The sequence below is a fragment of the Gemmobacter lutimaris genome (assembly GCF_003570715.1).
In the GTDB taxonomy this organism is placed as follows: domain Bacteria; phylum Pseudomonadota; class Alphaproteobacteria; order Rhodobacterales; family Rhodobacteraceae; genus Gemmobacter; species Gemmobacter lutimaris.
In genome coordinates this window covers 279,333-392,541 of the sequence record NZ_QXXQ01000003.1, presented here as the reverse complement: position 1 = coordinate 392,541, position 113,209 = coordinate 279,333, and the positions used below count along the sequence as shown (strand labels likewise).

Here is a 113,209-nt window from a genome sequence, read left to right as displayed (position 1 = left end):
AGCACTGCATCTGCCCCCCGCGCCAGCATCCGTGCGATATCGAGCCCCGAGCGCACACCGCTATCCGCCAGAACCAACGCGCCCTCGCCCAGACGCTCACGGATCGCAGGCAGCACTTCGACCGAGGCGGGCGCGGCATCCAGCTGCCGCCCGCCGTGGTTCGACACCACAACACCGTCGGCCCCGCAATCCAACGCAGCCGCCGCATCCTCTGGCGACAGCACGCCCTTCATGATCAGCCGCCCCGGCCATGCCGCCCGGATACGCGCCAGCCGGGCCGGGCCGATATGACCCTCAAGCTGCGCGCCGATGAAGGCCGCCTGTTCGGTCACGCTGCCCTTGGGCAGCACCGGCAGGATGTTCTGAAAAGCCGGAATCCCGCGCCCCGCCTGCCCCAGCGCCCAGCGCGGGCAGGCCATGATCTGCATGAGCGTCTGCAAGGTGAAGCGCGGCGGAAAGCTGAGGCCGCTTTGGATGTCGCGCCGCCGCCGGGTGGCGCCGGGAACATCCACCGTCACCATCAGCACCTCGTATCCTGCCGCCCGCGCCCGCGCCATCAGCGCGGCGTCGATTGCCGGATCGGCGAAGGAATAAAGCTGAAAGATCCGCCCGACACCCGCAAGCGGCGCAATATCTTCCATAGCGGTGGTGGCAACGGTGGACAGCACATGCCCCAGTCCCGCCGCCCCCATCGCCCGCGCGATGGCCAGTTCAGCCCCCGGCCAGATCAGCCCGCCCAGCCCCATCGGCGCCACAGCGAAGGGCGCGGCCCAGCGCACCCCCGCCACCGTCACCGACAGATCCGCCGCCGCGCCCTCCACCACATAGCGCGGCATCAGCGCCATGGCATCCAGCGCGCTGCGATTGCGCGCCAGACCGACCTCGGCCCCGATCCCGCCCACCATATAGTCACGCACGAAGCGCGGAATGCGGGGCACTCCTGCGGCTTCCATCGCCGCAGCATCGGGAAAGCGTCGGTCCAGCGCGGGGTCTATCATGGCACCCGTTTCAGCGCCTGCGCCATGCAGTGAATGCCACCGCCGGTCTTGGAGATTTCGGACATATCCACCTCGGCCACCTCAAAGCCCCGCGCCTTCAGTTGCCCGATCAGAACCTGCGAGCTTGAGGGCGCGATCACCCTGTCACCGCCAAGAGACATGAAATTGCACCCAAGCGCCATAGTGTCCTGAAACGGCACGTCGATGATTTCATGCCCCTTGGCCTTCAGCCAGTCCACGATGCCCGGTTCGGTGCAGGCAAGGCAGACGGCGGTCAGTTTCGGCGCGATCGGCACCACCATCAGGTCGATATGCACATAATATTCGTCGATGAAGGCCAGCCGCACTTCCCAGCCCTCGGCCTCGAACCAACCTGCGACCTGCCGCGCGCCCTCCTCCTGCGTGCGGGCGCCGCCGCAGCCGATGAGCACGCAGCCCTCCTCGATCACGTTGAAATCGCCGCCCTCGAAGGTGCCCGCCGTCACCATGTCATAGATCGGGATGCCCAGACTTTCGTAATGCCGGATCGCGGCATAGTTCTCGCCCCGGCGCCACCATTGCGACATGGCGGTGATGAAGGCACCGTAAGGCGTCATCACGCTGGAATCGCGGGTATAGACCTGCATCGCCAGTTCCGGCTCCGGCGGCACCATATGCACTTTCACCCCGAAGTGTTCATAGGCGGCCACCAGCTCTTTGTGCTGGGCCTGTGCGACCTGAATGTTGCAGGGGTTTTCCCGCAGATGCTTGCGCGACAGGCTGGAGGTCGCCATGTGCCGCAGATAGGCGGGGTTGCCCAGAAGCACATCGGTCAGCCGGTCGGTTTCATTGGCAAATCCCCAGCCGGACAGCGGCGCCGTGCCGCCGCCGGGCTTGCGGCGTTGCAGGGTGAAGGGCTCGGGACGGGTCTGCACGTTCATCGCATCTCTCCTGTTCAGGCGCCGGGCATGGCAGAGGGGATCCACCAGTCCCGCCCGCGCGGGGTTGTCACATATTCGGGCCAGCGAAAGTTCACCGGCGGGTCGTAATCGCAAAGCGGCGCGATCCAGTCGGCGCTGCCGACACCGCCGCCGGTGCGACGGTTGAATTCATCCCATGCGGCGGTGCGCGCGCCAGCATCTTCCAGCAGGCGCAGCGCCGACAGCGCCAGCACCTCGGCGGCGCGCTGAACCATCGGGTCGATGGTGGCCGGAATGCCGCTCAGCGCGTTCATTACCCAAGCTGGATAGGCATAGCCCGCCGGGGCCCGCAGAGCGGGGCGCGCGATGTAGAACCGCGCGGTGGGCGCGTGCCATGTCATGTCGGTATAGTCGTCCGAGGTGGAGTTCTTCTGCGACGGCGGCAGGTCGTGGCGCAGGATCGCCTCGGCCGCCTCGGGGTCGATCAGGCGCGACATCTCAGGGATAAAGGGATCGTCCATCGGGGTCAGACCCAGATTGGCCTGAATCTCGCGCGCGACTGCTGCTGCATTGTCATCCCAGACCGGGGCGCCAACTGTCTGCATCGCCTGCCAGACCACACGAGCCATGGCGTGATTGGCCAGACCGGGGCGCGACTTGCAGACCCAGTGCCGTTCCCACCGGCAGCCGGTCATCGCCGCCGCCGCCTCGGCATTGCGGTCCAGCGCTGCGGTCACCGCCTCGGCCATCGCCAGCGTCGGCACCCGCATCATGTATTGCACCTCGGCCAGCCCGGCAGGCTGGTTGTCGGCAGTGGCCTGCCCGGCGGTCAGGATCGCCTCGGAAATCGACCAGCCCCCCTGATGCGGCAGCATCGAATCGCGCAGTGATTTAGAGGTCAGGAACATCAGGTTCAGCGCATCATTCGCCCCCGGCGCCCGGATCGCGCTGTGCGATTGCGGGATCGGCGCCCCGTCGCTGCGGCCCCATGCCTCGGGCGTATCGCAGATGAAGCGATAGACCATGGAATAGGCCGCGCCACAGTGGGTTTCCCAGCGCACGGTATTGCACATCGGCAGCATATAGAACGGATGGAACGACAGGATCGCCGCCAGCCCGTCATAATAGCCCTTCGCGGCATGGATGGGCTTCGAGCCGCGCACCTTCTCGGCCGGTTCGCCGGTAAAGCGGATGCCGCCGGGAATGCCATGGCGCTCCATCGCGGCCTTCACCGCCAGCGCGCCGCCCAGACCCGCGATGCCGAGACCCGAATGCGGGTCCGTATGCCCGCCCGCCTGAAATCCCAGCCCCGCGCGCGGTTCGCGCCGCGTGCTGGCCGCCTGACAATTGCCGGGAATGCCATCATATTCGGCATACATGCCGATCACCGGCCCCGCGCCATTATGCCATTCGGCGCAGAAGGCCGTGGGCATCCCGGCCGAACCTTCCTCGACCGTGAAACCTTCGGCCCGCAGACGCGCCACATACCATTCGGCAGAGCGGTATTCGCGCCATGCCGTCTCGCCATGGTCAAAGATCGTGGCGCACCAGTCCGACAGATCGGACCGGCGGGCGGCCACGGCTGCGAGCGCGGTTCTCTGGGCGGGCGAAAGGTCGGTCGTGGTCACGGCGCAGCTTCCTGTTGCCTTGAACGCGGGAAAGCCCGCCCCTTCAGGGCTACCGCCGGAGTGTCGTCGGAAAAAGTGAAACCTCTTCCCGCCATCGGCAAACGGATTTCACCTTTCGCTGGAAAGGCCCGCAAACTGCGACTAGCCTCACCGCAGAACCCGGAGAGCATGATGTCCCGCATCCCCTCGACCCAGGCGCTGCGCGCGCTGGAAAGTTTTGCCCGGCATGGCACCGTCTGGCAGGCGGCGGACGAGCTGAACCTGACCCGCAGCGCGGTCAGCCATCAATTGCGGCTGCTGGAGCGCGATCTGGGCTTCCGCCTGATGAACCGCATCGGCACACGGGTCGAACTGACGCCGCAGGGGCTTGCCTATGCCATCGACGTGCGGCGGGCGCTGGCCGTCATTTCCGGCTCAGCCACCCGCAACGCGGCTCGGGGCGTAACCGGCGCACTGACCGTCAGCTGCCCGCCCGGTTTCGCTTCAAGCTGGCTCTGCACGAGGATTGGCAGTTTTTCGGACGCCTTTCCCGATGTGATCGTATCGGTGGTAACACCCCGTCGACTGGATGACGTCAGCAACCCGGACGTGGATGTCTTCATCACCTTCGGCCTTGGAAATCAGCCGGGCATGGAAGTCGAGCTGTTGAAGGAGGTGGAGTTCACCCCCCTGTGCAGCCCAATCCTGCTGAACCGGCGCGAGGGGATGGATACGCCGCAGGCGCTTTTGTCCGCCACCTTGCTGCATCTGACCGATTTCGCGGATTGGGAGATGTGGTTTCACCTCTCGGGCCTGCCGACCGAGGCAGCACAGACCGGCATCCGCTTTTCCGACATGAACCTTGTCTATGCCGCCGCATTGGGCGCACAAGGTGTGGCAATGGGGGATGAATTCATCTGCCAGCAGGCCATGGCGACGGGCCTGTTGATCCGACCCTTCGATCTGGCGCTACGCTCGCCACGGTCCTATTTCATGGTGGTCCCCCCTGAAAAGGCTGACAATCCCGCCAGTGCGGCGTTTCGGGGCTGGCTGCGGGCGGAACTGCCGCAGGAATAGGCGCCAAGCGAAGCAATATCAGCAATCAACAAATTTCATTTCACAAGCAGGCGAAAAACTTTCGGTTGCCTTTCGGGGGCGCGGATTCCACGCTTCCCCTGACGACGGGAGAGCCTCTCCCCCAACAGGGAAGAATCCGTGAGCCAAGCAGCAGAAATCGGCGCCACCGGAATCGGCAAGATGTTCGGCCAGTTCACCGCCCTCGCCGACATCACGCTGACCATCGCGCGGGGCGAGTTCCTGACGCTGCTCGGCCCCTCCGGCTCGGGCAAGACCACCTTTCTCAACGTGCTTTCGGGGTTCGAACCGCCCACGTCTGGACGCCTGACGCTGGATGGCCGCGACATGACGGCGATGCCGCCAGAGGCGCGCGGTTTCGGCATGGTGTTTCAGGGCTATGCCCTGTTCCCGCATATGTCGGTCGAGGACAACATCGCCTTTCCGCTGAAAGTGCAGGGCCGGAGCGCGACCGAGGTCAAACGCCGCGTGGCCGAGATGGTGGAAATGGTGGGTCTTGGCGGCCATGGCCACAAACGCCCCGCCGGCCTGTCGGGGGGCCAGCAGCAGCGCGTGGCACTCGCCCGCGCGCTGGCCTATGAGCCGCCGGTCCTGTTGCTGGACGAGCCTTTCTCGGCACTCGACAAGAACCTGCGCGGCCAGATGCAGGATGAAATGCGCCGCATCCACCGCGACACCGGCACCACTTTCGTTTTCGTGACCCATGATCAGGAAGAGGCGCTGGCGCTATCCTCGCGCGTTGCCATCTTCGAGCGTGGTCGCCTGCAACAGCTTGCCGCCCCGCGCGAGGTTTACGAACGCCCGGCCAATCGTTTCGTGGCCGAGTTTCTGGGCGACATCAACATCCTGCCGGTCAGCGGTGGCCGGATCGAGGGCCGCGCGGTCCAGACCGATGCCCCTGAGGGGGATCTGGCAATCCGGCCTGAATACATGGCGCTTTCCCTGGCCGAGCCCACCGAAGGCAATGCCATTGCCGCCACGCTGCAAGACCTGACCTATCTGGGCGCCGAGACCCGGCTTTCGCTACAAACGCCGGGCGGTGTGGCGCTGGTCCTGCATCAACCCACCGCCAGCCTGCCCGAGGGCCTCGCCCCCGGTGCGGCCGTCTGGGCCACATGGGACCCCGCGCGCGGCTTTCTGCTTTGACGATCCGCCCTGCCACGGGCGGCACCTGTAAGACCGAACAATAACAGGGAGATAGCAATGAACGGTCCTTTTGAACGTGACTGCGTGGACATCCTGCAAACCCGGCTGAAACGCGGCCAGATCTCGCGCCGCGATTTCACCACCGGGCTTGCGTTGCTTTTGGGCACATCGGCGCTTGGCCTGCGCGCCACCCCGGCAATGGCTGAAACCAAGGAACTGGTCTTCGTCAACTGGGGCGGCGACGCCGGCACCGCCTATGACGAGGCTTACGGCAAGGCATTCCTCGAAGCGACTGGCATCACCGTGAAGCAGGACGGCTCCGGCCCGACCGAAGGCGCCATCGCGGCGCAGGTCGAAAGCGGCAAACCGTCCTGGGACATCGTGGATGTCGATCCCTTCTCGGCCGAGGCTTTGGGCAAGAAGGACATGATGGAGAAAATCGACTACACCGTGGTCGATAAGGGCAAGATGCGCCCCGGCTTCGGCTGGGACCATTCGGCCTCCAGCTATTTCTACAGCTACATCATCGCCTATGATGCGACGAAGTTCAAAGACAACCCGCCGAAATCCATGGCGGATTTCTTCGATACCGAGAAATTCCCCGGCAAGCGCAGTATGTATAAATGGGGCGCAGGCATGTGGGAGGCGGCGTTGCTGGCCGATGGCGTGGCGCCCGATGCGCTTTATCCGCTCGACCTCAAGCGCGCGCATGACAAGATCGCCGCCTTCAAGGACAATGTGGTGGCCTTCTGGGGTGGTGGTTCGGAAAGCCAGTCGATCCTCCTGAACGGCGAGGCGTCGATGGCGCTGATCTGGTCAACCCGCGCGAAGCTGATCGAGGAAGACAGCGAGGGCGACGTGGCCTTCATCTGGGATCAGGGCCTGATCGCGCCCGGTGCCATGGGTGTGGTGAAGGGCAATCCGGGTGGCACGGCCGCCGCAATGCAGTTCATCGCCTCGGCGCAAGACCCCGAAAAGCAGATCGTCATGTTCCGCATGTTGGGGCAAGGCCCGGCCAATCCGGCAGCGGATGCGATGCTGCCCGCCGAGGACGCGCGGTATAACCCCGTGGATCCGGCGAATTTCGCGGTTCAGATCCCGCTCGACATGACGTGGTATGAAGAAAACTACGGCCCGGCGCTGGACGAATACCTCAAGATCATCTCGGCCTGAGTCCTTCGCCGTCCCCGGCCATGTGCCGGGGGCGGCCCAGAACTGGAATAGCCATGACCTCACGCCACATCCTGCTGCTTGGCCCGCTGCTGCTGTTGCTCGGCGCGGCCTATCTGGTGCCCTTCCTTGGCGTCATGCAATGGAGCGTGACCCTGCCCGAACCCGGCCTTGGGCAGTATCGCACCGCGCTGACCGATCCTTTGGTGCTGGGGGTGGTCTGGCGCACGCTGCGCATCTGCGCGCTGGTGACGGTGCTGTCGGTCGCGGCGGCCTATGTGATGACGTTGGTCTGGGTGCGCGGCGGTCCGGTGGCGCGGCTGGTGGTGGAACTGTGCATCCTCATCCCCTTCTGGATTTCGGTGCTGACGCGGGCCTTCGGCTGGCTGGCACTTCTGTCGAACAAGGGGCTGGTCAATGGCTGGCTGCAAACGATTGGCATCATTTCCGAACCCTTGACGCTTGTGCGCAACGAATTTGGCGTCGTGCTGGGGATGGTGCATTTCCTGATCCCCTTCGCGGTCTTCCCGCTCGCCTCGTCGATGCGCGCAGTGGATGAGCGTGTGCTGATGGCCACGCGCGGCATGGGGGCCAGCCGTGCGCGCATCTTCTGGCAGGTTTTCGTGCCGATGACGAAAAGCGGCATCCTTGGCGCCGTGCTGCTGGTCTTCGTCTTCGCACTGGGTTTCTTCGTCACCCCGGCGATCCTTGGCGGCGGGCGCAGCGTGATGGTGGCAGAGCTGATCTATCTGCGCATCTTCCAAAGCCCGGACTGGGGCCTTGGCGCCGCGATCAGCGTGATCCTGATGATCGCCGTCGGCGCCCTGCTGGCCTTGATGCTGCGCCAGACGAAAGGAGCCGCCCGATGATCCAGCTTCGCCCCGGCCCGATCCCGCTGATCCTTGCGGCGCTGATCGCGGTGTTCCTGCTGATGCCGCTGATCGCGGTGATCCCGGTCAGCTTTACCCCGAACCGCTATCTGTCTGTCCCCGATGCCGAATGGTCGCTGCGGCATTACCGCAGCCTGATCGACAAGCCGGTCTGGGCCGAGGGCATCTGGCTGTCCATCCGCATCGGCCTAGTCGCCTCAGCGGTGGCAACGGCGCTGGCCACGGCCTTCGCGCTGGGAATCTGGATGTTGCAGCCGCGTTTTGCCGGGCTGTTGATGGGCTTGGCCCTGCTGCCGATGGTGGCGCCGCCGGTCGTTTCGGCGCTGACGCTTTATTTCTTCCTCATCACGCTGTCGAAGGTGAACGGCATCGTCGCCTATGACACCTGGGCCGGGGTGGCGCTGGCCCATGCGGTGATGATCGCCCCCTTCGCCGTCGTGCTGATCTCGGTCGCACTGTCGCAGCTTGACCGCCGCATCGACCTTGCGGCGCGGTCCATGGGTGCCGGCGTGCTGACGCGGGTGTTCGGGGTGATCCTGCCCAATATCCGCTTTACCCTGCTGACCGCGCTGTTCCTGACCTTCGTGCTGTCATGGGAGGAGATCGGCGTGACGCTGTTCATCACCTCGGTCAATGCGGTGACGCTGCCGCGGCTGATGTGGATGGGGCTGCGCGACAATATCGACCCGGCCATCGCCGCAATCTCGGTGGTGCTGATCGCCATCGTGGTGGCGGTGATCCTGGGCAAGACCCTCTGGCAATTGCGGAAAGCGAAGTAACCGATGAGCACCGACATCTCGACCGGCGTCTGGCTGACGCAGGCCCTGCGCGCCTATGGGGTGGACACCGTTTTCGGCATCCCCGGTGTGCATACGATCGAGCTTTACCGTGGCCTTTCGGGCAGCGGCATCCGCCATGTCACGCCGCGCCACGAACAGGGGGCGGGCTTCATGGCCGATGGCTATGCCCGCGCCAGTGGGCGGCCGGGCGTGTGTTTCATCATCTCCGGCCCCGGCATGACGAATATCCTGACCGCTATGGGGCAGGCCTACGCGGATTCGGTGCCGATGCTGGTGATTTCCACCGTCAACGCCCATGGCCGCATGGGCTCGGGCGAGGGCTGGCTGCACGAATTGCCGAACCAGCAGGCCATGGTCGCCGGGGTCAGCGCCTTCAGCCGCACCGTTCACCGCCCCGAAGAACTGGCCACCGCGCTGGCGCAGGCTTTCGCGCTTTTCGAGGGTGGCCGCCCGCGGCCCGTGCATCTGGAGCTTCCCATCGACGTGATGCTGGCCCCGGCCGGGCACCTGCCCCTGCCCAAACCCGCGCGCACCCCGCGCCCTGCCCCGGCACAATCGGCGGTGGCCGAGGCGGCGGCGATGCTGTCTGCGGCTCGCGCGCCGGTGATCCTTGCAGGCGGCGGTGCCACCCGTGCGACCGCCCTGCCCGCTTTGGCCGAAGCGCTGGATGCGCCGCTGGTGATGACGACCAACGCACGCGGCATCCTGCCGCCGGGGCATCCGCTGGCGGTGACGCTGACCGCTTCGATGCCGGAAACCCGCGCGCTGATCGCCGGGGCGGATGTGGTGCTGGCGGTGGGTACCGAGCTGGGGCCGACCGATTACGACATGTATGAAGATGGTGGTTTCGCCATCCCCGGACGGCTGATCCGGCTGGACATCGACCCGGTGCAAACCCATCGCGGCAAGGTCCCCGACCTGATCCTGACCGGCGACGCAGGTGAAGGCACAGCCGCGCTGCTTGCCGCCATCACCCCGCGCGACACGCAGGATGGCGCCGCCCGCGCCGCCGCCGCGCAAACCGGACTTTCCGCCCTGCCTGCGCCACTTCGCGGCGATCTGGCCTTGCTGGATCTTCTGCGGGACACGCTGCCCGGTGCGCTGATCGTGGGTGACAGCACGCAGGCGGTCTATGCTGGCAACATGGGCTTCGCGGCAGGGCGACCGGGGGGCTATTTCAACTCGGCCACCGGCTTTGGTACGCTCGGCTACGGCCTGCCCGCCGCGACTGGCGCCGCACTGGCCGAAGGGCAGCCGGTGCTGGCGCTGATCGGCGATGGCGGCTTGCAATTCACGCTGGCCGAACTGACCACGGCCGTTGAAGCCTGCGCGCCGGTCATCTTGCTGTGCTATGACAACAAGGGGTATGGCGAAATCAAGTCCGCCATGATCGCGCAGAACGTGCCGCCGCTGGGTGTGGACATCCTGACGCCTGACCTTGGCGCGATCGCGCGCGCCTGCGGCTGGCAGGTCATCGGAGTGGCGGATGCGGCTGGTATGCGATCCGCTGTGGCGGATGCCGCCGCGGGACGCGATTGCACCATGATCCTTTATGGCGAGGCGCTGCGCGATAGCCTGCGCTGAGTACCAAGTGGCGCTGTCGCAAAGGTGAGTATTTAGCCAAGAAGCAAAGTTGCAAAACGGGCCGCGCTGCGGCAGATCGGAGGCATGGAAGCCCTTGCCTTCACCTTTGTCGGCCATGCGCTGCGGGCGCTGCCCTCGGGCGCGCTGCATTGGCCGGAAGAGCATCTGCTTGTCGTATCGGACCTGCATTTCGGCAAATCGGCACGTCTGGCGCGGCGCGGCGGGAGTCTGTTGCCACCCTATGAGACGCGGGCGACGCTGGGGCGGCTTGACGCCGATCTAGAGACCACCGGGGCGAGGCGGGTGATCTGTCTGGGCGACAGCTTTGATGACCTCGCTGCAAGTGACGAGATGGAGCCGGAAGATCGGCTGTGGCTCTTGCGGCTGATGGCGGGGCGGGACTGGTTGTGGATCGAAGGCAATCACGACCCCGGCCCCGGCACCATCGGCGGCAGCCATTTGGCGGAAAGGCGCATCGGGCGATTGCACTTTCGCCATATCGCGGCTTCCGATGCGTCCGCCGAGGTTTCGGGACATTATCATCCGAAACTGACGCTCGCCGGGCAGCGTCGCCCCTGTTTCCTGCTGTCAGATCCCGCCCGGCTGATCCTGCCCGCCTATGGCACTTACACCGGCGGGCTGGATTGCGGCGCAACCGAACTGGCGGCTTTGATGGGGCCTGACGCATTGGCGATTGCCACAGGGCGGCGCTGTCTGGCGCTGCCCTATGCGGCTGCCGCTCAAAGCAGACCGCGTTCTTCCAGCTTGTCGCGGTGAGTGCGGCTGACCGGCAGGCGCAACTCGGGACACAGACGCACCCAGATCCGGCCGGCTTCGCGCTCGACCCCCTTGATGGCTCCCCAGGATACCCAATGCGAGCGGTGAATCTGCACGCCCTCTTCTTCGCCGGTTTCGTCCATCGCATCCGCAAACCGCATCAGCAGACTGCCCTTGCCCTGCGAGGTATAGACATCGACATAATGATCGCGCACGGACATCGCTATCAGACGTCCGTGCAGCTCAGGGTCGAGGCGCTGCACTACACGCGGAAGTTGCGCCGCCTGCGAATCGTCATCCGGCGGTTCCGGTGCAAGCGGGACCAGAGTGCTGGCCTCTTCCTCTGGTCGCATCTCGCGCGAATGGCGAAATGCCCCGATGCCAAGCGATGTGGCAAATATGAACAGCGCGATATCCGGCAGGTTCGGTGCAGTCGCCTTGTCAGGATCGAACATCCGGTCTGCCAGAGCATGTAGCGGCAACGTCATGATCAGCGTTGACATCACCGCCACAAGAAACGCCCCGCGTTGCAGGTCGCTCAGCCCGATGACGGTATGAACGAAGGCACGGATCGCTGCGCCGACCGAAATGCCCATGGCGGCGATCACGCCCCAGAACAGCAGCCGCGCAGGCAGATCAAGCGCGACGTAGCTTCCGAAAGGACCCGATATTCCGATGGTCAGTGTAACCACTGCCCATGCGACAAGAGGAACCCTGCTGCGGAAGTCAGCAATCAATGTGGCGAGGAAAGCAGCCATCTGCACCAGAAACACTTACAACCTATCCGAAGGGATAGATGCAATCGCAGCGAGGCGCAATCTGTCCGTCCGGTCAGCCCGGACGGGACATGCATTTAAGCCACAGGTTTACCGCGGGCCGTCATATATTTATCACGCCGTCAGGCCGGACGGCTCTGAAAGCCCGTTGGCCCGGCAACAGGCGGTGAGCGTATTGGCCAGAAGGCAAGCAATGGTCATCGGCCCGACACCGCCGGGCACCGGGGTGATGGCACCGGCCACGGCGGCGGCCGAGGCGAATTCAACGTCGCCAACCAGCTTGGTCTTGCCGTCGCGTTCGATGCGGTTGATACCCACGTCGATCACGGTGGCGCCGGGTTTCACGAACTCGCCGGTAATCATCTCGGGGCGACCGACGGCGGCGACGAGGATGTCGGCGCCACGGCAGACGGCGGCCAGATCCTTGGTGCGGCTATGCGCGATGGTCACGGTGCAACTGTCGCCCAGCAGCAGTTGCGCCATCGGCTTGCCGACGATGTTGGACCGGCCCACCACGACCGCATTCATGCCCGCAAGCTTGCCGTGATGGTCGCGCAGCATCATCAGACAGCCGAGCGGCGTGCAGGGCACCATGCTTTTCTGCCCGGTGCCCAGCAGGCCCACGTTCGAGATGTGGAAGCCATCCACATCCTTGGCAGGGTCGATCGAGTTGATCACCAGCTCAGAGTTCAGATGCCCCGGCAGCGGCAATTGCACGAGGATACCATGCACCTTCGGATCCTTGTTCAGCCGGTCGATCAACGCCAGCAGATCAGCCTCCGAGGTATCAGCCTCCAGCTTGTGCTCGAACGAGGCCATGCCAGCCTCGACCGTCTGCTTGCCTTTCGATGACACATAGACCTGGCTCGCCGGGTCTTCGCCGACCAGCACAACCGCGAGACCGGGCTGGATGCCGTGTTCTTCCTTCAGGCGCGCGACATGGGCTGCCACCTCGCCCCGCACCTTGGCCGCAAAAGCCTTGCCGTCAATGATTGCCGCCGTCATGTCCGTTCTCCCTACCGTTCGACCGCGAAGGCGGCGCTGTAATGATCCATTTGCATGCGGGTCGCCAGAACCGCGTTTTTCAGAAGGGTCGCCACCGTCACCGGACCGACACCACCGGGAACCGGGGTGATCCAGCCCGCAACCTTGGCGCAGCTTTCGAAATCGGCGTCACCCACGGTCTTGCCTTCGACCCGGTTGATGCCGATGTCGATCAGCGCGGCACCGGGCTTCAGCATCTCGCCGGTGACAAGGCCGGGCTTGCCCACCGCAACGAAGACCGCATCGGCGGCGCGGCTGTGAACCGCCACCTGCCGGGTCATGTGGTGGCAGACGGTGACCGTGGCCCCCAGCCCCATCATCAGAAAGGCGATGGGCTTGCCCACGATCTCGCTATGACCGATCACACAGACGTCCAGCCCCTCGATGTTCAGGGGCAGCGTCTTCAGTATCTCCACCGCCGCGACAGCGGTGCAGGGGCCAAGCGCCAGATCATTGTAAACGATATTGCCGATGGAGGAAGGGTGCATCCCCTCGACATCCTTCAGCGGGTGAACGGCCTTTTGCAGTGCCTTCACAGGGATATGCGTCGGAAGCGGCCGCTGTATGATGATGCCATTGACCCGCGGATCGGCGTTCAGGCCGATCATCACGCCGGTCAATTGCTCAAGGCTGATGGTTTCAGGATAATTGCGCGCCTCGAACGCCAGTCCCGCAGCCTCGGCCTGCCGTTGCTGGTTTCGGACATAGAGTTCCGCCGCCGCCACATCGCCTACCGAGATGGAAACCAGCCTTGGCGCCCAGCCCTTCGCGGCAAGCTCTGTCGCCTCGGCGCGGACCTCTTCCACCATGCGGGCCGCAATGGCCTTGCCGTCAATCAGGGTTGCCGTCATTTCCGACCCTTCGGGGGTCAGGCCCCCAGCACTTTTTCCTCGCGGGCGATCGACCAGTCGATCAACTGCCGCCAGAGCGATTCGATCAGCGCCGGGTCCAGCCCCTCGGCCTCGGCCCTCGCACGGACCTTGGCCACAACCTCCTCGACGCGCGCGTCGATCCGGGCGGGCAGCCCCTCGGCGGGTTTGAGTTCGGCGGCCCGGTCGATGTAACCGGACCGCCGCTTGAAGAGTGCCACGATCTGAGCGTCAAGCGCGTCGATTTCGGCGCGCAGTTCGGTCATGCTATGGCAGTCGGACGGGGCCTTCATCGCAACCTCCAGTGAGTTTCCCGCGAGGTAATCCCTCGCGGGGGCGATGGCAAGGCGGCCCCGGTCCGTGATCAGAACAGGCCTTCGACGAAGCCCTGATCGTTCAGGCGGATGACCTCGGCGCTCGGGACTTTCGGCAGGCCCGGCATGGTCATGATCTCGCCGCAGATCACCACGATGAAGCCCGCACCGGCAGACAGGCGCACTTCGCGCACCGGAACCGAATGGCCAGTGGGTGCGCCACGGAGGTTCGGGTCAGTGGTGAAGCTGTATTGCGTCTTCGCCATGCAGATCGGGAGATGGCCGTAGCCCGCAGCTTCCCAGGTCTTGAGCTGATCACGGATCGACTTGTCGGCCAGCACCTCGTCGGCATGATAGATGCGCTTGGCGATGGTTTCGATCTTCTGGAACAGCGGCATTTCGTCGGGGTAAAGCGGCGAGAAGTTGGCGGCACCGCTTTCAGCCAGTTGCACGACCTTCTTGGCCAGATCCTCGATGCCGGCCGAACCCTGCGCCCAGTGCTTGCAGAGGATCGCCTCGGCGCCCTGTGCGGCCACATAGTCCTTCACGGCCTGCACTTCGGCATCGGTGTCGCTGTAGAAGTGGTTGATGGCGACCACAACCGGCACGCCAAAGCCCTTCACGTTGGAAATATGACGGCCAAGGTTCGGGCAACCTTTCTTCACGGCATCCACATTCTCGGTGCCCAGATCGGCCTTGGCGACGCCGCCGTTCATCTTCATCGCGCGCACGGTCGCCACGATCACGGCGGCCGAAGGCTTCAGCCCCGCCTTGCGGCACTTGATGTCGAAGAACTTCTCGGCTCCAAGGTCCGCGCCGAAGCCGGCTTCGGTCACCACATATTCGCCCAGTTTCAGCGCGGTCTTGGTGGCGATGACCGAGTTGCAGCCGTGGGCGATATTGGCGAAGGGGCCGCCATGCACGAAGGCCGGGTTGTTTTCCAGCGTCTGCACGAGGTTCGGCTGCATCGCGTCTTTCAGCAGAACCGTCATCGCGCCGTCGGCCTTGATGTCGCGGCAGTAGATCGGCTTCTTCTCGCGAGTATAGGCCACCACGATGTCGCCCAGACGGCGCTGGAGGTCTTCCAGATCATTCGACAGGCAGAGGATCGCCATGACTTCGGAGGCCACGGTGATGTCAAACCCGGTCTGACGCGGGAAGCCGTTCGACACGCCGCCGAGGCTGACCACGATGTCACGCAGTGCACGGTCATTCATGTCCATCACGCGACGCCACACCACGCGGCGTTCGTCGATGCCCAGCGTGTTGCCCCAGTAGATGTGGTTGTCGATCATCGCCGACAGCAGGTTGTGCGCGCTGGTGATGGCGTGGAAATCGCCGGTGAAGTGGAGGTTCATTTCCTCCATCGGGACGACCTGCGCCATGCCGCCCCCGGCCGCGCCACCCTTCATCCCGAAGTTCGGGCCAAGCGAGGCTTCGCGGATGCAGATCACCGCTTTCTTGCCGATGCGGTTCAGACCATCGCCCAGACCCACGGTGGTGGTGGTCTTGCCCTCGCCTGCCGGGGTCGGGTTGATCGCCGTCACCAGCACCAGCTTGCCATCGGGCTTGCCCGCAAGGCTCTTGATGAAATCCTGGCTCACCTTGGCCTTGTCATGGCCATAGGGCAGCAGATGTTCGGTCGGAATGCCAAGCTTGGAGCCGATCTCTTGAATCGGCTTCTTGTTTGCTTCGCGCGCAATCTCGATGTCGGTCTTGAAGGCCATTCTTCTTCTCCCTTGGGTGTGGCACCCGCTCTGGCATGGGTCGCACGATACCGACATGAACAGGGTGCCACAGGACGGATTCCGACCTAAGCCAACGCAAAATCGCCAGTCGCCGTTTCCGATCGGAAATCCGCGCGCCTGTAAGGAAGTTTTCCCTTCAGGAAAATCGCACTTCCGAAACCGACACACGAGGAGGAATCCGCATACCCCGATCAGAGCAAGCGCAAGGTCAACCGATATGCCATTCTCCGGTCAGTCGAGCTTTGTGCCCGCGTGAGGAAAGCACCCATGGCGAACAATATCTATGTGATTGACGAAAGCCCCGGCAAAAGCCGGACGCAAACCGACGACGGGTCGGGCAAGGACTGGCTGATCTTTCAGGGCAGCTACGCGCTTCCGACATCCATCCGGCTCGACGGCTATGTCGAAAACGGCGTATCCAGTCAGGCGCGTGGCTTCTTCTACCATATCGGGAACTGGGGCACCTCGCTTGTGGTGCATGGCGCCATAGAAAATGCGAGCGGTTCCTCGGGCGAAGACTGGATCAGCGGCAACGAACTGGACAACATCCTTTACGGCGATCCCTCCCGCGACGGGGCAGGCGATGATGATACGCTGTTCGGTGCAACAGGGGATGACACGATCTATGGCGGGGCCGGACGCGATGACATGGGCGGCGCTGACGGCAACGACCTGCTGGACGGCGGGGCCGGTATCGATACGCTCTCCGGTGGTGGTGGAAGCGACACACTGATCGGGGGCGCGGGCGCCGATTCGATCTCGGGTGGCGCTGACGGCACGGACTGGGTGTTCTACACGGGATCATCCGCGGCGGTGGACGTGCGGCTGATCTCGGGCGACACCAGCACCAGCTTTGGCGGCGATGCCGAGGGGGATCGCATCACTGGTGTGAACAATGTCCGGGGCAGCGATTTCAATGACAAGATCACGGATTTGCCGGAAAGCAATGCCTTCAACGCCAACCGTTTCGACGGACGCGATGGCCATGACTTGCTGAAGATGGGCGGTGGAAACGATACCGCCTATGGTGGCAGTGGCAATGACACCATCAGGGGCGAAGACGGCAATGACCGGCTTTATGGCGATGCAGGCCGCGATGTCATTTCGGGCGGCGCCGGGCGTGACCGTATCTTCGGCGGCGAGGGCGTCAACCAGTTGGATGGCGGTGCTGGCAACGATACGGTAACTGGCGGCGCGCAGCGCGACATCCTTTATGGCGGCGACGGTAACGATGTGCTGGACGGCGGGGAAGGCAACGACCTGTTTTTCGGCAACGATGGCCACGACACCCTGCGTGGCGATGCGGGCGACGATGTGCTGATCGGCAGCGAAGGCGCCGACCGGCTGTTCGGCGGCGCGGGGGCGGACGAGTTCAAATATATCGCGCGCGGCGAAAGCGCTGCAGGCGCGCCCCATGACCTGATCGCTGATTTCAGCCGCGCGGAGGGCGACAAGCTGAATTTCGATCAGGTGATCGCCACCGGCACCTTCATCGGCACCACAGCCTTCAGCGGTCAGGCAGGTGAGGCACGTTTCATCACCACGGCTACAGGATCGCGCGCCTTCATCGACCTCGACGGCGACACGAGGGCGGATTTCGCGGTGGATGTGCTGGGGCTGTCAGTGCTGCGCGCCAGCGACTTCATCCTTTGACGAGCACAAAGAACACCCGGCGGAACGGCATCAAGGCGCCGCCGGGCAACCGCGGAAAAGCCAGCACCAGCGCTGCATCGCAAGCGGCGGTAGCGGGCTGCCCCAGCTTGGCAGAACCGCGCAGGAAACCGACGCATGGCTGTCACTTCGGCCACCGCCTCAAACCGCTGCATATATGTGGGTTCCAACGCCAACGCGGCATCCACGGGTGACAGAAGCCGCCGGATGCAGGATCAGCCGTGCGTGATCAGGCAGCAGTTGCAGCCCCACATTGGAAAAGATGAGCGCCGGTGGCGCCGCGGCTGCCAATCCTCGGTTTCGGCAGGCTGCGCCGCGTCCAGCATGGCAGGCGCGTTATCCAGTCCGGTCAGGTGCCGACGCGAAAAGACGGCCCGGAGCGACTCGGCCGCAGCGTCGGCACATCATCCCAGCTCCACTACCGGCAGCGGCGGGCAATGCACCGATCTGCCCGATCAGTTTCAGCGTCGGTCGCAAATGCAAACCCCGGAACTTTGCACAAGCTCCGGGGTTCCAGCCTTTGTTCGCGCTGACTGTCAAGCCAACGGCTCTGGCTCCAGCCCGCCGTCGGACTTCGGCGTCTTGGGCTTGGTCTTGGGAATCGCCAGAACCGACGATCCGCCATCCCCCGGCGCGCTGTCATCATCGCCGAGAACTTCGCCCGCAACGACCTTGCGGATCTCGTCGCCGGTCAGGGTTTCATATTCCAGAAGCCCTTTGGCCAACCGTTCAAACTCTTCCGATTTCTCGATCAGGATCTGCCGCGCCGATTCGTATCCGTCGTCGATCAGTCGCTTCACCTCGTTCTCGATCATTTCCTTGGTATGAGCGGAAACCGAGAAACCGGCGGTATTGCCCTGATAGCCTTCATGCGCTTCGGCATAGTCGATATTGCCCACGGCATCCGACATGCCCCAGCGCATCACCATGGCGCGCGCCAGGCTGCTGGCCTGCTGGATATCGCCGGCGGGACCGGAGGATACGCCTTCCTCGCCGTATTTGATGATCTCGGCCGCCTTGCCCGCCATGGTCATGGCGATCTTCTGCTTGGCCTCGTCCTTGTGCATGTTCAGCCGGTCCATTTCGGGCAGGCTAACCACCATACCAAGGGCGCCGCCGCGCGGAATGATCGTCGCCTTGTAGACCGGGTCGCATTTCGGCAGCGCCATGCCGACGATTGCGTGGCCAGCCTCATGATAGGCAGTCTTTTCCTTCTGGTCCTGCGTCAGCACCATGGACCGGCGCTGCGCCCCCATCATCACCTTGTCCTTCGCATTCTCGAAGTCATCCATGGTGACGAAGCGGCGTCCGACACGGGCAGCCATCAGCGCCGCCTCGTTCACGAGGTTCATGAGGTCAGCGCCCGAAAAGCCCGGCGTGCCACGCGCAATGGTGCGCAGGTCCACATCGGGGCCAAGCGGCACCTTGCGGGCGTGCACGGTCAGGATCTTCTCGCGGCCCTTGATGTCGGGGTTCGGCACATGGATCTGGCGGTCGAAGCGGCCGGGGCGCAGCAGCGCCGGGTCCAGCACATCCTTACGGTTGGTCGCCGCGACGATGATCACACCTTCATTTGCCTCGAACCCGTCCATCTCGACCAGAAGCTGGTTCAGTGTCTGTTCGCGTTCGTCATTGCCGCCGCCGATACCCACGCCGCGCGCACGGCCCACGGCGTCGATCTCGTCGATAAACACGATGCAAGGCGCGTTCTTCTTCGCCTGTTCGAACATGTCGCGCACACGGGATGCACCGACCCCAACGAACATTTCCACGAAGTCGGAACCCGAGATGGTGAAGAACGGCACGCCCGCCTCACCCGCGATGGCGCGCGCGAGCAGGGTTTTACCCGTGCCGGGGGGACCGACCAGCAGCGCACCTTTGGGGATCTTGCCGCCGAGACGCGAAAACTTCTGAGGGTTGCGCAGGAATTCGACAATCTCTTCCAGCTCTTCCTTGGCCTCGTCGATGCCGGCCACGTCATCGAAGGTCACGCGGCCATGCTTTTCGGTCAGCAGCTTCGCCCGGCTCTTGCCGAAGCCCATGGCACCGCCACGCCCGCCGCCCTGCATCCGGTTCATGAAGAAGATCCAGATACCGATGAGGATCAGGAAGGGTAGCCAGAGGCTGAGCAGGTTGAGGAAGCCCGATTGCTCCTGCGGTTCGGCCCGCACCTCGACGCCTTTGTCGATCAGGCGATCAGTGACTTCTTCGCCCTGCGGCTTGATGGTGGAATAGGTATTGCCGTCCTTGCCGCGAACGATCACCCGCTCGCCATCCAGCGTGACACTGGAGACCTGCCCCTGATCGACCCGCGCGATGAATTCAGAATAGGAAAGATTGCGCGAGGCCGTGGTGGTCGTATTGCCGCTGAACATGTTGAACAGCGCCAGAATCAGCAGGAACAGGACCACCCAGAAAGCGATATTGCGTGCGTTGCCCACGAGGAACTCCTAAAGGGGGCGGCGCGGGTGACCCCTGCCGCATCTTTTGCCCTAAAATAGACATCTGGCGCGGGGGTTCAATGCGCCAAGATGAACATTCCGAAGGATGGGCCGAGAGTCGCACCCCATTCCGGCTCGTTCCGGGCCAACGGGGCAGCAATCAGCCGATCCTTATGCCAGACCGCCGGGCTGACGATCAGCGCCTCGCGCGGGCCTTTTTGCCGCCAGTCGGGGCATTGGCGCAAGCCCTCGGCACCCAGAGCCGCGATATGCAGGCTCTCACCGCCAGGACCTTGCACCTGCCAGCGATGATCCCATGTCATGCCCCAGACCACTGGCGGCATGGTGGCGCGGGCTTCGCGGGTGATCAGCACATGATCGCCCCTTGCACGAAAGCGCACCCCAGCGAGCGTGGCATCGCGCCCGAGGTCCAGCCCGGCGGCCAGTGCCGCGATCTGTGCTGCGCGAGGCGGGTAGCTGGCGCCATTCATCCAGCGGATCACGCAAATGAGCAGACGGCGGCGAATCTCCTCGGGCCAGCCCGCCCATAAGTCGCGCGGCAGGACCAGCGCGCCAGACTCCTCTCTTATTCCCCGCGCGAACTGCGCCGTCACACCGGTCAGCGTGGCGCGCACGACTGCAAGGTTGTCGATCGTCCCCGACAGCCGCTCAACCGTGATCCCCAGCGGCGCCAGCGCGCGCAGCGCGCGTCGGGCCTTAACCCTAGTGAAGCGGTCATTGTCATTGCTGGGGTCGTCGATCCACCCGATTCCTTGGCCCCGCAGATAATCGCGCAGCGCGGCGCGGGTCTGCCCCAGCAGCGGGCGGTGCCAGATCACGCCGGCATCGGCCCAGACCGCACGCATTCCCGACAGCCCGTCCAACCCAGAAGCGCGCGCAAGGTTCATCAGAAAGCTCTCGGCCCGGTCGTCCGCCGTATGGCCCAGCGCGACATGGCCGATCCCGCGCGCCCGTGCCCAACCGGCGATCAGATCCAGACGCGCACGGCGGGCCTGATCCATCAGATTGCCGGTCGGCTGCGGCCCGGACCAGCGCAACGTGTCATGTGGCAGACCCAACCCGGCGCAGAAGTCAGCGACCTGCGCTGCCTCGGCCGCCGCCTCGGGCCGCAAGCCATGGTCAACCGTCACAGCGTGGAGGTCATATCCCGCATCTGGCGCCACAAGGTGCAAGAGATGCAACAGCGCCAGCGAATCGCCACCGCCCGACACGGCCACTCCGATGCGAAAAGGCGCGGCCGGATCTGACCGCGCCCTGTCAAAGGTGTGACGCACAGCCTCCAGCAGCGCGGCGTCGGTCAGGCCGGTCACTGGCAGGCCAGTGCCGCAATCTTGCCCTGCGCCTCGGCTGCGGCGGTGGAACCGGGAAAGCGCGTGCCGACTTCCTGCAAGGTCACACAGGCATCCGAGACCTGCCCCAGATCGGCCAGCCCCTGCCCGAGACGCACCAGCGCATCGCCAGCCTTCGGCCCCTCGGGCTGCGCCGAAAAGGCATCGAGCCAAGCCCGCGCCGCATTGGCGGTATCACCCACCTGTTGCAGAGCGTCCCCCCGCAGGATCTGCGCCTCCTGCATCAGGGGGCTGCCCGGATAGGCCGTGGCAAAGGCACCAAACTTCTCCGCGGCGGTGCGAAAGTCACCCTGACCGAGCACCTCCTTGGCTCGGTCAAAGTCTGCCTGTTCGCCCACAGCAAGCTCGGGCCCCCCGGCGGTCGGGGCGGTTGCGACAGGGGCGGGCGCATCGCCCCCGCCCAAGGGTTGCGCTGGCGGCAGCGATCCGACATCGCCGCCCTCAAGCTCGGTCACCCGGAATTCCAGATCCCCGATGCGGTTGGTGCCGTCGCTGACCACGCGGTTCACTTTCAGTTCCACCTGTTCGGTCTGCGCGGTCAGCCGCATCAGCGCCGCCTCGATGGAATCGAGCCGTTGCAGCGCATTGCCGCCTGCTGCCCCGTTCTGGATGGCCCCCGTAGTGATCAGTTCCTGCTTGAGGCCGGTGAACTGTGCGTTCAACGCCGCAAGCTCGGCCTTGATGTCGGCCAGCGTCTGCGCCCGGTCCTGCGCAAAGGCGGAACCGGACATCAGCAGCAGGGCGAGCGCCGCGAAACGCAGGTTCATCCGCTCAGGCCCCCGCGCCCATCGACAGCACCGTCACCGCACGACGGTTCTTCGAGAAACAGGCTTCCGAGGGGCAAACCTCGACCGGGCGTTCCTTGCCGTAGGAAATGGTCCGCATCCGATGGGCCGCCACGCCCTGCGAAATCAGATAGTTCTGCACCGCGCTGGCGCGACGGGCGCCCAGTGCAAGGTTGTATTCGCGCGTCCCCTGCTCGTCGGCATGGCCTTCGACGATGATCGCGTAATCGGCATGGCTTTGCAGCCACTGGGCCTGTTGCGCCAGAATGGTCTGCGCCTCGGGCGACAGGGTCGATTGATCGACAAGGAACAGCACGCGGTCACCGATGGTCTGGTTGAAATAGGCCACCGAGTTCGGATCGCTGGGTCCGCCCAGCCCCTCGGTCCCGATGCCGCCCGCGCCATTGGCCCCGGCGCCGCCCGGCCCGCCCGCGCCATAGCGGTCAGGGTTGTTACAGGCTGCCAGACCCAGAACGGCCAGCAGCAGCATTGCTTTCGCAGTATACGCCATGTGTTTTTCTGTCCTTCGTTGTGCCAGCTCGACGGGGCCAGCTTATCAGAGAACCGCCGCCGGGGGAATCGACGGCGGCGTGAGGTTTGTTACGGTCAGGGCAGCAACGGCGACCATGCCGGGTCGGACGCCGCGCCCGAGGTGGGCACCTTGCGCAGGTTGCGCCCCGATACATCGACCGAATAAAGTGCAGGCTCACCGCCCGCGTCCTGCCGGGTGAACATGATGACCCGCCCATTGGGCGACCAGGTCGGGCCTTCATCCAGATAGGAAGCGGTCAGAAGCTTTTCTTCCGTCCCGTCCTTCAGCATCACGCCGATGTGGAAGCGACCCTGGTTCTGCTTGGTGAAGGCGATATAGTCGCCGCGCGGACTCCAGACCGGGGTGCCATAGCGACCGGCACCGCCGGAAATCCGCGTCGGCTCTCCGCCGCGCGCGGGCATCACATAGATCTGCTGGGTGCCCGAGCGGTCACTTTCGAACACGATCTGGCTGCCATCGGGGCTGAACGAGGGCGCGGTTTCGATGGCTGGCGAATTGGTCAGCTGCGACAGTTGCCCTGATCCGGTGTCCAGCGAATAGATGTCGGTATTGCCGCCGCGTTCAAGGCTGAACACCACTGTCCGCCCGTCGGGCGAAAAGCGGGGTGCAAAGGTCATGGTGCCCGGCTGCTCGCCCAGGCCCCGGATCGCAAGGCTGCCCACATCCATCAGGTAGATCTGCGGAAAGCCCGAGGAATAGGAGGTGAACAGAATACGGTCCCCCGTGGGCGAGAAGCGCGGCGCCAGCACGATGGACGAGGAATCCGTCAGATAGCTGGTATTCGCGCCATCGTAATCCATCACCGCAAGACGCTTCTGGCGCTGGTTCTTCGGTCCGCTTTCCGACACGAAGACCACGCGGCTGTCGAAATAGCCGGTCTCGCCGGTGATACGGCTGTAAACCGCATCGGCCACCTTGTGCGCCATGCGGCGCCAGCTGTCGGTCGTGCCGACGAATTGCAGGCCGTCGCCGAATTCGGCATTGGCGAACACGTCATGCAGGCGGAATTTCACCACCACCTGCCCGCCGGACGCCTGCACCGCCCCGGTCACCAGCGCCTGTGCATTGATCGCCTGCCAGTCAGGATAGGACACCGGCGCCCCGAAAGAGGTGATGTGCTGAATATAGGCCGTGGTCGGGATCTGCTCGAACAGACCCGTGCCTGCCAGATCGGAGGCCACGACCTGTGAGATCTGTGCCGCAAGATCGCCCGCACCGCCCTCATCCACAAAGGTCGGCAGGGCGAAAGGCATGGGCTCGACGACCGGGCTGCCCAGCGTGATGGAAAGCCGCGCCTCGGCCGGGGTGGCCATCATCGCCGGGGCGGCCAATGCGGCCACGGCCACGAAAGCGGTGAAGATTTGGCGGAGACGGTTCATCTGACCCTCGTTCCTGTTCCTGCGACAGGCTTGCTTTTCAGCCAGCAGCCTGCCTGTCCAAAAGGGGAAAGCGCGCAAGCCCTTCCCCGGTTCCGTCCGGGTTGGCCCGGTATCCATATCGCACGGCGCATCAGCCGCGCCCGCCCTGCGGAGCAAACAGCGACTGCACCGTGCCGCCGCGCCAGCCGGGCGGGACAGGTAGCCCGGTCCTGCCACACTGCTGCACGGCCTTGCGGGCCGCCGCAAATGCCCTCTGCCCCACGGCACCGCCAGCCGTGCTTTCGACCAGACGAAAGCTTCTGTCTGCTGGCTTGCCCGCCGCGTCCAGAGTAAAGGCTACGGTGAAGCGTGCCCTGCGCGCGCCCTCGGAAAGGCTGGCCACGTTCCAGCAGGGGGCGACAGCCGCCGCCAACCGGGCATCATCCCATGTCCCGAAGGATGGCAGTGCCGCAGCCGGTGCCGAAAGCAACGGCAAAGCAAGAACGCCCGCACGGAAAACCCACTTCACAGCCCGATCCTCCCCTTGTCGAAAATCAGCTCCAGCTCGCGCCAGGTTTCATATTTCTCGTCTGGCAGAGGGAACCCCTGCGAGCCGCAGCGCAGGATCGCACGCCGTGCGGCCTCGAACGCCTGACGCGTGGCCGCATCCGACGCGCTGGAACTTGCCAGTTCGATTGATGTTGCAACCGGCTTTTTGTCCGCACCGACCGTAACGTGGATGGTGATGATCGCACGCTGTGCCTCGGTCGAAAGCGAACCGACGTTCCAGCAGCGTTCCACCGCCACGCGCAAGGCATCCTTCTCGCCCGAGGACATGGGCGGGCCGTTGGCCGCAAGCCCGCGCCCCGGCGCGCTGTTCTGATTGGCGGGCTTCGGGGCCGGTGTCTCGGTCGCTTCGCCCAGCGCCTCGGCCAGTGCCGCTTCGGTGGCGGCCCGGTCAGCCTGCGACTGTTCCGCGTTCTGTGAACTGGCCGTCTGGGTCGGTTTTGCCGGTTCTGCGGGTTTTGCAACCGGATCAGGCTTCGCGGGCCGCGCACGCGGGCGTTTCGAAGCAGTCGGCGCCAGTTGCGGAGCCTCCTGCGTTTCCGTGGCCTCGGTCACCACTTCGGTCGTGGCCTCGGGCGGGGCGGTCGCCTCCTGCTCCTGTTCCACCACCGGGGCTTCGGGCGGCGCCTCTTCGGACACACGCTCCTGCACCTGTTCGGCTTCGGGCACATCTTCTGCCGGGGCGTCCTCTGGCGTCGGCGCCACGCGCGCCGCCGGGCGCGGGCGCGGCACGGCCGAGGACGGAATGACCGCAACCGGCTGTTCCTGCTCCGCAGGCGGCGCCACAGGTTCCGGCACCTCCTCGGGCTGGGCAACCTCGGCAACCGGCACCTCATCGGGCAACGGCTCGGCTTCTGGCTGGGGGGCAGGTTCGGGTGGCGGGGTTTCCCCGACCACCTGCGCAGGTGGTTCGGGCCTCGCCGCGGGCGGCTCGGGCCGTTCCGGCGGCTGGACAGATGCGGAGGGCGCACTCTCCTGCGGTTCCGCGGTGCTTTCCACGCCGCCGGATGCCGCCTCCATCGCGGCAAACTCGGCTTCGGTCAGCGTATCGACCGACATGACCTCGGGTTCGGGCGGCGGTGGCGGGCTGAACAGCACATCGCCGAACAGCACCCACAGGATCACGACCAGATGCCCCGAGCCGGAGATCCAGACGCTTTTATCGACCCTGCCCAGCCATGCGCGCAGCATCGGCATCACCTACTGGTTCGGCTCGGCGGCACCGCCACCGGCGGCCGCGCCCATCAAGGGGCCATTGCTGTCGGTCACAAGACCAATATTGCGGAAGCCCGCCGCATTCAGCGCACCCATCACCTGCGCCACGCGTTCGTAAGGCACCGAACCGTCGGCCCGCAGAAAGATCTTGTCCGAGGTCCGTTCGGCGGCGATGGCCTGAAGCTGCGGGATAAGCGTCGCCTCATCGGCCTCGCTGTTCATCAGGAACAGCTTGCCATCCGCCCCGATGGTGATGGCCAGCGGCTTTTCCTGTTCGGTCGGCAGACTGGCCGCCGCCGTTTCCGGCAGCTTCACCGGCACGCCGACGGTCAGCATCGGTGCCGCCACCATGAAGATGATCAGAAGCACCAGCATCACGTCCACGAAGGGCGTGATGTTGATGTCCGCCATCGCGCTGGAATGGCCGCGACGCCGCCCGCGACGCCCGCCCCCACCCGATTTCTTGGCTACCCCGGCCCCCATGGCTCAGGCGTCCAGCTGGCGCGAGAGGATGGTGGCGAATTCGTCGGCGAAGGCTTCATAGCCGCCAAGGATGCGTTCGCTGTCGGCATTGAGCTTGTTGTAGAACACGACTGCCGGGATGGCGGCAACAAGGCCGATGCCGGTCGCCATCAGCGCCTCGGCAATCCCCGGCGCCACGGTGGCAAGGTCGGTGTTCTTGGTCGCGGCGATCTGGGTGAAGGCATGCATGATGCCGTAAACCGTGCCGAACAGACCGATGAACGGCGCGGTGGAGCCGACGGTTGCGAGGAAACTCAGTCCGGCATTCAGCCGTTCACTTTCGCGCGCGATGGCCACATCCATCGCGCGGTCGATGCGCGATTGCGCCCCGGCGATCAGCCCGCCGTCCTGCCTGTGGCTGCGCCGCCATTCAATCATGCCCGCAGCAAAAATCTTCTCGCTTTGCCCCTCGGGTGCCGGGCCGATCTTCTCGAACAACTCGTCCAGCGGCTCGCCCGACCAGAAGGCCCGGTCGAAGACCGAAGCCTCGCCCCGCGCGGCGCGGAACATCATGTGCTTTCGAAGGATGATGGCCCATGACCAGACCGACATGACCAGCAGCCCGATCATGACCAGTTTCACGGTGAAGGTTGCGCGCGCGAAAAGCGCCAGCAAGGAGAAATCAATCTCCTGCGCCATCGCAAGGGTGTTGGTGTCCATTACGCCTGCTCGTTGCCATCGGGTCCATTCGCGGCCCGTTATTACAGGCGATTCTATCCGGTTTTGAGGGGGATTGCCAACACATCCTCGTCAGGATGCGGATTGCCGCCCACGCCTGCGTCATAGCCGCCATGCAAAAACATCAAACCGGGGCCAGAAGCGCCCTGATCGCATCCGGCAAGCGATGCGCCCGGCCGTCCGCCCCAAGGCAGACCAGCGTGACCGCCGCTGTAAACAGCACCGCGTCGCCGCGAAGAACCTGCTGCCAAAGGTCGATCCGCGCCCCGCCCAGCGTCCGCAGTTCGGTCGTCACGGTCAGAAGATCGTCAAACACAGCGGGGCGCAGATAATCGGCCTCGACCCGCCGAACGGCAAAGACGATGCCGGTTTCAGCTTTCAGCCGCCCCTGATCCACGCCGCGTGTGCGCACCCATTCGCTGCGCCCGCGTTCGATGAATTTCAGATAATTGGCGTAATAGACGATCCCGGCAAGATCGGTGTCCTCGTAATAGACCCGCACGGCATGGCTATGGCTCATCTGCTTTTACCTTGGTCAAAATATCCTCGGGGATCAGCCCCGCAGGGGCGAGGGGCGGAAAGCCCCCTTCCCTTCATCCGATCCGCGCCGCCAGACGCAGGGCATGGCTCGCCTCACGCGCCACGACCGGCATGACCGGATCATAGGCGGCGCGGATCACCGCGCCGATTTCGGGGCGCAACACCACAGCCTCGCCCGCCCGGGCCAGTGGCGAGGTCTCGGCAAAGGCGGTATCCGACCACAACAGGATCACCTGCGCCGCCTGCGACAGCGCCAGCGTCTCCGCAGGCATCTCGGACAACACATCATCCATGCGTATGAAGACGAAGACCGCCCGGATCGCGCCCGCCTCGTCAAAGCGGAAGGCGCGATACTGGTTCGCGCCCGCCGCCGCCAGCCGGTCGCACAGCGGCGCCAGATCCGGCACCAGCCGGTCGAGGTTCGGGACCTGCGGCAGCTCTGCCCAGTCGCGGAAGAAGAACACCATCAGATTGGCGCCCAGTTCCGGGTCGGTCTCGGCCATGCGATGCCCGGCCAGCGCCACCACCGCCTCGATGGCGCCTTTCACCACCGACAGCGTGGCATCTTCGACGCCAAAGACCACCGGCACGATGGGGCGTCCCCAGCGGGCACAGAGATAGCTGCCATCGCTGCGGGTAAACAGGGCTTCCACCGCCTTTGAGTCCATGCTTTGCTCCCGATCCAGTCGCGGCGGGGATACGCCCTTTCCGCCGCGGCCTCAACCGGCAGGGAGGCGCCGATGCTGAAAGGGATCGACCCGCGGGTTACACCCGATCTCATGGATGTGCTGATGCGCATGGGCCATGGCGACGAGCTTGCGGTGGTGGACAGCAATTACCCGGCCTTCGCGCTGCCCACGCGCAGCGGGCGCGTGGTCGATCTTGCGGGCCTTGATGTGGTCGAGGGGCTGCGCCTGATCACTACGCTGATGCCGCTGGACGGCTTCACCGACTATGGTGCCCTGTGGATGGAACGCGACGGCGTGGGCGACCGCCCCGATCCGGTTCATGTCGCCGCGCTGGATGTGCTGCGCCCCGCCCTGACCGAGGGTGCAGTGGCCCGCTCCATTGAGCGGCAGGCCTTCTACGCCCATGCCCCCGGCTGTTACGCCGTGGTCCGCTGCACAGAAAACCGCCCCTTCGGCTGCTTCATCCTGCGTATGGGCGTGGTGTTCTGATCCGTTCGTGACGCAGCGTTGGCCGTGACAGCGGCGGGCGGCTTTGCCAGTCTGCCCTTCGCTACGGGAGGAGCCAGCCGCATGACCTATCCACATCTTCTGTCGCCGATCACGCTCGGCGCCGTGACGCTGCCCAACCGCGTGATGATGGGGTCCATGCACACGGGGCTGGAGGAAACCGGCGACTGGAACCGCGTGGCGGAATTCTATGCCACCCGCGCGCGGGGCGGGGTCGGGCTGATGGTCACCGGCGGCATGGCGCCCAACCGCGAGGGCGGGGTGTTTCCGGGTGCCGCCGGCCTGTTCGCGCCGCAGGACATCGCCAACCACCGCATCGTCACCGACCGGGTGCATGATGCGGGTGGGCGGATCGCCATGCAGATCCTGCATGCGGGCCGCTATGCCTATGGACCCGAATGCGTCTCGGCCTCTGCCGTCAAATCGCCGATCTCGCCCTTCCCGCCCAAGGAACTGGATGAGGAGGGGATCGAGAAACAGATCGCCGATATCGTGACCGCCGCCGCCCGCGCCATCGAGGCCGGTTATGACGGGGTCGAGGTCATGGGGTCCGAGGGCTATTTCCTCAACCAGTTTCTCGTGACCCATGTGAACCGTCGCAACGACCGCTGGGGCGGGTCTTACGAAAACCGTATGCGCCTGCCGGTGGAAGTGGTGCGCCGGGTGCGCGCGGCCATTGGCGATGCCATCCTGATCTATCGCATCTCGCTGATTGACCTGATCCCCGATGGCTCGACCTGGGACGAGGTCGTGACGCTGGCCAAGGCCATCGAGGCGGCGGGGGCTTCGGTGCTGAACACCGGCATCGGCTGGCATGAGGCGCGGGTGCCGACCATCGCCACCTCGGTTCCGCGCGCGGCCTTCGCGCATCTGACCGGGCGCCTGCGGCCGGAGGTTGGCATTCCGGTCATTACCTCGAACCGCATCAACACGCCGGATGTGGCCGAAGGGCTGCTGGCCGGGGGACAGGCCGATATGGTGTCGATGGCGCGGCCCTTCCTTGCCGACCCGGATTTCGTGGCAAAGACGGCGGCAGGCCGGGCGGCGCAGATCGCGCCCTGCATCGCCTGCAACCAGGCCTGTCTGGACCACACATTCAGCGGCAAACTGACCTCCTGCCTTGTGAACCCGCGCGCCTGCCATGAAACCGAGCTGGTCATCGCCCCCACGGATACCCCGCGCCGCATCGCCGTGGTCGGCGCCGGACCGGCGGGCCTGTCTGCGGCGCTGACCGCCGCAGGGCGCGGCCATGCCGTCACGCTTTTCGACCGTGCCGCGCGCGTGGGCGGGCAATTGCATCTGGCCGCCAGCATCCCCGGCAAGGAGGAGTTTCGCGGGTTGATCGACTGGTTTGAGGCGAGTATCGCCGCCTCCACCGTCGATCTGCGTCTAGATAACGAGGTGACGCCCGACATGCTGGAAGGCTTCGACGAGGTCATCCTCGCCACCGGCATCACCCCGCGCACCGCCGGGATCGCGGGTGAGGATCTGCCGCAGGTTCTGGGCTACCGCGAGGTCTTGCGTGGTGCCCCCGCCGGGAAGCGCGTGGCGGTCGTGGGGGCGGGCGGCATCGGTTTCGATGTCGCCGAATTCCTGACCCATCACGGCACCAGCCCCGCGCTGGACCCGGCGCTCTGGCGCCGCGAATGGGGTGTCGGCGATCCGGCGCAGGTGGCGGGCGGCCTTGTCCCCGAAGGTCCGAAGCCCGAAGCGCCCGCGCGGCAGGTCTGGCTGTTGCAGCGCAAACCCGAAAAGCCGGGCCGCAAGCTGGGCAAGACGACCGGCTGGATTCACCGTGCCACGTTGCAGATGAAGGGGGTGAAGATGCTGGGCGGGGTGGCCTATGACGCGATCACGCCAGAAGGGCTTGCCGTCACAGTGAACGGTGAGCCGCAGCTTCTGCCGGTGGATACGGTGGTGATCTGCGCCGGGCAAGACCCCGACCGAAGCCTTGCCCCGGCGCTGGAGGCTGCGGGCCGTGCCTTCCATATCATCGGTGGTGCCGATGTGGCCGCGGAACTGGATGCCAAGCGTGCCATCGACCAGGGCACCCGCCTCGCCGCGCGGCTGTGACGCTGCTCACGGCTATTTCTCTTGCGGCGCAGCCCTGCCGGGGCTACGCCTGACCCATGCTGTCTTACCAACATATCTACCATGCCGGGAACCCGGCCGATGTGCAGAAACACGCGCTGCTGGCCTCGGCCCTGCAATATCTTGTGGGCAAGGACAAGCCGCTTACCTATATCGAGACGCACGCCGGTCGCGGGCTTTATGACCTTGGCAGCGACGAGGCGCTGAAAACGGGCGAGGCGGCTGGCGGCATTTCGGCGCTGGAACGCCGCTTGCCCGTAGATCACCCCTATCGGCAGCGGCTGAATGCGGTGCGCGGGCGCTGGGGGGAAATGGCCTATCCCGGCTCGCCCATGGTCGCCGCACTGTCGTTGCGCGACATGGACAAGATCCATCTGGCCGAGCTGCACCCGCAGGAACATGCCGCCCTGACCGAGGCGATGGCGCATTTTTCGGCGCATATCTACAAGCGCGACGGCTTTGACCTTGCGCTGGCGCTGACGCCGCCCACGCCCCGGCGCGGGCTGCTGCTGTGCGATCCCTCCTATGAGGTGAAGGAGGATTATCAGGCCATCCCCAAGCATTTCGCCGCCATCGCGCGGAAATGGAACGTGGGGATCCTGATGCTCTGGTATCCGATCCTGACCACGGGCGCACATCGCGGCATGCTGGAGAGGCTGGAGCAGAACCACCCCGATCACCTGCGCCACGAAGTGCGCTTTCCGCCCGTGCGTCCGGGGCACCGCATGATCGGCTCGGGCATGTTTGTGGTGAACCCACCCTGGGGTCTGGCCGAGACGGCGGCCGATCTTTCAAGGCTGTTCAAGGCACCATGACCGACATGCTGGAATTTCACACGCTGGACGTTTTCACCGACAGGCCCTTTGCCGGGAACCCGCTGGCCGTGGTGCTGGGGGCCGAGGTGCTGTCGGCGCGACAGATGCAGGTCATCGCGCGCGAATTCAACCTGTCCGAGACGATTTTCGTCCAGCCCCCGGTGAACCCCGCACATACCGCGCGGGTTCGGATCTTCTTTCCGACGGCCGAGATTCCCTTCGCCGGTCATCCAACTATAGGCTGCGCCATCCTTCTGGCCACCCGCGCGCAGGGCCCCGGTGATTTCACCGCTGATCTGGCGCTCGAGGAAGAAGCCGGGCTGGTTCCGGTGTCCGTCATGCGGCGCGGTGATGTGGTGGAAGCCGAATTCACCGCCCCGGTGCTGCCCAAGGCAGCACCCGGTCAGGCCCCTGCTGACCTGATTGCCAAGGCGCTGGACATTGATGAGGCCGACATCGGTTTCGCCGCCCATCGCCCCGGCATCTGGCAGGGCGGGCCAAGTTTTCTCTACGTTCCCGTCTCTTCTCTGGAAGTGCTGGCGCGTGCCCGCCCGATCGAACCGCACTGGTCCGGGCTGATGGACAGCGCCGGGGTGGACAGCGCTTATCTTTACACCGAAGGCACAGATTGCGATTTCCGCGCGCGGATGTTTTCACCCACCGCGGGCATCCCGGAAGACCCGGCCACCGGCTCCGCCACCGCCATTCTGGCGGCGCAGTTGCGGGCCGCGCGGGTTTTGCGCAGCGGCACGCAAGTGTTCCGGCTGCGGCAAGGGGTCGAGATGGGTCGCGCCTCCGATCTGACCATGACGGTTGACTACGGCCCGGACGGGCTGCGCGCGATCCGCATTCGCGGCGGCGCCGTCCCGGTGGCACAAGGCCATATCCGCATACCGGGAGAGCAGGCATGACCAAAGCCTATTGGGTTGCCCATGTCGATATTGACGATGCCGAGGCTTACGATGCCTACCGGCAGGCCAATGCGCTGCCTTTCGCGCAACATGGTGCGCGGTTTCTGGTGCGGGGCGGGGCGCAACAGGTGGTCGAGGGCACGGCCCGCGCCCGCACTGTGGTCCTGGAATTTCCCAGCCTCGAAGCGGCGACAGCCTGTTATCACAGCCCGGAATATCAGGCCGCCAAAGCGCTGCGGGAACCCGTCTCACGCGCAGATGTGGTAATCGTGACCGGATGGGACGCGGGCTGAGGGCAATGAACGGGATCTGCAATGTTTGAAAAGCTGCTTCGACATCTGACCTCCCCGGCCCCGGCCCGTCTTGGCGCCGACGAGGCACAAATCGCGCTTGCGGCCTTGCTGGTGCGTGTGGCGCGGGCGGATGGCATCTATGACCCTGCCGAACAGGCAAGGATCGACGCGGTTCTGGCGCGCACGCATGGCCTTTCGCCCTTTGCAGCCGCTGCATTGCGCGCCGAGGCCGAGGCACTGGAAGCTTCGGCCCCCGATACGGTGCGTTTTACCCGTGCACTGAAAGAGGCAGTGCCGCTGGAGGCGCGGGCGGCGCTGGTCGAGGGGCTCTGGACCGTGGCGCTGGCCGACGGCGAACGCTCGGATGACGAGGATCAGGTCTTGCGGCTGATTTCAAACCTGCTGGGGCTGACCGATGTGGAATCCGCACAGGCGCGGCAGCGGGCAGAGGCGGCGCAATGATCGCCGCCCTTGGCATGTATGACCGCCCCGAATTGCGCGCCTCGACCGATCTTTACTGGTCGCTGATCCGCGACGGCCTGCGCAAGCGTGGCATCGACGCCCCCGACGCGCTGACCCGCGACGAACGCGCGTGGTGGGCCGGGTGGCATTCGCCCGACCTGTTGCTGTCGCAGACCTGTGGCATGCCTTACCGCACAGAATTGAAGGATGTGGTGACACTGGTCGGCACCCCGGATTTCGGCGTGGAAGGCTGCCCGCCCGGCTATTATCGCAGCGTTCTGGTCGCGCGCGGCGATGATCCACGAGCGGAACCGGCCGATTTCGCCAATGCAGCCTTTGCCTTCAACGAGCCGCGCTCGCAATCCGGCTGGGCGGCGGCGGCGAACCATATGGCTCACCTCGGGATGCCGATCCGCCCCGCGCTGGAAACCGGCGGCCATGTCGCCTCTGCCCGTGCCTTGGTCGAAGGCCGGGCCGATTGGGCCAGCCTGGATGCGGTGACATGGCGGCTTTTGATGCGATGGGAGCCAGAGCTGTCGGCGCGGCTCCGTGTCATTGGCCTGACGGAACCCACCCCCGGCTTGCCCTATGTCACGGCCCGCGGCACCGACCCCGCGCCGCTGGCCGGGGCCGTGGCCGATGCCATCGTCACGCTTCCCCCCGATGACAGGGCGGCGCTGGGGCTTTGCGGGCTGATCACCATTCCGGCCGCCGACTATCTTGCCGTGCCGATTCCGCCACCGCCCGTATTGGCACGCGACTGACCAAAACGGGCGGGCAGATTGCCCGTTTTGCAGGCAACTCTGTTTGTTCCGACACAATTGGCGTTGCAATGCGTCAGGAATTCCGCACTACTCGACCGTCAAGGGAGCCTGACAGGCCAACGACAAGCGAGAAACCGTGACTGCCGATAAACTTACGACCGCCCCGGACAGTTCCGTTCCGGTCATCGAGATCCGCGATCTTCACAAGTCCTACGGTCCGCTGGAGGTTCTGAAGGGCGTTGGATTGGCTGCGCCGAAAGGCCATGTCATTTCGCTCATCGGGTCGTCCGGGTCCGGCAAATCGACGCTTCTGCGGTGCTGCAACCTGCTGGAGGACAGCCAGCAGGGCGACATTCTGTTCGAGGGTGAGGCCGTCCACTGGAAGGGCACCGGCCTGCACCGTCACCCGGCCGACAAGGCGCAGGTGCTGCGGATCCGCACCAACCTGTCGATGGTGTTCCAGCAGTTCAACCTTTGGGCGCATCTGACCATCCTGCAAAACGTGATGGAAGCGCCGGTGACGGTGCTGAAACGTGACCCGAAAGAGGTTGAGGCAAAAGCGCGCGAATATCTGGCCAAGGTGGGCATTGCCGACAAGGCCGATGCCTGGCCCGCGCAGCTTTCCGGTGGCCAGCAGCAGCGTGCCGCGATCGCCCGCGCCCTGTGCATGGAGCCGCGCGCGCTTCTGTTCGATGAACCCACCTCGGCGCTGGACCCCGAACTTGAACAGGAAGTGGTGAAGGTGATCAAGGCACTGGCTGAGGAGGGCCGGACCATGATCATCGTGACCCATGACATGAAGATGGCCAATGATGTGTCCGATCACGTCGTCTTCCTGCATCAGGGCCGGATCGAGGAGGAAGGCCCGCCTGATCAGCTTTTCGGAAATCCGCAGACAGAACGGCTGCGCGGTTTCCTTTCGGCCACCATGGCCTGACATGGGGCGCTGCCCTCCTGTCAGGCCCGCATAATCGTATCACCATGGGGAGACTACCAATGAAGAAACTGCTTCTTGCCACCGCGCTTCTGGCGCTGACCGGCGGGGCCGCGGCCGCGCAGACCGTGCGTCTGGGCACCGAGGGCGCCTACCCGCCCTTCAACTTCATCGACGACAACGGTCAGGTCGCCGGGTTTGAACGCGAAGTCGGAGACGAGCTGTGCAAGCGTGCCGAACTCACCTGTGAATGGGTGACGAACGACTGGGATTCGATCATCCCGAACCTGCAATCGGGCAACTATGATGTCATCATCGCGGGCATGAGCATCACTGACGAACGCTCGAAGGTCATCAGCTTCTCGGAAAACTACTTCCCGCCAGCCGCCTCGGCCTATGTCGCTGCGGAAGAAGGCGCCGATCTGAAGGGCGTCATCTCGGCGCAGGTCGGCACCATCCAGGCGGGCTACGTCGCCGAATCCGGTGCCACGCTGCTGGAATTCGCCACCCCCGATGAAACCATCGGTGCCGTGCGCAACGGCGAGGCGGCAGCGGTCTTCGCCGACAAGGACTTCCTGAAGCCTTATGTGGAACAGTCGAACGGCGAACTGATGTTCGTGGGCGATGATGTGGAACTCGGCGGCGGTGTCGGCCTCGGCTTCCGTCAAAGCGATACGGAACTGCGCGAGAAATTCACTGCCGCGATCCAGTCGATGAAAGCCGACGGCACCCTGAACGCCGCGCTGAAAAAGCACTTCGGCGAAGAAACGCCGCTGTTCTGATTTCGCCCCTGCCCCGCCGGTTCGTCCGGCGGGGCTTTCCGACCTGCCCCGTGCGGCCCCAGCGATCTGTCCCCCATGTTCAGCCATTGCGCCGACCCGAAGGCGCTTGAAGGGTTCAGCTGGCTTTTTTGCTATCTGACCTCCGGCAAGCACCTCGACTTCTACACATCGTTCCTGACGGTGCTGACCCTGCTTGCCGTGACCGCGCCGACCGCGCTGGCCTTCGGCTTTGGCGGCGCCATGGCGGCGCGCAGCCATATCGCGCCGGTCAGCTGGCTGGGGAAAATCTACATCGTCATGGTGCGGGGCGTCCCCGACATCGTGTTCTTCATGTTCTTCGTCATCGCGCTTGATCAGGGGGTCGAGTGGATGAAACATCAGGTCGTCTGCCCCGACTGGAAAGAGCCGATCCGGCAGGGCCTCGAATTCCGTGTCTGCCCCGAAGCCAAGGTGCCGTTGAATTCTTCCTCGCAGATCTGGCATCAGCTTTACGGCTTCGGTCTGGCGGTCTTCACCTTTTCCATCGTCTTTGGCGCTTTCGCGGCCAATGTGCTCTATGGTGCCATGAATGCGGTGCCGCGCGCGCAGCTTGAAACCGCAGAAAGCTATGGCATGACGCCCCGGCAGGTGTTCCGCAGGATTCTGGTGCCGCAGATGTGGACCTATGCGCTGCCCGGCCTGTCGAACCTGTGGATGATCCTGATCAAGGCGACGCCGCTGCTGTTTCTTCTGGGGGTCAAGGACATCGTTTACTGGGCGCGCGAACTGGGCAGCGCCAAAACCCAAGCCTATTCCTATCCGCATCCCGACTGGCGGCTGTGGTATTTCCTCTTCCTGCTGGTGGCCTATCTCTGCATGACGCGCGTTTCCGAAATTCTGCTGGGCCGCCTGTCGGCACGCCTGAACCATGGTCAGGCCACCGCCGCCGGTGAGGCGATGCGGAGGGCCGCGCAATGACCTGCTGGGAAACCGTCGGTGCCTATGCCTTCCGCAGCCTCGGCTATGGCGAGAAACTGCTGCCGCGCAGCGATTTCACCCTGTGCCAGCAATTCACCCTGATCGGCTCAGGCCTGATCTGGAACATCTATTTCGGCGCGCTGGCGCTGCTGTTCGGCTTTTTCTTCGCCAATGCGCTGGCCATGGCGAAAGCCTCGCACAACCCTTGGGCGCGCAAACCGGCCGAATGGTTCATCTTCGTGTTCCGTGGCTCGCCGCTGTTCATCCAGTTCTTCCTTGCCTATTCGGCGCTGGTGATGCTGCCGCGCGGCGGGATCGACATTTTCGGCCTGCATATCGCAACCAACTGGCTGACAAGCGCATGGGCGGGCGCGCTGATCGTGCTGTTCCTCAATACCGCCGCTTACGCCGCCGAAATCTTCTATGGTGCCCTGATGTCGGTGCCGAAAGGCGATCTGGAGGCGGCCGAGGCTTACGGCATCCATGGCTGGTCCAAGTTCCGTCGCATCCAGTGGCCTACCATGCTGCGGCTGGCCTGGCCCGCCTATACGAACGAGGCGATCTTCCTGTTCCACGCCACGACGCTGGTGTTCTTTTCCGGCTTCCCGGCGTTTCAGCAAAGGGGCGACGCGCTTTATTACGCGAACTACTTCGCGGACAAGACGTTCAACCCCTTCGTGCCCTATCCGATCGTCGCCTTTTATTTCATCCTGCTGACCGCGACGCTGATCCTTTTGTTCGGATTCGTGAACCGGCGGCTGAACCGGCACCTGCCATCGAACATTCGCAGCAAAATTCGCTTGCGTCCGAGGTTGATCCGATAGTATCCATTATTTGATCAAATTCTTCGGGCCGTCGCCCGAACCGTGCACCCTGCGGGGCATATGGCGTCCCCTGCCCCGTCGGGCGGGCGTGGATGGCAAGGATCGAACAAGGGAGAAAGGGCCAAGGGCATGGCTCTCACCCCGGCGGGCGCGAGGGCCCACGACGGTGAACCGGCGCCTGACGGTCTTGAATGACACGATGAGTATGAAGGATTGGCTTCGTAAACACCCTGAGGTCCGCACGATCCGGGTAGCGGCGGCAGACCTGAACGGACAGGCGCGCGGCAAGCGCATTCCCGCCCGCTTTGCCGAGAATGTGGTGAAGAACGGCACGCGCTTCCCCTTCTCGGTGCTGAACCTCGACATCTGGGGCGAGGACATCGACGACAGCCCGCTGGTCTTTGAACAGGGCGATCAGGATGGGGTGCTGAAGCCCACCGAACGCGGCTTCATGCCGATGCCCTGGCTGGAGGCGCCAACCGCGCTGCTGCCGATCTGGATGTTCCGCGAAAACGGTCAACCCTATGACGGCGACCCCCGCCATGCCCTGCGCGCAGTGGTGGAGCGCTACAAGGCGCGCGGCCTGACCCCGGTTTGCGCGATGGAGCTGGAATTCTTTCTGATCGACGACAGCGGCAAGACCATGCAGGTGCCCGCCTCTCCCCGGTCCGGCAAGCGGCGCAAGGCGGCGGAAACCCTGTCGATCCGGGCGCTTGATGCCTTCGACACCTTCTTCACCGATCTTTACGACGCCTGCGAGGCGATGGACATACCGGCCGATACCACCACTTCGGAAACCGGACTGGGCCAGTTCGAGATGAACCTGATGCATTGCGACGATCCGCTGCGCGCGGCGGATGACGCATGGCTGTTCAAGATGCTGGTGAAGGGTCTGGCCCGCCGTCACGGCTTTGCCGCCAGCTTCATGGCGAAACCCTATGCCGAATATTCCGGCTCGGGGCTGCACACCCATTTCAGCGTGATCGACAAGAACGGCGACAATATCTTTGACAGCGGCGGGCCAAAGGGCACGGCAGCGCTGCGTCAGGCGGTGGCGGGCTGCCTGCATGCGATGCATGACAGCACGCTGATCTTCGCGCCGCATCAGAACAGCTATGACCGGCTGGTGCCGGGTAAACATGCGCCCACCGCAATCGCCTGGGGCTACGAAAACCGCACGGCGGCGATCCGCATTCCGGCCGGCAGCCCCTCGGCCCGGAGGGTGGAACATCGCGTGGCGGGGGGCGACGTGAACCCCTACCTCATGCTTGCCACCATCCTTGGCGCGGCACTTGTCGGCATCGAGGACGAGATGGAGCCGCCCTCGCCCATCACCGGCAATGCCTATGCGCTGGACCTGCCGCAGATCCCGGCGAACTGGGCCGAAGCCATCAACGCCTTCGAAAGCTCGACCATCATGCCGCGCATCCTGTCGCCCGACTTGATTCACAATCTGGTGCTGACCAAACGGCAGGAACTGCATTACCTGGCAGAGCTCAGCCCCGAGGAACAGGTCGAACTTTATCTCGACACCGTGTGATGCCTTGCCCCCCTTGCCGTCAGGGGGGGCAGGTTGCTACATTTTCCGTATCACTGACACAGGTTATCCATGCGTATCGGCATCCTGCAAACCGGCCTCGCCCCTGACGCGCTTGCGCCGCAGATGGGGGATTACCCCGACATGTTTGCCCGACTGCTGGACGGCAACGGCTTCGACTTCCGCACCTATCGCGTGGTGGACATGGAGTTTCCCGCCGATGTGCATGACTGTGACGGCTGGCTGATTACCGGCTCGCGCCATGGCGCCTACGAGGATCATCCCTTCATCAAGCCGCTGGAGGATTTCATCCGCCGCGCCTATGCCGAACATGTGCCGATGGTCGGGATCTGCTTTGGCCACCAGATCATCGCGCAGGCGCTGGGGGGCAAGGTCGAAAGGTTCGACGGCGGCTGGGCGGTGGGGCCGACCGACTACGCCTTTGGCGACGAGACGCTGACCCTTAACGCATGGCACCGTGATCAGGTGGTCGCGCTGCCGGAAGGCGCCGAGGTGATCGGCAGCAATGCCTTCTGCGAAAATGCCGCGCTGGTCTATGATGACCGGGCGCTGACCGTGCAGGCCCATCCCGAATTCCGCGATGAATTCGTAGACGGGCTGATGAAGACCCGGGGCAAGGGCGTTGTGCCTGACGAGGTGATGGCCAAGGCGGGCGCGCGCCTTGGCACGCCGATCCATGACCAGACCATTGCGCGCCGGATTGCCGCATTTTTCAAAGCCCCTCGCGGGGAAAACTGAGGCCGCAAGGCCAAAACCAGAGTGTGACCCATGTCCGATTGGACGAGCAAGCTGCCCGAGGCAGCCCGGAACTATATTGCCAACCGCCGCGTGGACGAGGTGGAATGCGTGATCGGCGACGTCGCCGGTGTGGCGCGCGGCAAGGCGATGCCGGCCGCGAAATTCGGCAAGCAAACCAGCTATTTCCTGCCGAACTCGATCTTCCTGCAAACCATCACCGGCGAATGGGCCGACAATCCTTTCGATGCCTTTACAGAACCCGACATGATCCTTGTGCCGGATTTCACGACCGCCACCGCCGCTCCCTGGACCGCCGATGTCACGCTTCAGGTGATCCATGACGCGCAGGACCAGCAGGGCAATCCGGTTGCCTTCAGCCCGCGCAACGTGCTGAAACGTGTGGTCGATCTGTTCAAGGCCGAGGGCTGGACCCCGGTTGTCGCGCCCGAGATGGAATTCTTCCTGACCGCCCGCAACACCGACCCGAACCAGCCGATCCAGCCCCCCATGGGCCGCACCGGCCGCCGCGCCGCGCAGAAACAGGCTTACAGCCTGTCGGCGGTGGATGAATACGGCAAGGTCATCGACGACATTTATGATTTCGCCGAGGCGCAGGGGCTGGAGATTGACGGTATTCTTCAGGAAGGCGGCGCCGGGCAGATCGAGTTGAACCTCGCGCATGGCGATCCGGTGCGGCTGGCCGATGACGTGTTCTTCTTCAAGCGGCTGATCCGCGAGGCGGCGCTGCGCCACGATTGCTTCGCCACCTTCATGGCCAAGCCCATTGCGGGCGAGCCGGGATCGGCCATGCATATCCATCACTCGGTGGTGGATACGGCAACCGGCGCCAATATCTTTTCCGATGCCGAGGGCGGCGAGACGCTGGAATTCCTGCATTTCATCGCCGGGATGCAGAACCACCTTCCGGCCGCCATCGCGTTGCTCGCGCCCTATGTGAACAGCTATCGCCGCTATGTCCCCGACTTCGCGGCGCCGATCAATCTGGAATGGGGCCGCGACAACCGCACCACCGGGCTGCGCGTGCCGATCTCCGGCCCGTCGGCACGGCGGGTGGAAAACCGGCTGCCGGGCATGGATTGCAACCCCTATCTGGGCATCGCCGCCAGCCTTGCCTGCGGCTATCTGGGGCTGAAGGAAAAGCAGATGCCGCGCGCCGAATGCACGACCAACGCCTATATCGACAGCGACGACATCCCCTACAACCTTGGCGATGCGCTGGACCTTCTGGAAGAGGACGGCCCGCTGCGCGAGGTGCTGGGTGTCACCTTCTGCGGTGTCTATGACAGCGTAAAGCGCAATGAGTACAAAGAGTTCCTGCAAGTCATCAGCCCGTGGGAGCGCGAGCATCTTCTGCTGAACGTCTGAGGCTCGCATGAACCTTCTTTACGCAAACGACCGGCCGGGCCACTACCCGGCCAGCTTTTACGCCGCCACCAAGGCCGAGCTTGCCCCCTTCCCCAAACTGCGGGGCGAGGTGCGCGCAGATGTCTGCGTGATCGGTGCAGGCTATACCGGCCTTTCCGCCGCGCTGCATCTGGCGCAAGCCGGCCTGCGCGTCGTGGTGCTGGAGGCGCATCGCGTGGGCTTTGGTGCCTCGGGGCGCAACGGCGGGCAGGTCGGCAGCGGCCAGCGGCTTGACCAGGAAGAAATGGAGCGGATCGCCGGGCGCGAAAACGCGCGCCGCTACTGGGATATGGCGGAAGAGGCCAAGGCGCTGGTCAAGGGGCTGATCGCCGATCACGCGATGCCCTGCACCTTCCATCCCGGCGTGGCCCATGCCTGCTGGCATGACCGCGAGGTCCGCCACACCCACACTTATGCCGAAAAACTGCATCGCGATTATGGCTATGACCAGTTGGAGGTTCTGGACCGTGCCGGAATCCGCGCGCTGATCGGGTCCGACGCTTACAAAGGCGGCGAAATCGACTGGGGCGCCGGGCATGTGCACCCCTTGAACTACGCGCTGGGGCTGGCACAGGCAGCGGCGGCGGCAGGTGCGGTGATCCATGAAACCAGCCCAGTGCACCGGATCGACAAGGGCACCCCGGCGACCGTGGCCACCAACCACGGCCGGGTGGTTGCCAATCATGTGGTGCTGGCCTGCAACGGCTATCTTGGCGGGCTGGAGCCGCAGGTGGCCGCCAAGGTCATGCCGATCAACAATTTCATCGTCGCAACCGAACCTTTGGGCGACCGCGCGGCAGAGATCCTGTCAAAGCCCGTCGCCGTGGCGGATACGAAATTCGTGGTGAACTACTGGCGCCTGTCGGAAGACAATCGCCTGCTGTTCGGCGGCGGCGAAAGCTATGGCTGGAAGTTTCCAGACATCGTGAAAACCGTGTCAAAGCCAATGCTTGAGGTCTATCCGCAACTGCGCGACGCGAGGATTGATTACGCCTGGGGCGGGACGCTGGCAATCACCATGAACCGACTGCCCTGCTTTACCCGCGTGACCGGCAATATCCTGTCGGCCTCCGGCTTTTCCGGCCATGGGGTCGCGCTGGCGACGCTGGCAGGCAAGCTGATGGCCGAGGCTTTGCGCGGGCAGGCGGAGCGGTTCGACCTGATGGCCGCATTGCCGCAGCCGCGCTTCCCCGGCGGCGTCGCCTTGCGCTGGCCGATGCTGGTGGCCGCAATGACCTGGTTTTCGCTGCGCGACCGGCTGGGCATCTGACCCTCAGGTCGGCGGAAAGCCCCGTCCCTTCCGCCTGTCATGCACTTGTTGCTGGCATTGGCAGGCCGTTCAGCTTACAGCTTTCCCGAAGAAAAGTTTCAGGAAAGCCGAATATGGCCGCTGACGGACAGATCGCCCCGCCCAATGTCTATGACGCCGAACCGATCCCCGAGGCCGCGCGCGCGGCGATCGAGGGGCTGCTCGCCTCGGGTGACCTGTTCCGCTACACTGCGCCCGAAGGTGCCCCGGTCGCCCTGCTGGAAGCCGAATTCGCCGCGCTTCTGGGCGCCCGCTATGCGCTGGCGGTATCGTCCTGCTCCGCCGCGCTGTTCCTGTCGCTGAAGGCGCTGGACCTGCCGCGCGGAGCCAAGGTGCTGATCCCGGCGTTTACCTTCGCCGCCGTGCCCTCGGCTGTGGTGCATGCCGACTGCACCCCCGTTCTGGTTGAAGTGGGCGAGAACTATCGTGTGGATATGGCCGATTTCGCCGCCAAGCTACCCGGCGCGGCGGCGGTCATCATCAGCCACATGCGCGGCCATACCTCGGACATGGACGCAATCATGCAGCTTTGCGATGCGGCAGACGTGCCGGTGGTCGAAGATGCGGCACATAGTCTTGGTACCACCTGGCATGGCCGCAACATCGGCACCATTGGCAAGATCGGCTGTTTCAGCTTTCAGTCCTACAAGATGATCAACGCAGGCGAAGGTGGCATCCTGATCACCGACGATCCGGAACTGGCAGCCCGCGCCGTCATCATGTCGGGCGCCTATGAACATAACTGGAAGAAGCATCCGGGCCTGCAAAACAGCTATATGCTGTGGCAGAACAAACTACCGCTCTACAATATGCGGATGCAGAACCTGTCTGCCGCCGTGATCCGCCCGCAACTGCCGGAGCTGGCGCGGCGGGTGGAAAAGGGGCGCGAGAACCACGATCACGTTGCCGATCTGCTGAACCGCTCGCCCTGGCTGTCGGTGCCCGCACCGCTGCCCCCGGAGGAACGCGCGCCGGATTCGATCCAGTTCAATCTCGTGGGCTTTGAAACTGACGCCGAGGCCCGCGCCTTCCAGACTGCCGCCAAGACGCGCGGCGTTTCGGTGCAGGTGTTCGGCCTCAGCGATGACAACGCCCGAGCGTTCTGGAACTGGCAGTTTCTGGGCGAACTGCCGGAATTGCCGCAGACCCGTGCCATGCTGATGCGCGCCTGTGACGTGCGGCTGCCGACACGGTTGAACCGGGCGGAACTGGATTTCATTGCCGAGGCACTGGTCGCCGCAGCGATGGATGTGAAGGGCTAAAGCAGCCGCAACTGCCCGTCGAGCCAGGGCCAGCGCATCAGCGCCGGGGCGATCACCGCCTCTGCCAGCAGGGCCTGCACATGCTTGCGCACCTGTCCCGGCATGGTCTGTAAGGCGCCGCTGCGCGCGGACAGCACAATCCGCCGTTCCAGCGCGCCGAAGGGCAGCGGCTGCACCACAACCTCAGGCAGGAAGCGCGCCGCATGGTGCAGGGCCAGCGGGGTGAGGATCGTCCAGCCCTGCCCCGCCGCAACCATGGCCAGAATGGCGTGATAGCTGTCCAGTTCAAACCGATGCGCCAGTGTCAGGTTCTGCCCGGCCAGATGCGCCGCAATCTGCCGCCCCATCAGATGCCGCGCGGAATAGTGGATCAACGGCAACCCGCGCAGGGTTTCAGCCAGATCGCCGGCCGGTGTGCCCTGCGGCAGGGCGACGACAAAGGGTTCGGCCAGCAGGGGATAAGTTTCCTCCCCCGGCTCGCTGCTGCGGGCAAGGCCGGGATCGGCGGTGACCACCATATCCAGCGCGCGCGCCGAAAGCTGGTCCAGCAGGCGATGGCTTGCCCCGGTTTCCAGCAAAAAGCGGCTGTTGCGGAACTGCGCGGCCAGTGCGGCCAGCAGGCGCGGCGTGACATCGGAGTCCAGATCCTCGATCACGCCCAGCCGTAAACGCGGCAGGCCCGACAGATCGGCCAGCGCCAGTTCCGCCCGCGCGGCGGTGGCGCTGTCCAGCATGGCGCGTGCGTGCCGCAAGAACACCCGGCCCGCCGAAGTCAGTTTCATCGGCCTGGCGCCACGATCCAGAAGAACCGTGCCCAAGGTCGCCTCAAGCGCCGCGAGTTGCTGGCTGATGGTAGAGGCGCTGGCCCCCAGGCGCCGCGCTGCGGCAGAGATCGACCCCGCCTCGGCCGCAGCCAGAAACACCTCGACACCCCAAAGGGAAATGCGGCTCTGGTTTTCGGTCATTGCCGCACCGGGGTTGTCAGGATCAGAGCTTTGACAGCTTCGACTGCAACTCGGCAAGTTGCTTGCGGATCTGCGCCAGTTCCTCGGCCGAACCGCCCGGCTTGTCTTCTCCGGCCTCGCGCTCTGGTCCGGTGGGGGCCCAGCCCGGCAGTCCACCCATCATGGACTTCATGAAGGCCTCCTGCTGTTTACGCATCGCCTCGAAACCCGGCATCGCGCTCATCGGATTGGGGAAGCTGCTGAAATTCTCCATCATTTTCGACTGGCCGTCGCGCAGCATCTCGAACGAGGCGGCAAGGAAATGCGGCACCACGCTTTGCATCTCGGTGGTGTAGCTGCGCACAAGATCGGTCAGCACATTGATCGGAAGGACGCTTTCGCCCTTGCTTTCATGTTCGGCCACGATCTGAAGCAGGTATTGGCGGGTCAGGTCATCGCCCGACTTCAGATCGACGATCTGCACCTCGCGCCCGGCACGAATGAAGCCGGCAATATCTTCCAGCGTCACATAATCGCTGGTTTCGGTGTTGTAGAGACGGCGGCTGGCATAGCGTTTGATCAGCAGCGGCTTCTCGGTATTGGCCATGGCGGCGCCCTCCCCTCTTGTGCGCTTGCAGAGAAGATTAGGGCAGGCGCAGCGGAAAAGGAAAGCAAAAAGAAAGGGCGGGCCGAAGCCCGCCCTTGCGCATCCCCCGGCTGGGAGGAGGTGCCGGGGATGCGCGCGAAGATTACTTCGCGGCAGCGGCCGAAGCGGCTTTCTTCACCGCAGCGCTCGCTTCGGTGGTGGCCTTCTTCACGGCAGCCTGAGCTTCTTCCGAAGCGTCCTTGCCGGCGGCGAGCATCAGCTCGACGGTTTCCATCTGCACTTTCTTGGCGATCTCGGCGAAAGCAGCCATGTTTTCGGCAGCCATTTCAGCCGCGGACGAAGCGAAGTCCGAAGCGGCTTTGCCGTATTCGGCGACATCAGCCTTGGCTTTCGAGGCGTCGGCCATCTTGGCGATGGTGTCCTTGGCCCATTTCGAGGTGATCTCGGTCGATTTCTCGGCAGCTTCCAGCGCAACCTTGGTCAGCTTTTCGCCCATGGCGGCCTGGGTCTTGAACGCGTTCTGGAACGCGGTGCCGTCCACCGGGAACGCAGCCATCATGTCCTGAACCATCTTGGTCATATCGGGGGTCTTGGTCATCCTAGTGCTCCATCTATCGGGTCTGCACTGAAGCAGTGCCGTTTCCTGCCATCCTATGTAAATGCTGCACCGCAGAAATTCAAGTGAATTTTCTGCGACGCAGCAAAATCAGGGGTTGTAGAGGAAACACTGCGGCAATATCAAACCGATTCAGGCACTTGGGACTGCCGCGACGTAAGTTCCGGGGGCGGCAGCCAGAACCGGATTGGTCGAATCGCCGGGAACGCGCGCGGGAATCATCTTGCCTGACCGCCCTGCCAGCCACTCTCCCCAGCGCGGCCACCAGCTTCCCGGTGTGAAGGTCGCGGCCTGCATCCATTCCTCGGCCGAGGTCATCGGTCCGTCATTCGTATAATGGCCATACTTGCCCTTGGACGGCGGATTGACGATCCCTGCGATATGGCCGCTTTCGGAGACGATGAAGGTCTTGTCCTTCGATCCCATCTGACGCACGCCGTTGAAGCTGCTTTTCCAGGCGGCAATGTGATCGGTCTCACACGCGATTGCGCACATCGGCACCTTCACATCCGACAACTTGACCCTTTCACCAAAGACCGGAAAGCCCTCGCGCGCGAATTCGTCGTTCTGGCAAAGGCCGCGCAGATATTCGACCGCCATTCTGGCGGGCAGGTTGGTGCCGTCGCCGTTCCAGAACAGCAGGTCGAAGGCGGGGGGCGCCTCGCCCATCATGTAGCTCTTGATCGCGGGCTGATAGATCAGGTCGTTCGATCGCAGAAAGCTGAACGTCTTGCTCATGAAGAACTTGTCCAGCACACCGTCCACCGCGACCTGTCGCTCGATTCCGTCAATGAAATCGTTGTTGAGGAAAACCCCGACCTCACCCTGATCGCTGAAATCGGTGAGGGTGGTGAACAGCGTCGCCGATTTCACCGACTTGTCGCCGGTCTTCTGCATATGGGCCAGCGTCAGGCTCAGCGTCGTTCCCGCGATGCAGTAGCCAACGGCATTGATCTGCTTTTCGCCGGTGATCTGCTTCACCTCGTTGATCGCCGCCAGATAGCCGTCACGGATATAGTCATCCATGCCAATATTGGCGTAGCTGGCATCCGGGTTGACCCAACTGACCACGAACAGGGTAAAGCCCTGATCGACGATCCAGCGGATCAGGCTGTTGGCGGGCTTCAGATCCAGAATGTAGAACTTGTTGATCCACGGCGGGAAGATCAGCAACGGGGTCTGGTGCACCTTTTCCGTCGTCGGGGTATACTGGATCAGTTCCAGCATATGATTGCGGAACACGACCGAACCCGGTGCCGTGGCGATGTTTTCGCCCACATGAAAGGCATTGCGGTCCGCCAGCGTCACCAGCACGTCGCCGTGATTGCTTTCGATGTCCCGCACGAGGTTTTCCAGCCCACGCACAAGGCTTTCCCCGTCGGTCGCCACCGCACGCTCCAGCGCGTCGGGGTTGGTGCCAAGGAAATTGGTGGGCGAGAACATATCGACAAGCTGGCGCGAGAAATATTCGATCCGTTTCTTGTCGGTCGGGTCCAGCGTCTCGATTCCGGCAACCGCGCCGGAAATCGCATCGGCATTCATCAGATATTGCTGCTTGAGGTAGTTGAAGAACGGGTGGCTGTCCCAAAGCGGGTTTCCGAATCGCTTGTCCTTCGGACCCGGATCAGCGGGGGCCTTCAATTCACCCTGCGTCAGCGCATGCTGCGCCTGCACATAGTGTTTCAGGGTCTTTCCCCAGTAGCCGACCTGTTGCTCGATGATTTTCGAAGGGTCCTGCATCATTTCCGCAACATAGGCCGCAGCGGCCTTCAGATAGACCTCCTGCGAGGGGCCATGCAGAGACATATCAACCTGTTTGCGGTGAGAAAGGGCCGCCGCGAGACGCCTCGACAACTCATCGACCCTGACAAGATTCGCATTGAGCCGCTCAAGCCGTGCGTCATCGTCCTTGGTCTCGGTTGTCATATTAAGAAATCCCCCCTACAGTTTTTCGCACATGCAGCATATCCGCCTGCCTTCCGGGGGTGCGCGGCGGAGCCACGGCCCTGCGGGCAAGGAGACGCGATGAAGTATATGGCGACTTACGACCTTATGGAAACTGCCCGCAACACAAATGAATGGCTGGGGGCAACGGCGCGTGCGATGGCGTCTTATCCGGCCTTCGCGCTGTCAACCAATCCTCTGGTCAATCTGACTGCCGCCTGGGGCGAGGTGACAGAACGCACCTTCGGCCGCATGGTCGCCAAGCCCGACTGGGGCATCCGCTCCATTGTCGGCCCGGACGGGCAGGACCACCTCGTGGACATCAAGCAGGCGGTCGAAAAGCCGTTTGGCGATCTTATCCAGTTCTTCGTGCGCCGCCGGGCGCCGATGGCGCGCAAGATGCTCGTCGTGACGCCAATGTCGGGCCATTACGCCACGCTGCTGCGTCCTACCGTCGCCAGCCTGCTGCCTGACGCCGATGTTTATGTCACCGACTGGCACAATGCCCGCGACATCCCGGTTTCTGCCGGGAAATTCGATGTCGAGGATTATGTGCTGTATCTGGTCGATTTCCTGCGCCACCTCGGCCCCGATACCCATGTCATCGCGGTCTGCCAGCCGGTGCCGCTGACCTTGGCCGCCACCGCCTATCTGGCTGCCGAAGACCCCGATGCCCAGCCCCGTTCGCTGACGCTGATGGGCGGGCCGGTTGACCCCGATGCCGCCGCCACCGAAGTGACGGATTTTGGCCGCCGTGTTACCATGGGTCAGCTTGAACAATGGGCGATCCAGCGCGTCGGCTTCAAATACAAGGGCGCCGGGCGGCTGGTCTATCCGGGTCTGCTGCAACTTGCCGGTTTCATGTCGATGAATGCGGAACGGCATTCCAAGGCGTTCTCCGATCAGGTCATGCGCGTCGCCCGCGGCGAGGCTTCGGATCATGACGCCCACAACCGCTTCTACGACGAATATCTGGCGGTGATGGACATGACGGCGGAATTCTACCTGTCCACGGTAGAGCGTGTGTTCAAGAACCGTGAAATTGCCCGCAACGTCTTTACCGTCGCAGGCAAGAAGGTCGATATGGGGGCGATCACCAAGGTCGCGGTGAAGATCGTCGAAGGCGAGAAGGACGACATCTCGGCCCCCGGCCAGTGCCTTGCCGCGCTGAAGCTGCTGACCAACCTGCCGGAAGACAAGAAGGCCCAGCACCTTGAACCCGGCGCCGGTCACTACGGGATCTTCGCGGGCAAGTCGTGGCGCCTGAACATCCGTCCGCTGGTGCTGAACTTCATCGACGCCAATTCCGGCAAACCCGCGAAATCGCCGGTCAAGCTGGCCGCGTCGAACTGATCAACGCAAAAGCATAGGGCCGCGCAGGAACTCCTCCAGCGCGGCCGTCACGACCTCGGGTGCTTCCAGCGTCAGAAGGTGCCCAGCCCCCTCGACCATCCGTAATTTGGCAAAGGGCATCAGCCCGGCCACCAACTCGTGCCGCCGGGGCGGCACCAGGGTGTCGCGCACCCCGCCCAGGATCAGGGCAGGCACTGTCGCGCGGCGCAGGGTCTTTTGCTGATCCGGCCGCCGCTGCATGGCGCGCGACTGGGCCAGATAGACTCCTTCCCCCAGATGATCGGCCATCTCGCGCAGAAGCGCGCCAATCGCCTCGGCGCGCGGCCCGGTGTCGGCGACCGGATAGTCCTCTGCCACAGCCTGAAACAGCCGTCCGGCCCGCGCCGCCACCATTCGCGCCTCGCGGGCGGCGGCAACATTCGCGGGTTCAGCAAGTGGATCGGTCGAGATCAGCGCGATGCGGCTGACACGATCTGAGGCACGGCGCAGCACGTCCAGCGCCACATCGCCACCCAACCCCTGCCCGACAAGAACCGCGCGCGGAGGAAGCTGCAACACCAGTGCCGCCGACATTTCCTCGACCGTATGGCCCTGCGGCTGCGCAATCGTCACCGGCCGGTGCCGCGACAGATGCAGGATCTGGTGTTCGAACACCCGGACATCGCAAAGCAACCCCGGAATCAGGACGACCGGCTCGTTCATATACCTCGTGCCTTCTGGATCACCGCATCTGCGGGCGGCGTTACCGGCGAGGTTACTGCAAGGCCCCCGCGCGGGCCAGAGCACCGCTTTGCGCGACGGCAACCGCGGGCATTTGCGCCACAGCGGTCAAAGGGTCGCGTCAATCTCGGCGAGGCTGGCCGTGATCAGGTCAAGACATTCGGGCGTCGAGAAGCGGTGATCGGCCCCCTTCACCAGACAGAGCCGCAGGTCAGGGCTTTCGGCATGGTCCAGCAAGCGCAGTGCAACAGACGGCGGCACATCCACATCCGCCGTGCCCTGCAGCAGCCGCACCGGGAAGGGCAGCGGCAGGGGCGTGCGCAGGACCAGCCGGTTACGGCCATCCTCGATCAGCTTGCGGGTAATGATGTAAGGCTCGTCCGAATACTCCGAGGGCTGTTCCAGCCGCCCGGCCATCACCGCCGCGCGCTCGGCCTCGGTGAAGCCTTGCCACATCAGATCCTCGGTAAAGTCCGGCGCGGCGGCGATGCCGACCAGCCCGGCGACCCGTTCCGGCATAGTGCGCGCGACCAGCAGCGCCATCCACCCCCCCATCGACGAACCGACGAGGATCTGCGGCCCCTCGGTCAGCGTCGCCACCGCCGCCATCGCGTCCTCGGCCCAGTCGCCGATGCAGCCGTCCAGAAAATCGCCCGACGATTGCCCATGGCCGGAATAATCAAACCGCAGGAAGGCGCGGCCCTGCGCCTCGGCCCAGGCTTGCAGATGCACAGCCTTGGTGCCCGTCATGTCAGATTTGAACCCGCCAAGGAAAACCACCCCCGGTCCCTTGCCGACCGTGCGGTGATAGGCGATGCGACGGCCTTGCGGCGTGGTCAGAAACTCGGGCATGGCATTCTCCTTTGCCCGTGTCTTAGCAGAGGCGCACCGCGCCGCTCAACCGATGCTCTGCGCCAGAACGCGGCCGATTTCGTTGAAACTGCGCCCGCTTTCGGCCCGCCACTGGTTGAACGCAGCCTGCACCGGCTGCAGGGCTTTCTTCGACTTGGGCGCGGCATCGACCACGCCTTCCGCCACCAGCCGCGCCACCACATCTTGCGAGAGGATAAAGCTTTCTTTCCCCATCCACCGCAACATGTAGGCGCCGGTATTTCCACCCAGACGGCTGCCGTTTTTCGTCAGCCAATCCAGCAGGCCGATGTAATCTTCGGTCGGCCAGTCGGCAATGCGGCGCGCAAAGCCACCTTCGGTTTCATCGACCCGCCGTATGAACGCAGCATTGTCGCGGATCGCTGCAATCTTCGGCCCGCTTCGGATGACACGGGTATCCGCCAGCAGCGCATCAAACCAAGCGTCATCCATCATCGACACCCGCCCCACATCGAAGCCCGCGAAAGCCTCTTCGATGCCGGGCCATTTGGCCTCGACCACCGTCCAGCTTATGCCCGCCTGAAAGATGCCGCGCGCCATGGTGGCAAGCCAGCGGTCCCCGGGAATGGCCGCAAGCTCGGCCGCCGGTTTCGCCCGCATGGCGCCCGCCAGCACCGCATCAGTGCTGCCCTTGCGGGCGGCGGCAATCGCCAGAATCTCGTCAAAGCTGCGCATCCCTGCCTCCGTCGCCGCCCCCGGCAGCGTGGCAGAAGGCTGGCGCCCGAACAAGACTTGACGCCGCCCCGCGCAAGGCGCAAAACCGCGCCAACATACCCGCAACCGGGCGTTCCGTGGGCGCCAAACCGACGAGGAGGATGGCCATGAGCCAGATTTCCCTGACATTCCCCGATGGCAACAAGCGCGAGTTCGCGGCTGGCGTCACGCCTGCCGAAGTGGCTGCCGCCATTTCGACCAGCCTTGCGAAAAAGGCGATCAGCGCGACGGTGAACGGCGCGCATTGGGATCTGCAATGGCCGATCCCGGCCGATGCCACCATCGCCATCCATACGATGCAGGACGAGGCGCAGGGGCTGGAACTGATCCGCCACGACCTCGCGCATATCATGGCCCGCGCCGTGCAAGAGATCTGGCCCGATGTGAAGGTCACCATCGGCCCGGTGCGCGACTATGGCTGGTTCTACGATTTCGACCGGGCGGAACCCTTCACGCCCGAAGACCTCGGCCAGATCGAGGCGCGGATGAAGCAGATCATCAACGCCCGCGAGCCGGTGAAAACCGAAGTCTGGGAGCGCGCGCGCGCCGTCGAATACTATCGCGGCCGGGGCGAGCCGTTCAAACTGGAACTGCTGGACCGGATTCCCGAAGATCAGGACATCCGCATGTATTGGCACGGCGACTGGCAAGACCTTTGCCGTGGTCCGCATCTGCAACATACGGGCCAAGTTCCGGCCGATGCCTTCAAGCTGACCCATGTTGCCGGCGCCTATTGGCTGGGCGATGCCACGCGTCCGATGCTGCAACGCATCTATGGCGTGGCCTTCCGCAACCGTGACGACCTCAAGGCGCATCTGACCATGCTGGAGGAGGCCGCCAAGCGCGACCACCGCAAGCTGGGCCGCGAGATGGACCTGTTCCACCTACAGGAAGAGGCTCCGGGCATGGTGTTCTGGCATCCGAACGGCTGGACCGTCTATCGCACGCTGGAAGACTACATGCGCAAGCGGCTGCGGCAGGCGGATTACAAGGAAATCAAGACGCCGCAAGTGGTTGACCGCGTGCTGTGGGAGAAATCCGGCCACTGGGAAGCCTATCGCGAAAACATGTTCATCGTCGAGGTGGACGAGGAAGGCGCCAAGGAAAAGCGTATCAATGCGCTGAAGCCCATGAACTGCCCCTGCCATGTGCAGGTCTATAATCAGGGCCTGAAATCCTATCGCGACCTGCCGCTGCGTCTGGCGGAATTCGGCTCGTGCCACCGCTATGAAAGCTCCGGCTCCATGCACGGGCTGATGCGGGTGCGCGGCTTCACGCAGGACGACGCGCATATCTTCTGCACCGAGGACCAGATCGAGGCCGAATGCGCGGGCTTCATCGGGCTGCTGTCGTCGGTTTACCGCGATCTGGGGTTCGAGAAGTTCGACATCAAGCTGTCCACCCGCCCCGATGTGCGCGTCGGCAGCGACGAGATCTGGGACAAGGCCGAGCATGCGCTGCAAAAGGCCATCGAAAGCCTTGGCCTGCCCTACGAGATCAACCCCGGCGACGGGGCTTTCTACGGGCCGAAGCTTGACTTCAAGCTGACCGATGCGATCGGGCGCGAATGGCAATGCGGCACCTTCCAGGCCGATTTCAACCTGCCGGTGCGGCTGGATGCGGAATATGTTGGCGAGGATGGTGCAAAGCATCGCCCCGTCATGCTGCACCGCGCCGTGCTGGGCTCGTTCGAGCGCTTCATCGGCATCCTGATCGAGAACTATGCGGGCAAGCTGCCGTTCTGGCTGGCCCCGCGTCAGGTGGTGGTCGCCTCCATCGTTTCGGACGCCGATGCCTATGTGCATGAGGTGGTCACGGCGCTGAAAGCGGCGGGCATCCGGGCCGAGGCGGATACGCGCAACGAGAAGATCAACTACAAGGTCCGTGAACATTCCGTCGGCAAGGTGCCCGTGATCCTTGCCATCGGCATGAAAGAAGTGGAAGATCGGTCCGTGTCGGTGCGGCGTCTGGGCGAGACGCGCACGGAAACCGTTGCGCTGGACCAGATCGTCCCGCAACTGGCCAAGGAAGGGCAGATGCCCTGACGATCGCCCGGACGTGCTGCTGAAGACCTGAAGAATTGGGCGGTCCATTGGCCGCCCAAGCTATTTTCTTGATTTTTACCAAGCCCGTGTCATCATAACTTCAGTGACGACAGACTTTCGACCGCCTCCTGCCGGACTGGCAGCCGGAGAATTGGAAGACCTGGCTGCACGGCCCACGGTAATTCCGCCGCGGGATGTCTGATGAAGGAGAGACGGCATGCCGACCGGCACCGTGAAATGGTTCAATGCCACCAAGGGCTATGGCTTCATTGCACCCGACGATGGCGGCAAGGACGTGTTTGTCCATATCTCGGCGGTGGAACGCGCCGGGCTCAAGGGTCTGAGCGACAACCAGAAAATCGGTTATGAGCTTCAGTCGGGCCGTGACGGGCGTTCGTCGGCTGGCGATCTGAAACTGCTCTGATCCGCCCGGATCGAAGCGGTATGCTACGGCCCCGCGAGGGGCCGTTTGCATTTGCAAACCGGCGCTTCTGGCTCAGCCCAGAACCGCCGCCTGCACCGCCGCATCCCAGCCCAGAAACCACTTCCCATCCGATTCGATGACCGGCCGTTTCATCACGGTCGGCTGCGCGGCAAGCTGCGCCTCTGGCTCCGATGCCTTAAGGAAGTCGTTGAAACTACGGTATGTGGTCGAGGACTTGTTGATGATCCGGTCCCCGAACTCCACCACCAGCGCCGCAATTTCCGCCTCGCTGAGCGGCTCTTTACGGATGTCGCGGAAAGTCACCGCATGGCCCGTCGCCTCGATGGCTTTCAGAGCTTTCTTGCAGGTGTCGCAGGTGGAGATTCCGTAAAGGATCATCTGACGCTCCATGAATTTACCAGTTTCCCGCAGTAGCCCGCACCCCGCAGGCGGGCAAGCATGTATTCCACTTCTTGGGAAAACCCGCCACTTCCTGAAAAGAAAGTGGCAGCCCGTAGGGGAGTCGAACCCCTCTTTTCAGGTTGAAAACCTGACGTCCTAACCGATAGACGAACGGGCCGTGGCCGGTGAGGGGCTATCTAGCGGCGCGTTGGCTGCCGCGCAAGAGGAAAATGCGACAGTTTCGCATCATGCGCGCGCGGCATCCTCAAGGCGCAGTTGCACCCGCGTCCGGCCACCGTAGCTGTTCAGCTCCAGCCGCCCGGCGAGGTGAAAGCGCTGGTGTCCCGCGTTCTCCAGCGTGGGGCCAAGCGGGCCATCGCAGGCACCGAAAGCGATGGCGTCGATCTTCGGGCCGCTGCCATCCCCGAAGCTGAGCCGCAGGTGACTTTCACCCACGCGACGCGCGCTGACCGCCTGATCGGCAAAGGCAAAGCGCGGGGCCGGGGCGGCGGCCCCGAAGGGACCGGCTTCTTCCAGTTGTTCGACCAGCGCAGGGTTGACTGCCATCGGGCTGAGCAGGCCGTCCAGCCGCAGGTCAGCGGGGCCAGTGGCCCCCGCCCCCTGCCGCTCCAGCAATTCGGCAAGCCGCGCCATGGCGGGTTCGATCTGATCCTCGGCCACAGTCAGACCCGCCGCCATCTTGTGCCCGCCGCCTTTCAGCAGCAGCCCCTCAGCCGCCACGCGCTGCACCGCTGCGCCAAGGTCCACGCCGGTCACCGACCGGGCCGAGCCCTTGCCGATGCCGCCCTCAAGCCCGATCACCACGGCCGGGCGGTTCGTCGCCTCTTTCAGACGGGCGGCCACGATGCCGACAACGCCCGGATGCCACCCTGCCCCGGCGGCCCAGACCAGCGGACCATCCAGCCCGCGCGCCTCGGCCTGCGCAAGGGCCGCGGCACGCACCGCCGCCTCGATCTCGCGCCGCTCGGTGTTGAGCTGGTCAAGACGTTCGGCCAGTGCCGCCGCCTCGGCCGGGTCATCGGTGGCAAGAAGACGGGCGCCCAGATCGGCCTGACCGATCCGTCCGCCCGCATTCACCCTTGGCCCCAGCAGGAAGCCCAGCGAATAGGGCGTGGGTGCCTGATCCATCCGTGCCACATCGGCCAGTGCGCGCAACCCGGCGCGTTCACGCCGCGCCAGCACCCGCAGTCCCTGCCGCACGAAGGCACGGTTGACCCCGATGAGCGGCGCCACGTCGGCCACGGTGGCCAACGCCACCAGATCAAGCAGCGCCATCAGATCCGGCCCCTGCACGCCTTCGGCCCGAAGGCGGCGATTGGCCTCGACCAACAGCAGGAACACGACAGAAGCTGCGCAGAGATGCGCGAGGCTGCCGTCTTCATCCTGCCGGTTGGGGTTCACCACGGCCACGGCCTCAGGCAGCGTTTCGCCACCAAGGTGGTGATCCAGCACCACGACATCGGCGCCCTGCGCGGCGGCGATGGGTTCGTGGCTCAGCGTGCCGCAATCGACGCAGATAATCAGGTCATGCGCAGCGGCCAGCGCCTGCATCGCGGGCACATTGGGGCCATAACCCTCGTCGATACGGTCGGGGATATAAAGCGTGGCGGGCCGCCCCATGGCGCGCAGCCATGTCAGCAACAGCGCAGCAGACGATCCGCCATCCACGTCGTAATCGGCGAAGATGGCGATGCGTTCGCGGCCGCGCAGTGCCTTCAGGAACCGTTCTGCCGCCGCGCCCATGTCGCGCAGGCTCAGCGGATCGGGCAGCAGGTCGCGCAGCGCCGGGGCGAGGAAAGCCTGCGCCTCCTGCGGGGCCACGCCGCGTTCGGCCAGAATCTGACAAAGCGCGGCGGGCAGCCGCGTGGCCTGGGCCAGCGCCTCGGCCTGCCGGGTTACCGATGGGTCGGGGCCAAGCCAGCGCCGTCCGGTCAGCGAGGCTTCGACATTCAGAAAAGCTCGATCCGTCATGCGCCTGTCCTGACCGCTTCGCCCCGCGCCCGCAAGAGGTTTCCCGCCTTACCAGTGGCCCGTGCTGGGCATCGAGACCCAGGGTTCGGCCGGAGCCTGTGCCGCACCGGCCTGCAACAACTCCACCGAGACATTGTCAGGACTACGGACAAAGGCCATGCGGCCGTCACGCGGCGGGCGGTTGATGGTCACGCCATTATCCATCAGATGTTGGCAGGTGGCATAGATGTCCGCCACCTCATAGGCCAGATGGCCGAAATGGCGGCTGTCCGAGGGCAGACCGTCATCGCCATCCCAGTTGTAGGTCAGTTCTACCGGGCATTCCGGCTGGCCGGGCGGCGCCATGAAAACCAGCGTGAAACGGCCCTGTTCGTTTTCGTAGCGCCGCGTTTCCTCCAGCCCCAGCAGGCGATAGAAGGCCATGGATTTTTCAAGGTCCAGCACGCGGACCATGGTGTGCAGATACTTCAGCGTCATCGGGTTCCCTCGCCTTTGGCCGTGGCGGCTGTGCCGCCGATAGCGGAAACATAGGGGTAAATCCGGCGGATGCCAGTCAGAAGCTGGACTGGATGCCCAGCGTCACCCCCAGATCGCGCGAACTGTAAAGCCCGACATCCGAATGGTTGCGCGCAGCGCGAATATCTAGCGTGGGGGAAAAACCGTAGAACTGCACATCCTCGTGCTGGATCGAGATGTCCAGCGACATCCGCCGGTCCTGCCGCCCGTCACGCAGGTCAAAGGGTGAATCGGGGTAATCGCGTGCCTCGAATGTCAGCGCGCCACCGACCGAAAACCCGGCGAGCGGCGCGGCCTTGTCCCATGCCAGCCGCGCGGTCACCGCGGCATTGCGCAGGCCGGGACTGTCGGTCGCAGTATGGCGGCCGCCCAGCGTCAGTTGCAGACGGTCGTCATTGGCTAGCTGCTTCTGCACACCGAAAGTCAGCGACACAACATCCGCAGACCGCACAGCAGAATCGAGCCGCCACTGCCGTTCTGCGCTCAGCGCCACCATGCCCGCCACACCGGCGCCCAACGGCCGATCAGCCTGAGCCTCCAGCCGCAGCGCATTGGACAGATCATAGCCTCCGGCCCAGTCATGCGAGGCATAGGCACCGAAAGCGAAGGTCTTGCGTCCGGCTTCCGGGCGCCAACGGCGGCTGATCCCTGCCTCGACGCTGGCGCTGTCATAGTCTTGGCCACGGGCACCCGGAGCAATCCGCTTCGCTTCGGACGAAAGACGCACCTTCGTCTGTTCGGCGCGGAAATGCAGTGCAGTCATTGTGGTGGCGGTGGGCGGCAGGCGATAGGTCACACCGAAACCGGCCGCCACCTCTATCCCGGACAGCGCCTTCTGGGCGCCGGTAATCTCGATCTCGGGGCCAAGCCACGGGATGCCGGGGTTGGTATAGGTCGCCTCGGTCGAACCGTCATTGACGTTGGAGGACGGGTTGGCCCGCAGATTGAAGTTCCACAGCCACGGATTGCGCGAACGGACGAAATCGTAATCCTTTGCCACCACCGCGCGGCTGGCGGCATCCGGGGCCGCCTGCGCTGCCCGCCGCAACCAAAGCTGCCCGCGCGTGACATAGCCATCATCCACCAGCGAGCTTGCGACGAACATCGCAGCGCCAAACCGTGCCTGACGTTGATCGCTGAGCCGATAAACCTGACGCGCATCGGCACGCGCGCCGCCCGCCTGCCCCAGCTTCAGCCGCGCCTGTGCGCGCAGCATCAAGGCGGCGGTATCCTTCGCGTCCCGCGCGATCAGCGCCTCAGCCAGCGCCTCAGCACCCTTCGCGTCCCCTTCGGCCATCATGGCATACCCGATGCGGCGCAATTCCTGCGCTGTCATGGCATCCTCGGCCCACGCCCCGCAGGGCGCCAGCAGGACGGCGGCAAGAAGCCCCGCCGCCAGCCGGAACCGCAGCGGCCGGGACATGATCAGTTCGTGCTCGCCTTCTTGCGCTTCAGGATGAAGCCGCCAGTCTCGCGCGTGGTCACACCCGACCAACGCGGATCGTCACCCTCAACCACGACCACACCGACCACCTGATCGGCATCCTTGCCTTCGACGATGGCATAGTAATTGCCCTCCTCGAAGCCCTCGATCGCACCTTCGCCGTTATAGTAGCTGGAGCTGACAGTGCCGACGATCTCGCCATTGTCGTCCATGACGCCTTGCTGCACCCGGAAGCGGATTTCCGGCAGTTCGTCCTGCTTGAGGTTCGATTCGGCGGACAGCGCGGCCACGACATCCTCGGTGATGTCCTTGCCGTTGATGTCATAGATCTTGCGATTGTAGATCCGTCCCTTCACGCCGTTGCCGTCGTTGAAGTCGTCATAGTCAATGTCCATGGTCATGTCGGCACGACCATATTCCAGACCGCCACGCGCCTTGAAATCGCGCAGCGAGGCAAACTTGCCCTTGTAGCGCGCTTGCCCGCGATAATCGGCGGTATCTGTGCCTTCTGACGGCAGCTTCACCGAACCGTTCCGCTGGTAGATGAAGCCACCGAAACCATAATCGACATAGCCGCCAGTGCGGACAATGGCGAATTCGACCTGCCCGTCGCTGCTGACACCGTAAAGGGCGCGATGCTGGATCTGGTCGATGCTGGTGCCGCTGAAGCCGTCGGGGATGCTGGGCTTGCCCTCGTAAACAGCGACCTTGCCCAACGAGCCGACCTTGGAGCCGCGTGCATAGGTGTTGTCGCCGTCAAAGGCGAGCCCGTCCACGCTGAACGTGTCGGTCTTGCGATCATAGCTGACCTTGGTCACATAGCCGTTGCCACTGTTCCCGTCGGTGGAATCATCGCCTGTCGCCTCGTAGCGCACGATAGACGAAGTGGCCTTGGGGCTGGCGGTGCCGGGGGGCAGCACGCGGTCGCTGTCAATCCCGCCGTCGGTGCCACCGTCCGTTCCGCCATCGGTGCCGCCGTCGGTTCCGTCCGTCGAATCCTCGAAAGGGCTGCCGCTACAGGCGGACAGAAGCAGAAGCGCGGCAAGCGCGGTACGAAGCTGAGACATGATAATGGTCCTGTGACACTGCTGCGTTTTTCTTTTCAGATTTGGCAAAAGCTGAATAAAGTCAACGTGTTTCGCTGCAATCCTCATATTGGCTCAGCCCTGCGGCATCTCTGCACCACGCATCATCCGGTGGGTTCTTTGTACCGCTTCGCCCAGATATAGTGGTTTCCGACTCATCCGAAGGACACCACCATGCCGCTTACCCCCGAACAGCAAGCTGAGATCGACGCCCTGCGCGCAACCCCGCGCGCAACCCTGCGCGCCGTGTCCGAGGGGATGGAGGCGCATCTTTACCGTGCGCATGAGGTGCTGGATCACGGCTTTGTCCGGGTGATCGACTATATGGGCGACGATGCCGCCATCGTGCAGGCCGCGCGCGTCAGCTATGGCGCTGGCACCCGGAAGGTGAACGACGACAGCGGCCTGATCCGCTACCTGATGCGGCACTGGCACTCGACCCCGTTCGAGATGTGCGAGGTCAAACTGCACGTCAAACTGCCGATCTTCGTCGCGCGTCAGTGGATCCGGCATCGCACCGCAAATGTAAATGAATACTCGGCCCGCTATTCCATCATGGACCGCGAATTCTATATCCCCGCCGCGGAACATCTGGCAGCGCAATCGACGGTCAACAATCAGGGCCGGGGCGCCACCTTGCAAGGCGACGAGGCCGCGCGGGTGCTGGAGATACTGAAATCCGATGCCGCCCGCAGCTATGACCATTACGAGGAAATGCTCAGCCAGGATGGCCAGCAGGGCCTCGCGCGTGAGCTGGCACGGATGAACCTGCCCGCCAATATCTATACGCAATGGTATTGGAAGACCGATCTGCACAACCTGTTCCACTTCCTGCGGCTGCGCGCCGACCCGCATGCGCAATACGAAATCCGTGTCTATGCCGAAGCCATCGCCCGCGTGGTCGCCGATTGGGTGCCCGTCGCCTTCGGTGCTTTCGAGGATTACCGCATGGGCGGGGTTACCCTGTCCGCCAAGGCCATTGCCGTCCTGAAGCGCCGCCTTGCGGGCGAAACCGTTACTCAGGAAGACAGCGGCATGAGCAAGGGCGAGTGGCGCGAATTCACCGAGATCTGGGGCTGACTTCGGCCCGCCAAGACCAGAGGATGCCCCGGCCCTGCGCCGGGGCATCTGCTTTTCCCTTGCACCTTCCATGCGCGGCCCTATTGTCGCCCTCACCTCGGGGGGCCCTTTCGGGCTGAGATGCGGCAACGCGGACCCGTTGAACCTGAACCGGTTAGGACCGGCGGAGGGAAGGTGCGTGGCTTGGCCATACTCCCGTCTCCGCCCGTCGCAGATAGGAGGATGACGATGAAATCTCTCAAATTTGCTGCGGGTCTCGCGTTTTTTGCCACTTCGGTGGCGGCAGAGACCCCGGTGCTGAACGTGCTGACCTATGACAGCTTCGTGTCCGAATGGGGCCCCGGCCCGGCCATCGAAAAGGGGTTCGAGACCGAATGCGGCTGTGACCTGCGCTTCATCCCGGCGGGCGACGGCGCGGCGCTGCTGGCCCGGGTACAACTGGAAGGCGCCCGCAGCGAGGCCGATGTAGTGCTGGGGCTAGACACCAACCTGACCGCAGCCGCCCGCGAAACGGGCCTGTTCTCGCCGCATGGCCAGACGCCGAAACTCGACCTGCCGGTCGCTTTCGACGACGCCGATTTCCTGCCCTATGACTGGGGCTGGTTCGCCTTTGTTCACAACCGCACGCTGGAGGCGCCGAAGAATTTCCGCGATCTGGCGGCGTCGGATCTGAAGATCGTCATTCAGGACCCGCGCTCCTCGACCCCTGGCCTGGGTCTGCTGATGTGGGTGAAGGCGGCCTATGGCGACGAGGCGGCGCAGGTCTGGAAGGATCTGGCCGACAATATCGTCACCGTGACCCCCGGCTGGTCCGAAGCCTATGGCATGTTCCTTGAAGGCGAAGCCGACATGGTGCTCAGCTACACCACCTCGCCAGCCTATCACCTGATTGCCGAACAGGATGACAGCAAGACCGCCGCCGTCTTCGACGAGGGCAATTACATGCAGGTCGAGGTGATGGGTAAACTGGCCGCCACCGACCAGCCCGAACTCGCCGACCGTTTCCTTGCCTATATGCTGTCGGATGCCGCGCAAGCGGTGCTGCCGACGACAAACTGGATGTATCCGGCCCATGTGCCGGCCGAGGGGCTGCCGAAAGGGTTCGAGACTCTGGTGCAACCGACGAAATCGCTGCTGCTGGGCGCGGATGAAGCCGAGGCGCTACGGGCCCCGGCGCTGGAAGAATGGCGCGTCGCGCTGGCGCGCTGATCGCGGCGGGGCTGGCGGCGCTGACGCTTGGCCCCGTGGCAATTGTTCTGGCGCAAGCCGGGCGCGGCGGGGTCGGCACGGCCGATCTGGCCGCGCTGCGCTTCACGGTAACGCAAGCTGCGCTTTCGGCACTGGCCTCCACCGCCTGCGCCGTCCCGCTGGCCCGCGCCTTGGCCCGCCGCCGCTTTGCCGGGCGTCGGCTTATGATCACCGCACTGGGGGCACCCTTCCTGTTGCCGGTCATCGTGGCCGTGCTGGGGTTGCTGGCAATCTTTGGGCGCGCCGGTCTGGTGAATGACGGGCTGCGCCTGCTGGGTCTGGCGCCCGTGTCGATCTTCGGGTTGGGTGGTGTGGTGCTGGCGCATGTGTTCCTGAACATGCCGCTGGCGACGCGGATGCTGCTGCAAGGCTGGCAGGCCATCCCGGCGGAACGCCTGAGGCTCGCCGCCAGTCTCGATTTCACGCCCACCGATTTCTGGCACCATATCGAGGCACCGATGCTGCGCGATGTGCTGCCCGGCGTGCTGCTCGCGGTCTTTGCGATCTGCCTGACCAGCTTTGCCGTGGTGCTGATTCTCGGCGGCGGCCCAGCGGCCACGACCGTGGAACTGGCGATCTATCAGGCGATCCGGTTCGAGTTTGACCTGCCGCGCGCCGCCACACTGGCGCTGATGCAGGTGGGCACCTGCGGGCTGGCGGTGGCGCTGGCGTCCTTCTTCACCACACCGGGCGGTTTCGGCGCCGGGCTGGACCGGCAGGCCGATCTGCACGCACCGACAGGGTGGCGTCGGCTTGCCGATGCCTTGGCGATCGGGACGGCCGCAACCTTCCTCGCCCTGCCCATCGGCGCTGTGGTATTGCGCGGGCTGCCGGGCCTTTTCAACCTGCCTTCCGCAGTCTGGCCCGGCCTGCTGACCTCGCTTCTGGTGGCTGCCTGCACCGCACCTCTGGCCGTTTCCGCCGCGCTGGTGCTGGCGCTGGCCCGCGCACAGGGCGCCCGCTGGCTGGAGGCAGTAGCGATGCTGCCAATGGCCGGGTCACAACTGGTACTGGGCACCGGGCTGTTCCTGCTGGTGTTTCCGCTAGTCGCACCGCCCGATGTGGCGCTGCCGGTGACGATTGTGGTCACTGCGGTCATGGCCCTGCCCTTCGCCTATCGCATCCTCCTGCCCGAAGCGCGGGTTCTGATGGCCGATTACGGCAGGCTGGCCGCATCGCTGGATTTGCAGGGCCGGGCGGCGCTGCGGCTTTTGATCCTGCCGCGTCTGCGTCGCCCGCTTGGGTTTGCACTGGGACTGACCGGCGCGCTGGCGGTGGGGGATCTGGGCGTCATCGCGCTGTTTGCCGCAGAACAGGGCGCCACCCTGCCGCTGGTCATCTCGCGGCTGATGGCCGCCTATCGGATGGAGGCGGCAGCGGCGGCGTCGCTTCTGCTGGTGATCGCGGCCTTCGGCGTGTTCTGGATGTGTGACAGATGGGGGCGCAAAGATGCTGAGCTTTGAAAATGTCACGATCCGGCAAGGTGATTTCAGCCTTGCCGCCAACTGGCAGGCCGCCGCAGGCGGGCGCATCGCCGTCATCGGCCCCTCGGGCGCCGGAAAGTCCACCCTGCTGAATGCCGTCGCAGGCTTCATACCGCTGAAGTCGGGTCACATCCGCTGGGACGGCCAGCCGCTTGACGGGCTGCCACCGGGCAAGCGCCCGCTGTCGATTCTGTTTCAGGATCAGAATCTGTTCCCGCATCTGACCGTGGCGCAGAACCTTGGCCTCGGGCTCGATCCCTCGTTGCGGCATGTCAATACGGCGGCGGTTGACCGGGCGCTGGAGCGGGTCGGGCTGGAAGGGTTGGGCAACAGGCGCCCCGCCGCGCTGTCGGGGGGCCAGCAAAGCCGCGCCGCGCTGGCCCGCGCCTTGCTGCGTGCCCGGCCGATGCTGCTGCTGGACGAACCCTTTGCCGCGCTTGGCCCGGCCCTGAAGGCAGAGATGCTGGCGCTGGTGGAGGAACTCGCGGGTCCGGCGCTGGTGCTCATGGTCACGCATGACCCCGAAGATGCGCAGCGCTTTTCCACGCATACCGTTCTGGTCGCCGATGGTATCGCGGCCTCCCCTGCCCCGACCGATGCCCTGTTCGCCAATCCCCCCCCGGCGCTGGTCAACTACCTCGGCGCATGAAAAAGCCCCGCAGTTTCCTGCGGGGCTTTTCAATTCACGGGTGCCAGATCAGACCAGCTTCTTGCCCTTGATGCCGGCCCAGAGCCGCTTGTTGGTCAGGTAAAGCAGCGTCGAAAGCCCGATCAGAAACAGAACGGCGACAAAGCCCATCTGCTTGCGCGCCATCAGCTTCGGCTCGGCGGTCCACATCAGGAAGGCCGACACGTCTTCCGACATGGCGTCCACCGTCGCGGTGTGACCGTCGATATAGGTCACCTGATCGTCGGCCAGCGGCGGGGGCATCTTGATCCAGCCGCCGGGGAAGGCGTGATTTTCATAATAGGTCTCGCCGGCTTCTTCCTTGGTCTCGCCGGTATAGCCGGTGAGGATCGCATGGATGTATTCCGGGCCGCCGATACCGTTGAACAGCTGGCTCAGACCCGTGCCGTAGGGCCCGTGGAAGCCCGCGCGCGCCTTGGCCATCAGGCTGAGGTCGGGGGCACCCGCGCCGGTATTCGGCGGAAAGTGGTCCGACGGGACTGCCTCACGCTCTTCGCCGGTGTCTTTGTCCACAACGGAGAAGTTCTTGGCGTAGGCACGGACCTGATCCTCGGGAAGCTGCGGGCCGCCCTCGTCCGAAAGTGTGCGGATGGCCACATATTTCAGACCGTGGCAGGCCGCACAGACTTCGGTGAAGACCTGAAGGCCGCGCTGAAGCTGGTTCTTTTCGAACTTGCCGAACGGACCTTCAAAGGAGAAGGCGACATCCTCGATGTGGCCGCCGCCACCGGCGGCCATGGCGGCGCCGGAGGTGATGGCCAGGGCCGAGATCGCGCTGATTGCGATTTTGCGAAGCATCTCAGTCACTTCCTTTCTCTCACTCGGCCGCGGTCGGGTAATGGGCCTTGAAGTCTTCCTCGATGGTCGCGGGCAATGCCTGCGGCTTTTCGATCACGCCCAGAAGCGGCAGGATCACGAGGAAGTAGGCGAACCAGTAGGTCGCGGCGATGAGCGAGATCCAGTCATAGGGGAACTCGGTCGATTGGGCGCCGACCCACATCAGGACCATGAAATCGACGCAGAGCAGCCAGAACCACCATTTGAACATCGGGCGATACTTGCCCGAACGCACCGACGAGGTATCGAGCCAGGGCGCCAGCGCCATGACAGCGATCGCGCCGAACATCGCCAGCACGCCGAAGAACTTGGCGTCCACGATGCCGAAGGTGATGAACTGAACGAACTGCACCGCCCAGACGTCCGAAGTGAAGGCGCGCAGGATGGCGTAGAACGGCAGGAAGTACCATTCCGGCACGATATGCGCGGGCGTCGCCAGCGGGTTCGCCTCGATATAGTTGTCGGGGTGACCCAGATAGTTCGGCATGAAACCGACGATGGCGAAGAACACCACCAGAATCACGGCCAGCGCGAACAGATCCTTGATGACGTAGTAAGGCCAGAACGGAACGGTGTCCTTCTTCGCCTCTTCCTTGGAGCCACGGCGCACCTCGACCCCGGTGGGGTTGTTGTTGCCAGTGGTGTGGAAGGCCCAGATGTGAACGGCAACAAGCGCCGCAATCACGAAAGGCAGCAGATAGTGCAGCGAGAAGAAGCGGTTCAGCGTGGCGTTATCGACAGCCGGTCCGCCCAGCAGCCAGGCCTGAATGTCCGGCCCGATGCCCGGAATGGCGCCGAACAAGCCGGTGATCACGGTCGCGCCCCAGAAGGACATCTGACCCCAGGGCAGAACGTAGCCCATGAAGGCGGTGCCCATCATGCAGAGATAGATGATCATCCCGACGATCCAGGTCACTTCGCGCGGCGCCTTGTAGCTGCCGTAGTAGAGACCCCGGAAGATGTGCAGGTAAACGGCCACGAAGAACAGCGAGGCCCCGTTGGCATGCAGGTAGCGCAGGGCAAAGCCGCCGTTCACGTCACGCATGATGTGTTCGACGCTGGCGAAGGCCAGATCGACATGCGGGGTGTAGTGCATCACCAGCACGATGCCGGTCACGATCTGCAACGCAAGGCAGAAGGTCAGGATGATGCCCCAGATCCACATCCAGTTGAGGTTCTTCGGTGTGGGGATCATCAGCGTGTCATAGGCCAGCCCGACAATCGGGAGGCGCTTGTGCAGCCACTTTTCGATGCCCGTCTTGGGCTCGTAATGGTCGTGCGGAATTCCGGCCATCGGTGTCTCCCTCAGCCCAGCTTGATGGTGTTCGGATCGGTGAACTGCGCCACCGGCACAGGCAGGTTGCGCGGCGCGGGCCCTTTGCGGATGCGGCCGGCCGTATCGTAGTGCGACCCGTGGCAGGGGCAGAACCAGCCGCCGAAGTCACCGGCGCCATTGCCCAGCGGCACACAGCCGAGGTGGGTGCAGACGCCCATCATCACCAGCCACTCGCCCGCTTCGTCCAGCGTGCGGTTCTGGTCGGCGGCATCGGCGTCCGGCTTGTTGGCATTGTCGGCATGGGGATCGACGAGATCAGTCAGCGCAACCGCGCGTCCGGCCTCGATCTCTTCGGGGGTGCGGCGACGGATGAAGACCGGCTTGCCCAGCCATTTGACGGTCAGTTGCGAGCCCACGGCCACATTGGACACATCGACATGGATCGAGGCAAGGGCGCGGACATCGGCCGAGGCGTTCATCTGGTTGACCAGCGGCCAGACCGCCGCGCCGGTAGCGACAGCGCCGGCACCGGCCGTTGCGTAATACAGGAAATCCCTGCGGGTGCCTGCGTGATCTTCTGCGTGGGACACGAGATCTTCTCCCTCTCAAGGGCCGCCTCATGCGACCCATGCAAATCAGGGGCTGCGGTTGCCCGCTGCCGTGATGGGCGGGTTTTAGCCAAGCGCCCCCGTCACGTCCAGCGGTCATAGGCGCACAGGCCCCGGTTTGATGCGGCATTTTCGCATCATTCGCCCCTCGCGATGCCACAATGCCTGCGACACGGGCGCGTGAACTCTCTGTTACATCACCCGGCTAGGGTTTGACCACACGCGACGGAGAGGCGAATGGTCAGGCCCTACTGGAAATTGTTCGGCCGCGTCCAGCTTGTCTTGGCCGCCCTGTCGCTGAGCCTGATTCTCTGCGAACCGGCGGCGCGGCGCTATGGCGACCGGCTTCAGATCGCCCTGCCCCTCATCGCCGGGGCCTGCGCGCTGGCCGATGGCAGGGCGGGCGAATTGATGTTGCGGTTTGTCGGCGTGTTCACCGTCGCCCATGGCACAAAACGCCTGTTGGGTGACAGCACACTGAACACACGGCCGAGCGGTGGCACCCATGGCTTTCCTTCCGCCCATACCGCAGCGGCGGCCTTCGGTGCCAGTTCGTTGTTGCACGATTGCCTGCCGTCGCATCCTGTCGCGCGGGCCGTCGTGGTGATCGCGGCCGGTTTTGTGGGGGCCTCACGCATTCAGGCGCAGGCACATGACATCTGGCAGGTTCTGGCGGGCGCGGTTCTGGGCTGGCTGGGCGACCGGCTGCTGCGTCGCGACTCCGTGGCCCGCCGTGGGGTCACCGCCGGTCTGCGCCGGATCGGCCGAGGCCTGCGCACCGCCCCCGCTTGGCTGCGCGCGGCGGGAACACACACGACAGTCAGCCTTCGCCTGCTCGTCTTCGCACTGATGACCATAATCGGCACCTCGGCGACGCGCGCCGAGACGGAGCTTGCGCTTTATGGCGGCTGGCAGGGCGTGGCCGTCAGCGACATCACAGCCCCCTCGGGCCGGAAAACCGTAAACTGGCGCGGCAAATCGCTGGAGGCCCCACCCTATTACGGGCTGCGCCTCACCCGCTGGCTTGCAAGCGGCTGGGGTTACGGGCTCGACCTGAACCACGCCAAGGCCTATGCCGACAACCCTGCCCGCCACGGGTATGAAAGACTGGAGTTCTCCGACGGCCTGAACATCGCCACGCTGACCCTTTGGTATCGCTGGCCAGAAAACCGGCACGGTATCTTCCCCTATGCGGGTGTTGGCGCGGGGGTCGCCGTGCCACATGTCGATATTCGCCCGAACGGCGGAGCGCATACCTTCGGGTGTCAGATGACCGGCCCGGCCATTCAGGCCGTCGCCGGGCTGCGCGGCGATCTTTCTGCCCGGTGGTCAGCCTTTGTCGAAATCAAGGCAACATGGTCGCACCACGACATCGCACTCGATTCGGGCGGCAAGCTGGGGACGGATCTGACAACCGGCGCCCTCAATGTCGGACTGGCCAGGCGTTTCTGAGGTCACGCCATCGGCGGCCGTGTGGCCTGCATCGACAGGCGGGCGGAAAACTCTGCCTCCCAGGCGGCAAGATGCGGATGGGCAGCCCGCCACGGCCGGTCGGAATGACGGTAATCCAGATAGGCCAGCGCACAGCCCAAGGCGATCTGCCCCATGTCCAGCGGCCCGGCCAGATGCGCGGCCCATCGCCGCTCGGCCGTATCCAGCGCGCGGGCAATCTTGGCCCACTGCCCCTCGACCCAGTCCGGGTGACGCCGGTCCTCGGGCCGCACACGCGATTCGTAGACCATCAGGATCGCGGCATCGAGGATACCATCCGCCGTCGCCTCCAGCGTCAGCACCTCCCACAGGGCGGGCCCGCCCGGATAGAACCCTGCCCCGGCCCGATCATCCAGATAACGGCAGATCACCCGGCTGTCATAAAGCGCCACCCCCTCATCGGTTTCCAGCGCAGGAATCTTGCCCAAGGGATTGCGGTCCACCGGCATAGACCCCGGATCGACCGGCGTGCCCTGCGCCGCAACAAGCTCCACCCGCAGCAACAGCCCGGTTTCGTGCAGCAGAACCATGACCTTGCGCACATAGGGCGAGGTCGGAGAGTGAAACAACCGCATGATCCTGTCCCCCGTCAGCCGATTCGACTGTCCTCAGCATAGCCCCGCGATTTCACGTTGGAACCTGCCGCGCTTCGGTGCAGGCTGCTCCGGACAAGGGAGGACAAGATGACCGAAACCGTAACCGCGCTGGATCTGGAACCCGAAAACCCGCTGCCCGACGACATCGCCGCCTATTTCAGCAAGTGTCAGGAAAAGCTGGGCCTGATCCCCAACGTGCTGCTGGCTTATGCTTTCGATGCCGAAAAGCTGCGCGCCTTCAGCGCCATGTATAATGATCTGATGCTGGCGCCCTCTGGCCTGACCAAAGCGGAACGCGAGATGATCGCGGTCGCCGTCTCGGCGCAGAATGCCTGCGTCTATTGCCTGACGGCGCATGGCGCGGCGCTGCGGCAGCTTTCGGGCGATCCGGCACTAGCGGAAACCGTTGCGCAGAACTGGCGCGTGGCCGATATTTCACCCCGACAGCGGGCCATGCTGGCCTTTGCGGTGAAGCTGACCAATACGCCCGCCGAAATGGGTGAGGCAGACCGGGCCGCCCTGCGCGCCGAAGGCTTCAGCGATGCCGACATCTGGGACATCGCCGCGGTCGCCGCCTTCTACAACATGTCGAACCGTGTCGCGGCGGCGGTCGAGATGCGCCCGAACCCCGAATATCACGCCATGGCGCGCTGATAATGAAAAAGACCGCCGGGTTGCCCGCGGCGGTCTTTCCAAAGCGATGGCTTGGCGCCAATCAGCCCTGACGGGCTTTGTAGCGCTTCTGGGTCTTGTTGATCACATAGACCCTGCCTTTACGGCGCACAACCTGACAGTCGCGGTGACGCGTCTTCAGCGAGCGCAGCGAGTTCTTGACCTTCATGGGTCGTCTCCTTATCGCGGCGCGCGTGCGCCTTCTTGCCTTGTGCCCCTTGCGGGACGAAAATGGTGGGCGGTACTGGGATCGAACCAGTGGCCACTACGATGTCAACGTAGTGCTCTACCGCTGAGCTAACCGCCCTGACTTGCCCCTGCCGCGACCTTCGTAAAAACAAAGGACGCGGGCAGAACCGCGTCGTGGAGGGGTCTATAAAGAGAGTCGCAGCGGTGTTCAAGGGGTTTCGACAACAGAAAAAACCGCGCTATACCTTTTGACATGATCCACCGGACCGAAACCGATGCCTATGTCCTGAACCGCCCGCAAACCGCGCGGGCACCGCTGGTTTTTTCATCACCGCACAGTGGCCGGGCCTATGAACAGGCATTTCTCGATCGCGTCATGCTCGATTCGTCACAGATCCGCAGTTCGGAAGATGCCTTCGTGGACGAATTGATCGGCATGGCACCGGCTGCGGGAATCCCGGTTCTGGCCGCACGGGTGCCCAGGGCCTGTCTGGATCTGAACCGGGGCTGCGACGAACTGGACCCGGCGGTGATCGAAGGCATCGCACGCGCCGCGCACAATCCGCGTGTCAGTTCAGGGCTCGGGGTGATTCCACGCGTGGTAGCGCAGGGGCGCAACATATATCGCGGCAAGATCCCGCTGGCCGAGGCAGAGGCACGAATCACGCGGCACTGGCATCCTTGGCACGACCGGCTGAAGGATCTGCTGCGCGCGGCGCATCTGGAATTTGGCGAGGCGGTGCTGCTGGACTGGCACTCGATGCCGCATGAGGCGATCGAGGTGCATTCCCGCGCCGGGATCGCCCATCCCGAAGTCGTGCTGGGCGACCGTTTCGGCGCCTCGGCCGCGCGCGATGTCACGGATCGGGTAGAGGCCGCCTTTCGCCGCGCCGGGCTGCGCGTCGTGCGCAATGCGCCCTTCGCGGGGGCATATATCGCGCAAACCTACGGCCGCCCCTCTCAAGGCCAGCATGTTGTGCAGATCGAGATCGACCGCGCGCTTTACATGGACGAAACCGCCATCCGTCGCAGCGCGGATTTTACCGCATTCCGGCAGGTGATCGGCAGTATCGTCTCCGAACTGGCCGATGCTTTCGGCAGACCCGGCGCAAACAGCCTGCCCTTGGCAGCGGAATAGATTAATCCCGCGCCGGCGGCTGGTGGTCGCGCAGCCAACCCGGCGCATATTCGACCCCGGCATCGCAGCCGGCAAACCGCGCCAGACGATCCAGTTCGGCCTCAAGCCTTGCGCAGCGGCCTGCGCCCATTGCCACGCCAGCCTCGGGCCAGAAGGCACGCACCGCCAGCACGCCACGATCACGCTGCGCCTTGGCGTCCACGCGACCTACCAGCCGCGCACCTTCCAGCACCGGAAAGATGTAATAGCCGAAGCGCCGCTGCGGCTCGGGCACGAAAACCTCGATCCGGTAGTGAAAACCGAACAACCGCTCGGCCCGCTTGCGATCACGCAGCGCAGGATCGAAGGGCGACAGGATGCGGATACGCCCCGGCGGCTCTGGCGGCTGGACCTGCGGAAGATCAGGCCGCGCCAGATGGGTGCGCAGGCTGCCATCAGCCCCTTCCACCGCCACGCGGATCACCGCACCCGAGGCCAGTGCCGCCTCGGCCCAGGTCTTTGCTTCCTCCGGGGTGACAGCCCCCCAATAGGCCGCCAGTTCGCCCGGTGTCGCAAAGCCCAGCCGGTCCAGCGCAGAATCGCAGGCCCAGGCAATCACCGCCGCATCGTCGTACATGACCCCGCGCCACTCTGCCGGGATCACCCGTTCCGTCAGGTCATAGACCTTGCGGAACCCCTCGCGCCGCGACACAGACAGTTCCCCCACGCGCCACAGATATTCCAGCGCGGCTTTGGACGGGTGCCAGTCCCACCAGCCACCCGAACCGCGCGCCTCACCCTCGCCGACATCGGCCGAGGTGACGGGACCATGATCGGCGACCCGCGCCAGAACCTCGTCGAATTTCTCGTGGAAACCCGCGCGCTGCCAGCCGGTCCAGCGCTGCACCAGACGGGCGCGATCCTGTTCGAACCGTCTCCGCCAGAACGGGAAGCAAGCGACCGGCAGGATCGAGGCATCATGGGTCCAGTGTTCCCACAACAGCCGGTCGCGTTCGACCAGCCGCGCCAGCGCCTCGGGGCGATAGCTTTGCCGCCGCGCCCAGAGGATCATGTGATGCGCCCGCTCTACCGTATTGATGCTGTCCACCTGCACGAACCCGATGCGGGTGATCAGATCATGCAGCGCAGCGCCGCTGGCAGCACCCGACGGCGCCTCGGCCAGCGCGTGACGGTCCAGAAAGATGCGCCGAGCGCGGGAATTGGGGAGAAGCGGCACCTGTGACATTGCGGCAGGTTAGCAGGCCAGATGCCATAAACAAGCGCCCGCAAGATATTGGAATCACGGGTGACACGAATGACGAATTGCGCACTTCCGCCCGTGAAGGCCCTTGTGCCGACCGTAGTCAGCCCCTACCGTCGCACCGCCTTGGGTTGCATTTTGCAGGGTTTGGAGATTCGACGATGTGCCTTCTGTGTGTGCTTGGTGCGGCTGGTCCGGGAGAAGAGGAAGAAGAACCGGGGGTCGTCGTTGCCGACCCTCCGCCTGCGGGCAGCGAACGTGCCCTTCTGGCCTATCTTGACAGTTCGGGCGCGCGCTGGAATGCCCTGACCGATCTGAAAACGCCTGTCATCGTGACCTATTCTTTCCTGTTGCAACAGGAATTGCCGTCCCTGTCCGAGTTCAATCCCTACGACAGTGACAGCTATGCACCGTTCAGCGATGCGCAGCGTGCAGAGTTTCGCAAAGCCGCCGAAATCGTCATGCAAACCGCCGGAGTTGTTCTTGTCGAAAGCGACGCGGACGGGGCGATGATCGACATCTACAATTCCACCGGCTCCAGCTATGCAGGCTGGGCGCATTACCCGGCCGTCTCCAAATGGGGCACTACGGGCGGCGATCTGGTACTCGATTTCGCATCGGGAGCCAGCTATGCGCCCGGCACCTTCGCTTTCGAGGCGATGCTGCACGAGCTGGGCCATGCGCTTGGCCTGAAGCACCCCTTCGAGGGAGACATCAAGCTGCCGCGCCAGTATGACAATACCAGCAACACGCTGATGTCCTATACCCACAGCGACAACGGCTATTTCACCGACTACCGCTCATTGGACGCAGCGGCATTGACCCGGCTTTATGGCGATCCGGTCAATACGCGTGGCTGGCAGATCACCGCCGACGGTGCCGGGGTAACCCTGAAGATGACCGGCCGCGCCGAAACCGTTGTCGGGCCGATTGGCGACAGCACGCTTTCCGGCATGGGCGGGGCCGATACCATCATCGGCGGCTCGGGGTATGACGTGATCCGTGGCGGCAATGGCGCGGATGTTCTCAAAGATACCAACGGACGGCTTTATGGCGGTGACGGCTATGACATCGTGACCGGCGGCGCAGCCGACGAGATGCTGTTCGGCGGGGCGGGACAGGATACGCTTTGGGGCGGAGACGGTTCCGACACCCTGCGAGGCGGCGCGGGCATCGATTCACTCTCGGCGGACCGCAGCGCGATGCATGGCTATATCGCAAGCGACCTGCTGCGCGGGGATGCCGGGCACGACTATCTTCGATCAGGCGGTGGGAATGACACCCTGTTGGGTGGCACCGGCCTGGATCATCTTGTGCTCGACACCCGTTCCTGGGGCCATTCCATCCTGTCCGGTGGGGGGGGCGACGATGTGCTTGCCGTCCGCCGACTTGGATCGGCGGATGTCAGCGGCGGCAAGGGCGACGATGAATTGCGGCTGAACGGCGCGTCGCATGTCGTGGTCATCGACCCTGACTACGACCGCGGCAGCGACCGGGTGATCGGTTTCGACCTTGTCAACGACTCGATCCGCATCGACGGCGAGGCTGATCCGGTGTTCAGCCGCCATGCGGGCAGGCTGGAACTCAGCATCGGCGAGGCGCATCTGCGCTTCACCAATCTGGTCTGGGCCGACCGCGATCAGATCATTTTCACCTGACCGGCGCCGGGCTTACAGCCCGGCTTCCGAAGCGATTTCTGCGCGCGACTTGCGTGCGCGTTCGGTCGCCGACTTCAGTTGGCCACAGGCCGCCATGATGTCTTCGCCGCGCGGGGTGCGGATGGGGCTGGCATAGCCCGCCTTGTAGACGATGTCGGCAAAGGCCTCGATCCGCTCCCAGTCCGAACGCTCATAGGGGGCGCCGGGCCATTCATTGAACGGGATCAGGTTGATCTTGGCCGGGATGCCCGAGATCAGCTTCACCAGACGTTTCGCATCGGCATCGCTGTCATTCACGCCCTTCAGCATCACATATTCAAAGGTGATGCGTTCGCTGTTCGACAGGCGCGGATAATCGCGCAGCGCGTCCAGCAGGGTGGCAATGTTCCATTTCTTGTTGACCGGCACCAGACGGTCACGCACCTCGTCGGTGGTGGCGTGGAAGCTGATCGCCAGCAGGCAGCCGATTTCCTCGGCCGTGCGGGCGATTTCCGGCACGATGCCGCTGGTGGAAAGGGTGATACGGCGACGCGACAGGCTGATACCCTCGCCATCCATCACCACCTTCATCGCGTCGCGCACATTGTCGAAGTTGTAAAGCGGCTCACCCATGCCCATCAGCACGACATTCGACACCAGCCGGGTTTCATCCTTCGGCGCACCCGGCACCGGCCATTCGCCCAGATCGTCGCGCGCCACCATGACCTGACCGACGATTTCCGCCGCCGTCAGGTTGCGCACCAACTTTTGCGTGCCGGTATGGCAGAACGAACAGGTCAGCGTGCAGCCAACCTGGCTGGAGATGCACAGTGTCCCACGGGTTTCCTCGGGGATATAGACGGCTTCAACCTCATGCCCGCCCGCGATGCGCAGCAGATATTTCCGCGTGCCATCGGCTGACACTTGCCGCGTCACGACCTCGGGCACCGAAATCTCGAAATGCTCGGCCAGCAGCGCGCGATAGTCCTTCGCCAGATTGGTCATCGCGGCGAAGTCACGCACACCCCAATGGTAGATCCATTGCCAGATCTGCCCGACCCGCATCTTGGCCTGCTTTTCCGACGTGCCGGCGGCGATCAGCGCGTCGCGCAACTGATCGCGCGTCAGACCAACAAGATTGCGCAAGCCGCCCTCGGGCAGTTTGCGCGGGATGGTCAGCACGTCCTGCGTGATCGGGGCAATGGTGGCGGGAGCCTCGGGCATGGGATTCGGGGCGTTCATGGCAGCGGATTCCTTCGGATGAAGGGGGTTCATACAGGAAATCGCCGCCTTTGCCAAAGGGCCTTGCGCGGCGGAATGCAAAAGGCCGCCCGAAGGCGGCCCGCGGGCGGTCGGAACGCGGCCTTACTGGCAGCGTTTGGCCGCATCGTCCATCGCCGCGGTGAAACCCCGCAGCGAGAACGTATCCTTGGTCTGCGTCCCGCGCCCGGACCGGGCGGTCAGAACGGCGGTGGTACCCTTTTTCATGGCGGCCAGGATCGCCGCATCCTGCTCTGGCGCAGCCCAGCCATATTCGCCATCGGTAAACAGTTCGAAGCTCGACCCGTCGATCGTCATGTTGACGGTCGATCCGCCCGCGAAGGGGTAGCCGCCGGTAAAGCTGACTTCGCCACGGCCCGCGCCACCGGCGCGATAGGTCACGAACAGCAGGATGTCACCGCGCCGCACCGAAACCGGCTTGCCGTCCCGGCTGTTCACGGTTTCCTTGGGAACCGAAACACCCCAGCATTCCTTGGGCTTGCCTTCAGGCGGTTCAACGAAAACCGACCAGTCGGTCTGAACCGCAACCTGGTTGGTCGATTCCTGCGCCTGCGCTCCGGTCACCGCAACGAATGCCAGCGCTGCCCCGCCAAGCGTGCGTGCGAGAAGGGATGTCATCTGATACAGCCTCCAGCCGTGTCTTTGCCTCTGCCGCCCCGCCAACTCCCGTTCTTTCGGGCTTTTCCTGTAGCGGGCGGGCGTTTCACCCGATATCCCTGCATAACAAGAAAATGGCAAGGCGCGAAAGTCCGCTGGGCAAGGAATCGCGCATCTGTGAGGATCGGAATGGCAGCAGCGGTGCGTATGGTCGAACTCTGGCGCGGCGGACTGCCCGAAAGCAGCCACCTGGGTCATGCCGTGATCTGCGACGCAGCGGGTGAAATCGTCGAAAGCTGGGGCGACCCCGGCGCGGTGATCTTTCCGCGCTCGTCCTGCAAGATGTTACAAGCCTTGCCGCTGGTCGAAAGCGGGGCCGCCGATGCGGCGGGGCTGCGCCCGGCGCAGCTTGCGCTGTCCTGTGCCAGCCATCAGGGTGCTGCGCTGCATGTGGGCGCGGTGCGCGACTGGATGGACGGGCTGGGGTTGGCCGAGGCCGACCTGCGCTGCGGCAGTCACGAACCCTTTGACCGCGCCGAGCGTGACCGCCTGATCCGTGCCGAAGAAGGCCCATGCCAATATCACAACAACTGCTCTGGCAAGCATGCAGGTTTCCTGACCTACAGCCGCCATGTGAAGGCCGGTCCGGAATATGTGGACATTGACCACCCGCTGCAACGCGCCATCCGTATGGCTTTTGAGGAAGTGACAGGCGAAGCCAGTCCCGGCTGGGGTGTCGATGGCTGTTCCGCGCCGAACTTCGCCACAACCGTCCATGGCCTTGCCCGCGCAATGGCCTATTTCGCCGCCGCGACGGGAACGGGCGGCGCCCGCGACCGCGCAGCGCATCGCCTGACCCGCGCCATGGCCGAGTTTCCTGAAATGGTCGCAGGCGAAGGCCGTGCCTGCACCGAACTGATGCGCGCCATGGAGGGCCGCGTGACGATCAAGACGGGGGCCGAAGCGGTCTTCGTCGCCATCGTGCCCGAACGCAAGATGGGCATCGCGCTGAAGATCCTTGATGGCAACAGCCGTGCGTCAGAGGCTGCCATCACGGCACTTCTGGTGCGCATCGGCGTGCTGGACCCGGCACATCCGGCGGCGCAGCGGCGGCTTGCCCTTGTCCAGCGCAACTGGCGCGGGGTCGAGACCGGAGAGATCCGCCTTGCCGAAGGCTTCCCCGGCACCTGAACCGTCGCGCCAGATGAAGAAGACCCCCCGAATGCACGGTGCATCCGAGGGGCCGCTCTCAAGCGAAAACCGAGGCCGACAGGCTGGGTGGGGGCTTTTGTCCATCGACCCCGGCTTTCACCCTGCCCGCAAGATCACCCGGATTCGCGGCGGAATCATGGTGCGGTGCTGGCGTTTTGGTGAAGATCGCGGCAAGTCCGGCCCCCATGCAGGCGGCTTGATTTGCGACAGGGTTGATGACAGCATCATGACATGTCGATCCTGCCCCCCGTGCCGCCGACCCCGATCCCGCTCGCCTCGACCCTGGTCGAGGTGGTGCGCTTTGATCGAACCGAACTTGGCGTGATCCTGTCGGTCTATGGCCGGATGGTGGCCGCCGGGGAATGGCGCGATTACGCCATATCGGCCCTGCGCGATGTCGCTGTCTTCTCGATCTTCCGCCGCACCGCCGAAGTGCCGCTATACCGGATCGAGAAACGCCCGAAGCTTCGCCAGAAGCAGGGCGCCTATGCGGTGCTGGGCGAAGGTGGGCAGGTATTGCGACGCGGGCATGATCTGGCCGCGGTGCTGCGCGTATTTGAACGCAAGCTGATCCGGCCCATCGAATAGACCCCGGCGACTAGATAATCCGCCGCCGATGCGTCACCGGCCCCTCGCCCGCCGCAAGAATGCGAGTGATCGCCGTCTCTACAGGCTCAACCGTCACCGCCATCACAGCAGCCGTGGCATGGATCATGCGATCTTCCGACAGCGCGATGGCGACATGGCCCTTCCAGAACAGCAGATCGTTGCGGCGCAGCGGCTCATCCTCGTCAAGCGGGCGGCCGCAAGACGCCTGCAAATCGCTGTCGGCGGGCAGCGAAATCCCGCAAGCTGCAAAAGCGATCTGTGCCAGACCAGAGCAATCCATCCCTGCCGCAGAATTGCCCCCCCACAGATAGGGCACATGCAGAAACTGCTGCGCAACCTCAGCGGGATCGGCGTGGTGCTGACCCAGCGACAACAGATGCATCGCAGGCACGAAACCGCCGGGTGTTTCGGCCCAGACGCCGGTCTGACCTGTCACCCTCAGCCGCGCGCCCATGGGCAGCGCCATCACCTCGCGCTGTTGCACCTTCGGCCCTTCGTATAGGTGCGTCGCAGGCGTGGCGACCCAATGTGTAGCCGCCTCCGGCGCACCCAGAGCGGATTCCGGCAAGTAGCCACAATAGCCGTCTTTCGCCGCCTGCACGAAGGCCCAGCCGTCCTGCCGGTCGATCACCAGAACCCCCTCGCCATGCAAGACCTGCCGGTCGCGGGCACCCCCCGGCGATTTCAGCAGATCGGCTACCGGCGGCAAGATCCGCGCGGCCTCCCCCGGCACATAGGCAGGTGCCGCGACGATGCCGCGCAGTCTGTCCAATGCGGCGCGGCCATTGGCGGGGGTCAGACGGCGATCCATGGTCAAAGCCCCAGCATTTCCGGCAGGGCGCAAAGCAGCGCACGCGCACCCTGCCCCGCGCCGCCTTTGGGCCGCGCCGGCGCATCGCTGGGCGTATGGCCATAGATGTCAAAATGCATATAGCGCGGATGATCGGCAAAACGGCGCAGGAACAACGCGGCCGTGATCGACCCGGCGAATCCGAAGCCGGGTGCATTATCCAGATCGGCGATCCCCGGCTCGATCACGCTTTCGTAGGCGTCATGGAATGGCAGGCGCCAGACCGGATCGGCCCCCGCCACCGCCCCATTCGCAAGTGCAGCCGCCATAGCCTCGTCATCGGTGTAGAACGGTGCCAGATCCGGCCCCACCGCAACCCGCGCCGCGCCAGTCAGTGTGGCCATCGAAATCAACAGCTCGGGGTTTTCCTCAGCCGCCCATGTCAGTGCATCGCCCAGCACCAGCCGCCCCTCGGCGTCGGTGTCATTCACCTCGACCGTCAGGCCCTTGCGCGAATGCAGGATGTCCTTCGGCCGCATCGACCGGCCGGACACGCTGTTTTCCACCGCAGGAACGATAACGCGCAGACGGATCGGCAGGTTCAACTGCATGATCATCAAGGCCAGCCCCATGACCGTAGCCGCGCCGCCCATGTCCTTCTTCATCAACTGCATCCCGGAGGACGGTTTCAGGTTCAGCCCCCCGGTATCGAAACAGACCCCTTTGCCGACCAGCGTGAGGCTTGGCCCCGTCTGCCCCCAGCGCAGCGACATCAGGCGTGGCGCACGATCGGATCCCTTGCCGACGGCGTGGACCATCGGGAAATCGCGCTCCAGCGCCACGCCCGTCACCACCTGCGTCGCGGCGCCGAAACGGTCAGCCAGTGACAGGAAGGCGGCCTCGAGTTCCGCCGGCCCCATGTCCTGCGCCGGTGTGTTGATCAGATCGCGCGTCAGATATTCCCCTGCCGCCATGGCAAGGATCCGGGCCTCGTCCACGCCAGCCGGACATTTCAGGCCAGGGAGGATGCGGCTGGCCGGTTTGTAGCGGTCGAACCGATACTGCGCCAGCAGCCAGCCCAGCGCCGCCTCTGCTGCATGATCCGGGGCCAGCCCTTCGAAATGCCAGTCACCGGCAGGCAGTGCCGCCACCGCACGCGACAGGCCAAAACGGGTGCGGGCTCGGGTTTTCCCCGTGCCAAAGCCGATCAGCGCGCCACCCATCTCCCCCCCCGCGCCGGGCAGTGGCAGAACCTCGCCCAGCCCTGCGGTAAAGGCATTGTCGCGCACCCAGACCGCCAGTGCGGGCGGCGCGGCCGCCAGCCAGGTTTCCAGATCATCGGCCGCCACCACGTGCAGCGGGCGCGACGGGCTTTGCGGATCGGCGAATGCGGGGGTCATGGCGGCTCCTTCCAGATTGCGACGAAGCCTAGCCGTTCCATCGCCACCCGCAAGCCCCGCTAGAGGCTCTGGTCCAGCAAGCCCTTGTCCACCGCCAAAGACCGTTCGGCCACCCGCAACAGCCGTGCCCAGACGGCTGAAAATGCGGTGGAATCGCCCTGTTCCAGACAGTTGCGCACGTCGGCCGCCACCAGACCGAGGCTGATCATGCCCAGATGTTCTGACATGCGTTGCAGCCTGCGCAGCTGTCGCGCGAGGTTCGTCAGGTCATGGCTGCGCACCTGCTGCGCCAGACCCGCCATGGTCAGCGCGAGTTCACCCAACGCCCGCGTCACCACCTGTTCGGCCTGCGCAGTGCCCATATCCCGATACATCGCCGCGACCGGCTCCACATCCTGTTGCAAATGTTCCTTCGGTCGAAGGACCGTCACCTGAACGCTCATCGCGTCACCCAACCCGTTGATTCACACCCATGCCCATGCTGCGCGGTCAGGCTGAACAAAAGGTTGCGGCGCGTGAAAGAAACCTCTCGAATTTTCTGCGATTGCATCGTATTGCCGAGCCACATTCTGCCAGATCTGACGGAGGCCCCGATGCAATACGCCAGACCGCTGCCGCACTACCTTGTCAGCCGCTATTCCGGCTGGAAGGCCACGACCTATCAGGACAACAAGGCCTGGTATCGCCGCCTCGCCGCCCACGGCCAGCATCCCCGCGCCATGATCATTTCCTGCTGCGATTCGCGCCAGCATGTGACCTCGATCTTCGGCGCGGATGAAGGCGAGTTCTTCATCCACCGCAATATCGCCGGTCTCGTGCCGCCCTACAGCCCCGATGGCGGCAATCACGGCACTTCGGCCACCGTTGAATATGCTGTGACGGCGCTGAAAGTCGCGCATGTCATCGTCATCGGCCATTCCAATTGCGGCGGCGTGAAGGGCTGCGATGACATGTGTTCCGGCCACGCACCGCAACTGCTGGAGAAAACCAGCTTCGTCGGCCGCTGGATGGATATTCTGCGCCCTGGCTACGAACGGGTCGCCCATCTGCCCGATGCAGACCGCGCCCGCGCGCTGGAAAAGGAAGCTGTGCTGGTCAGTCTGGAAAACCTGATGACCTTCCCCTTCGTGCGCGAAGCGGTCGAATCAGAAATCCTGACCCTGCACGGGTTGTGGAACGACATCGGCGAAGGCGGGCTGGAACAATACGACCCGGCAGCCAAGGCCTTCGTGCCGTTCTGAGCCTTCGCGGCGGCGGTTAATCCGCCGCCGCCTCGCTGCCCCAGGCGGCATCCTGCATTTCGCGCAGACGGCTGGCGGTGCGTTCAAATTCAAACGCCCCCGTGCCCTCGGCATAAAGCCGTTCGGGCACATCCGCCGCCGAACAGATCAGCCGCACCTTCGCCTCATACAAGGCGTCAATCAGCGTCACGAAGCGCTTCGCCTCGTTGTAGTTGGAGGCGGAAAGCTGTGGCACATCCTCCAGCACCAGCACGCGCAGCGCCTGCGCGATGGCCAGATAATCCGCTGGCCCCAGCGGGCGGGCGCAAAGATCCCAGAACGTCGCGCGCCCCACACCATTGGCAAAGCGCGGGATTTCCACCTGTCGGCCATTCACCTCCAGCAGCAGCGGTTGACCAGAGACCCCACCCACCAGATCACGCCAGATCGCCTCGATCGCCGGGCCGCTTTGCCCTGCCGGATGAAAATAGACCTGCGCACCTTGCAGCCGGTGCTGACGGTAATCATTCGGGCTTTCCAGCTCGTGCACGATGAATCTCTCGCGCAGCCAGGTGATGAAGGGCACGAACAGTCCGCGATTGAGCCCGTTCTTGTAGAGATCCTCGGGCACCCGGTTCGAGGTGGTGACAACAACCACCCCCTGATCGGTCAGCAGCTGGAACAGCCGCCCGACGATCATCGCGTCCGTAATGTCGGTGATCTGCATTTCATCGAAGGCCAGCAGTCGCACATCCTTGGCCACGCGGTCGGCCACGGGCTTCAGCGCATCTTCGACCCCGCGCTGCCGTGCCTCATGCATGCCCTTGTGGATTTCCTGCATGAAAGCATGGAAATGCACCCGGCGTTTCTGCGGGATGTCGAGACTTTCGACAAACAGGTCCATCACCATGGACTTGCCGCGCCCCACCCCGCCCCAGAGATACAGCCCCTTGGGTGGCGTCACCGGGCGGGCGAACAGGCCCGCGAACAGCCCGACCTTGCGGTTGGCGTTTTCCTCCAGCCAGCGGCGCAGATCCTCAAGGATGGGCAATACCGCGTATTGTGCCGGATCGGGCCGCAGCCGTCCGGCAGCGACACGGGCTTCGTAGATCTGGGTCAGGGTCTCGCGCATGATCCTGTCATAGCCGCGCCGCAGCGCCGCGAAAAGATCAGAGCGTTACCGCGCACAGGAAATGGCCAGCCACCTCGGCCCATCTGCCACGCAACACATGACCGCTGCGGAACGGGGTGATCTCTTCCTGAAAGGTAGCCGTAAAGCTGCCCGGTTGCAGATCGACCGACAGGACATGAAAATCGAACAGCGTGCGGCTGAGGCCATATTGCGCCTTGTAGGCGGCTTCCTTCGCCGCAAAGACCAGCTTGGCCCTGTGCGGATCGTAGTGATCTTCCTCGGGGCGCAGGACTGCCGCGCGCAACTCGTCTTCCAGCGGCAGCGTCGGTTCCAGATCGACACCAAGCCCCCGCAGAGGCGAAGGCACGGCCACGGCGGCAAGGCAAAGCTGCGCCGAATGACTGATCGAGCCGATCAGCCCCCTGGGCCAGACCGGCGCGCGGTCCTCGCCCATTGGCACCGGCAAGGGCGGCAGACCAATCGCGGCCATCGCCTCGCGCGCGGCCACACGACCGGCGCGAAACTCGGCCAGCCGCTGCGGCAGGCCGCCCGCCTGCTCGCCCGGAAAGGGCGGATGATCGCCCTGCGGATCGCTCACACCAACCCCGACGGCTGCGGGCAGAAGATCCCGTGCCGCAATAGACAACGCCTTGAGATCAGCCATCGCGCCCCGTCCGCAGCGCACGCCGCCGCGCCATCATGTCGGCCCGCGTGGCCGCCCGGTCTTCCGTCACCGGCGGTGGCGCGGTTGTATTGGCAGCCGGGGTGACCACGGGTTTCGCGGCGTCCCCCAGATGCGCGGCCAGCGCCGACAGCACGGGGAAGCGGAAAATGTCGGTGATCGACAGCTTTGACAGCCCCAACCCGTCACGCAATTCGCGGTGGGCCTGCACCGCCAGAAGCGAATGCCCGCCCAGCGCAAAGAAATTGTCCTTCGCCCCCACCTTGGGCACGCCCAGCACACGCTGCCAGACCTCGGCGATCTGCGCCTGAAGGCCCGTCTGCGGCGCCTCGTGCATCACAACGGCCACCTGCGCCTGCGGCGCGGGCAGCGCCTTGCGGTCCACCTTGCGGTTGGGGGTCAGCGGGAAGACCTCCAGCCGCAGGAAATGCGCGGGCACCATATGTTCGGGCAGGCTGTCAGCCAGCGCTGCCCGCAGCGCAGCCTCCTGCGCCGTGCCGGTGTAATAGGCCACCAGCCGCAGGTCGCCCGGCTGATCCTCGCGCGCCAGAACCACCGCCTGCGTGACGCCCGGCAGCGCCTCCATCCGGCTTTCGATCTCGCCCAGTTCGATCCGGTAGCCGCGCAGCTTCACCTGGAAATCGGCCCGACCGAGGTAGTCGAGCTTGCCATCCCCGCGCAGCCGCACCAGATCGCCGGTGCGATACATCCGGCCGCCCGCCCCGAACGGATCGGGCAGGAAGCGTTCCGCCGTCAAGTCTTCACGCAGCCAGTAGCCGCGCGTCACGCCATCGCCGCCAATCCACAACTCGCCCGCCACGCCGGGGGGCACCGGCTGCTGCCGGTCGTCCAGCACATAGACCTGTGTATTGGCAATGGGGGTGCCGATGTTCACCACGCCTTCGCCATCGCCCGCTTCCTCGACCGTGGACCAGATCGTCGTTTCGGTCGGCCCATACATGTTGAGGATACGCGCCCCGGTCACCTTGCGCAGATCGCGGACGAAAGCGCCCGGCAGCGCCTCACCGCCCAGCATCAGGGTCTTCACCTGCCCCAGCGCCATCTGCGCCTCGGCATTCATCAGGATCATCCGCGCCATCGAGGGTGTGCATTGCAGATGCGTCACCTTGTGGCGCAGGATCTGCGCGGCAATCGAGAAATCGTCTGCCGCAGGCTCCCCGCCCGCATTGGCGCGGCGCAGCACCTCGGCCAGCGGATAGAGCCCCTCCATCACCGCCTCGGGCGCAATGCCATAGTCGATCAGACAGGCCACCTCGGTCACGCCGATGCGTTTCAGGCTTTCGACCCGGTCCAGCGCATCCTCGACCGTGCCGAACAGGCCCGAATCCTCGAAATAGCGGTGGAAGGCAAAATCGAGGATCGCCTCATTCTCCTCGTCCGAGAGGCTGCGCAGGTCAATGTCCTGCGGATTTTCGATGCCCTGCGGTTTCTTGAAGGCCGGGAAGGCCCAGGCATATTGCTTCACCAGGCCCACGGCGGAGGCGAGGTAATCCTTCATCGGCTTTTCCGCCCCCCGCCGCGCCTGATCACGGTCGCGGCAGACATAGGTGTGCAGCATCAGCGTCACCTTGAAATCCGCCGGATCATGGCCTGCCTTGCGCAGCGCGTCGTGATAGATGCGGATCTTGTCGGCGACCTCGTCGATGCTTTGCCCAAGCAGATGGGTCAGCACATTGGCACCGATCTCGCCTGCCTCGCGCCAGGTCGCGGGGTTGCCGGCGGTGGTGATCCAGACCGGCAATTCCTTCGACACCGGGCGCGGCTGCGTCACCACGCCGAAGGTTCCGGTCTTCGTCGGGAAATCCACGGCCTCGCCCCGCCACAGACGGCGAACCTGCTCAATCCCCTCGAACATCGCGGCGCGGTTATTCGGCGGAGTGTTTTCGGGGCGCAGGACAAAATCGTCCGGCTGCCAACCCGAGGCGACGGCCAAAGCGGCCCGCCCGTTTGTCAAATTGTCGATCACCGCCCAATCTTCGGCCACCCGCGCGGGGTGATGCAAGGGCAAAACGACCGAGCCGGAGCGAACGCCGATATTCCGCGTCACCGCCGCCACCGCCGCGCCGGTCACCGCCGGATTCGGGTAGGGGCCGCCAAAGGCGTGAAAATGCCGCTCTGGCGTCCAGACCGCGCAGAAGCCGTGGCTGTCGGCGAATTTCGCGCCCTCCAGCAGCAACTCGTATTTCTTCGGCCCGGCGCCGTCGTCATTGCCCCAGTAATAAAGCGAGAACTCCATCCCCTTGGCCGACCCGATCCGCCCGTTCGACACCAGAGCCCGGTTTTCATCGCTGGTCAGCACCAGCTTGAACCCGCGCGCCAGCGTCCAGAACAGTTCCAGCACCGAGATGTCGAAGGACAACGAAGTGACGGCCAGCCAGACCGCCCCTGTCGTGTGGTCGATGCGGTCATCCATGCCGGCGAAGAAATTGGCGACATTGCGATGTTCGACCATCACCCCCTTGGGGCGTCCGGTTGAGCCGGAGGTATAGATCATATAGGCCAGATCGGCGGAGGTGACGCCGCTGTGCGGATTGCTCCCGGGTGTCGTGGCCAGCCGGGCGTCGGTATCAAGGCACAGCGTCGCCGGACCAACGGGCAAGGCCCCGGCCAGCGCCGCTTGCGTCACGATCACCGGGCAGGCGCTGTCTTCGATGAACAGCGCTGTGCGCTCGGCCGGATAGGCCGGGTCCATCGGCACATAGGCCCCACCGGCCTTGAGAATCGCCAGGGCGCCCACCAGCAGATCAAGCGAGCGGCGGCAATGCAGGCCGACCAGCGTGCCGGGCACGACCCCCATGTCGGTCAGCACATGCGCGGCGCGATTGGCGCGGGCGTTCAGTTGGGCATAGGTCAGGCTTTCGCCCTCGAAGACCACCGCGACGGCATCAGGGGAACGCGCCACCTGCGCCTCAAAGGCCTGATGCACGCATTGCGAGGGGTCGTAGGCCTTCACCGTGCGGTTCGGGGCGACCAGTGCCATCTCGCGCTCCGCTTCAGTCAGAACCGGCAGACTTTCCACCCGCGCCCCGCCCTGCGCGGCAGCGGCAAAGGTTGTCAGGCGGGCGGCCAGCGCCTCCGCCTGTTCCACGCTCAGGCGGCTCGCGTCATAATGCAGTGCGTCGGGGGAAAGCGTGACCACCGTGCCCGGCACCGGCGCAAGGCCGATGCCAAAGGCGGGCGGGGCCAGCCCGAACAGCCACCGCTCACGAGCCAGCAGATCGAGCGCAAAGGCCGGATGCGCGGACGCCGCCTGCAAATCCGCCGCGACGCGGGCGACGGCCTCGGGCAGGCTGCCCTCGGCCGCCACCCGCAGCGGCACCCAGTCCGACAGGATCCCCTCGGTCACATGGGCCGCGCCATAGGCCAGATCGGCCACCGGCTTGCCAGATAGCCGCACCGCTCCGAGGGCGGCCAATGCCAGTGACGACAGGGACAGCGGCACGGATCGCCAAAGCGCCGGTCCCGTAGCGGCGGTGGCCCCCGGCACCTCGGTGGGGTCGAGCGTCAGCAGCGCCCTGCGATGCGCCAGTTCCTTCGGCACCGCCCCGGCCAGCGCGCGGGTCAGCGCCTCGGCCTCCGCCGGGGTGGCAGACTCCAGCGGGTTCGGCAGGCTGAGACCCGAGACCGGAAAGCCCTTCTGGCAGGTCAGCCGCGACAGCCGCACCGCGCCTGTGCCGCAAGCCACCGTTATCGCGTCTTCCGATGCCGCCAGCACCTGCCCCGGCACACCGACGCCCGGCACCACTTCGGCCCCGCCTGCCACGACGTAACGCCGCCCATCCCACAGCTTTGCCGTGGTCAGCGGATTCCAGTAGCTGCCATGGTCCAGCGCCCGCACCAAGGCGGCCACCTGATCGGCGCTTTGGGTGAAATCGATCCGCCCTGCCGCTGCCGGGCGATCCGCCCGCAGATGCAGGCTGCGCTGCGTGAAATCCTGCGCCACGCCCGGCGCATCGGCCTCCAGCGCCGCCATCAGTTCCGGGAAGCTGTCCAAAGCTGCCTCGAAGCAGCGGGTGTTCAGCGTCAATGCGGTGTCGGCCGCAGCGATGGCAAAACGGCGCTGCACCAGAATAGCGCCTTCGTCCACACCATCGGTGATGCGATGCCAAGTGATGCCATGTTCCGCCTCGCCACCCAGAATGGCCCAGATGGGGGCGTTCAGCCCGGCATGACGCGGCAACGGCCCGTCGTGGAAGTTCACGCCGCCCTTCGCCGCGCATTGCAAGGCGGCATCGGGCACCAGCGAAAGGTTGGCGACCGACAAGAGCCAGTCCACATTGCCGGGCAGCGCGGCCTCCCACCCCGGTTCCTGCGCGATCACCGTCAGCCCCTGCCCCACGCCCCAGGCGGCGACATCCGCATTGCGGGTGATAAGCGCCGCGATGGCATGACCGCGCGCCAGCCACATCGCACCGCATTCGCGTGTCAGGCTTTCATTGCCAATCAGGTAACAGGAAACCGGGTTCATCAAACACTCCTTCCGCCCCCTTGCGAGCGGCGATGCCCCTATTCCGCGGGGCGCACATCCTTACCGATCCGAGGTTGCCCCGGATCGCGCCGCCCGACCCGTCGCAAGGAATGCACGATCAGATCGCGCAGGAAATGCGGCGGATCGCCCCGGTCCTTGCGCTGCACCAGAAGGCGCAGACGCCAGAGAACCCCGCCCGCCACATGAGCCAGCGTCGCGGCAGCGGCATAGATATGCCCGTGGTTCTTGGTAAAATAATGGCGACGGCTGTCCAGCCAGAATTGCGGAATGCGCGCCCAGGTCTTCATGCCGGTCGAGACCGAGCCGATATGTGTGACCTCGGAGCCGCGCACATAATCCGTGGGCCACCCCGCACGGGCCGCGCGCAGGCACAGGTCTGTTTCTTCAAAGTAAAGGAAGAAAGTTTCGTCGAACAACCCGATCCGGTCCAGCACATCTTGCCGCATCATCAGGCTGGCCCCCGCCAGCCAATCGACCCGCGTGCTCACCTGCGGGATCGGCTGTGCAACGATATGGCGTCGCAACAGGCGCGAGATCGGGCCGAAGCGCGCGGCGCCTTCAAGTTCCGACCAGAGGGTCGGAAAGCGGAAGGCCGTGCGATGCGGCGCGCCATCATCACCATGGATATAGCTGCCCGCAAAGCCTGTGGCGGGATGGGTCTCAAGATGATCCAGCAGCGCGCGAATGGCACCGGGATCGGGGAAAGCATCCGAGTTCAGGATATAGACGTAATCGGGCCGCGCGCCGCCCGGCAGCCCCGCACGAATGCCAAAGTTGTTGCCCGCACCGAAGCCGCCGTTGCAGCCCGATTGCAGCACCCGCACCGGCACCGCGCCACTGTCCCAGCCGCGCGCGGTGACGCCTGCCTGCATCGCCTCAAACGAACCATCGCCCGACGCATTGTCAACAATGGTGATGGCGCCTTCGAGCCCGGCCATTTCGCGCAGCGTCGCCTCGCAGGCGCGCAGCGTCATGTCAGGCGTCCGCCAGTTGAGGATGACAGTCAGAAGCCGGGGCATCGCGTCACTCCGCCGCCTCGCGCAGATGCGGTGCCGGGGTTTCGGCGGCTGCAATGACCTCGCGCAGACGCGCCGCCAGCACGCGGACATTCGGCTCCAGCACCATGCTGTCGTGATCGCCCGGAACCTCCTGCACCACCAGCGCCGGGGCGAAACGGGTCAGGTCATTGTCTGCGAACACATATTCCTTCGCGGCGCTGACCCACTGACCGTTGGACACCTTCCACTTGCGGTCCAGCGGCGGACGGAACAGGGCGGTCGGCCCTTTGCGAAGCGGCAGCGCATATTGCGGCAGGGCGGCCCGGAAGGCGGCCTCGATCTCGGCATTGTGGAACTGGTTTGAGGTTTCCGTCACGGCTTTGGGGCGACGCTTCTGCACCTCCCACGCCCAGCGCGCTTTCGCCCAGTCCAGCAGATAACCCGGCCCGCGCGCCTGCATTTCCGCCAGCTTGATCAGCGCCTTGTCGCGGCCCGACAGCGGCGGGCGCAACGGCAGCGGCGTATCGAGCAGTACCAGAAGCGAAACCGCTTCACCCTCGGCCTCCAGTTGTCGCGCCATTTCCCATGCGGTCAGACCGCCACCCGAGAAACCACCCAGCAGGTAAGGCCCCTGCGGCTGCACCTGCCGCAGTTCGGCGATATAGTCGCGGGCGGCCTCGGGCAGGGTGCGGTGTGGCTCGTCCTCGCCGAACAGCCCGCGTGCTTGCAGGCCATAGAACGGACGGTCTGCCCCCAGAAGCTGTGCCAGATGGCGCAGGTTCAGCACATTGCCGAACATACCCGCGACAAGGAAAAACGGCTGCTTCGGCCCGCCCGCGCCTTCGTGCATCGCCACCAGATGCGTGAAGCGACGGGTCGGCTGCGGCGCCTTCTCGGCCACGCTGTCCTGCGGACCAATGCGTTTCTCGATCAGTCGGGCACAGGCGGCGATGGTCGGCGCCTCGAAAAGCACAGAGATCGGGAAATCCACCCGGAACGCTTTTTTCACCATGGCGAACAGGCGCACCGCAATGAGGCTGTGCCCGCCCAGCGCGAAGAAATCATCCTCGACCCCGACCTGCCCGACCCCCAGCAGATCCTGCCAGAAGCCGACCAGCGTGCGTTCGATGTCATTGCGTGGCTCGATGTAGTCGCTGTCCAGATCCGGGCGGGCAAAGCTCTGCCCCTCCGGTCGTGCGGCAGTCTCGACCCGGTCGGCCTGCCGCACCAGCGCGGGCAGGTCCAGCGACGAGACGATGACCTGCGACTGCCCGGTTGCCACGGCACGCAGGAAGGCATCGGCGCCCTCTTCGGCCCGGATGCCCTGCGACAGGTTGTGCAGCAGCCGTTCCTCTTGCGGCGAGGCCGGGCGGGCGCCTGCGGGATCGGCGTCGAAGGTCAGATCGCGTTCGGCCAGCGGCGGGGCGGTAAAACCCGCGTCCAGCCGACGGATGGTGAAGCCCTCGATCTCGGCCAGCACGCGGCCGGTGTCGTCCGCCAGCGTGATGTCGAAAACCGCCACCGGCCCTTCGCCCCGGTTGGCGGCGGCATTGCGCACCCAACTGTGGAGCCGCGCCGGGATCGCCCCCCAGACCCGCACACGGCCATAGGACACCGGCACCCAGAGGTGATCGGGACGATAGCCTTCGATCAGACCTATGGCCCAGCCGGTCGCCAGATCCATCAGCGCGGGATGCATCAGCCAACCATTTGTCAGATCAACCTGCGCGGCCAGCGGCAGGGTCAGCACCGCCAGCCCCTCGCCCTGCCCCAGCGCCATGCGATGCAGCACACGCCAGCGCGGGCCGAAGGCAAGGTGGTCTTCTTGCGGCGAGCGGATGCCCTTCGCATCCTCCACCGCCGGCCCCATCCGCGCGGCAATCGCCGCCAGATCGACCGTGGCCGCCGTTCCCCGCAGCGGCATCAACCGGCCCTGCGCATTCAGCGTGAAGCCCTGCCGCCCGCGGAAATCCTGCGCGGAACGGACCTCGAAGGCGAAACCCTCGTCCGTGGCTGCCAGTCGCAACCGCATCGTGCGCGACGCGTCATCCGCCACCTCAAGCGCGCGGAAGAACATCAGATCGCGCAATTCAAAGGCAGTCCAGCCTTCTTCCGCCGCCGCCTCGGCCGCGATTTCCAGATAGCCGGTGCCGGGCACCAGGGCCTGACCGGCCGTCGTGCGGTGGCCATCCAGCAGCCAGCTTTCGGTATTCAGATCGGTCTCGTAAAGTCGCGCGCCCTCGCGGTCAAAGGTGCTCTCGGCCAGCAGGGGGCGCCCGCTGACCGGCAGTTTCGGCGCGGGTGGGCGGTTGCCAGTGCGGTCGGCCAACGCCTCTGCCGCCATGCCGACATCGGACCAGATACCCCAGTTCAGCGCCAGAACCCGCGTCTTGCCTCCGGCCCGTGCCTGCGCAAAGGCGTTCAGGTATTCGTTCGCCGCCACATAATCCACCTGCCCCGCCGGGCCGGTGATGGTGGAGGTCGAAGAAAACAGCACCAGCAGATCCAGCGACCCGTCAGGGAACAGCGTATCCAGCACCTGCGTGCCGTGCAGCTTCGGCGCAAAGACTTCCTCCACCGCCGCCGGGCTCTTGGTCAGCAGCGGGCCGTCATCCACCACACCCGCCGCATGGATCACCGCGCGGATGCGGCCGAATTCGGCCTCCGCCTCCGTGATCGCCGCGCGCATCTCCTCGGTGTTGCAGACATCGGCACGGGCCACCCGCACCTCGGCGCCAAGGCTTTCCAGCCGCTGCACCGCGAGGATGCGCCGCGACAGCGGATCGGCAGCACCATGCCGCGACAGATGCGCAGCCCAACCGGCGCGCGGCGGCAGATCGCGCCGCGCGATCAGCAGGATCTTTGCCTTCGCTGCAACCGCCAGCTTTTCGGCCAGCGTCAGCCCGATACCGCCGAAACCGCCGGTGATCAGCACCGGCGCACCTTCCGGCAGGTCCAGCCCCGCCTCTGGCAGCGGCAGTTTCCTCAGCCCGCGCTCCAGCCGCTTGCCATCGCGCAGCGCCGCCATGCGGTTACCCGGCGGGGCAAGCAAATCCTCGCAGACCTCGGCCGCAAGATGCTCCATCGCCGCCGCATCCGGCTTTGCCCACCAGCCGCGCGCGGGGGTGGGCAAGCGCAAATCCAGCGTCGCGCAGGTCATTCCCGGCAGTTCGCGCGGGATCACCCGCACCGGCCCGGCAATCGCGGCCTTCTCGGGATAAGGCAGCCCTTCCCCGGCCACCTGCACCGCGCCGGTGGTCACCACGGTCATGTGAACGGGCTGGGGCAGATTTTCCCCGGCAATCGCCTGCCCGAGGAACATCAGGGCATAGAAACCCTGTTCGATATTGCGATGGAAAAAGCTTGATCCGGGTCGGTAGCTTTCGCCCTCCGTCACCAGCCAGAAATGCGCGATGCGATCGGGGGCATGGCCATGCGCCACCAGATCGCGGATCAGCGCATCATAGCCTTCGCGCCCGCGTTCGGGATTGAGGAGATAATTCCCCTCGCCATCACGGGCGAAAGCATCGCCGCTGCGCACCACGGTCACGCGATGCCCCTCGGCACGCAACCGCGTCACGACCGGCACGGCGAGTCCCGCCTCGTCGGCGAAGACCAGCCAGCTGTGCGCTGCGGGTTCGTCCTCTTCCTCGGCGGCACGGGCACGCCAGACCGGGCGCCAGCCCCAGCCCGCGACATCCGCGATCCGCGCGGGTGTTTCCTCAACCCCGGCCGCCTGCGGCTGTGCCGGTTCGATGAAATAGGTCTTGCGCTGGAAGGCATAGCCCGGCAGCGGCACGCGCAGGCGCCGCGCGCCGCCCCAGACCGGCTCCCAATCCACCGGCACACCACAGGCCCAAAGCCGCGCGATGCTGGCGATATGCCAGGCGTCATCCGCCATCTGCTGTTCGGGGTGGCGCAGCGCCGCGACCACCTGCCCCGGTGCCACGCCATTGGCCTGGGCCAGCGACGACAGCGCGCGGCCCGGCCCCATTTCCAGATAGACCCGGCCCGGTGTCGCCGTCAGATACTCCATCCCCTGCCGGAACAGCACCGTGTTGCGCAGATGGCGGACCCAGTAATCGGGGTCTGTTGCCTCGGCCACCGTCAAGGGCAGCCCGGTGCGGTTCGAAATCACCGGCAGCGTCGGCGCATGCAGCGGGATCGACCGCAGATAAGCGCCGAAGCGATCAAGAATCGGCTCCAGCATCCGGCTATGCGCGGCGATGTCGATGGGGATGCGGCGGGTTTCCACTTCTTCCGCCGCCAGTTCGGCCGCCAGCGCCGCCAGTGCCGCATCCGGGCCGGACACAACACAAAGCCCCGGCGCATTCACGCTGGCCATGTCCAGATCGCCAGTCAGGCGCGGGCGCAGCGCGGCCTCATCCAGCGGGACCGACAGCATCCCCCCCGGCGGCACGGTGTCGAACAACTGCCCGCGCAGATGCACGAGGCCGATGCAATCCTCGAAGCTCATCACCCCCGCCAGACAGGCGGCGGTGTTTTCGCCCATGGAATGCCCGATCAGTGCGGCGGGCTGCACGCCCCAGCTTTGGTAAAGCTTCGCCAGCGCATATTCGACAATCATGATCAAGGGAAGCTGCACCGAAGGCCGCTTCAGTCGCTCATCCGCCTCCGCCTCTGCCCCCGGCTCGGGCAGCCAAAGGGCGCGGATGTCATAATCGAGCTTCGGTTGCAGCACCGCAAGGCCACGATCCATCCAGTCGCGGAACTCGGGTTCCGTTTCGTAAAGATCGCGCCCCATGCCCGCGAATTGCGCGCCACCGCCGGGAAACATGAAAACAACCTCGGGGGCATCCAGATGGTCATGGTTGAACACCCGACGCGGGTCTTTGCCCTCCAGCAGGTCGGCAGCCTCGGCGTGGTTTTCCGCCACCAGAACCCGGCGCTTTTCAAAGGCCCTGCGACCTTCCTTCAGCGTGAAGGCCACATCAGCCAGCGGCTGTTCGGGGTGCGCCCGCAGATGCGCGGCCAGCCGCGCCGCCTGCGCATCCAGCGCGGCCTTCGATTTCGCGGAAATCACGATGGGCTGGAACGGCCAGTCAGAGGCGTCCGACACCTCACGGACCGGCGCCTCTTCCAGAACGGCATGGGCATTGGTGCCGCCAACGCCAAGGCTGTTGACCCCGGCGCGACGCGGGCGGCCCTTGCCCTCCCACGCGGTCAGCCGGTCATTCACCCGAAAGGGCGAGGTTTCGAAATCAATCGCCGGGTTCGGCGCCTCATAGCCCAGCGAGGGCGGCATCTCGCGGTGATGCAGGCTCAGCGCGACCTTGATCAGGCTCGCCACCCCGGCGGCAGTATCCAGATGGCCGATGTTGGTCTTGACGCTGCCGATGCGGCAGGTGCCCACGCTTTGCGCGCTTTCGGCAAAGCCTTGTGTCAGCGCCGCTACCTCGATCGGGTCCCCCAGATAGGTGCCGGTGCCGTGGCATTCGATGTAATCGACCGTATCCGAAGTCACGCCTGCGATCGCCTGCGCCTCGGCCACGCACCGCGCCTGCCCCTCGACCGAGGGCGCCAGATAGCCCGCCTTCGCCGCGCCGTCATTATTGACTGCGCTGCCCTTCACGATGGCCCAGATATGGTCGCCATCGCGGATCGCATCGACCGCGCGGCGCAGCACCACGCAACCCGCACCCGAGCCGAAAACCGTGCCCTGCGCGCGATGGTCGAAGGCGTGGCAATGGCCGTCGGGCGACAGGATCTCGCCCTCGTGGAACACATAGCCCCTGCCTTGCGGCAGTTCGATGGTCACACCGCCCGCCAGCGCCATGTCACATTCGCCGTTCAGCAGCGCCTGCGAGGCATAATGCACCGCCACCAGCGAAGTGGAACAGGCGGTCTGAAGGTTGATGCTCGGCCCCTTGAGGTCGAAGATATGGCTGACGCGGGTGGACAGGAAATCCTTGTCGTTGCCGGTATGGCGCAGCAGGAACATGCCGGTGCCATCGACCAGATCCCGGTTGGAGCAGAGGTTGAAGTAGAAATAGCTGCCCATGCCGCAACCGGCATAGACGCCGATGGCGCCGCGGAACGCCTCGGGCACATGGCCCGCGTTTTCCATCGCCTCCCACGCCACTTCAAGGAACTGGCGGTGCTGCGGATCGAGGATCGCGGCCTCTTTCGGGGAGAAGCCGAAGAAGTCAGCATCGAAATCGGCAAAGCCGTCCAGCGGCGCGGCGGCAGGCACATAATTCGGGTTGCGCAGCTTTGCCGGGGTTTCGCCATTGGTCAGCAATTCAGCCTCGGTCAGATGGCGGATACTTTCGATCCCGTCCCGCAGGTTCTGCCAATAGGCCTCTATCGAAGGCGCACCGGGCAGATGCGCCGCCATCCCGACAATTGCTATGTCGGTTTCGGAAATCCCGCGCTGCTCAATCCCCTTTTCAGACATCCACTTTCACCAATCCGGCAGCCGCGCAAAACTGCGGCCACTCCTCACAACCCCGCAAACCTTAACGTAAACACGCTATTGGCGATAGCCATGGGGGCAGGATCAACGGTCCATCCCGGAGTTGGTGACAATGCCACGCTTTTGCCACATTCCTGCCAGATTCTCCGCAGGACTGTGGCAAAACACCGCTACCAATGGCCCGCGCCGGTGCCCCGCGCCATGCGGATCTGCGCAATCAGCCAGACGATCAGGTCAAATCCGAAACCTGCGACCAGAAGCAGCAAGCCCTTCGGGCGCAGCAGGCGGCGCGGGTTGCACAGCAGGTTACGACTGCGCTTCACCAGAAAGTGCAGGGGAACGAATCCGTCCGGCCAGCGTGGTAGCCGGGCTTGGGCAATTCGGCGCAACCAACCCTGATCGCGGGCAGCCAGTTGCAGGGTCGCCTTCCGAACCGGGGGCGCCATCTCGCGCAGGGCATCGAAAGCCGCCATGTTCAGGGCCGAACCGATGACGATGCGCACCTGATGCCGGATCAGGCCCGCAATGCTGCGCTCGCTTTCATAGATGTGCCAGACATCGGCGCCACCGATGCGCGGCAGATCCTCGGACACAGTCAGATCGTCAGTCAGGACCATGGCACGCAGAAAGCCGTCTTCCACCGGCAAGCCGGCAGGCAGCCAGCGCAGGCGGGCGCAGGTGGCGGGCATGGCGTAAAGCTGGCCACAGATCGCGGTCTGCCAGTCATCCAGCGTGCCACCCGCCATGGCGATCAGCCGGTCCTGCCAGCCAAGGCCCCGCGGATCGGCCACGATGTCCTTCACCGGGCGCGAGTTCATCACATGCAGCTCCGGTCGTGCCTGAAGTGCCGCAACCAACCGCGCCAGCGCGTCGGCATCGGGCAACTGGATATCGGCGTCCGCGAAGATCAGCACCCTGGCCTCGGGGCGTGACAGGTCATGGACGAAACGGTTCCACGTCCGGCTCTTGCCGCCCTCCGGCAGGTCTGCGACCTCGGCCCCGGCCGCACGGGCAAGGGCGGCCGTATCGTCGGTGCAACCATTGGCCAGAACGAGGATGCGCAGGTCGAGCCCCGGCACCGTCTGCGCGGTGAGCCGCGCGACCATGGTCGCGATGCCTGCCGCCTCGTTATGCGCGAAGACCCCCAGATCGACCTGCATCACAACACCGTCCGTCCGGCTTTCGGATGCCAGCGCGCCCGGATCGCTGCCGCGCGGGCCGCGCGCCGGGCACGGGCCAGCCCCTCGGCATGGCCCAGCACGGCCCCCGCCATCATCCATGTCAGCGGCACCAGCGTCGCATTGGGCAGCATGTCCACCAGATTGGCTGCCACCAACAGGCAGACCGCCGCAACCCAGGGCGAGACCGGCGCGCGCCGTGACAGCATCTCGCGCCCCATCAGCAGCAGCGGCAACACAAGCAGGCCAAACTGCGCCAGATAGCCCAGCCAGCCATAGATCCCCAGCGTGATGATCCATGCGCCATCGGCGATCGATGTGCCCGCGCCCGTCATCGGATCATAGATCAGGTTGCGGCCGTACCCGCCCCAGCCGAACCACGGCTTCAGCGCGGCGCGGTCCAGCAACGTCTCTTCATTGCCGACGCGGAAGGCGAAGGAATAGGCCCGGTCCGGCGACAGCCGCTCGGCCAGCGCGATGATCTGGTCCAGCGGAACCAGATGCGCCCCGCGCAGCAGCGGATAGGTGATGACCATGCCCGCCAGCGCCGCCGCAACGATCACCTGCCAGTGCCGCGGCGCCAGCACGATGAGCGGACCAAGCCCGAACGCATAGACCATCGGCCCCGCGCTTTTGCACAGTACCAGCACCGCCGACAGATACAGCATCACCCCGAACTGCATCGGCCGTCGGTCGGAAGGCCCGACGCGGAACAGTGTCACCGCACTCATCGCCGCCATCATCGCAAAGAAGGCAACCCACAGCCCGTGCGGCAGGAATACAACGGGCCGGTAACCGCCAAAGCGGATCGTCTGAAAGAAATCGTGCTGGAAATAGCCATAGACCCAGACGTTCATCTGCGGTGACAGCCGCGTCTCGATCAGCATGGGCACCGAATAGGCCAGCCCCCCCGCCACCAGTGCGACAAGGATCGCCCGCATGGACTCGGGGCTGGAAAGGTAGCGGCGGGCAAGGAAATAGGGCAGCACCGCAATGGCCTGATTGGTTACTGCCGCCACACTGTCATAGATGCGCATGCCCTGTATGACCTCGAACCGGCCTTTCGGCATCGGCTCGGCATTGGTCAGCACCGTGGCGAAGGGCGACAGGACGAAGACCACCAGAAGCGCCCGGCCGACCCAGGACTCTGGCAGGACCGGAATGGTTTCCTTGCGCGCGAACAGCACCATCGCAAGTGCGACCAGCGGCGGAATGCTGTCCTTGCCAAGATCGGGCACCACCGGCAGGTCCAGCGCGATGACCGGCGGCAGGATCAGGTATGCCCCAAGGATCGACCAGATCAGCGCCAGATCCGGCGGCAGGCGACGCCACAGCACCACCATGACCAAGGGCCAGATCAACAGCATCAGCCATGCAAGGGGGTTCGGGGTGATCAGGGGCCGGCTCCGTGGTTGTGGCCGCGCGAGTCTAGCATCGCACGGCCTCTCAGACCAACCGGCGGATGACGGGCAGCCGCAGCGCGATGACCGTCGCAGCCCAGGACAGCAGGAAGGCGGTGAACGTCTTGGTCCAGAACCCGGCATCCGGGCCGAAAATCTTGTAAGCCACCAGCATGAAGAACGGATGCATCAGGTAAATGCCAAAAGCCACGCGGCCCAGCGCGGGCAGCAGCGGGTGGCGCAGGGGCAGCCGCCAGAACAGTTCGAACGCCAATGCAGCGATCAACGCGGTCAAGGCCCAGGGCTTGCCCGCCATCGCCCAGCCTGCCGCCGTCAGCAGCGCCATCGCCGCCAGCGGCAGCAGCGGCCGGTTCAGCCGGTGTGCAGGCGCCAGCAACAGGCCATAGACATAGAGCGGCAAGCCAAAGGCCCATTGCGGCAGCGGGTCGGGCATCGGCAGGAATTCATGCAGCCAGAACAACGGCAGCCCCACGGCAAGCATCAAGCCGGACCCCGCCATCAGGCTGGCCGGGCTGCGCACCAGCCGCGCCACCGGCTGCACCAAGGCCATGGCCAGCATGACAAACGGCAGAAACCACAGATGGATGGTCGAACCGATCAGCAGGCTCCACGGATTGGTCAGCGGGATGAACCGCGCGGGATCATGAGAAAGCAGAATGTCCAGCAGTCGGAACACCGCCGACCAGAACAGCCATGGCAGCACCAGCCGCCGTGCCCGCGCGATCCACGGATAACGGCCGCCCGCACGTTCCGCCGACTGGATCGCCAGAAAGGCAGTGAGGATCAGGAAAAGCCCAAGCGAAAGATGGCCCACCCAGTCGCGCGGCGAGGCCAGCGCATGCGCGGCCACCACCCCGAAGGCGGCGACGAACCGGGCAAGGTCCATCGACTGCCGGTGTTGCACGGCGGGTTTGCTGGGCGCAGCAATGCTCATGTTTCACCGCTACGCGAGCGTGCCCTGTCCGGGCAACAGGCATGCAGGCACCAGCCTGCGGTTTGCGGGAAACAGAGTGTTTTTGACACAGCCACGACTCCGGCCCCCGCGCCGGGGTGAATGCCCGGCGATTCCGTGATACCGCTAGGCCTCCCTTTATCGAGTAGATGCCGTGCAATTCACCATAGCCGATACCACCCTTGCCGTGAACGTGCCGCATGCGGCGGGCCTTTTGTCCGCCGTGCGCGAACGGCTGGCGCTGCGTCAGGGCTTTGCACTTGCCACGATCAACCTTGACCATCTGGTGAAGCTGCGCAGTGACCCGGCCTTCCGCGCTGCCTATGCCGCCCAGGATTTCGTCGTGGCGGATGGCAACCCGATTGTCTGGCTGTCGCGGCTGGCGCGGCGGCCGGTCGATCTGGTGCCGGGGTCTGCCATGGTGGCGCCGCTGGCACGGCTGGCCGCGCAGGCCGGGGTGAAAATCGCGCTCCTCGGCTCTACGCAGGAGGCGCTCGACGCCGCGGCCGAAGCCCTGAAGCTTGAGGTGCGCGGCCTGGACGTCGCCCTGACCATCGCCCCGCCCATGGGCTTTGATCCAGCCGGAGAGGAAGCCACACGCTATCTGCGCATGATGGAAACCGCCGGGATCGGGCTGTGCTTCCTTGCCCTTGGCGCACCCAAGCAGGAAATCCTTGCCGCGCGCGGCCGCGAACTGGCGCCGCATGTCGGTTTTGCAAGCATCGGCGCGGGGCTGGATTTTCTGGCCGGAACGCAGGTGCGGGCACCCGACTGGGTGCAGAACATGGCGATGGAATGGGCGTGGCGCATGCTGGGTGATCCGCGCCGGCTGGTGCCACGCTACTGGGCCTGCGCCAAGCTGTTGCCGGACGAGGCGCGCAAGGCGCTGGCCCTTCGGAATGCCCGGAAAGGCGGCACTGCGCAAAACCTGCTGTAGCCGCTATTTGTATTCGATCAGCCCGCGCCGCTTCCCCGTCAGCCGCCCGAGGTGATAGCCGATCACCCCCTGCGCTTCGGGCAGTTTGCCCAACACGGTGAAAAGCGCGGCCTCCAGCCCCATCCGCGGGGCGAGCCGCACCACCTGCGCTGGCCAGAGGCCAAGGATCAGCCAACCCGCCGGATGCCACAACCCGGCCAGCAGCGCCGCCAGTGGCACCCCCGCCCCCCAGATCAGTGCCCGGCGCGTCTCGTGCCGCCAATGCCCTTCCGGGCCGGCACGGTGGCGCCACGCCCCCTCGGCAAAGGCATGACCCGCCCGCCGGGTGCGGCGCCACCACTGGCCAAACCGGGTCATGGCGGCATCATGCAGCGTCATCTCGGCCTCCAGCCGCCAGATGCGCCCTCCGGCGCGACGCAGGCGCAGGCACAGGTCGGGCTCTTCCCCGGCGATGAGGGACGGATCGTAGCCGCCCACCGCCGCCACCGCCGCGTGGCGCATCAGCGCATCCCCGCCACAGGCGGCTGCCTCGCCCACAGGGGTATTCCACTCCCGGTCACACAGGCGGTTCCAGACCGAGGTTTCTGGAAACCGCTCGCGTCGCCTGCCGCAGGCCACGACAACATCGGGATGGTCGCGCAGGAAGGCTGCCGCCGTGGCGATCCAGTCAGGACGCAATTCGCAATCGCCATCGACGAACTGCACGAAGTCCGGCGGATCGTTGGCCAGCCGTGCCAGCCCGGCGTTGCGGGCCCGCGCGGCGGTAAAGGGTTGCGTCATGTCCAGCGCCACCACCTCGGCCCCGCGCGCCTCTGCTGCTGCCACGCTGCCATCGGCGGAGCCGCTGTCCACATAGACCAGCCGCCGGACACGGCCCGCGAGGCTGTCGAGGCAGGCGATCAGCCGCGCGCCTTCATTGCGCCCGATCACCACCGCATCCACCAGATCACCGGCCATCCGCCCCTCGCATCCGCCTGCCGGAAAACCGGCCCATGACCGAGACTTGCGCGCAACGCCGCCTGCCTGCAAGCCCCCGCCGCCCTTTCATTTTCCGCACAATTCTGCTAGCCATTCAGGACTGGGCGGGGGCCCGGACGAATCCGGTCAGGTGCTGTTTCGCAGCACAGGGATCGGCACTATATCCGGTTCACCGGCTCGCCTTGCATCGGGCCGACCCTTAACCGCAGCCCCGGTGGCTGCATGGCCCGGAGCCCGCTGCGACCGATGACGACACACAGGATATTGGTCCCACAGCACATTGTGCGTGCAGATATTGGGCCAGGGATGCGTAAGGACAACGATTTTACCGCGCGGCTTGAGCCTGACCTGCCCCCCCGGCCGGGGGCCATTGCGCTGTTCCGCCCCCGGACGACGGAACTGGCACGGCTTGCCCCGCGCGCCGAGACCATTCAGGTCGTGCCCGCCGCAACCGAGCCGCGGCACGATCCGCTCAAGGTGTGGGAATCACTGGGCAAGACCGTTCTGAACCCTGATTTTCTGGCCGGAAACGGTGTTTTCGCACATGCGGAACAAAACCCGGTCACCGCACAATTCGACATTCTGCGCACCCGCGTCTGGCAGGCGATGCAGGAGCGCGGCTGGAAACGCATCGCCGTAACCTCGCCCACCCATGGCTGCGGCAAGAGCCTCGTGGCGGCCAATCTGGCGCTGGCACTGGCGCGGCTGCCGGGATGTCGCACCGTGCTGATGGATCTGGAACTGCGCCACCCCGATCTGGCGCGGCTGTTCGGCGTGCAATGCGGCCCGCTGCACGAGGTTCTGACCGGCGAACAACCGCTGGAATCGCATCTGCGCCGCGTCGGCGACCGGCTGGCGCTGGCGCTGAACGGCGAAGCGGTTGCAGCGGGGTCGGAAACGCTGCTTGATCCGCGCAGCGCCGGAACGCTGAAGGCAATCGTGGATCACCTGGACCCGTCGGCGGTGGTCATCGACCTGCCGCACGCGCTTGGCAATGACGATGTGATCTCGGTGCTGCCACAGGTGGATTGCGTGCTGCTGATCGCCGACGCCACCCGCACCAGCGCCGAGGATGTCCGCGCCTGCGAACGCCTGTTCGAGGGCCGTGTGCCGCTGATGGGAGTTGTGCTGAACCGCGCCGATGACGGCCGCCGCCGCCGCTATCGCTATGGCAAGGGAAAAAGGTAGATCTGCATGGGACCGATCCAGAGCGTCGAGGAATTCCTGAGCCTGCTGCGCCGTCGCCGCTTGCTGATTGCTGCCGTGGTGCTGTTCGGCGCCATCGTTTCGTTCATGGTGGGTGTTACCCGGCCCAAGACCTATGAAACCGGCGCAGTGATTCAGGTGGAAAGCCCGGTAATCGACGGGCAGGAACAGAATGCCGGCGCACAGTCGGCCCGCGTCCTGCAAGTGATCGAACAGCGGCTGACCACACGCGAAAACCTTGCCGCGATGATCGAACGCCACAACCTGTTCGGCGGCGATGCAGCCGGCCTGCCACTGGACAAGCAGATTTCGGCGCTGCGCGCCTCGATCACCTTCCAAAGCATCGCCTCGGCCGCACAGCAGAACTTCGGTGCGCCAACCACGGTTTCGGCACTGATGATCACGACGCGGCTGGACGATCCAGAAAAGGCGGCGCGGGTGGCCAACGATCTGGCGCAAAGTGTGCTGGACATGTCTGTCGCACGACAAACGAACCGCGCCATGGATACGGTGCGCTTTTTCCAGGCTGAGGAAGCGCGCGTGTCACAGGAGATCGTGGCACTGGAGGCGGAAATCGCCAGTTTCAAGAATGCCAATCCGGCCGCGCAGGCGGGCACCGTCGCCACAACCGACCGCGCGGCACTGGACAGCGATCTGCGTCGCCTGACGCAGGATCTTCTGGCGGTTCAGGGCGAACGCAGCGCGCTGGAAGGCAAGGATCGGCTGCGCGAGACCGACCGACGCCGCATTGACGAGCTGAAGGTGCAGGAAGGTGTGCTGCAAAGCCAGCAGGTTGCCTTGCAGGCCCAGCGCGCGGCACTGGAACAGCAGGCGGCACAGGCGCCCGAGGTAGAGCGCCAGCTTTCGGCCTATGCGCGTCAGTTGCAGCAATTGCAAAGCCAGTATGACCTGATTTCGGCCCGAAAGGCCGAGGCGGATACCGCGCTGCGGCTGGAAGAGGAAAACCACGCCGAGCATTTCTCGCTACTGGAACGTGCCATCGCGCCCGCCTATGCAACGGGCGGTGGCGGGCGCAAGATCGCGCTGGCCGGTGCCGTCTCCAGTGTGATCCTCGGCATCGCACTGGCGTTTCTGATGGACCTGCTGAACCCCGTCCTGCGTTCTGCACGGCAGATGGAGCGCGAGCTGGACATCCGCCCGGTCATCACCCTGCCCGTGCTGAACCTGCATCCCGCCGCATCCGACCCCTGGATCACCCGCATGTGGCACAGATTGCGCCGCTACCAGCTTCGCAGCAGCTAAGCCCCCTGACAGGAAAACCCCGCATCGGTCCGATGCGGGGTTTTTTCGATCCTTCAGGGCGGTCAGTGATCAGTAGCCAGTGCCGTTCATCACCACACCCACGGTGCGCAGCATGATCTTCGCGTCGTTCACCAGCGACAGATCCCGTTCATATTGCGCATCGAACTCGGCACGCGCCTCAAAGGTGGTGCGATTACGACCCGCCGTCTGCCAAAGCCCGGTGATCCCCGGACGCAGCGCATAATAGGCCGTGCCCGGATACAGCGCCTGCTGGTTCAGCATCATCGGACGCGGACCGACAAGGCTCATGTCGCCAATCAGCACATTCCAGAGTTGCGGCAGTTCATCGAGCGAGCTTTTGCGCAGAAACCGGCCCAGCGGCGTGACGCGCGGATCGTTCTTGAGCTTTTGCGTCTCGTCCCATTCGATCCGCGCGTCGGGATTGGCAGCGAGATACTGGCTCATCCGTGCATCCGCATCGCTGACCATGGAGCGCAGCTTCCACATGCGGAAGGCCCGCCCCTGATGACCGACACGTTGTTGTGAATAGAAAGCATGCCCGCCGTCGCGGGTGACAACCACGGCCAGCGCCGCCACCAGCGGCACGATGATCGGAGCAGCCAGCAGCACAGCGCCCACATCAATGGTGCGTTTCAGCACACGCCGATAAATGCCGCGCCGTGACGCGGCAATCGTGGCCGGCGGCAAGACGATCCGGCCATCCAGTGCACCTGTGGCAGCCGCCTGAAGGCGAGGCAGTCCAATAGTCATTGTTCGTCACCCGTCAACAAAGCTCTGACACTCCAGACGAAACCTGGTCAGACCGCCAGAATGGCGGCCCGCGCAATACGGCAAGACCCATGTGTTTCGCAGAACATCGCAAGCACTCAGAAGTAACGCCCCCAATTTGCATTTTACCGGGGACAGCCCCCGATTGGCGACTGCAATCGCTGAAATTAGGGTTCTGTTAATTGAGTTTTGAGGGGGAAATTTTGCCGCATTGCCGCCCCAATGATGCCACAAATCAGAAAACACAACCCTGGGGAGATATCGTTTCAGATTGGCCGGTAGGAAGGCTTCAGGTGATTCGCACGCCTGCCCCTACGTCACTCACCGCAAACGCAAAAGAGACGCCTGCCCAAACCGGACGGTGGCGTGTTTGCGGCATTGCGGAACTGTTTCCAGAAAGGATTCAGGCGGTATGTGCGCTTTGCGTATGGACCGGGCTCGATTGCCCCACAGGATAGCCTGCCGAAACCGCCGGATGACGGGACGGGGTAGAACGCAGCATGGCAAGACAGACGAACGCCAATATGCCCGCGATTCCTGCCAACGGATACAGCACGATGGCCAGAATAACGGATTCTGCCGCGATCAGACCCCAGAGCACACCGCCAAACCCGGCCAGCACACCGCAAAGGAGCATTCCGATCAACATGGCGCCATCCTCACTACTGCCCGACCGCATCCTGCGACCTGCATTCACCGTGTTGGCGAATTGCGGCCAAAACAGGGCATGACTTCAGCAGTTTGACGGCAAGGCAGTCAGATCCAAAAAATCTCGGCGTGATTGGCCCAGAGCGCGGCAAGCGCCAAAGCTGCGGCAAGGCTGAAGAACACCACATCGTGCAGCGCATCCCAGGCCCGGTGACGCCGCGCCAGCCAGACCAGCAAAGGATGCATCGCCAGATAGGCCAGCGCCTGTCCGGCCAGCGCGCCGCCCAATCCCCAATACGCGGCACCGGCGAGGAAGGCCCCGCTTTGCGCAGCCGCGCGGGCGGCCATCACCCAGAAATAGCTGCGGGCATCGCCCGCCGCGAGCGCGGATTGATCATAGGTCATCCCCACGACCAGCGGCATCTGGGCGCAGGCGATCATCACGACAATGATCCCGGCCTGTGCATATCGCGCGTCATACAGCACATGCACCAACGGCTGTCCGGCAAAGGCCATCACCGCCAACAGCGTCAGGATGCCGCCCGTCAGCCCGAATCGCAGACGCCTCAGGCGGGCAAAGTTCTGGGGCGCGGCTGCGGGATGCTGGTCTCGGTAGATCGGGATCAGGATGCGCGAGGTGACAGCCCCGGCCAGCAGAACCGGAAAGGAGGCGAGGAAATAGCCGATGTTGTAGACGCCCAATTCGTCCAGCCTGAGAAAGGCCCCGAGGATGGCCTTGTCGCCTTGCGACAAAAGAAAGCCGCAGGCTGTGGAGAGGAAGATCCACTTGCCGAAATGGATCAGCTCCCGCCCCGCCTCCGGCTCCCATCGCAGGTGGTTGCGAGGGCCGGGCAGCAGGAAATGCGTCAGCGCCAGCTTGGCGACCGAGCCAACCATCGCCCCCAGCACCAGCGCCCAGACCGATGGCCAGATCAGTGCCAGAACCACCATGGCCACGATGCCGACACTCTGCGCCGTCAGATCCAAAGCTGTCAGCCGACCAATCAGCAGATGGCGGTTTGCCGTCTCGATCCGCGTCGGGTTGAAACCGGCGATCAGCAGCGTCAGCCCGGCCGCGGGCAGCAAAGCCGCAAGATCGGGGGCTTCGTAGAACCGGGCGGCAGGCCATGCCAGCGCACAGGTCGCCAGCCACAGGATCAGGCCGCGCCCGACCTGAAGGCTCCATGCCGTGTCCAGAAAGGCCGGGTCATCCCCGCGCGGACTGCGCGAAATGGCGGGGCCGATTCCAACATCGGAAAACATCGCCAGACCGACCAGAAACACGGAAACCAGCGCCATCAGCCCGAACGCCTCGGGGAACAGCAAGCGTGTCAGGATGAGGTTGGAAGCAAGCCGCAGCGCCTGCGTAATCGCATAAGACCCCGCAGTCAGGGCCGATCCACGCATCACGCGGGCGAACAGGCTGGATCGGGCCGCTTCGGTCATGGCGCGACCCTAGGCGGGGGCCTCGATCCGGTCAATCGCGCCATTCTTCGGCCACAAGCTTATGCCAATAGGGTAGGAAATCTGGACACACCCTTTGCAGACCCCGGCCGCACCCGTGAAAATCGCCTACCTTGTGAACACCTATCCCCGTGCCTCGCACACTTTCATCCGACGCGAGATTCAGGCGCTGGAGCGGCTGGGCTTCACCGTGCACCGCTTCGCCATGCGATCTGATCGCGCCATGCTGAACGACCCGGACGACAAGGCCGAGGATCTGCGCACCGAGCATGTGCTGGAACGGGGCAAGCTTTCGCTTCTTGCTGCGGCTTTGGGCTGGATGCTGCGCCATCCCTTCCGCGCGGCGCAGGCAGTCTCGGCCGCGCTGCGCATGGGCGCGCGCGCCTGCACCCGGAACAAACATCTGGTCTATCTGATCGAGGCAGCCTTTCTGGCCGGGCGCTGCAAGGATCTGGGGATCGCGCATCTGCACGCCCATTTCGGCACGAACCCCGCCACTGTTGCCCATCTGTGCCGGCTCCTTGGCGGGCCGCGCTGGTCTTTCACGACCCACGGCCCAGAGGAATTCGATGCCCCCGTGGCCCTGTCGCTGGGCGAAAAGGTGGCGGGCGCAGAATTTGCTGTGGCGGTGTCCTCGTTCGGGCGCAGCCAGTTGTGCCGCTGGGCCGCACTGGAGCACTGGCCCAAGATCAAGGTCGTGCATTGCGGCATCGAAACCAGGCATTTCCCCGCCCCGGCCCCGATCCCGCCCAAGCTGCGGCTGGTGGCTATCGGGCGCTTCTTTGAACAGAAGGGCTTTCCCCTGCTTATCGAGGCGGTGGCGCAGGCGGCGCGGCAACATCCGGGGCTGCATCTGACACTCGTGGGAGACGGCGAATTGCGCGGCGAGATCGAAGCGCGGATCGAAAGCCTGACGTTGCGCCGCCATGTCACTCTCAGCGGCTGGAAGACCGGCGCGCAGGTCCGCGAGGAACTGGCGGCGGCGCAGGCATTGATCCTGCCCTCCTTCGCCGAGGGGCTGCCGGTCGTGGCGATGGAGGCGATGGCGGCCGGACGCCCTGTCATCGCCACCGCCATCGCGGGCCTGCCGGAACTGGTGACGCCCGATACCGGCTGGCTGGTGCCCGCGGGGGATGTGGGGGCACTGGTCTCTGCCATCGGCACATTGGCGGAAACCCCACCCGAGCGCCTCGCTTCGATGGGGGTGGCTGCGCGTTACCGCGTTTTTGCACGGCATAATGTGGATACCGAGGCCGGACGGCTGGCCCTGCTGATCCGGGGCGTGACCAATGGCTGAACGCCTTGTTGTCGCGGCGGCCTGTTCATCGCCGGAGATCCTTGGGGCCAATCTGGCCCGCTCGCCCCTGCTGGGCGCAGGCGTGGCGCTGCACGAGGAATGGAATGCCGCTTCAGCCGCGCAGGCCTATAACCGTGCGCTGGATGCGACCACAGCATCCGTGGTCATCCTTGCCCATCAGGACGTCTATTTCCCCGCGGGCTGGGAGCGTCTGCTGGCCACCCGCATTGCTGAGGTGGCGACGGCCGATCCGAACTGGGGCTTGATCGGGGCCTTCGGCGTCGGATTGGACGGGGCGCATATCGGGCCGGTCTGGTCGTCCTCGCTGGGCATGATCGTGGGGCGCGTGCCCATGGCCCCTGTGCCGGTGCAAAGCTTCGATGAAATGGTGATCGTGCTGAACCGCGCCTCGGGCCTGCGCTTCGACGAATCCCTGCCGGGCTGGCACATGTATGGCACCGACATCGTGACGCAAGCGCGGGAACGCGGGCTGGGTGCATGGGCCGTCGGCCTGCCCTGCATCCACAATGATCGCTATCACGAGGCGCTGGGGCCGGATTATGTGGACTGCTACCGCGCGATGCAGCGGAAATGGTCGGCTCGGCTGCCATTGGTGACACCGATCACCAAGATCAGCCGGTCAGGCCTGCATCTGCGGCGCGACCTGTGGCGGGCGCGACGCTCTGCCGGCTTCAGGGCCGGTATGGCAGTAGGAACGGAGATCGCCGCCGAAGATCTGGCCCGGCGCTGCGGCTGGCTGGATCTGGGCGCCTCGGCCTGAACTGGCACGGATGGCGGACGCCTTTCGAGTATTTAGGCAAGAAGCAAGGGCAAGCCCCGCAGCGCAATACCACTGCGGGGCTTTTTCAGGCTCAGTTCTGCGGTTTGGCGAAGCGCAGATAGGGCAGCTTGATGTCGATCTCGCCGAATTTCTCTTTCGCCTGCGCATCGTTGAGGCTCAGCGCGACGATGACATCCTGACCGGGCACCCAGTTGGCCGGGGTGGCGACCGGCACGCCATCGGTGGCCTGCACGGCGTCGAGGGCGCGCAGGATTTCCGCGAAGTTGCGGCCAACCGACATCGGGTAAGACATCGTCAGGCGGACCTTCTTGTCCGGCCCCACGATATAGACGGTGCGCACGGTGGCGGTGTTTGCCGGGGTGCGACCTTCGGTCGGCAGGTAATAATCGGCCGGCAGCATGTCATAGGCCTTGGCGACGGTCAGCGAGGTGTCGTCGATGATCGGGAAATCGGCGGGCGAGCCGGCGAAAGCCTCGATGTCGCGCTTCCATTTCTGGTGTTCCTCGACCGAATCCACCGAAACACCGATGACCTTGGTGTTGCGCTTGGCAAACTCGCCCGAAAGCTGCGCCACGGCGCCAAATTCGGTGGTGCAGACCGGCGTGAAATCGCGCGGATGGCTGAAGATGATACCATAGCTGTCGCCCAGCCAGTCGTGGAACCTGATCGTTCCGGCCGTGCTTTCAGCGGTGAAATCGGGGGCGGTGTCGTTGATGCGGACGGACATGGTTTCCTCACATGACAATTGCTGAATGTGAGATAGGAGATTCGCCCCGCCGATACACCCCCTTTTCCGCATCTGCGGCAAAAAGGACTGCCGGTTGCCGATCCGGCAGGGTTTCGGAACATCAATCCGGCAGCGTGCGCGCCTGCCCTGCCCCGTTCAGGCAGGGCGGCGGCAGCGATCATATTGTTCCGCCGTTCAGAGCGGGCCGCCGCTGCGGGCAAGGAAATCTGCGGCGGCGGTATCTTGCACCTCGTCAGCCTCGATGGCGGCGACCTTGCGCATGACGCGGCGCAGATGATCGGCGTCGGGGGTGGTCAGGTTGGGACCGCGCGCGATCTTGGCGCGCAACTCGCTGTCGGATCGGGTGTAGTAGTGGTTAAGCTGGATGTGATCGGCGGAATAAAAACTGCGGTCGGTGCGGCTGCGGTTGGTGAAGGCCTCGCCCCGGTCGTTGCAGGTGATACCGCCGCCGGTTTCGATCTCATGCACCTTCAGCGCCGTCACCGCGCAGGGATCAACAATCATCTTGAAGTTACGCAGGCCTTTGGCCTCGCTCATCGGGTCGGGGTTGCGGCGGGTGTAATTGGGCAGAACGCCGCCCTCCGGCGGTTCAACATGGCCAGAGCGGCCAAACATGTGCCAGGGCAGGCTGATATTGGCGCAGCCTTCCAGATGCGCCAGCGCCTCGGGCAGCGAGGCGGCCTGTTTCGGGACGAGAAATTCATCGACGTCGATGAAGCTCATCCACCGATAGCGGCCACCGAAATTGCGGACGGCATGGGCATAGGCCAGCACCTGATTGTGGATCTCCAGCCCGCGGCGGGTGTCGCGCAGCTTCTGGTCCCAGGGGATGATGCTGGCCAGATCGCCGACCGCCTGTTCCAGAGCCGCCAGCGTGCCGTCGGTGGAGCCATTGTCGTAGACATGGATATGCGCCACGCCCGCGCGCTGGTGAAAGCGCGCCCATTCGCCGATGTGGCGCGCTTCGTTACGCACGATCAGCACCAGCGCAAGCCCCTGCCGACCGGGCAACGGGGCGGGCGGCGTGAGGCCGAGGCTGGTGATGCTGCGCGTGCGTGACAGGAATCCGAACATGGCCCTTCCTATCAGCCCGCGCAGCCCGGTGCAAAACCCTGCGAGCGACAGGATTTGTCGCGCCGGGGCTTTCACCCGTCTTGCTGGCTGATAAACTGGGCTGAACCGCATGGGGAAATTTGATCAAATTTTCCTTGCTGATCCGCGCGCCCGGCCTATGATCGCGGCGACCACCCGGAGGATACCATGATCGAGAAACGCGACTTCTATATCGATGGCGGCTGGGTCGCCCCGCTGGCCCCCAATGACTGTGCGGTCATCGACCCTTCCACCGAAGAGCCCTGTGCGGTGATCTCGCTGGGCACGGCGGCCGATTGCGACCGCGCGGTGGCTGCTGCGAAAACTGCCTTTGAAAGCTGGTCGGTCACTCCCCCGGCAGAACGCCGCGCCTATGTGGCGAAGATCCTTGCCGAATACGAAAAGCGCGCCGAGGAAATGGCGCAGGCGATCAGCATGGAAATGGGTGCGCCGATCAAGCTGGCACGCGAAAGCCAGGCACCCTGCCTGCCGTGGCACCTGTCGAACTTCCTGACGGCCTTCGACGAAATCGAATGGGTGCGCCCGCTGGGACCGCATGCGCCGAACGACCGGATTGCGCTGGAACCGATTGGCGTCGTCGGCCTGATCACGCCGTGGAACTGGCCGATGAATCAGGTCACGCTCAAGGTCATTCCGGCGCTGCTGGCGGGCTGCACCTGCGTGCTGAAACCCTCGGAAGAGGCGCCGCTGTCCTCGATGCTGTTCGCCGAATTCTGCCATGATGCGGGGCTGCCTGCGGGCGTGTTCAATCTGGTGAACGGCGATGGCATGGGTGTGGGCACCCGCCTGTCGGAACACCCGGATGTCGAGATGATTTCTTTCACCGGCTCTACCCGTGCGGGCCGCGCCATCAGCAAGGCCGCGGCCGAGACGCTGAAGCGTGTGACGCTGGAACTGGGTGGCAAGGGCGCCAATCTGATCTTCGCCGATGCCGATGAAAAGGCGGTGGAACGCGGCGTGCGGCACATGATGAACAACTCGGGCCAGTCCTGCAACGCGCCCTCGCGCATGCTGGTGGAACGCTCGGTCTATGACCGGACGGTGGAAAAGGCTGCGGAAGTCGCGGCCTCGATCGAGGTCGGCCCGGCTTCGGCCGAAGGCCGCCACATCGGCCCGGTGGTGAACAAGCGTCAGTGGGAGCAGATTCAGGGCTATATCCAGAAGGGCATTGAGGAAGGCGCGCGGCTGGTGGCGGGGGGTCTTGGCCGGCCCGAGCATCTGAACCGCGGCTTCTACGTCAAGCCCACCGTCTTTGCCGATGTCACCCCCGGCATGACCATCGAGCGCGAGGAAATCTTTGGTCCGGTGCTGAGCATCATCCCCTTCGACACCGAAGAGGATGCGGTGCGCATCGCCAATGACACGCCCTATGGCCTGACCAATTATGTGCAAAGCGGCGATGGCGCGCGACGCAACCGTCTCGCGCGGCGGCTGCGGTCGGGCATGGTCGAGATGAACGGCAAGTCGCGCGGCGCCGGTTCACCCTTCGGCGGGGTAAAGGCGTCAGGGCGCGCGCGCGAGGGCGGTCACTGGGGGATCGAGGAATTCCTTGAGGTCAAGGCAATCTCCGGCTGGGACAGCGACGCCGACTGATTGACCGCGCGCGTTGAAACGGCCACCTTCCGGGGGCCGTTTCAGAAAGTTCCTGCCATGATCCATCCCCTGCCCGGCCCCTCTGGCCAGACTGTCGAGCTGACCCGCATTGCCGGTCTCAACGTGCTGTTCGTGATGGCGGCCGAGGCGGAATATGGCCCGCATCTGGCGGCGCTGTTCCGCCCGCTGCTCTGCGGTATCGGCCCGGTGGAGGCGGGGGTGACGCTGACCCGCGCGCTGGGGGTGTTTCTGGCACAGGGCACGCTGCCCGATCTGGTGGTCTCGCTCGGTTCCGCCGGATCGGCGCGGTTGCACAAGACGGGCGTGTATCAGGCCACCAGTGTCAGCTGGCGCGACATCGACGCCTCGGCGCTAGGGTTTCCGAAGGGCATCACCCCGCTGTCGGGCCTGCCAGCCACGCTGCCTCTGCCCCTGCGCATTCCCGGCGTGCCGGAGGCGAGCCTGTCGACAGGCGCCAATGTGGTTTCTGGCGCCGCCTATCAGACCATCCCCGAGGATATGGTGGACATGGAAACCTGGGCGGCGCTGCGGGCCTGTCAGGGCTTTGACGTGCCGCTGATCGCGTTGCGCGGGATTTCCGACGGCGACAAGGAGTTGGAGGGCGTGCACGACTGGCACGAATATCTGCATGTCGTCGATGAACGGCTGGCCGAGGCGGTCGGCTTGCTGACACAGGCGCTGGAAACCGGCGGAATGGCAGCCCTGCGGCCCTGAGGTCGCATTTGCGCCCTTCCGATGTCGCCCCCGGCAGACGCAGGCGGCAAAGGCTGCGGCTAGGCTGACCCCAGCCAAGGAGCCACGCCATGACCCAGCACCCCCGCCTGATGTCGCCGCTGACCCTGCGGGGGCAGACCCTGCGCAATCGCATCGTCTTTGGTGCCCATACCAACAACATGGCCGAGATGGGCCTGCCCGGCGCACGCACGCATGGCTATCTGCTGGAACGCGCGCTTGGGGGCGCCGCGATGATCGTGTGCGAGCCGGTGCCGCTGCATCGGACCGGGGTGCTGACGCGCGGCAATTTCCTGCATGGCTCGGACGAGGTTATCAAGCCGTTCCAGCGGATTACCGAAGATGTGAAGGCGGCTGGATCGGTGATCCTGCAACAGCTTTACCATGTCGGGGCGCATGGCGATTCCGACCTGAGCTTTGCGCCGCACTGGTCACCCTCGGGCGGGCCGAGCTATCACGACAGCGACGGCTCGCACCGCATGACAGAGGCCGAGATCGAAGAGATCATCGCGGCCCATACCGCCGCCGCGATCCGCTGTCAGAAGGCGGGCTTTCAGGGGGTGGAGGTCTGGGCTGCCTATCACTCGCTGCTGGATCAGTTCTGGACGCCATGGTCCAATACCCGTGATGACAAATGGGGCGGCAGCCTTGAAAACCGCACCCGCCTGTCGCGGTTGGTGATCGAGAACATCCGCCGCGCCTGTGGCGAGGATTTCATCATCGGGCTTGCGGTGTCGAGTTCCGATGCCCACAGCGTCACGCTGTCGAATGAATCGCTGTGCGAAATCTTGGCGCTGCATGATGCGACCGGCCATGTCGATTACGTCACCGTCGGCCATGGCGGCTATCTGGATTTTGAACGGCTGATCCCGACTTTCTTCTTCGCTGACAAGATGACCGCGCCGGTCACCGAACAACTTAAATCGGTGATGAAACATGCCAAAATCACGTCGGAGGCGCATATCCGCACACCCGATAATGCGGAATCGGTCATCGCCTCGGGGCAGGCAGATCTTGTGTCCATTGTGCGCGGGCAGATCGCCGACCCGCATCTGGCGCGCAAGACGGCCGAGGGGCGGGCGGGCGATGTGCGGGGCTGCATTTCCTGCAACCAGATGTGCTGGGGGCGGCGGTCGCGGGACTACTGGATTTCCTGTCTCATCAATCCTTCCGCGGGGCGCGAATTCGAATGGGGTGGCGACCGCTTCACCCCGGCCGAGGTGCCGCGCGACGTGCTGGTGGTGGGCGCCGGCCCGGCGGGACTGGAGGCCGCGCGGGCGGCAGCGGAACGCGGCCACCGGGTCGAGATTGTGGAGGCCTCGGGCCAGATCGGCGGGCAGTTCCGGCTGGCAGGGATGCAGCCACGACGTGCGCAGATCCTTGACCTGATGGAGTGGTATGAACGCCAGTTCGACCGGCTGGACGTGCGCCTGCGGCTGAACACCTATCTGGACGAGGATGACCTTGCCACCCATCCGGCGACCGAGGTGATCCTTGCCACCGGCTCGCTGCCCGATCCCGAGGCCCGGCAGCGCTGGCTTCCGGCCGAGCCACAATTGCCAGGGCTGGAGGCGGGGCACG

Annotated in this window: 102 protein-coding genes, 2 tRNA genes and 1 riboswitch (2 of these 105 only partly in view); of the genes, 46 read left to right on the top strand and 58 right to left on the bottom strand. The window is 64.8% G+C overall.

Translation table 11 applies throughout. The features are described from left to right. The 3 genes in view from D2N39_RS08420 to D2N39_RS08410 are tightly spaced (at most 14 nt apart) and all read right to left on the bottom strand, a layout consistent with a single transcriptional unit that may run on beyond the window. On the bottom strand, window positions 1-998 hold the 5' portion of the coding sequence (locus tag D2N39_RS08420) for an alpha-hydroxy acid oxidase (protein WP_119134315.1). The gene continues 154 nt to the left of window position 1, outside the view; the window shows 998 of its 1,152 coding nt (coding positions 1-998); the start codon lies at window positions 996-998; its stop codon lies beyond the left edge, outside the window. Continuing rightward, window positions 995-1,918, bottom strand: coding sequence for a dimethylarginine dimethylaminohydrolase family protein (locus tag D2N39_RS08415; protein WP_119134314.1), 924 nt, complete (start codon window positions 1,916-1,918; stop codon window positions 995-997). The genes D2N39_RS08420 and D2N39_RS08415 overlap by 4 nt, the downstream gene beginning before the upstream one ends. Window positions 1,919-1,932: 14 nt before the next feature. Continuing rightward, window positions 1,933-3,525 carry a zinc-binding metallopeptidase family protein gene (locus D2N39_RS08410; RefSeq protein WP_119134313.1) on the bottom strand — a complete coding sequence of 531 codons (1,593 nt, stop codon included), beginning with the start codon at window positions 3,523-3,525 and terminating at the stop codon, window positions 1,933-1,935. 171 nt (window positions 3,526-3,696) lie between these two features. Between D2N39_RS08410 and D2N39_RS08405 the strand changes: the two genes are divergently transcribed. From D2N39_RS08405 to pdeM, 7 genes are all read left to right on the top strand, one after another. Continuing rightward, window positions 3,697-4,581 (top strand): LysR substrate-binding domain-containing protein, encoded by an 885-nt coding sequence (locus D2N39_RS08405; protein ID WP_119134355.1) that lies wholly within the window; start codon window positions 3,697-3,699, stop codon window positions 4,579-4,581. 138 nt (window positions 4,582-4,719) lie between these two features. Further along, on the top strand, window positions 4,720-5,745 hold the full coding sequence (locus tag D2N39_RS08400; RefSeq protein WP_233557087.1) for an ABC transporter ATP-binding protein: 1,026 nt from the start codon (window positions 4,720-4,722) through the stop codon (window positions 5,743-5,745). Window positions 5,746-5,802: 57 nt separating this feature from the next. Further along, entirely contained in the window at window positions 5,803-6,918 is a 1,116-nt protein-coding gene (locus D2N39_RS08395; RefSeq protein ID WP_119134312.1) for an ABC transporter substrate-binding protein, read from the top strand. A gap of 53 nt (window positions 6,919-6,971) precedes the next feature. Next, window positions 6,972-7,784, top strand: a complete 813-nt coding sequence (locus D2N39_RS08390; RefSeq protein WP_119134311.1) for an ABC transporter permease — start codon at window positions 6,972-6,974, stop codon at window positions 7,782-7,784. After that, the gene (locus D2N39_RS08385; RefSeq protein WP_119134310.1) at window positions 7,781-8,584 is read left to right on the top strand and encodes an ABC transporter permease; all 804 of its coding nucleotides are present in this window, start codon (window positions 7,781-7,783) and stop codon (window positions 8,582-8,584) included. The genes D2N39_RS08390 and D2N39_RS08385 overlap by 4 nt, the downstream gene beginning before the upstream one ends. A gap of 3 nt (window positions 8,585-8,587) precedes the next feature. Then, a complete protein-coding gene (locus tag D2N39_RS08380) occupies window positions 8,588-10,189 on the top strand; it encodes a 5-guanidino-2-oxopentanoate decarboxylase (RefSeq protein WP_119134309.1) in 1,602 nt (533 codons plus the stop codon). Between the two features lie 84 nt (window positions 10,190-10,273). Beyond that, the gene (gene pdeM / locus D2N39_RS08375) at window positions 10,274-10,966 is read left to right on the top strand and encodes a ligase-associated DNA damage response endonuclease PdeM (RefSeq protein ID WP_119134308.1); all 693 of its coding nucleotides are present in this window, start codon (window positions 10,274-10,276) and stop codon (window positions 10,964-10,966) included. On the opposite strand, the gene D2N39_RS08370 is transcribed toward pdeM, so the two are convergent. The 5 genes from D2N39_RS08370 to D2N39_RS08350 form a co-directional block, all read right to left on the bottom strand. Beyond that, window positions 10,930-11,739: a LytTR family DNA-binding domain-containing protein gene (locus D2N39_RS08370; RefSeq protein ID WP_119134307.1), complete on the bottom strand. Its 810-nt coding sequence runs from the start codon at window positions 11,737-11,739 to the stop codon at window positions 10,930-10,932. The two genes, pdeM and D2N39_RS08370, sit on opposite strands and share 37 nt — an antisense overlap. A gap of 117 nt (window positions 11,740-11,856) precedes the next feature. After that, window positions 11,857-12,747 carry a bifunctional methylenetetrahydrofolate dehydrogenase/methenyltetrahydrofolate cyclohydrolase FolD gene (gene folD / locus D2N39_RS08365; RefSeq protein WP_119134306.1) on the bottom strand — a complete coding sequence of 297 codons (891 nt, stop codon included), beginning with the start codon at window positions 12,745-12,747 and terminating at the stop codon, window positions 11,857-11,859. 11 nt (window positions 12,748-12,758) lie between these two features. Beyond that, on the bottom strand, window positions 12,759-13,637 hold the full coding sequence (locus tag D2N39_RS08360) for a bifunctional 5,10-methylenetetrahydrofolate dehydrogenase/5,10-methenyltetrahydrofolate cyclohydrolase (RefSeq protein WP_119134305.1): 879 nt from the start codon (window positions 13,635-13,637) through the stop codon (window positions 12,759-12,761). A gap of 17 nt (window positions 13,638-13,654) precedes the next feature. Beyond that, a complete protein-coding gene (locus D2N39_RS08355; protein WP_119134304.1) occupies window positions 13,655-13,948 on the bottom strand; it encodes a chorismate mutase in 294 nt (97 codons plus the stop codon). Window positions 13,949-14,019: 71 nt separating this feature from the next. After that, window positions 14,020-15,696, bottom strand: a complete 1,677-nt coding sequence (locus D2N39_RS08350; RefSeq protein ID WP_119134303.1) for a formate--tetrahydrofolate ligase — start codon at window positions 15,694-15,696, stop codon at window positions 14,020-14,022. A gap of 288 nt (window positions 15,697-15,984) precedes the next feature. Here D2N39_RS08350 and D2N39_RS23555 point away from each other — a divergent pair, with 288 nt between their 5' ends. Continuing rightward, entirely contained in the window at window positions 15,985-17,370 is a 1,386-nt protein-coding gene (locus D2N39_RS23555; RefSeq protein ID WP_119134302.1) for a calcium-binding protein, read from the top strand. A gap of 554 nt (window positions 17,371-17,924) precedes the next feature. Here D2N39_RS23555 and ftsH read toward each other — a convergent pair. From ftsH to D2N39_RS08290, 11 genes are all read right to left on the bottom strand, one after another. Next, window positions 17,925-19,829 carry an ATP-dependent zinc metalloprotease FtsH gene (ftsH, locus tag D2N39_RS08340; protein WP_119134301.1) on the bottom strand — a complete coding sequence of 635 codons (1,905 nt, stop codon included), beginning with the start codon at window positions 19,827-19,829 and terminating at the stop codon, window positions 17,925-17,927. 77 nt (window positions 19,830-19,906) lie between these two features. After that, window positions 19,907-21,160, bottom strand: a complete 1,254-nt coding sequence (gene tilS / locus D2N39_RS08335; protein ID WP_158589794.1) for a tRNA lysidine(34) synthetase TilS — start codon at window positions 21,158-21,160, stop codon at window positions 19,907-19,909. Then, complete coding sequence (ybgF, locus tag D2N39_RS08330; protein ID WP_119134300.1) at window positions 21,157-21,966, bottom strand: tol-pal system protein YbgF; 810 nt, start codon at window positions 21,964-21,966, stop codon at window positions 21,157-21,159. The genes tilS and ybgF overlap by 4 nt, the downstream gene beginning before the upstream one ends. A 4-nt stretch (window positions 21,967-21,970) precedes the next feature. Further along, a complete protein-coding gene (gene pal, locus D2N39_RS08325) occupies window positions 21,971-22,495 on the bottom strand; it encodes a peptidoglycan-associated lipoprotein Pal (RefSeq protein WP_119134299.1) in 525 nt (174 codons plus the stop codon). A 95-nt stretch (window positions 22,496-22,590) separates the two neighbouring features. Next, entirely contained in the window at window positions 22,591-23,853 is a 1,263-nt protein-coding gene (gene tolB, locus D2N39_RS08320) for a Tol-Pal system beta propeller repeat protein TolB (protein ID WP_233557092.1), read from the bottom strand. A gap of 193 nt (window positions 23,854-24,046) precedes the next feature. Next, complete coding sequence (locus D2N39_RS08315) at window positions 24,047-24,424, bottom strand: hypothetical protein (RefSeq protein ID WP_119134297.1); 378 nt, start codon at window positions 24,422-24,424, stop codon at window positions 24,047-24,049. Then, entirely contained in the window at window positions 24,421-25,653 is a 1,233-nt protein-coding gene (locus D2N39_RS08310) for a cell envelope biogenesis protein TolA (protein WP_119134352.1), read from the bottom strand. Before D2N39_RS08310 ends, D2N39_RS08315 begins: the two co-directional genes overlap by 4 nt. Window positions 25,654-25,662: 9 nt before the next feature. Continuing rightward, entirely contained in the window at window positions 25,663-26,160 is a 498-nt protein-coding gene (gene tolR / locus D2N39_RS08305) for a protein TolR (RefSeq protein ID WP_119134296.1), read from the bottom strand. Window positions 26,161-26,163: 3 nt separating this feature from the next. Continuing rightward, on the bottom strand, window positions 26,164-26,859 hold the full coding sequence (gene tolQ, locus D2N39_RS08300) for a protein TolQ (protein ID WP_119134295.1): 696 nt from the start codon (window positions 26,857-26,859) through the stop codon (window positions 26,164-26,166). Between the two features lie 142 nt (window positions 26,860-27,001). Next, the gene (gene ybgC / locus D2N39_RS08295) at window positions 27,002-27,397 is read right to left on the bottom strand and encodes a tol-pal system-associated acyl-CoA thioesterase (protein ID WP_119134294.1); all 396 of its coding nucleotides are present in this window, start codon (window positions 27,395-27,397) and stop codon (window positions 27,002-27,004) included. Between the two features lie 73 nt (window positions 27,398-27,470). Next, window positions 27,471-28,085, bottom strand: coding sequence for a hypothetical protein (locus tag D2N39_RS08290; protein ID WP_119134293.1), 615 nt, complete (start codon window positions 28,083-28,085; stop codon window positions 27,471-27,473). Between the two features lie 72 nt (window positions 28,086-28,157). Between D2N39_RS08290 and D2N39_RS08285 the strand changes: the two genes are divergently transcribed. From D2N39_RS08285 to D2N39_RS08210, 16 genes are all read left to right on the top strand, one after another. After that, window positions 28,158-28,595, top strand: a complete 438-nt coding sequence (locus D2N39_RS08285) for an RbsD/FucU family protein (protein WP_119134292.1) — start codon at window positions 28,158-28,160, stop codon at window positions 28,593-28,595. A gap of 81 nt (window positions 28,596-28,676) precedes the next feature. Beyond that, window positions 28,677-30,686, top strand: coding sequence for an NADPH-dependent 2,4-dienoyl-CoA reductase (locus D2N39_RS08280; protein WP_119134291.1), 2,010 nt, complete (start codon window positions 28,677-28,679; stop codon window positions 30,684-30,686). A gap of 56 nt (window positions 30,687-30,742) precedes the next feature. Then, window positions 30,743-31,519, top strand: coding sequence for a 23S rRNA (adenine(2030)-N(6))-methyltransferase RlmJ (gene rlmJ, locus D2N39_RS08275; protein ID WP_119134290.1), 777 nt, complete (start codon window positions 30,743-30,745; stop codon window positions 31,517-31,519). Next, on the top strand, window positions 31,516-32,430 hold the full coding sequence (locus D2N39_RS08270; RefSeq protein ID WP_233557086.1) for a PhzF family phenazine biosynthesis protein: 915 nt from the start codon (window positions 31,516-31,518) through the stop codon (window positions 32,428-32,430). The genes rlmJ and D2N39_RS08270 overlap by 4 nt, the downstream gene beginning before the upstream one ends. After that, window positions 32,427-32,723, top strand: a complete 297-nt coding sequence (locus tag D2N39_RS08265) for a DUF1330 domain-containing protein (protein WP_119134289.1) — start codon at window positions 32,427-32,429, stop codon at window positions 32,721-32,723. Before D2N39_RS08270 ends, D2N39_RS08265 begins: the two co-directional genes overlap by 4 nt. Before the next feature lie 21 nt (window positions 32,724-32,744). Beyond that, window positions 32,745-33,185 carry a tellurite resistance TerB family protein gene (locus D2N39_RS08260; RefSeq protein WP_119134288.1) on the top strand — a complete coding sequence of 147 codons (441 nt, stop codon included), beginning with the start codon at window positions 32,745-32,747 and terminating at the stop codon, window positions 33,183-33,185. Then, window positions 33,182-33,949: a phosphate/phosphite/phosphonate ABC transporter substrate-binding protein gene (locus D2N39_RS08255; protein WP_119134287.1), complete on the top strand. Its 768-nt coding sequence runs from the start codon at window positions 33,182-33,184 to the stop codon at window positions 33,947-33,949. Before D2N39_RS08260 ends, D2N39_RS08255 begins: the two co-directional genes overlap by 4 nt. A 136-nt stretch (window positions 33,950-34,085) precedes the next feature. Then, window positions 34,086-34,886, top strand: coding sequence for an ABC transporter ATP-binding protein (locus tag D2N39_RS08250; protein WP_119134286.1), 801 nt, complete (start codon window positions 34,086-34,088; stop codon window positions 34,884-34,886). Between the two features lie 59 nt (window positions 34,887-34,945). Then, window positions 34,946-35,665, top strand: coding sequence for a transporter substrate-binding domain-containing protein (locus D2N39_RS08245; RefSeq protein ID WP_119134285.1), 720 nt, complete (start codon window positions 34,946-34,948; stop codon window positions 35,663-35,665). A gap of 75 nt (window positions 35,666-35,740) precedes the next feature. Then, window positions 35,741-36,622, top strand: a complete 882-nt coding sequence (locus D2N39_RS08240) for an ABC transporter permease (RefSeq protein WP_119134284.1) — start codon at window positions 35,741-35,743, stop codon at window positions 36,620-36,622. Continuing rightward, complete coding sequence (locus tag D2N39_RS08235) at window positions 36,619-37,446, top strand: ABC transporter permease (protein ID WP_119134283.1); 828 nt, start codon at window positions 36,619-36,621, stop codon at window positions 37,444-37,446. Before D2N39_RS08240 ends, D2N39_RS08235 begins: the two co-directional genes overlap by 4 nt. Before the next feature lie 205 nt (window positions 37,447-37,651). Beyond that, window positions 37,652-38,986 (top strand): glutamine synthetase family protein, encoded by a 1,335-nt coding sequence (locus D2N39_RS08230; protein ID WP_119134282.1) that lies wholly within the window; start codon window positions 37,652-37,654, stop codon window positions 38,984-38,986. Window positions 38,987-39,055: 69 nt separating this feature from the next. Continuing rightward, entirely contained in the window at window positions 39,056-39,742 is a 687-nt protein-coding gene (locus D2N39_RS08225) for a type 1 glutamine amidotransferase (RefSeq protein ID WP_119134281.1), read from the top strand. A gap of 30 nt (window positions 39,743-39,772) precedes the next feature. After that, window positions 39,773-41,128, top strand: a complete 1,356-nt coding sequence (locus D2N39_RS08220; RefSeq protein ID WP_119134280.1) for a glutamine synthetase family protein — start codon at window positions 39,773-39,775, stop codon at window positions 41,126-41,128. 7 nt (window positions 41,129-41,135) lie between these two features. Beyond that, a complete protein-coding gene (locus tag D2N39_RS08215; protein ID WP_119134279.1) occupies window positions 41,136-42,437 on the top strand; it encodes an NAD(P)/FAD-dependent oxidoreductase in 1,302 nt (433 codons plus the stop codon). Window positions 42,438-42,550: 113 nt separating this feature from the next. Next, complete coding sequence (locus D2N39_RS08210; RefSeq protein WP_119134278.1) at window positions 42,551-43,738, top strand: DegT/DnrJ/EryC1/StrS family aminotransferase; 1,188 nt, start codon at window positions 42,551-42,553, stop codon at window positions 43,736-43,738. Here the strand turns inward: D2N39_RS08210 and D2N39_RS08205 are convergent. From D2N39_RS08205 to phaC, 4 genes are all read right to left on the bottom strand, one after another. Then, window positions 43,735-44,703, bottom strand: a complete 969-nt coding sequence (locus D2N39_RS08205) for a LysR family transcriptional regulator (RefSeq protein WP_119134277.1) — start codon at window positions 44,701-44,703, stop codon at window positions 43,735-43,737. The genes D2N39_RS08210 and D2N39_RS08205 overlap by 4 nt on opposite strands. A 22-nt stretch (window positions 44,704-44,725) precedes the next feature. Continuing rightward, on the bottom strand, window positions 44,726-45,289 hold the full coding sequence (gene phaR, locus D2N39_RS08200) for a polyhydroxyalkanoate synthesis repressor PhaR (RefSeq protein ID WP_119134276.1): 564 nt from the start codon (window positions 45,287-45,289) through the stop codon (window positions 44,726-44,728). Window positions 45,290-45,431: 142 nt separating this feature from the next. Next, window positions 45,432-45,887: a phasin family protein gene (locus D2N39_RS08195; RefSeq protein WP_119134275.1), complete on the bottom strand. Its 456-nt coding sequence runs from the start codon at window positions 45,885-45,887 to the stop codon at window positions 45,432-45,434. A gap of 150 nt (window positions 45,888-46,037) precedes the next feature. Continuing rightward, window positions 46,038-47,831, bottom strand: a complete 1,794-nt coding sequence (gene phaC / locus D2N39_RS08190; protein WP_119134274.1) for a class I poly(R)-hydroxyalkanoic acid synthase — start codon at window positions 47,829-47,831, stop codon at window positions 46,038-46,040. A 99-nt stretch (window positions 47,832-47,930) separates the two neighbouring features. On the opposite strand from phaC, the gene phaZ reads away from it, so the two are divergent. After that, the gene (gene phaZ, locus D2N39_RS08185) at window positions 47,931-49,202 is read left to right on the top strand and encodes a polyhydroxyalkanoate depolymerase (RefSeq protein WP_119134273.1); all 1,272 of its coding nucleotides are present in this window, start codon (window positions 47,931-47,933) and stop codon (window positions 49,200-49,202) included. Here the strand turns inward: phaZ and D2N39_RS08180 are convergent, their stop codons facing one another. From D2N39_RS08180 to D2N39_RS08170, 3 genes are all read right to left on the bottom strand, one after another. After that, entirely contained in the window at window positions 49,203-49,904 is a 702-nt protein-coding gene (locus D2N39_RS08180) for an alpha/beta fold hydrolase (RefSeq protein WP_119134272.1), read from the bottom strand. Between the two features lie 126 nt (window positions 49,905-50,030). Further along, on the bottom strand, window positions 50,031-50,774 hold the full coding sequence (locus D2N39_RS08175) for an alpha/beta hydrolase (RefSeq protein ID WP_119134271.1): 744 nt from the start codon (window positions 50,772-50,774) through the stop codon (window positions 50,031-50,033). A 45-nt stretch (window positions 50,775-50,819) separates the two neighbouring features. Continuing rightward, on the bottom strand, window positions 50,820-51,488 hold the full coding sequence (locus D2N39_RS08170) for a DNA-3-methyladenine glycosylase I (RefSeq protein ID WP_119134270.1): 669 nt from the start codon (window positions 51,486-51,488) through the stop codon (window positions 50,820-50,822). A gap of 146 nt (window positions 51,489-51,634) precedes the next feature. On the opposite strand from D2N39_RS08170, the gene thrS reads away from it, so the two are divergent. Further along, complete coding sequence (gene thrS / locus D2N39_RS08165) at window positions 51,635-53,572, top strand: threonine--tRNA ligase (protein WP_119134269.1); 1,938 nt, start codon at window positions 51,635-51,637, stop codon at window positions 53,570-53,572. Between the two features lie 217 nt (window positions 53,573-53,789). Next, window positions 53,790-53,996, top strand: coding sequence for a cold-shock protein (locus tag D2N39_RS08160; RefSeq protein ID WP_054302756.1), 207 nt, complete (start codon window positions 53,790-53,792; stop codon window positions 53,994-53,996). A 72-nt stretch (window positions 53,997-54,068) separates the two neighbouring features. Here D2N39_RS08160 and D2N39_RS08155 read toward each other — a convergent pair whose 3' ends face one another. From D2N39_RS08155 to D2N39_RS08130, 6 genes are all read right to left on the bottom strand, one after another. Continuing rightward, window positions 54,069-54,395, bottom strand: a complete 327-nt coding sequence (locus D2N39_RS08155) for an arsenate reductase family protein (RefSeq protein ID WP_119134350.1) — start codon at window positions 54,393-54,395, stop codon at window positions 54,069-54,071. A gap of 106 nt (window positions 54,396-54,501) precedes the next feature. Then, window positions 54,502-54,576: transfer RNA gene (locus D2N39_RS08150), tRNA-Glu, on the bottom strand. Window positions 54,577-54,644: 68 nt separating this feature from the next. Then, window positions 54,645-56,390 carry a single-stranded-DNA-specific exonuclease RecJ gene (gene recJ / locus D2N39_RS08145; RefSeq protein WP_119134268.1) on the bottom strand — a complete coding sequence of 582 codons (1,746 nt, stop codon included), beginning with the start codon at window positions 56,388-56,390 and terminating at the stop codon, window positions 54,645-54,647. A gap of 48 nt (window positions 56,391-56,438) precedes the next feature. Further along, window positions 56,439-56,867 (bottom strand): VOC family protein, encoded by a 429-nt coding sequence (locus D2N39_RS08140; RefSeq protein ID WP_119134267.1) that lies wholly within the window; start codon window positions 56,865-56,867, stop codon window positions 56,439-56,441. 76 nt (window positions 56,868-56,943) lie between these two features. Next, complete coding sequence (locus tag D2N39_RS08135; protein WP_119134266.1) at window positions 56,944-58,329, bottom strand: surface lipoprotein assembly modifier; 1,386 nt, start codon at window positions 58,327-58,329, stop codon at window positions 56,944-56,946. 2 nt (window positions 58,330-58,331) lie between these two features. Next, window positions 58,332-59,417, bottom strand: a complete 1,086-nt coding sequence (locus D2N39_RS08130; RefSeq protein WP_119134265.1) for a hypothetical protein — start codon at window positions 59,415-59,417, stop codon at window positions 58,332-58,334. Between the two features lie 192 nt (window positions 59,418-59,609). On the opposite strand from D2N39_RS08130, the gene thyX reads away from it, so the two are divergent. The 4 genes from thyX to D2N39_RS08110 all read left to right on the top strand — a co-directional run bounded on the left by thyX (window position 59,610) and on the right by D2N39_RS08110 (window position 63,896). Then, entirely contained in the window at window positions 59,610-60,515 is a 906-nt protein-coding gene (gene thyX, locus D2N39_RS08125) for an FAD-dependent thymidylate synthase (protein WP_119134264.1), read from the top strand. A gap of 88 nt (window positions 60,516-60,603) precedes the next feature. Then, window positions 60,604-60,704, top strand: a riboswitch (TPP riboswitch). Window positions 60,705-60,743: 39 nt separating this feature from the next. Continuing rightward, entirely contained in the window at window positions 60,744-61,724 is a 981-nt protein-coding gene (gene thiB, locus D2N39_RS08120) for a thiamine ABC transporter substrate binding subunit (protein WP_119134263.1), read from the top strand. Beyond that, entirely contained in the window at window positions 61,700-63,226 is a 1,527-nt protein-coding gene (locus tag D2N39_RS08115) for an ABC transporter permease family protein (RefSeq protein ID WP_119134262.1), read from the top strand. Before thiB ends, D2N39_RS08115 begins: the two co-directional genes overlap by 25 nt. Continuing rightward, window positions 63,213-63,896 carry a thiamine ABC transporter ATP-binding protein gene (locus D2N39_RS08110; protein WP_119134261.1) on the top strand — a complete coding sequence of 228 codons (684 nt, stop codon included), beginning with the start codon at window positions 63,213-63,215 and terminating at the stop codon, window positions 63,894-63,896. The genes D2N39_RS08115 and D2N39_RS08110 overlap by 14 nt, the downstream gene beginning before the upstream one ends. Before the next feature lie 48 nt (window positions 63,897-63,944). Here D2N39_RS08110 and D2N39_RS08105 read toward each other — a convergent pair whose 3' ends face one another. The 3 genes from D2N39_RS08105 to petA are packed head-to-tail and all read right to left on the bottom strand — an operon-like array spanning window position 63,945 to window position 66,638. Continuing rightward, entirely contained in the window at window positions 63,945-64,733 is a 789-nt protein-coding gene (locus tag D2N39_RS08105) for a cytochrome c1 (protein WP_119134260.1), read from the bottom strand. A gap of 19 nt (window positions 64,734-64,752) precedes the next feature. Then, entirely contained in the window at window positions 64,753-66,066 is a 1,314-nt protein-coding gene (gene petB, locus D2N39_RS08100) for a cytochrome b (RefSeq protein ID WP_119134259.1), read from the bottom strand. A gap of 11 nt (window positions 66,067-66,077) precedes the next feature. Then, a complete protein-coding gene (gene petA / locus D2N39_RS08095; RefSeq protein ID WP_119134258.1) occupies window positions 66,078-66,638 on the bottom strand; it encodes a ubiquinol-cytochrome c reductase iron-sulfur subunit in 561 nt (186 codons plus the stop codon). Between the two features lie 255 nt (window positions 66,639-66,893). On the opposite strand from petA, the gene D2N39_RS08090 reads away from it, so the two are divergent. Beyond that, window positions 66,894-68,108 (top strand): phosphatase PAP2 family protein, encoded by a 1,215-nt coding sequence (locus D2N39_RS08090; protein WP_119134257.1) that lies wholly within the window; start codon window positions 66,894-66,896, stop codon window positions 68,106-68,108. Between the two features lie 2 nt (window positions 68,109-68,110). On the opposite strand, the gene D2N39_RS08085 is transcribed toward D2N39_RS08090, so the two are convergent. Then, complete coding sequence (locus D2N39_RS08085; RefSeq protein ID WP_119134256.1) at window positions 68,111-68,722, bottom strand: glutathione S-transferase; 612 nt, start codon at window positions 68,720-68,722, stop codon at window positions 68,111-68,113. 108 nt (window positions 68,723-68,830) lie between these two features. Between D2N39_RS08085 and D2N39_RS08080 the strand changes: the two genes are divergently transcribed. Next, complete coding sequence (locus D2N39_RS08080; RefSeq protein ID WP_119134255.1) at window positions 68,831-69,397, top strand: peroxidase-related enzyme; 567 nt, start codon at window positions 68,831-68,833, stop codon at window positions 69,395-69,397. Between the two features lie 61 nt (window positions 69,398-69,458). Here the strand turns inward: D2N39_RS08080 and ykgO are convergent, their stop codons facing one another. Next, entirely contained in the window at window positions 69,459-69,584 is a 126-nt protein-coding gene (ykgO, locus tag D2N39_RS08075) for a type B 50S ribosomal protein L36 (protein ID WP_054302743.1), read from the bottom strand. Between the two features lie 63 nt (window positions 69,585-69,647). Then, window positions 69,648-69,722, bottom strand: a tRNA-Val gene (locus D2N39_RS08070). Between the two features lie 135 nt (window positions 69,723-69,857). Between D2N39_RS08070 and D2N39_RS08065 the strand changes: the two genes are divergently transcribed. Continuing rightward, window positions 69,858-70,742 carry an N-formylglutamate amidohydrolase gene (locus tag D2N39_RS08065; protein WP_119134254.1) on the top strand — a complete coding sequence of 295 codons (885 nt, stop codon included), beginning with the start codon at window positions 69,858-69,860 and terminating at the stop codon, window positions 70,740-70,742. Between the two features lies 1 nt (window position 70,743). On the opposite strand, the gene D2N39_RS08060 is transcribed toward D2N39_RS08065, so the two are convergent. Continuing rightward, window positions 70,744-71,967 (bottom strand): winged helix-turn-helix domain-containing protein, encoded by a 1,224-nt coding sequence (locus D2N39_RS08060; protein WP_119134253.1) that lies wholly within the window; start codon window positions 71,965-71,967, stop codon window positions 70,744-70,746. A gap of 176 nt (window positions 71,968-72,143) precedes the next feature. On the opposite strand from D2N39_RS08060, the gene D2N39_RS08055 reads away from it, so the two are divergent. Next, complete coding sequence (locus D2N39_RS08055) at window positions 72,144-73,640, top strand: hypothetical protein (protein ID WP_119134252.1); 1,497 nt, start codon at window positions 72,144-72,146, stop codon at window positions 73,638-73,640. 12 nt (window positions 73,641-73,652) lie between these two features. Here D2N39_RS08055 and rlmN read toward each other — a convergent pair whose 3' ends face one another. Both rlmN and D2N39_RS08045 read right to left on the bottom strand, forming a co-directional pair. Further along, on the bottom strand, window positions 73,653-74,843 hold the full coding sequence (rlmN, locus tag D2N39_RS08050; protein ID WP_119134349.1) for a 23S rRNA (adenine(2503)-C(2))-methyltransferase RlmN: 1,191 nt from the start codon (window positions 74,841-74,843) through the stop codon (window positions 73,653-73,655). A gap of 141 nt (window positions 74,844-74,984) precedes the next feature. Further along, entirely contained in the window at window positions 74,985-75,518 is a 534-nt protein-coding gene (locus D2N39_RS08045; RefSeq protein ID WP_119134251.1) for an invasion associated locus B family protein, read from the bottom strand. Window positions 75,519-75,686: 168 nt separating this feature from the next. On the opposite strand from D2N39_RS08045, the gene D2N39_RS08040 reads away from it, so the two are divergent. Beyond that, window positions 75,687-76,688 carry an asparaginase gene (locus tag D2N39_RS08040; protein ID WP_119134250.1) on the top strand — a complete coding sequence of 334 codons (1,002 nt, stop codon included), beginning with the start codon at window positions 75,687-75,689 and terminating at the stop codon, window positions 76,686-76,688. Window positions 76,689-76,940: 252 nt separating this feature from the next. After that, on the top strand, window positions 76,941-77,297 hold the full coding sequence (locus D2N39_RS08035) for a DUF2794 domain-containing protein (protein WP_119134249.1): 357 nt from the start codon (window positions 76,941-76,943) through the stop codon (window positions 77,295-77,297). 10 nt (window positions 77,298-77,307) lie between these two features. Here D2N39_RS08035 and D2N39_RS08030 read toward each other — a convergent pair whose 3' ends face one another. The 3 genes from D2N39_RS08030 to D2N39_RS08020 are packed head-to-tail and all read right to left on the bottom strand — an operon-like array spanning window position 77,308 to window position 79,939. Then, window positions 77,308-78,129 (bottom strand): C40 family peptidase, encoded by an 822-nt coding sequence (locus D2N39_RS08030; protein WP_119134248.1) that lies wholly within the window; start codon window positions 78,127-78,129, stop codon window positions 77,308-77,310. Window positions 78,130-78,131: 2 nt separating this feature from the next. After that, on the bottom strand, window positions 78,132-79,508 hold the full coding sequence (locus tag D2N39_RS08025; protein WP_119134247.1) for a leucyl aminopeptidase family protein: 1,377 nt from the start codon (window positions 79,506-79,508) through the stop codon (window positions 78,132-78,134). A 59-nt stretch (window positions 79,509-79,567) separates the two neighbouring features. Then, window positions 79,568-79,939 (bottom strand): hypothetical protein, encoded by a 372-nt coding sequence (locus tag D2N39_RS08020; protein ID WP_233557085.1) that lies wholly within the window; start codon window positions 79,937-79,939, stop codon window positions 79,568-79,570. A 162-nt stretch (window positions 79,940-80,101) separates the two neighbouring features. On the opposite strand from D2N39_RS08020, the gene D2N39_RS08015 reads away from it, so the two are divergent. Then, window positions 80,102-80,749 (top strand): carbonic anhydrase, encoded by a 648-nt coding sequence (locus D2N39_RS08015; RefSeq protein WP_119134245.1) that lies wholly within the window; start codon window positions 80,102-80,104, stop codon window positions 80,747-80,749. A 16-nt stretch (window positions 80,750-80,765) separates the two neighbouring features. Here the strand turns inward: D2N39_RS08015 and zapE are convergent, their stop codons facing one another. From zapE to D2N39_RS07975, 8 genes are all read right to left on the bottom strand, one after another. Then, the gene (zapE, locus tag D2N39_RS08010; protein ID WP_119134244.1) at window positions 80,766-81,860 is read right to left on the bottom strand and encodes a cell division protein ZapE; all 1,095 of its coding nucleotides are present in this window, start codon (window positions 81,858-81,860) and stop codon (window positions 80,766-80,768) included. 37 nt (window positions 81,861-81,897) lie between these two features. Then, on the bottom strand, window positions 81,898-82,524 hold the full coding sequence (locus tag D2N39_RS08005; RefSeq protein ID WP_119134243.1) for a 4'-phosphopantetheinyl transferase family protein: 627 nt from the start codon (window positions 82,522-82,524) through the stop codon (window positions 81,898-81,900). Further along, window positions 82,517-87,031, bottom strand: coding sequence for a MupA/Atu3671 family FMN-dependent luciferase-like monooxygenase (locus D2N39_RS08000; protein WP_119134242.1), 4,515 nt, complete (start codon window positions 87,029-87,031; stop codon window positions 82,517-82,519). The genes D2N39_RS08005 and D2N39_RS08000 overlap by 8 nt, the downstream gene beginning before the upstream one ends. 38 nt (window positions 87,032-87,069) lie before the next feature. After that, the gene (locus D2N39_RS07995) at window positions 87,070-88,071 is read right to left on the bottom strand and encodes a glycosyltransferase (protein WP_119134241.1); all 1,002 of its coding nucleotides are present in this window, start codon (window positions 88,069-88,071) and stop codon (window positions 87,070-87,072) included. 4 nt (window positions 88,072-88,075) lie between these two features. Next, window positions 88,076-94,468, bottom strand: a complete 6,393-nt coding sequence (locus tag D2N39_RS07990) for a type I polyketide synthase (protein ID WP_119134240.1) — start codon at window positions 94,466-94,468, stop codon at window positions 88,076-88,078. Window positions 94,469-94,656: 188 nt separating this feature from the next. After that, window positions 94,657-95,646 (bottom strand): glycosyltransferase, encoded by a 990-nt coding sequence (locus D2N39_RS07985; protein ID WP_119134239.1) that lies wholly within the window; start codon window positions 95,644-95,646, stop codon window positions 94,657-94,659. Continuing rightward, complete coding sequence (locus D2N39_RS07980; RefSeq protein WP_119134238.1) at window positions 95,646-97,031, bottom strand: hypothetical protein; 1,386 nt, start codon at window positions 97,029-97,031, stop codon at window positions 95,646-95,648. Before D2N39_RS07980 ends, D2N39_RS07985 begins: the two co-directional genes overlap by 1 nt. Before the next feature lie 79 nt (window positions 97,032-97,110). Continuing rightward, on the bottom strand, window positions 97,111-98,019 hold the full coding sequence (locus D2N39_RS07975; protein ID WP_119134237.1) for an acyltransferase family protein: 909 nt from the start codon (window positions 98,017-98,019) through the stop codon (window positions 97,111-97,113). Window positions 98,020-98,191: 172 nt separating this feature from the next. Here D2N39_RS07975 and D2N39_RS07970 point away from each other — a divergent pair, with 172 nt between their 5' ends. Continuing rightward, window positions 98,192-98,974 (top strand): WecB/TagA/CpsF family glycosyltransferase, encoded by a 783-nt coding sequence (locus D2N39_RS07970; protein WP_119134236.1) that lies wholly within the window; start codon window positions 98,192-98,194, stop codon window positions 98,972-98,974. 3 nt (window positions 98,975-98,977) lie between these two features. Here the strand turns inward: D2N39_RS07970 and D2N39_RS07965 are convergent, their stop codons facing one another. After that, a complete protein-coding gene (locus D2N39_RS07965) occupies window positions 98,978-99,931 on the bottom strand; it encodes a glycosyltransferase (RefSeq protein WP_119134235.1) in 954 nt (317 codons plus the stop codon). A 327-nt stretch (window positions 99,932-100,258) separates the two neighbouring features. Between D2N39_RS07965 and D2N39_RS07960 the strand changes: the two genes are divergently transcribed. Together D2N39_RS07960 and D2N39_RS07955 are read left to right on the top strand one after the other, a co-directional pair. After that, window positions 100,259-101,140 carry a P-loop NTPase gene (locus tag D2N39_RS07960; protein ID WP_158589793.1) on the top strand — a complete coding sequence of 294 codons (882 nt, stop codon included), beginning with the start codon at window positions 100,259-100,261 and terminating at the stop codon, window positions 101,138-101,140. Between the two features lie 6 nt (window positions 101,141-101,146). Beyond that, a complete protein-coding gene (locus tag D2N39_RS07955; RefSeq protein ID WP_119134233.1) occupies window positions 101,147-102,421 on the top strand; it encodes a Wzz/FepE/Etk N-terminal domain-containing protein in 1,275 nt (424 codons plus the stop codon). Window positions 102,422-102,490: 69 nt separating this feature from the next. Here D2N39_RS07955 and D2N39_RS07950 read toward each other — a convergent pair whose 3' ends face one another. From D2N39_RS07950 to D2N39_RS07940, 3 genes are all read right to left on the bottom strand, one after another. Beyond that, window positions 102,491-103,192 (bottom strand): sugar transferase, encoded by a 702-nt coding sequence (locus D2N39_RS07950; RefSeq protein ID WP_119134232.1) that lies wholly within the window; start codon window positions 103,190-103,192, stop codon window positions 102,491-102,493. A gap of 421 nt (window positions 103,193-103,613) precedes the next feature. Beyond that, on the bottom strand, window positions 103,614-103,859 hold the full coding sequence (locus D2N39_RS07945; protein WP_119134231.1) for a hypothetical protein: 246 nt from the start codon (window positions 103,857-103,859) through the stop codon (window positions 103,614-103,616). Between the two features lie 107 nt (window positions 103,860-103,966). Further along, entirely contained in the window at window positions 103,967-105,304 is a 1,338-nt protein-coding gene (locus D2N39_RS07940) for an oligosaccharide flippase family protein (protein WP_119134230.1), read from the bottom strand. Window positions 105,305-105,419: 115 nt separating this feature from the next. On the opposite strand from D2N39_RS07940, the gene D2N39_RS07935 reads away from it, so the two are divergent. Together D2N39_RS07935 and D2N39_RS07930 are read left to right on the top strand one after the other, a co-directional pair. Continuing rightward, on the top strand, window positions 105,420-106,619 hold the full coding sequence (locus D2N39_RS07935) for a glycosyltransferase (RefSeq protein ID WP_119134229.1): 1,200 nt from the start codon (window positions 105,420-105,422) through the stop codon (window positions 106,617-106,619). Next, window positions 106,612-107,400 (top strand): glycosyltransferase family protein, encoded by a 789-nt coding sequence (locus D2N39_RS07930; RefSeq protein ID WP_119134228.1) that lies wholly within the window; start codon window positions 106,612-106,614, stop codon window positions 107,398-107,400. Before D2N39_RS07935 ends, D2N39_RS07930 begins: the two co-directional genes overlap by 8 nt. A gap of 91 nt (window positions 107,401-107,491) precedes the next feature. Here D2N39_RS07930 and D2N39_RS07925 read toward each other — a convergent pair whose 3' ends face one another. Together D2N39_RS07925 and D2N39_RS07920 are read right to left on the bottom strand one after the other, a co-directional pair. Beyond that, entirely contained in the window at window positions 107,492-108,148 is a 657-nt protein-coding gene (locus D2N39_RS07925) for a peroxiredoxin (protein WP_119134227.1), read from the bottom strand. A gap of 195 nt (window positions 108,149-108,343) precedes the next feature. Next, complete coding sequence (locus D2N39_RS07920; protein WP_119134226.1) at window positions 108,344-109,243, bottom strand: glycosyltransferase family 92 protein; 900 nt, start codon at window positions 109,241-109,243, stop codon at window positions 108,344-108,346. 186 nt (window positions 109,244-109,429) lie between these two features. On the opposite strand from D2N39_RS07920, the gene D2N39_RS07915 reads away from it, so the two are divergent. The 3 genes from D2N39_RS07915 to D2N39_RS07905 all read left to right on the top strand — a co-directional run. Then, window positions 109,430-110,875 (top strand): aldehyde dehydrogenase family protein, encoded by a 1,446-nt coding sequence (locus D2N39_RS07915; protein ID WP_119134225.1) that lies wholly within the window; start codon window positions 109,430-109,432, stop codon window positions 110,873-110,875. A 57-nt stretch (window positions 110,876-110,932) separates the two neighbouring features. Beyond that, complete coding sequence (locus tag D2N39_RS07910; RefSeq protein ID WP_119134224.1) at window positions 110,933-111,610, top strand: 5'-methylthioadenosine/S-adenosylhomocysteine nucleosidase; 678 nt, start codon at window positions 110,933-110,935, stop codon at window positions 111,608-111,610. An 89-nt stretch (window positions 111,611-111,699) separates the two neighbouring features. Next, window positions 111,700-113,209 carry the 5' portion of an oxidoreductase gene (locus D2N39_RS07905; RefSeq protein WP_119134223.1) on the top strand. The gene runs 467 nt beyond the window's last position, so only the first 1,510 of its 1,977 coding nucleotides appear in the window; its start codon is at window positions 111,700-111,702; the stop codon falls past the right edge of the window.

What these genes read in the sequence shown, in the direction of transcription:
- D2N39_RS08415 (WP_119134314.1), bottom strand. Translation starts at nt 1,918, where the DNA reads ATGAACGTGCAGACCCGTCCCGAGCCCTTCACCCTGCAACGCCGCAAG.
- D2N39_RS08405 (WP_119134355.1), top strand. Translation starts at nt 3,697, where the DNA reads ATGTCCCGCATCCCCTCGACCCAGGCGCTGCGCGCGCTGGAAAGTTTT.
- D2N39_RS08395 (WP_119134312.1), top strand. Translation starts at nt 5,803, where the DNA reads ATGAACGGTCCTTTTGAACGTGACTGCGTGGACATCCTGCAAACCCGG.
- D2N39_RS08390 (WP_119134311.1), top strand. Translation starts at nt 6,972, where the DNA reads ATGACCTCACGCCACATCCTGCTGCTTGGCCCGCTGCTGCTGTTGCTC.
- D2N39_RS08385 (WP_119134310.1), top strand. Translation starts at nt 7,781, where the DNA reads ATGATCCAGCTTCGCCCCGGCCCGATCCCGCTGATCCTTGCGGCGCTG.
- D2N39_RS08380 (WP_119134309.1), top strand. Translation starts at nt 8,588, where the DNA reads ATGAGCACCGACATCTCGACCGGCGTCTGGCTGACGCAGGCCCTGCGC.
- pdeM (WP_119134308.1), top strand. Translation starts at nt 10,274, where the DNA reads ATGGAAGCCCTTGCCTTCACCTTTGTCGGCCATGCGCTGCGGGCGCTG.
- folD (WP_119134306.1), bottom strand. Translation starts at nt 12,747, where the DNA reads ATGACGGCGGCAATCATTGACGGCAAGGCTTTTGCGGCCAAGGTGCGG.
- D2N39_RS08360 (WP_119134305.1), bottom strand. Translation starts at nt 13,637, where the DNA reads ATGACGGCAACCCTGATTGACGGCAAGGCCATTGCGGCCCGCATGGTG.
- D2N39_RS08355 (WP_119134304.1), bottom strand. Translation starts at nt 13,948, where the DNA reads ATGAAGGCCCCGTCCGACTGCCATAGCATGACCGAACTGCGCGCCGAA.
- D2N39_RS08350 (WP_119134303.1), bottom strand. Translation starts at nt 15,696, where the DNA reads ATGGCCTTCAAGACCGACATCGAGATTGCGCGCGAAGCAAACAAGAAG.
- D2N39_RS23555 (WP_119134302.1), top strand. Translation starts at nt 15,985, where the DNA reads ATGGCGAACAATATCTATGTGATTGACGAAAGCCCCGGCAAAAGCCGG.
- ybgF (WP_119134300.1), bottom strand. Translation starts at nt 21,966, where the DNA reads ATGAACCTGCGTTTCGCGGCGCTCGCCCTGCTGCTGATGTCCGGTTCC.
- pal (WP_119134299.1), bottom strand. Translation starts at nt 22,495, where the DNA reads ATGGCGTATACTGCGAAAGCAATGCTGCTGCTGGCCGTTCTGGGTCTG.
- tolB (WP_233557092.1), bottom strand. Translation starts at nt 23,853, where the DNA reads ATGATGGCCACCCCGGCCGAGGCGCGGCTTTCCATCACGCTGGGCAGC.
- D2N39_RS08310 (WP_119134352.1), bottom strand. Translation starts at nt 25,653, where the DNA reads ATGCTGCGCGCATGGCTGGGCAGGGTCGATAAAAGCGTCTGGATCTCC.
- tolR (WP_119134296.1), bottom strand. Translation starts at nt 26,160, where the DNA reads ATGGGGGCCGGGGTAGCCAAGAAATCGGGTGGGGGCGGGCGTCGCGGG.
- tolQ (WP_119134295.1), bottom strand. Translation starts at nt 26,859, where the DNA reads ATGGACACCAACACCCTTGCGATGGCGCAGGAGATTGATTTCTCCTTG.
- ybgC (WP_119134294.1), bottom strand. Translation starts at nt 27,397, where the DNA reads ATGAGCCATAGCCATGCCGTGCGGGTCTATTACGAGGACACCGATCTT.
- D2N39_RS08290 (WP_119134293.1), bottom strand. Translation starts at nt 28,085, where the DNA reads ATGGACTCAAAGGCGGTGGAAGCCCTGTTTACCCGCAGCGATGGCAGC.
- D2N39_RS08285 (WP_119134292.1), top strand. Translation starts at nt 28,158, where the DNA reads ATGCTGAAAGGGATCGACCCGCGGGTTACACCCGATCTCATGGATGTG.
- D2N39_RS08280 (WP_119134291.1), top strand. Translation starts at nt 28,677, where the DNA reads ATGACCTATCCACATCTTCTGTCGCCGATCACGCTCGGCGCCGTGACG.
- rlmJ (WP_119134290.1), top strand. Translation starts at nt 30,743, where the DNA reads ATGCTGTCTTACCAACATATCTACCATGCCGGGAACCCGGCCGATGTG.
- D2N39_RS08270 (WP_233557086.1), top strand. Translation starts at nt 31,516, where the DNA reads ATGACCGACATGCTGGAATTTCACACGCTGGACGTTTTCACCGACAGG.
- D2N39_RS08265 (WP_119134289.1), top strand. Translation starts at nt 32,427, where the DNA reads ATGACCAAAGCCTATTGGGTTGCCCATGTCGATATTGACGATGCCGAG.
- D2N39_RS08260 (WP_119134288.1), top strand. Translation starts at nt 32,745, where the DNA reads ATGTTTGAAAAGCTGCTTCGACATCTGACCTCCCCGGCCCCGGCCCGT.
- D2N39_RS08255 (WP_119134287.1), top strand. Translation starts at nt 33,182, where the DNA reads ATGATCGCCGCCCTTGGCATGTATGACCGCCCCGAATTGCGCGCCTCG.
- D2N39_RS08245 (WP_119134285.1), top strand. Translation starts at nt 34,946, where the DNA reads ATGAAGAAACTGCTTCTTGCCACCGCGCTTCTGGCGCTGACCGGCGGG.
- D2N39_RS08240 (WP_119134284.1), top strand. Translation starts at nt 35,741, where the DNA reads ATGTTCAGCCATTGCGCCGACCCGAAGGCGCTTGAAGGGTTCAGCTGG.
- D2N39_RS08235 (WP_119134283.1), top strand. Translation starts at nt 36,619, where the DNA reads ATGACCTGCTGGGAAACCGTCGGTGCCTATGCCTTCCGCAGCCTCGGC.
- D2N39_RS08230 (WP_119134282.1), top strand. Translation starts at nt 37,652, where the DNA reads ATGAAGGATTGGCTTCGTAAACACCCTGAGGTCCGCACGATCCGGGTA.
- D2N39_RS08225 (WP_119134281.1), top strand. Translation starts at nt 39,056, where the DNA reads ATGCGTATCGGCATCCTGCAAACCGGCCTCGCCCCTGACGCGCTTGCG.
- D2N39_RS08220 (WP_119134280.1), top strand. Translation starts at nt 39,773, where the DNA reads ATGTCCGATTGGACGAGCAAGCTGCCCGAGGCAGCCCGGAACTATATT.
- D2N39_RS08215 (WP_119134279.1), top strand. Translation starts at nt 41,136, where the DNA reads ATGAACCTTCTTTACGCAAACGACCGGCCGGGCCACTACCCGGCCAGC.
- D2N39_RS08210 (WP_119134278.1), top strand. Translation starts at nt 42,551, where the DNA reads ATGGCCGCTGACGGACAGATCGCCCCGCCCAATGTCTATGACGCCGAA.
- D2N39_RS08205 (WP_119134277.1), bottom strand. Translation starts at nt 44,703, where the DNA reads ATGACCGAAAACCAGAGCCGCATTTCCCTTTGGGGTGTCGAGGTGTTT.
- phaR (WP_119134276.1), bottom strand. Translation starts at nt 45,289, where the DNA reads ATGGCCAATACCGAGAAGCCGCTGCTGATCAAACGCTATGCCAGCCGC.
- D2N39_RS08195 (WP_119134275.1), bottom strand. Translation starts at nt 45,887, where the DNA reads ATGACCAAGACCCCCGATATGACCAAGATGGTTCAGGACATGATGGCT.
- phaC (WP_119134274.1), bottom strand. Translation starts at nt 47,831, where the DNA reads ATGACAACCGAGACCAAGGACGATGACGCACGGCTTGAGCGGCTCAAT.
- phaZ (WP_119134273.1), top strand. Translation starts at nt 47,931, where the DNA reads ATGAAGTATATGGCGACTTACGACCTTATGGAAACTGCCCGCAACACA.
- D2N39_RS08180 (WP_119134272.1), bottom strand. Translation starts at nt 49,904, where the DNA reads ATGAACGAGCCGGTCGTCCTGATTCCGGGGTTGCTTTGCGATGTCCGG.
- D2N39_RS08175 (WP_119134271.1), bottom strand. Translation starts at nt 50,774, where the DNA reads ATGCCCGAGTTTCTGACCACGCCGCAAGGCCGTCGCATCGCCTATCAC.
- D2N39_RS08170 (WP_119134270.1), bottom strand. Translation starts at nt 51,488, where the DNA reads ATGCGCAGCTTTGACGAGATTCTGGCGATTGCCGCCGCCCGCAAGGGC.
- thrS (WP_119134269.1), top strand. Translation starts at nt 51,635, where the DNA reads ATGAGCCAGATTTCCCTGACATTCCCCGATGGCAACAAGCGCGAGTTC.
- D2N39_RS08160 (WP_054302756.1), top strand. Translation starts at nt 53,790, where the DNA reads ATGCCGACCGGCACCGTGAAATGGTTCAATGCCACCAAGGGCTATGGC.
- D2N39_RS08155 (WP_119134350.1), bottom strand. Translation starts at nt 54,395, where the DNA reads ATGATCCTTTACGGAATCTCCACCTGCGACACCTGCAAGAAAGCTCTG.
- recJ (WP_119134268.1), bottom strand. Translation starts at nt 56,390, where the DNA reads ATGACGGATCGAGCTTTTCTGAATGTCGAAGCCTCGCTGACCGGACGG.
- D2N39_RS08140 (WP_119134267.1), bottom strand. Translation starts at nt 56,867, where the DNA reads ATGACGCTGAAGTATCTGCACACCATGGTCCGCGTGCTGGACCTTGAA.
- D2N39_RS08135 (WP_119134266.1), bottom strand. Translation starts at nt 58,329, where the DNA reads ATGTCCCGGCCGCTGCGGTTCCGGCTGGCGGCGGGGCTTCTTGCCGCC.
- D2N39_RS08130 (WP_119134265.1), bottom strand. Translation starts at nt 59,417, where the DNA reads ATGTCTCAGCTTCGTACCGCGCTTGCCGCGCTTCTGCTTCTGTCCGCC.
- thyX (WP_119134264.1), top strand. Translation starts at nt 59,610, where the DNA reads ATGCCGCTTACCCCCGAACAGCAAGCTGAGATCGACGCCCTGCGCGCA.
- thiB (WP_119134263.1), top strand. Translation starts at nt 60,744, where the DNA reads ATGAAATCTCTCAAATTTGCTGCGGGTCTCGCGTTTTTTGCCACTTCG.
- D2N39_RS08115 (WP_119134262.1), top strand. Translation starts at nt 61,700, where the DNA reads ATGGCGCGTCGCGCTGGCGCGCTGATCGCGGCGGGGCTGGCGGCGCTG.
- D2N39_RS08110 (WP_119134261.1), top strand. Translation starts at nt 63,213, where the DNA reads ATGCTGAGCTTTGAAAATGTCACGATCCGGCAAGGTGATTTCAGCCTT.
- D2N39_RS08105 (WP_119134260.1), bottom strand. Translation starts at nt 64,733, where the DNA reads ATGCTTCGCAAAATCGCAATCAGCGCGATCTCGGCCCTGGCCATCACC.
- petB (WP_119134259.1), bottom strand. Translation starts at nt 66,066, where the DNA reads ATGGCCGGAATTCCGCACGACCATTACGAGCCCAAGACGGGCATCGAA.
- D2N39_RS08090 (WP_119134257.1), top strand. Translation starts at nt 66,894, where the DNA reads ATGGTCAGGCCCTACTGGAAATTGTTCGGCCGCGTCCAGCTTGTCTTG.
- D2N39_RS08085 (WP_119134256.1), bottom strand. Translation starts at nt 68,722, where the DNA reads ATGCGGTTGTTTCACTCTCCGACCTCGCCCTATGTGCGCAAGGTCATG.
- D2N39_RS08080 (WP_119134255.1), top strand. Translation starts at nt 68,831, where the DNA reads ATGACCGAAACCGTAACCGCGCTGGATCTGGAACCCGAAAACCCGCTG.
- ykgO (WP_054302743.1), bottom strand. Translation starts at nt 69,584, where the DNA reads ATGAAGGTCAAGAACTCGCTGCGCTCGCTGAAGACGCGTCACCGCGAC.
- D2N39_RS08065 (WP_119134254.1), top strand. Translation starts at nt 69,858, where the DNA reads ATGATCCACCGGACCGAAACCGATGCCTATGTCCTGAACCGCCCGCAA.
- D2N39_RS08060 (WP_119134253.1), bottom strand. Translation starts at nt 71,967, where the DNA reads ATGTCACAGGTGCCGCTTCTCCCCAATTCCCGCGCTCGGCGCATCTTT.
- D2N39_RS08055 (WP_119134252.1), top strand. Translation starts at nt 72,144, where the DNA reads ATGTGCCTTCTGTGTGTGCTTGGTGCGGCTGGTCCGGGAGAAGAGGAA.
- rlmN (WP_119134349.1), bottom strand. Translation starts at nt 74,843, where the DNA reads ATGCCCGAGGCTCCCGCCACCATTGCCCCGATCACGCAGGACGTGCTG.
- D2N39_RS08045 (WP_119134251.1), bottom strand. Translation starts at nt 75,518, where the DNA reads ATGACATCCCTTCTCGCACGCACGCTTGGCGGGGCAGCGCTGGCATTC.
- D2N39_RS08040 (WP_119134250.1), top strand. Translation starts at nt 75,687, where the DNA reads ATGGCAGCAGCGGTGCGTATGGTCGAACTCTGGCGCGGCGGACTGCCC.
- D2N39_RS08035 (WP_119134249.1), top strand. Translation starts at nt 76,941, where the DNA reads ATGTCGATCCTGCCCCCCGTGCCGCCGACCCCGATCCCGCTCGCCTCG.
- D2N39_RS08030 (WP_119134248.1), bottom strand. Translation starts at nt 78,129, where the DNA reads ATGGATCGCCGTCTGACCCCCGCCAATGGCCGCGCCGCATTGGACAGA.
- D2N39_RS08025 (WP_119134247.1), bottom strand. Translation starts at nt 79,508, where the DNA reads ATGACCCCCGCATTCGCCGATCCGCAAAGCCCGTCGCGCCCGCTGCAC.
- D2N39_RS08015 (WP_119134245.1), top strand. Translation starts at nt 80,102, where the DNA reads ATGCAATACGCCAGACCGCTGCCGCACTACCTTGTCAGCCGCTATTCC.
- zapE (WP_119134244.1), bottom strand. Translation starts at nt 81,860, where the DNA reads ATGCGCGAGACCCTGACCCAGATCTACGAAGCCCGTGTCGCTGCCGGA.
- D2N39_RS08005 (WP_119134243.1), bottom strand. Translation starts at nt 82,524, where the DNA reads ATGGCTGATCTCAAGGCGTTGTCTATTGCGGCACGGGATCTTCTGCCC.
- D2N39_RS08000 (WP_119134242.1), bottom strand. Translation starts at nt 87,031, where the DNA reads ATGAACCCGGTTTCCTGTTACCTGATTGGCAATGAAAGCCTGACACGC.
- D2N39_RS07995 (WP_119134241.1), bottom strand. Translation starts at nt 88,071, where the DNA reads ATGCCCCGGCTTCTGACTGTCATCCTCAACTGGCGGACGCCTGACATG.
- D2N39_RS07990 (WP_119134240.1), bottom strand. Translation starts at nt 94,468, where the DNA reads ATGTCTGAAAAGGGGATTGAGCAGCGCGGGATTTCCGAAACCGACATA.
- D2N39_RS07985 (WP_119134239.1), bottom strand. Translation starts at nt 95,646, where the DNA reads ATGCAGGTCGATCTGGGGGTCTTCGCGCATAACGAGGCGGCAGGCATC.
- D2N39_RS07980 (WP_119134238.1), bottom strand. Translation starts at nt 97,031, where the DNA reads ATGCTGTTGATCTGGCCCTTGGTCATGGTGGTGCTGTGGCGTCGCCTG.
- D2N39_RS07975 (WP_119134237.1), bottom strand. Translation starts at nt 98,019, where the DNA reads ATGAGCATTGCTGCGCCCAGCAAACCCGCCGTGCAACACCGGCAGTCG.
- D2N39_RS07965 (WP_119134235.1), bottom strand. Translation starts at nt 99,931, where the DNA reads ATGGCCGGTGATCTGGTGGATGCGGTGGTGATCGGGCGCAATGAAGGC.
- D2N39_RS07960 (WP_158589793.1), top strand. Translation starts at nt 100,259, where the DNA reads ATGCGTAAGGACAACGATTTTACCGCGCGGCTTGAGCCTGACCTGCCC.
- D2N39_RS07955 (WP_119134233.1), top strand. Translation starts at nt 101,147, where the DNA reads ATGGGACCGATCCAGAGCGTCGAGGAATTCCTGAGCCTGCTGCGCCGT.
- D2N39_RS07950 (WP_119134232.1), bottom strand. Translation starts at nt 103,192, where the DNA reads ATGACTATTGGACTGCCTCGCCTTCAGGCGGCTGCCACAGGTGCACTG.
- D2N39_RS07945 (WP_119134231.1), bottom strand. Translation starts at nt 103,859, where the DNA reads ATGTTGATCGGAATGCTCCTTTGCGGTGTGCTGGCCGGGTTTGGCGGT.
- D2N39_RS07940 (WP_119134230.1), bottom strand. Translation starts at nt 105,304, where the DNA reads ATGACCGAAGCGGCCCGATCCAGCCTGTTCGCCCGCGTGATGCGTGGA.
- D2N39_RS07930 (WP_119134228.1), top strand. Translation starts at nt 106,612, where the DNA reads ATGGCTGAACGCCTTGTTGTCGCGGCGGCCTGTTCATCGCCGGAGATC.
- D2N39_RS07925 (WP_119134227.1), bottom strand. Translation starts at nt 108,148, where the DNA reads ATGTCCGTCCGCATCAACGACACCGCCCCCGATTTCACCGCTGAAAGC.
- D2N39_RS07920 (WP_119134226.1), bottom strand. Translation starts at nt 109,243, where the DNA reads ATGTTCGGATTCCTGTCACGCACGCGCAGCATCACCAGCCTCGGCCTC.
- D2N39_RS07915 (WP_119134225.1), top strand. Translation starts at nt 109,430, where the DNA reads ATGATCGAGAAACGCGACTTCTATATCGATGGCGGCTGGGTCGCCCCG.
- D2N39_RS07910 (WP_119134224.1), top strand. Translation starts at nt 110,933, where the DNA reads ATGATCCATCCCCTGCCCGGCCCCTCTGGCCAGACTGTCGAGCTGACC.